This window comes from Streptomyces bottropensis ATCC 25435, assembly GCF_000383595.1.
Lineage (GTDB): Bacteria > Actinomycetota > Actinomycetes > Streptomycetales > Streptomycetaceae > Streptomyces > Streptomyces bottropensis.
Map to the genome: position 1 here is coordinate 921635 of NZ_KB911581.1, position 113779 is coordinate 1035413.

The 113779-nt window shown below is 71.0% G+C and carries 98 protein-coding genes and 4 tRNA genes (1 of these 102 only partly in view); 56 read left to right on the forward strand and 46 right to left on the reverse strand.

Annotated features, from left to right (window positions below; genetic code table 11):
- Nucleotides 1–1541, forward strand: partial view of an NADH-quinone oxidoreductase subunit NuoN gene (gene nuoN / locus STRBO_RS0104175; RefSeq protein ID WP_005481396.1) — the 3' portion only. 109 nt of this gene lie to the left of the window's left edge; the window shows 1541 of its 1650 coding nt (coding positions 110–1650); the start codon falls outside the window, past its left edge; the stop codon is at nucleotides 1539–1541.
- Nucleotides 1542–1839: 298 nt separating this feature from the next.
- A complete protein-coding gene (gene recQ, locus STRBO_RS0104180; protein WP_028796455.1) occupies nucleotides 1840–3909 on the forward strand; it encodes a DNA helicase RecQ in 2070 nt (689 codons plus the stop codon).
- A gap of 570 nt (nucleotides 3910–4479) precedes the next feature.
- Here recQ and STRBO_RS0104185 read toward each other — a convergent pair.
- The 7 genes from STRBO_RS0104185 to fahA all read right to left on the reverse strand — a co-directional run bounded on the left by STRBO_RS0104185 (nucleotide 4480) and on the right by fahA (nucleotide 13235).
- A complete protein-coding gene (locus STRBO_RS0104185) occupies nucleotides 4480–7323 on the reverse strand; it encodes a fumarate reductase/succinate dehydrogenase flavoprotein subunit (protein WP_005481389.1) in 2844 nt (947 codons plus the stop codon).
- Between the two features lie 20 nt (nucleotides 7324–7343).
- Entirely contained in the window at nucleotides 7344–8168 is an 825-nt protein-coding gene (locus tag STRBO_RS0104190; RefSeq protein ID WP_020113832.1) for an ABC transporter ATP-binding protein, read from the reverse strand.
- The gene (locus STRBO_RS0104195) at nucleotides 8152–9084 is read right to left on the reverse strand and encodes an ABC transporter permease (RefSeq protein ID WP_005481385.1); all 933 of its coding nucleotides are present in this window, start codon (nucleotides 9082–9084) and stop codon (nucleotides 8152–8154) included. Before STRBO_RS0104195 ends, STRBO_RS0104190 begins: the two co-directional genes overlap by 17 nt.
- A complete protein-coding gene (locus STRBO_RS0104200; protein WP_005481383.1) occupies nucleotides 9081–10433 on the reverse strand; it encodes an ABC transporter substrate-binding protein in 1353 nt (450 codons plus the stop codon). Before STRBO_RS0104200 ends, STRBO_RS0104195 begins: the two co-directional genes overlap by 4 nt.
- A 27-nt stretch (nucleotides 10434–10460) precedes the next feature.
- Nucleotides 10461–10688 carry a 4Fe-4S dicluster domain-containing protein gene (locus STRBO_RS0104205; protein ID WP_010986276.1) on the reverse strand — a complete coding sequence of 76 codons (228 nt, stop codon included), beginning with the start codon at nucleotides 10686–10688 and terminating at the stop codon, nucleotides 10461–10463.
- Nucleotides 10689–10733: 45 nt separating this feature from the next.
- A complete protein-coding gene (locus tag STRBO_RS0104210; RefSeq protein WP_020113833.1) occupies nucleotides 10734–11537 on the reverse strand; it encodes a GntR family transcriptional regulator in 804 nt (267 codons plus the stop codon).
- Nucleotides 11538–11966: 429 nt separating this feature from the next.
- Nucleotides 11967–13235, reverse strand: coding sequence for a fumarylacetoacetase (gene fahA / locus STRBO_RS0104215; RefSeq protein ID WP_005481380.1), 1269 nt, complete (start codon nucleotides 13233–13235; stop codon nucleotides 11967–11969).
- Between the two features lie 349 nt (nucleotides 13236–13584).
- On the opposite strand from fahA, the gene STRBO_RS0104220 reads away from it, so the two are divergent.
- Entirely contained in the window at nucleotides 13585–14391 is an 807-nt protein-coding gene (locus STRBO_RS0104220) for a Cof-type HAD-IIB family hydrolase (protein ID WP_005481379.1), read from the forward strand.
- A 63-nt stretch (nucleotides 14392–14454) separates the two neighbouring features.
- Here STRBO_RS0104220 and STRBO_RS0104225 read toward each other — a convergent pair whose 3' ends face one another.
- Entirely contained in the window at nucleotides 14455–15207 is a 753-nt protein-coding gene (locus tag STRBO_RS0104225) for a transglycosylase SLT domain-containing protein (protein WP_005481378.1), read from the reverse strand.
- Nucleotides 15208–16168: 961 nt separating this feature from the next.
- On the opposite strand from STRBO_RS0104225, the gene STRBO_RS0104230 reads away from it, so the two are divergent.
- From STRBO_RS0104230 to STRBO_RS0104245, 4 genes are all read left to right on the forward strand, one after another.
- Nucleotides 16169–17179, forward strand: a complete 1011-nt coding sequence (locus STRBO_RS0104230; RefSeq protein ID WP_020113834.1) for a polyprenyl synthetase family protein — start codon at nucleotides 16169–16171, stop codon at nucleotides 17177–17179.
- Nucleotides 17180–18091: 912 nt separating this feature from the next.
- Complete coding sequence (locus tag STRBO_RS0104235; RefSeq protein WP_005481375.1) at nucleotides 18092–19453, forward strand: LolA family protein; 1362 nt, start codon at nucleotides 18092–18094, stop codon at nucleotides 19451–19453.
- 69 nt (nucleotides 19454–19522) lie between these two features.
- A complete protein-coding gene (locus STRBO_RS0104240; RefSeq protein ID WP_020113835.1) occupies nucleotides 19523–20500 on the forward strand; it encodes an ABC transporter ATP-binding protein in 978 nt (325 codons plus the stop codon).
- Nucleotides 20487–21413, forward strand: a complete 927-nt coding sequence (locus STRBO_RS0104245; protein WP_005481372.1) for an ABC transporter permease — start codon at nucleotides 20487–20489, stop codon at nucleotides 21411–21413. The genes STRBO_RS0104240 and STRBO_RS0104245 overlap by 14 nt, the downstream gene beginning before the upstream one ends.
- 7 nt (nucleotides 21414–21420) lie before the next feature.
- On the opposite strand, the gene STRBO_RS45335 is transcribed toward STRBO_RS0104245, so the two are convergent.
- The 12 genes from STRBO_RS45335 to STRBO_RS0104305 all read right to left on the reverse strand — a co-directional run bounded on the left by STRBO_RS45335 (nucleotide 21421) and on the right by STRBO_RS0104305 (nucleotide 32987).
- Nucleotides 21421–21543: a hypothetical protein gene (locus STRBO_RS45335; RefSeq protein ID WP_005481370.1), complete on the reverse strand. Its 123-nt coding sequence runs from the start codon at nucleotides 21541–21543 to the stop codon at nucleotides 21421–21423.
- 50 nt (nucleotides 21544–21593) lie between these two features.
- On the reverse strand, nucleotides 21594–22775 hold the full coding sequence (locus tag STRBO_RS0104255; RefSeq protein WP_020113836.1) for an amidase: 1182 nt from the start codon (nucleotides 22773–22775) through the stop codon (nucleotides 21594–21596).
- A gap of 80 nt (nucleotides 22776–22855) precedes the next feature.
- The gene (locus STRBO_RS0104260) at nucleotides 22856–24226 is read right to left on the reverse strand and encodes a hypothetical protein (protein ID WP_005481367.1); all 1371 of its coding nucleotides are present in this window, start codon (nucleotides 24224–24226) and stop codon (nucleotides 22856–22858) included.
- A gap of 15 nt (nucleotides 24227–24241) precedes the next feature.
- Nucleotides 24242–24628 carry a DUF4913 domain-containing protein gene (locus STRBO_RS0104265; RefSeq protein ID WP_005481366.1) on the reverse strand — a complete coding sequence of 129 codons (387 nt, stop codon included), beginning with the start codon at nucleotides 24626–24628 and terminating at the stop codon, nucleotides 24242–24244.
- Nucleotides 24625–26382 (reverse strand): type IV secretory system conjugative DNA transfer family protein, encoded by a 1758-nt coding sequence (locus STRBO_RS0104270; protein ID WP_005481365.1) that lies wholly within the window; start codon nucleotides 26380–26382, stop codon nucleotides 24625–24627. The genes STRBO_RS0104265 and STRBO_RS0104270 overlap by 4 nt, the downstream gene beginning before the upstream one ends.
- On the reverse strand, nucleotides 26379–27881 hold the full coding sequence (locus STRBO_RS0104275) for an ATP/GTP-binding protein (protein ID WP_028796457.1): 1503 nt from the start codon (nucleotides 27879–27881) through the stop codon (nucleotides 26379–26381). The genes STRBO_RS0104270 and STRBO_RS0104275 overlap by 4 nt, the downstream gene beginning before the upstream one ends.
- The gene (locus tag STRBO_RS0104280; RefSeq protein WP_005481363.1) at nucleotides 27878–29371 is read right to left on the reverse strand and encodes an SCO6880 family protein; all 1494 of its coding nucleotides are present in this window, start codon (nucleotides 29369–29371) and stop codon (nucleotides 27878–27880) included. Before STRBO_RS0104280 ends, STRBO_RS0104275 begins: the two co-directional genes overlap by 4 nt.
- 115 nt (nucleotides 29372–29486) lie before the next feature.
- A complete protein-coding gene (locus STRBO_RS0104285) occupies nucleotides 29487–30665 on the reverse strand; it encodes a TrbL/VirB6 family protein (protein ID WP_005481358.1) in 1179 nt (392 codons plus the stop codon).
- Nucleotide 30666: 1 nt separating this feature from the next.
- Nucleotides 30667–31455 carry a DUF8175 domain-containg protein gene (locus STRBO_RS0104290; protein ID WP_005481356.1) on the reverse strand — a complete coding sequence of 263 codons (789 nt, stop codon included), beginning with the start codon at nucleotides 31453–31455 and terminating at the stop codon, nucleotides 30667–30669.
- A gap of 31 nt (nucleotides 31456–31486) precedes the next feature.
- Nucleotides 31487–31783 carry a hypothetical protein gene (locus STRBO_RS0104295; RefSeq protein ID WP_005481354.1) on the reverse strand — a complete coding sequence of 99 codons (297 nt, stop codon included), beginning with the start codon at nucleotides 31781–31783 and terminating at the stop codon, nucleotides 31487–31489.
- 398 nt (nucleotides 31784–32181) lie between these two features.
- Nucleotides 32182–32442 (reverse strand): hypothetical protein, encoded by a 261-nt coding sequence (locus STRBO_RS0104300; protein WP_005481352.1) that lies wholly within the window; start codon nucleotides 32440–32442, stop codon nucleotides 32182–32184.
- Entirely contained in the window at nucleotides 32439–32987 is a 549-nt protein-coding gene (locus STRBO_RS0104305; protein ID WP_005481351.1) for a DUF6668 family protein, read from the reverse strand. The genes STRBO_RS0104300 and STRBO_RS0104305 overlap by 4 nt, the downstream gene beginning before the upstream one ends.
- A 285-nt stretch (nucleotides 32988–33272) precedes the next feature.
- On the opposite strand from STRBO_RS0104305, the gene STRBO_RS0104310 reads away from it, so the two are divergent.
- The 4 genes from STRBO_RS0104310 to STRBO_RS0104325 all read left to right on the forward strand — a co-directional run bounded on the left by STRBO_RS0104310 (nucleotide 33273) and on the right by STRBO_RS0104325 (nucleotide 38220).
- Entirely contained in the window at nucleotides 33273–34307 is a 1035-nt protein-coding gene (locus STRBO_RS0104310; RefSeq protein WP_005481349.1) for a peptidoglycan DD-metalloendopeptidase family protein, read from the forward strand.
- A 113-nt stretch (nucleotides 34308–34420) separates the two neighbouring features.
- Entirely contained in the window at nucleotides 34421–35194 is a 774-nt protein-coding gene (locus STRBO_RS0104315) for a hypothetical protein (RefSeq protein ID WP_005481348.1), read from the forward strand.
- 7 nt (nucleotides 35195–35201) lie between these two features.
- Nucleotides 35202–37541 carry a tetratricopeptide repeat protein gene (locus STRBO_RS0104320; protein ID WP_005481347.1) on the forward strand — a complete coding sequence of 780 codons (2340 nt, stop codon included), beginning with the start codon at nucleotides 35202–35204 and terminating at the stop codon, nucleotides 37539–37541.
- Complete coding sequence (locus tag STRBO_RS0104325) at nucleotides 37531–38220, forward strand: hypothetical protein (protein ID WP_005481346.1); 690 nt, start codon at nucleotides 37531–37533, stop codon at nucleotides 38218–38220. The genes STRBO_RS0104320 and STRBO_RS0104325 overlap by 11 nt, the downstream gene beginning before the upstream one ends.
- Nucleotides 38221–38326: 106 nt before the next feature.
- On the opposite strand, the gene STRBO_RS0104330 is transcribed toward STRBO_RS0104325, so the two are convergent.
- The 3 genes from STRBO_RS0104330 to STRBO_RS0104340 all read right to left on the reverse strand — a co-directional run bounded on the left by STRBO_RS0104330 (nucleotide 38327) and on the right by STRBO_RS0104340 (nucleotide 41639).
- Nucleotides 38327–39295 carry a M28 family metallopeptidase gene (locus STRBO_RS0104330; RefSeq protein ID WP_005481345.1) on the reverse strand — a complete coding sequence of 323 codons (969 nt, stop codon included), beginning with the start codon at nucleotides 39293–39295 and terminating at the stop codon, nucleotides 38327–38329.
- A gap of 118 nt (nucleotides 39296–39413) precedes the next feature.
- On the reverse strand, nucleotides 39414–40373 hold the full coding sequence (gene rarD, locus STRBO_RS0104335) for an EamA family transporter RarD (protein WP_005481344.1): 960 nt from the start codon (nucleotides 40371–40373) through the stop codon (nucleotides 39414–39416).
- A 411-nt stretch (nucleotides 40374–40784) separates the two neighbouring features.
- Nucleotides 40785–41639, reverse strand: a complete 855-nt coding sequence (locus STRBO_RS0104340) for an SDR family oxidoreductase (protein ID WP_005481343.1) — start codon at nucleotides 41637–41639, stop codon at nucleotides 40785–40787.
- A 92-nt stretch (nucleotides 41640–41731) separates the two neighbouring features.
- On the opposite strand from STRBO_RS0104340, the gene STRBO_RS0104345 reads away from it, so the two are divergent.
- Nucleotides 41732–42148 carry a winged helix-turn-helix transcriptional regulator gene (locus STRBO_RS0104345; RefSeq protein ID WP_020113837.1) on the forward strand — a complete coding sequence of 139 codons (417 nt, stop codon included), beginning with the start codon at nucleotides 41732–41734 and terminating at the stop codon, nucleotides 42146–42148.
- 49 nt (nucleotides 42149–42197) lie between these two features.
- On the opposite strand, the gene STRBO_RS0104350 is transcribed toward STRBO_RS0104345, so the two are convergent.
- From STRBO_RS0104350 to STRBO_RS0104370, 5 genes are all read right to left on the reverse strand, one after another.
- Nucleotides 42198–43286 carry a 2-oxoacid:ferredoxin oxidoreductase subunit beta gene (locus STRBO_RS0104350; protein WP_005481339.1) on the reverse strand — a complete coding sequence of 363 codons (1089 nt, stop codon included), beginning with the start codon at nucleotides 43284–43286 and terminating at the stop codon, nucleotides 42198–42200.
- On the reverse strand, nucleotides 43279–45216 hold the full coding sequence (locus tag STRBO_RS0104355; RefSeq protein ID WP_020113838.1) for a 2-oxoacid:acceptor oxidoreductase subunit alpha: 1938 nt from the start codon (nucleotides 45214–45216) through the stop codon (nucleotides 43279–43281). Before STRBO_RS0104355 ends, STRBO_RS0104350 begins: the two co-directional genes overlap by 8 nt.
- Before the next feature lie 331 nt (nucleotides 45217–45547).
- Nucleotides 45548–46207, reverse strand: coding sequence for a response regulator transcription factor (locus tag STRBO_RS0104360; RefSeq protein ID WP_020113839.1), 660 nt, complete (start codon nucleotides 46205–46207; stop codon nucleotides 45548–45550).
- 452 nt (nucleotides 46208–46659) lie between these two features.
- The gene (locus tag STRBO_RS0104365; RefSeq protein ID WP_028796458.1) at nucleotides 46660–47991 is read right to left on the reverse strand and encodes a sensor histidine kinase; all 1332 of its coding nucleotides are present in this window, start codon (nucleotides 47989–47991) and stop codon (nucleotides 46660–46662) included.
- Between the two features lie 382 nt (nucleotides 47992–48373).
- Complete coding sequence (locus STRBO_RS0104370) at nucleotides 48374–49609, reverse strand: sensor histidine kinase (protein ID WP_020113840.1); 1236 nt, start codon at nucleotides 49607–49609, stop codon at nucleotides 48374–48376.
- A gap of 298 nt (nucleotides 49610–49907) precedes the next feature.
- Here STRBO_RS0104370 and STRBO_RS44405 point away from each other — a divergent pair, with 298 nt between their 5' ends.
- From STRBO_RS44405 to STRBO_RS0104430, 12 genes are all read left to right on the forward strand, one after another.
- Nucleotides 49908–50327, forward strand: coding sequence for an NADH-quinone oxidoreductase subunit A (locus STRBO_RS44405; RefSeq protein ID WP_005481333.1), 420 nt, complete (start codon nucleotides 49908–49910; stop codon nucleotides 50325–50327).
- Entirely contained in the window at nucleotides 50318–51082 is a 765-nt protein-coding gene (locus STRBO_RS0104380) for an NADH-quinone oxidoreductase subunit B (protein ID WP_020113841.1), read from the forward strand. Before STRBO_RS44405 ends, STRBO_RS0104380 begins: the two co-directional genes overlap by 10 nt.
- Nucleotides 51079–52548: an NADH-quinone oxidoreductase subunit C gene (locus tag STRBO_RS0104385; RefSeq protein WP_005481330.1), complete on the forward strand. Its 1470-nt coding sequence runs from the start codon at nucleotides 51079–51081 to the stop codon at nucleotides 52546–52548. The genes STRBO_RS0104380 and STRBO_RS0104385 overlap by 4 nt, the downstream gene beginning before the upstream one ends.
- Nucleotides 52545–53513 carry a complex I subunit 1/NuoH family protein gene (locus STRBO_RS0104390; RefSeq protein WP_005481328.1) on the forward strand — a complete coding sequence of 323 codons (969 nt, stop codon included), beginning with the start codon at nucleotides 52545–52547 and terminating at the stop codon, nucleotides 53511–53513. Before STRBO_RS0104385 ends, STRBO_RS0104390 begins: the two co-directional genes overlap by 4 nt.
- 2 nt (nucleotides 53514–53515) lie before the next feature.
- Nucleotides 53516–54109: a NuoI/complex I 23 kDa subunit family protein gene (locus STRBO_RS0104395; protein WP_005481327.1), complete on the forward strand. Its 594-nt coding sequence runs from the start codon at nucleotides 53516–53518 to the stop codon at nucleotides 54107–54109.
- Entirely contained in the window at nucleotides 54106–54825 is a 720-nt protein-coding gene (locus STRBO_RS0104400; protein WP_005481325.1) for an NADH-quinone oxidoreductase subunit J family protein, read from the forward strand. Before STRBO_RS0104395 ends, STRBO_RS0104400 begins: the two co-directional genes overlap by 4 nt.
- Nucleotides 54825–55253, forward strand: a complete 429-nt coding sequence (gene nuoK, locus STRBO_RS0104405) for an NADH-quinone oxidoreductase subunit NuoK (RefSeq protein WP_005481324.1) — start codon at nucleotides 54825–54827, stop codon at nucleotides 55251–55253. Before STRBO_RS0104400 ends, nuoK begins: the two co-directional genes overlap by 1 nt.
- Nucleotides 55250–57244, forward strand: a complete 1995-nt coding sequence (locus STRBO_RS0104410; RefSeq protein ID WP_005481321.1) for an NADH-quinone oxidoreductase subunit 5 family protein — start codon at nucleotides 55250–55252, stop codon at nucleotides 57242–57244. The genes nuoK and STRBO_RS0104410 overlap by 4 nt, the downstream gene beginning before the upstream one ends.
- A gap of 6 nt (nucleotides 57245–57250) precedes the next feature.
- Nucleotides 57251–58834 carry a complex I subunit 4 family protein gene (locus STRBO_RS0104415; protein WP_005481320.1) on the forward strand — a complete coding sequence of 528 codons (1584 nt, stop codon included), beginning with the start codon at nucleotides 57251–57253 and terminating at the stop codon, nucleotides 58832–58834.
- Nucleotides 58831–60411, forward strand: coding sequence for an NADH-quinone oxidoreductase subunit N (locus STRBO_RS0104420; RefSeq protein WP_028796459.1), 1581 nt, complete (start codon nucleotides 58831–58833; stop codon nucleotides 60409–60411). Before STRBO_RS0104415 ends, STRBO_RS0104420 begins: the two co-directional genes overlap by 4 nt.
- Nucleotides 60412–60572: 161 nt before the next feature.
- Nucleotides 60573–61436, forward strand: coding sequence for a zinc metalloprotease HtpX (gene htpX / locus STRBO_RS0104425; protein WP_005481316.1), 864 nt, complete (start codon nucleotides 60573–60575; stop codon nucleotides 61434–61436).
- On the forward strand, nucleotides 61433–61831 hold the full coding sequence (locus STRBO_RS0104430; RefSeq protein WP_005481313.1) for a YccF domain-containing protein: 399 nt from the start codon (nucleotides 61433–61435) through the stop codon (nucleotides 61829–61831). Before htpX ends, STRBO_RS0104430 begins: the two co-directional genes overlap by 4 nt.
- A 20-nt stretch (nucleotides 61832–61851) precedes the next feature.
- Here the strand turns inward: STRBO_RS0104430 and STRBO_RS0104435 are convergent, their stop codons facing one another.
- Nucleotides 61852–63108 (reverse strand): APC family permease, encoded by a 1257-nt coding sequence (locus STRBO_RS0104435; protein ID WP_020113842.1) that lies wholly within the window; start codon nucleotides 63106–63108, stop codon nucleotides 61852–61854.
- A 150-nt stretch (nucleotides 63109–63258) separates the two neighbouring features.
- Here STRBO_RS0104435 and STRBO_RS0104440 point away from each other — a divergent pair, with 150 nt between their 5' ends.
- Nucleotides 63259–63525, forward strand: a complete 267-nt coding sequence (locus STRBO_RS0104440; protein WP_020113843.1) for a GlsB/YeaQ/YmgE family stress response membrane protein — start codon at nucleotides 63259–63261, stop codon at nucleotides 63523–63525.
- A 52-nt stretch (nucleotides 63526–63577) separates the two neighbouring features.
- Here the strand turns inward: STRBO_RS0104440 and STRBO_RS0104445 are convergent, their stop codons facing one another.
- Entirely contained in the window at nucleotides 63578–64066 is a 489-nt protein-coding gene (locus STRBO_RS0104445) for a YajQ family cyclic di-GMP-binding protein (protein WP_005481308.1), read from the reverse strand.
- 166 nt (nucleotides 64067–64232) lie between these two features.
- On the opposite strand from STRBO_RS0104445, the gene STRBO_RS0104450 reads away from it, so the two are divergent.
- Together STRBO_RS0104450 and STRBO_RS0104455 are read left to right on the forward strand one after the other, a co-directional pair.
- A tRNA-Tyr gene (locus STRBO_RS0104450) sits at nucleotides 64233–64314 on the forward strand.
- 103 nt (nucleotides 64315–64417) lie between these two features.
- Complete coding sequence (locus STRBO_RS0104455; protein WP_005481307.1) at nucleotides 64418–64624, forward strand: hypothetical protein; 207 nt, start codon at nucleotides 64418–64420, stop codon at nucleotides 64622–64624.
- A 25-nt stretch (nucleotides 64625–64649) separates the two neighbouring features.
- Here STRBO_RS0104455 and STRBO_RS0104460 read toward each other — a convergent pair whose 3' ends face one another.
- The gene (locus STRBO_RS0104460) at nucleotides 64650–65306 is read right to left on the reverse strand and encodes an SDR family oxidoreductase (RefSeq protein WP_005481306.1); all 657 of its coding nucleotides are present in this window, start codon (nucleotides 65304–65306) and stop codon (nucleotides 64650–64652) included.
- 121 nt (nucleotides 65307–65427) lie between these two features.
- Between STRBO_RS0104460 and STRBO_RS0104465 the strand changes: the two genes are divergently transcribed.
- Nucleotides 65428–66462, forward strand: coding sequence for a hypothetical protein (locus tag STRBO_RS0104465; protein ID WP_005481304.1), 1035 nt, complete (start codon nucleotides 65428–65430; stop codon nucleotides 66460–66462).
- 100 nt (nucleotides 66463–66562) lie between these two features.
- Here STRBO_RS0104465 and STRBO_RS0104470 read toward each other — a convergent pair whose 3' ends face one another.
- Nucleotides 66563–67831: an amidohydrolase family protein gene (locus tag STRBO_RS0104470; protein ID WP_005481303.1), complete on the reverse strand. Its 1269-nt coding sequence runs from the start codon at nucleotides 67829–67831 to the stop codon at nucleotides 66563–66565.
- Nucleotides 67832–68185: 354 nt separating this feature from the next.
- On the opposite strand from STRBO_RS0104470, the gene STRBO_RS0104475 reads away from it, so the two are divergent.
- From STRBO_RS0104475 to STRBO_RS0104500, 6 genes are all read left to right on the forward strand, one after another.
- Nucleotides 68186–68258: transfer RNA gene (locus STRBO_RS0104475), tRNA-Thr, on the forward strand.
- 46 nt (nucleotides 68259–68304) lie between these two features.
- A tRNA-Met gene (locus tag STRBO_RS0104480) sits at nucleotides 68305–68377 on the forward strand.
- A gap of 91 nt (nucleotides 68378–68468) precedes the next feature.
- Nucleotides 68469–68633, forward strand: a complete 165-nt coding sequence (gene rpmG, locus STRBO_RS0104485; RefSeq protein ID WP_003948671.1) for a 50S ribosomal protein L33 — start codon at nucleotides 68469–68471, stop codon at nucleotides 68631–68633.
- A 151-nt stretch (nucleotides 68634–68784) separates the two neighbouring features.
- Nucleotides 68785–69237 carry a MaoC family dehydratase N-terminal domain-containing protein gene (locus tag STRBO_RS0104490; RefSeq protein ID WP_005481302.1) on the forward strand — a complete coding sequence of 151 codons (453 nt, stop codon included), beginning with the start codon at nucleotides 68785–68787 and terminating at the stop codon, nucleotides 69235–69237.
- Nucleotides 69238–69244: 7 nt separating this feature from the next.
- On the forward strand, nucleotides 69245–69673 hold the full coding sequence (locus STRBO_RS0104495) for a MaoC family dehydratase (protein WP_005481300.1): 429 nt from the start codon (nucleotides 69245–69247) through the stop codon (nucleotides 69671–69673).
- A 75-nt stretch (nucleotides 69674–69748) separates the two neighbouring features.
- The gene (locus STRBO_RS0104500; RefSeq protein ID WP_005481298.1) at nucleotides 69749–70804 is read left to right on the forward strand and encodes a UDP-N-acetylmuramate dehydrogenase; all 1056 of its coding nucleotides are present in this window, start codon (nucleotides 69749–69751) and stop codon (nucleotides 70802–70804) included.
- A gap of 9 nt (nucleotides 70805–70813) precedes the next feature.
- Here the strand turns inward: STRBO_RS0104500 and STRBO_RS0104505 are convergent, their stop codons facing one another.
- Complete coding sequence (locus STRBO_RS0104505; protein WP_020113845.1) at nucleotides 70814–71854, reverse strand: adenosine deaminase; 1041 nt, start codon at nucleotides 71852–71854, stop codon at nucleotides 70814–70816.
- 125 nt (nucleotides 71855–71979) lie between these two features.
- Entirely contained in the window at nucleotides 71980–73206 is a 1227-nt protein-coding gene (locus STRBO_RS0104510; RefSeq protein WP_020113846.1) for a pyridoxal phosphate-dependent aminotransferase, read from the reverse strand.
- A gap of 251 nt (nucleotides 73207–73457) precedes the next feature.
- On the opposite strand from STRBO_RS0104510, the gene STRBO_RS0104515 reads away from it, so the two are divergent.
- The 10 genes from STRBO_RS0104515 (at nucleotide 73458) to STRBO_RS0104560 (ending at nucleotide 86910) form a co-directional block, all read left to right on the forward strand.
- Nucleotides 73458–73530 (forward strand) — tRNA-Trp (locus tag STRBO_RS0104515).
- A 114-nt stretch (nucleotides 73531–73644) separates the two neighbouring features.
- Nucleotides 73645–73932, forward strand: a complete 288-nt coding sequence (gene secE / locus STRBO_RS0104520; protein WP_005481294.1) for a preprotein translocase subunit SecE — start codon at nucleotides 73645–73647, stop codon at nucleotides 73930–73932.
- A gap of 76 nt (nucleotides 73933–74008) precedes the next feature.
- Entirely contained in the window at nucleotides 74009–74890 is an 882-nt protein-coding gene (gene nusG, locus STRBO_RS0104525; protein ID WP_020113847.1) for a transcription termination/antitermination protein NusG, read from the forward strand.
- 181 nt (nucleotides 74891–75071) lie between these two features.
- Nucleotides 75072–75506 carry a 50S ribosomal protein L11 gene (gene rplK / locus STRBO_RS0104530; RefSeq protein WP_005481290.1) on the forward strand — a complete coding sequence of 145 codons (435 nt, stop codon included), beginning with the start codon at nucleotides 75072–75074 and terminating at the stop codon, nucleotides 75504–75506.
- A gap of 106 nt (nucleotides 75507–75612) precedes the next feature.
- Nucleotides 75613–76338, forward strand: coding sequence for a 50S ribosomal protein L1 (gene rplA / locus STRBO_RS0104535; RefSeq protein ID WP_005481289.1), 726 nt, complete (start codon nucleotides 75613–75615; stop codon nucleotides 76336–76338).
- Nucleotides 76339–76521: 183 nt separating this feature from the next.
- Nucleotides 76522–77457: an SCO4651 family lipoprotein gene (locus STRBO_RS0104540; RefSeq protein ID WP_005481287.1), complete on the forward strand. Its 936-nt coding sequence runs from the start codon at nucleotides 76522–76524 to the stop codon at nucleotides 77455–77457.
- 292 nt (nucleotides 77458–77749) lie between these two features.
- Nucleotides 77750–78280 carry a 50S ribosomal protein L10 gene (rplJ, locus tag STRBO_RS0104545; protein WP_020113849.1) on the forward strand — a complete coding sequence of 177 codons (531 nt, stop codon included), beginning with the start codon at nucleotides 77750–77752 and terminating at the stop codon, nucleotides 78278–78280.
- 120 nt (nucleotides 78281–78400) lie between these two features.
- On the forward strand, nucleotides 78401–78784 hold the full coding sequence (gene rplL / locus STRBO_RS0104550; RefSeq protein WP_086016332.1) for a 50S ribosomal protein L7/L12: 384 nt from the start codon (nucleotides 78401–78403) through the stop codon (nucleotides 78782–78784).
- A gap of 646 nt (nucleotides 78785–79430) precedes the next feature.
- The gene (gene rpoB, locus STRBO_RS0104555) at nucleotides 79431–82916 is read left to right on the forward strand and encodes a DNA-directed RNA polymerase subunit beta (RefSeq protein ID WP_005481281.1); all 3486 of its coding nucleotides are present in this window, start codon (nucleotides 79431–79433) and stop codon (nucleotides 82914–82916) included.
- Nucleotides 82917–83010: 94 nt separating this feature from the next.
- Nucleotides 83011–86910, forward strand: a complete 3900-nt coding sequence (locus tag STRBO_RS0104560) for a DNA-directed RNA polymerase subunit beta' (RefSeq protein ID WP_005481280.1) — start codon at nucleotides 83011–83013, stop codon at nucleotides 86908–86910.
- Nucleotides 86911–87003: 93 nt separating this feature from the next.
- Here the strand turns inward: STRBO_RS0104560 and STRBO_RS0104565 are convergent, their stop codons facing one another.
- From STRBO_RS0104565 to STRBO_RS0104590, 6 genes are all read right to left on the reverse strand, one after another.
- Nucleotides 87004–87999, reverse strand: a complete 996-nt coding sequence (locus STRBO_RS0104565) for a M48 family metalloprotease (protein WP_020113850.1) — start codon at nucleotides 87997–87999, stop codon at nucleotides 87004–87006.
- Nucleotides 88000–88035: 36 nt separating this feature from the next.
- Nucleotides 88036–88542, reverse strand: coding sequence for a Pycsar system effector family protein (locus STRBO_RS0104570; RefSeq protein WP_005481275.1), 507 nt, complete (start codon nucleotides 88540–88542; stop codon nucleotides 88036–88038).
- On the reverse strand, nucleotides 88539–89513 hold the full coding sequence (locus tag STRBO_RS0104575; RefSeq protein WP_005481273.1) for a hypothetical protein: 975 nt from the start codon (nucleotides 89511–89513) through the stop codon (nucleotides 88539–88541). The genes STRBO_RS0104570 and STRBO_RS0104575 overlap by 4 nt, the downstream gene beginning before the upstream one ends.
- A gap of 20 nt (nucleotides 89514–89533) precedes the next feature.
- The gene (locus STRBO_RS0104580) at nucleotides 89534–91684 is read right to left on the reverse strand and encodes a hypothetical protein (protein ID WP_005481271.1); all 2151 of its coding nucleotides are present in this window, start codon (nucleotides 91682–91684) and stop codon (nucleotides 89534–89536) included.
- Complete coding sequence (locus STRBO_RS0104585) at nucleotides 91681–92418, reverse strand: hypothetical protein (RefSeq protein ID WP_005481270.1); 738 nt, start codon at nucleotides 92416–92418, stop codon at nucleotides 91681–91683. Before STRBO_RS0104585 ends, STRBO_RS0104580 begins: the two co-directional genes overlap by 4 nt.
- Nucleotides 92419–92552: 134 nt before the next feature.
- A complete protein-coding gene (locus STRBO_RS0104590; RefSeq protein ID WP_005481268.1) occupies nucleotides 92553–93281 on the reverse strand; it encodes a Crp/Fnr family transcriptional regulator in 729 nt (242 codons plus the stop codon).
- A 330-nt stretch (nucleotides 93282–93611) separates the two neighbouring features.
- Between STRBO_RS0104590 and STRBO_RS0104595 the strand changes: the two genes are divergently transcribed.
- The 9 genes from STRBO_RS0104595 (at nucleotide 93612) to STRBO_RS0104635 (ending at nucleotide 104591) form a co-directional block, all read left to right on the forward strand.
- The gene (locus STRBO_RS0104595) at nucleotides 93612–94091 is read left to right on the forward strand and encodes a DUF1707 and DUF4190 domain-containing protein (RefSeq protein ID WP_005481266.1); all 480 of its coding nucleotides are present in this window, start codon (nucleotides 93612–93614) and stop codon (nucleotides 94089–94091) included.
- A gap of 325 nt (nucleotides 94092–94416) precedes the next feature.
- The gene (gene rpsL, locus STRBO_RS0104600; protein WP_003948652.1) at nucleotides 94417–94788 is read left to right on the forward strand and encodes a 30S ribosomal protein S12; all 372 of its coding nucleotides are present in this window, start codon (nucleotides 94417–94419) and stop codon (nucleotides 94786–94788) included.
- Between the two features lie 2 nt (nucleotides 94789–94790).
- Nucleotides 94791–95261, forward strand: coding sequence for a 30S ribosomal protein S7 (gene rpsG, locus STRBO_RS0104605; RefSeq protein WP_005481264.1), 471 nt, complete (start codon nucleotides 94791–94793; stop codon nucleotides 95259–95261).
- Nucleotides 95262–95300: 39 nt separating this feature from the next.
- Nucleotides 95301–97427, forward strand: a complete 2127-nt coding sequence (gene fusA / locus STRBO_RS0104610; RefSeq protein WP_005481263.1) for an elongation factor G — start codon at nucleotides 95301–95303, stop codon at nucleotides 97425–97427.
- 155 nt (nucleotides 97428–97582) lie between these two features.
- A complete protein-coding gene (tuf, locus tag STRBO_RS0104615) occupies nucleotides 97583–98776 on the forward strand; it encodes an elongation factor Tu (protein ID WP_005481261.1) in 1194 nt (397 codons plus the stop codon).
- Between the two features lie 233 nt (nucleotides 98777–99009).
- Nucleotides 99010–99561, forward strand: coding sequence for an RNA polymerase sigma factor (locus STRBO_RS0104620; protein ID WP_005481260.1), 552 nt, complete (start codon nucleotides 99010–99012; stop codon nucleotides 99559–99561).
- Nucleotides 99558–100163, forward strand: coding sequence for a hypothetical protein (locus STRBO_RS0104625; RefSeq protein WP_005481259.1), 606 nt, complete (start codon nucleotides 99558–99560; stop codon nucleotides 100161–100163). Before STRBO_RS0104620 ends, STRBO_RS0104625 begins: the two co-directional genes overlap by 4 nt.
- A gap of 168 nt (nucleotides 100164–100331) precedes the next feature.
- Complete coding sequence (locus STRBO_RS0104630) at nucleotides 100332–103493, forward strand: glycosyl hydrolase 115 family protein (protein WP_202499721.1); 3162 nt, start codon at nucleotides 100332–100334, stop codon at nucleotides 103491–103493.
- 18 nt (nucleotides 103494–103511) lie between these two features.
- Entirely contained in the window at nucleotides 103512–104591 is a 1080-nt protein-coding gene (locus STRBO_RS0104635) for an endo-1,4-beta-xylanase (RefSeq protein ID WP_005481257.1), read from the forward strand.
- 18 nt (nucleotides 104592–104609) lie between these two features.
- On the opposite strand, the gene STRBO_RS0104640 is transcribed toward STRBO_RS0104635, so the two are convergent.
- The 4 genes from STRBO_RS0104640 to STRBO_RS0104655 all read right to left on the reverse strand — a co-directional run bounded on the left by STRBO_RS0104640 (nucleotide 104610) and on the right by STRBO_RS0104655 (nucleotide 106892).
- Entirely contained in the window at nucleotides 104610–104867 is a 258-nt protein-coding gene (locus STRBO_RS0104640; protein ID WP_005481250.1) for a hypothetical protein, read from the reverse strand.
- Nucleotides 104864–105211 carry a hypothetical protein gene (locus tag STRBO_RS0104645; RefSeq protein WP_020113851.1) on the reverse strand — a complete coding sequence of 116 codons (348 nt, stop codon included), beginning with the start codon at nucleotides 105209–105211 and terminating at the stop codon, nucleotides 104864–104866. The genes STRBO_RS0104640 and STRBO_RS0104645 overlap by 4 nt, the downstream gene beginning before the upstream one ends.
- 87 nt (nucleotides 105212–105298) lie before the next feature.
- The gene (locus STRBO_RS0104650) at nucleotides 105299–106177 is read right to left on the reverse strand and encodes a hypothetical protein (protein WP_005481248.1); all 879 of its coding nucleotides are present in this window, start codon (nucleotides 106175–106177) and stop codon (nucleotides 105299–105301) included.
- Between the two features lie 160 nt (nucleotides 106178–106337).
- Nucleotides 106338–106892: an ATP-binding protein gene (locus STRBO_RS0104655; RefSeq protein ID WP_005481247.1), complete on the reverse strand. Its 555-nt coding sequence runs from the start codon at nucleotides 106890–106892 to the stop codon at nucleotides 106338–106340.
- A gap of 155 nt (nucleotides 106893–107047) precedes the next feature.
- Between STRBO_RS0104655 and STRBO_RS0104660 the strand changes: the two genes are divergently transcribed.
- From STRBO_RS0104660 to STRBO_RS0104675, 3 genes are all read left to right on the forward strand, one after another.
- Nucleotides 107048–107911: a helix-turn-helix domain-containing protein gene (locus STRBO_RS0104660; protein WP_005481246.1), complete on the forward strand. Its 864-nt coding sequence runs from the start codon at nucleotides 107048–107050 to the stop codon at nucleotides 107909–107911.
- A complete protein-coding gene (locus STRBO_RS0104665) occupies nucleotides 107908–108117 on the forward strand; it encodes a DUF397 domain-containing protein (protein ID WP_005481242.1) in 210 nt (69 codons plus the stop codon). Before STRBO_RS0104660 ends, STRBO_RS0104665 begins: the two co-directional genes overlap by 4 nt.
- 171 nt (nucleotides 108118–108288) lie before the next feature.
- Nucleotides 108289–109116, forward strand: a complete 828-nt coding sequence (locus STRBO_RS0104675; RefSeq protein WP_005481239.1) for a hypothetical protein — start codon at nucleotides 108289–108291, stop codon at nucleotides 109114–109116.
- A gap of 18 nt (nucleotides 109117–109134) precedes the next feature.
- Here the strand turns inward: STRBO_RS0104675 and STRBO_RS0104680 are convergent, their stop codons facing one another.
- Nucleotides 109135–111927: a poly(A) polymerase gene (locus STRBO_RS0104680; RefSeq protein ID WP_005481238.1), complete on the reverse strand. Its 2793-nt coding sequence runs from the start codon at nucleotides 111925–111927 to the stop codon at nucleotides 109135–109137.
- Nucleotides 111928–111933: 6 nt separating this feature from the next.
- Entirely contained in the window at nucleotides 111934–113607 is a 1674-nt protein-coding gene (locus tag STRBO_RS0104685; protein WP_005481237.1) for an RNA ligase family protein, read from the reverse strand.
- Nucleotides 113608–113779 lie beyond the last annotated feature (172 nt).

A 113779-nucleotide genomic window follows, 5' to 3' on the forward strand; every position in this document is an offset into this window, starting at 1 on the left:
TCTCGGCGGCGATCATCGGCGTGCTGATCGAGGCCTTCGTGCCACGCAAGTCCCGCTACCACGCCCAGGTGTTCCTCTCCGTCGTCGCCCTCGCCGCGTCCTTCGCCGCGGTCGTCGCCCTCGCGGCCCGCGGCTACGGCACGACGAAGGCCGGCGTCGCCGCCATGGGCGCCATCGCCGTGGACGGCCCGGCCCTGTTCCTGCAGGGCACGATCCTGCTGGCCGGCATCCTCGGCGTCTTCACCTTCGCCGAACGGCGCCTCGACCCCGAGGCGCACGGCAACAAGGTCGACTCCTTCGCCGCGCAGGCCGCGTCCGTGCCCGGCAGCGACAGCGAGAAGGCGGCCGTGAAGGCCGGGTTCGCCACCACCGAGGTGTTCCCGCTGCTGCTCTTCGCGATCGGCGGCATGCTGATCTTCCCGGCGGCCAACGACCTGCTGACCCTGTTCATCGCCCTGGAGGTCTTCTCCCTCCCGCTGTACCTGCTGTGCGCCGTGGCCCGCCGCAAGCGGCTCATGTCGCAGGAGGCCGCGGTCAAGTACTTCCTGCTCGGCGCCTTCGCCTCCGCCTTCACCCTCTTCGGCATCGCCCTGCTCTACGGCTACGCCGGCTCGGTGAAGTACGCCACGATCGCCCAGGTCGTCGACGGCACCATCGGCGACATCAACCCCGCCCTCGCCGGCACCATGGGCAACGACGCGCTGCTGCTCATCGGCTCCGCCATGATCGTCATGGGCCTGCTGTTCAAGGTCGGCGCGGTGCCGTTCCACATGTGGACGCCCGACGTGTACCAGGGCGCGCCCACACCGGTCACCGGCTTCATGGCCGCGGCGACCAAGGTGGCAGCCTTCGGCGCGCTGCTCAGGCTCCTGTACGTCGTCCTGCCGGGCCTGCGCTGGGACTGGCGGCCGGTCATGTGGGCCGTCGCCGTCGTCACCATGCTGGGCGGCGCGATCGTCGCCATCACCCAGACCGACATCAAGCGACTGCTCGCCTACTCATCGATCGCCCACGCCGGGTTCATCCTCGCCGGTGTCATCGCGGCCTCGCCCGACGGTGTCTCGTCCGTGCTGTTCTACCTCGGTGCCTACTCGTTCGTGACGATCGGCGCGTTCGCCGTGGTGACCCTGGTGCGGGACGCGGGCGGCGAGGCGACCCACCTGTCCAAGTGGGCCGGGCTCGGCCGCAGATCGCCCCTGGTGGCGGCCGTGTTCGCGGTGTTCCTGCTGGCCTTCGCGGGCATTCCGCTGACCTCCGGGTTCGCGGGTAAGTTCGCCGTGTTCAAGGCGGCGGCGGAGGGCGGAGCGGGCGCGATCGTCGTGGTCGGTGTGATCTCCTCGGCCATCGCCGCGTTCTTCTACATCCGCGTCATCGTGCTCATGTTCTTCAGCGAGCCGCGCCCCGAGGGGCCGACGGTCGCCGTGCCGTCGCCGCTGACCATGACCGCGATCGCGGTCGGGGTCGCCGTCACGCTGGTGCTCGGCATCGCGCCGCAGTACTTCCTGGACCTGGCGGGACAGGCGGGCGTGTTCGTGCGGTAGCGCTCCGCTCGGTCGGTCGGATGTGGCGGGACCCGGCTCCTTCTGGGGCCGGGTCCCGTCGTCCGTACGGGGCCGGGTCCCGCTGTCGTCACCCGGCCGGGACCGCCCCGCACGGGTGGAGCCTGTGGATAACTCTGAGGCTGTCGGTGCGGGCGCCTATGGTGGCAGGGGCTGGAGGAAGCACGGGCGGCACAGGACGCACCGGCGCAGGACGCACCGGCGCGGTACGCACGGGCAGAGGGCGCACGGGCGACACGGGACGCGTGGGCACAGGACGCAAGGGCGCGGGGGACAGGCGATGAGCGGGACGGGCGTGACGAGTGTGATGGCGGACGAAGGCAGGACCACCGAGGCGGACAGCGAGGCGCTGGCCGTACTCCACCGGGTCTTCGGGTACGACGCCTTCCGGGGTGAGCAGGCGGCGGTCATCGAGCATGTGATCGCGGGCGGCGACGCCGTCGTGCTCATGCCCACCGGCGGCGGCAAGTCCCTCTGCTACCAGATTCCGTCCCTGGTCAGACCCGGTACGGGCATCGTGGTCTCTCCACTGATCGCGCTCATGCAGGACCAGGTGGACGCACTGCGGGCGCTGGGCGTCCGCGCCGGCTTCGTCAACTCCACGCAGGACTTCGACGAGCGGCGCCTGGTGGAGGCGGAGTTCCTCGCGGGGGAGCTGGACCTGCTCTACCTCGCCCCCGAGCGGCTGCGGCTCGACGCCACACTCGACCTGCTGGGGCGCGGCAAGGTCGCCGTGTTCGCGATCGACGAGGCGCACTGCGTCTCCCAGTGGGGACACGACTTCCGTCCCGACTACCTGTCCCTCTCCCTGCTCGGCGAGCGCTGGCCGGACGTGCCGCGCATCGCGCTCACCGCCACCGCCACCCGCGCGACGCACCGGGAGATCACCGAGCGGCTGGCCATGCCCCGGGCCCGCCACTTCGAGGCCAGCTTCGACCGGCCCAACATCCAGTACCGGATCGTGCCCAAGGCCGACCCGAAGAAGCAGCTCCTGTCCTTCCTTCGCCAGGAACACCCGGGCGACGCGGGCATCGTCTACTGCCTGTCCAGGAACTCGGTGGACCGGACGGCGGAGTTCCTGAGCAAGAACGGCGTCGAGGCGGTGCCGTACCACGCCGGGCTCGACGCCGGGACCCGCGCGGCACACCAGTCGCGGTTCCTGCGCGAGGAAGGGCTCGTGGTCGTCGCCACGATCGCCTTCGGCATGGGCATCGACAAGCCCGACGTCCGGTTCGTCGCCCACCTGGATCTGCCGAAGTCGGTGGAGGGCTACTACCAGGAGACCGGCCGCGCCGGCCGCGACGGACTGCCGTCCACGGCATGGATGGCGTACGGCCTCAACGACGTCATACAACAGCGCAAGATGATCCAGGGCAGCGACGGCGACGAGGCGTTCCGCCGCCGGGCCGCGAGCCATCTGGACGCGATGCTGGGGCTCTGCGAGACCGCCCAGTGCCGCCGGGGCCAACTGCTGCAGTACTTCGGCCAGGAACCGCAGGCCGAGGGCTGCGGCAACTGCGACACCTGCCTCGTACCGCCGGAGACCTGGGACGGCACGGTCGCCGCGCAGAAGGTGCTCTCCACGGTGGTGCGGCTGCAGCGGGAGCGCGGGCAGAAGTTCGGCGCCGTGCAGATCGTCGACATCCTGCTGGGGCGGCGGACCGCGAAGGTCATCCAGTTCGACCACGACCAGCTCTCCGTCTTCGGCATCGGCGAGGAGCTGTCCGAGGGCGAATGGCGGGGCGTCGTCCGCCAGTTGCTCGCGGAGGGGATTCTCGCGGTCGAGGGCGAGTACGGCACGCTCGTGCTCACCGAGGAGAGCGGGGTGGTGCTGCGGCGGGAGCGGGACGTGCCGCTGCGCAAGGAACCGAAGAAGCCGGTGACCACGCGGTCGGCGGCGTCGTCCTCCTCCGGCCGGGGCGACCGCAAGCCGAAGGCGGCGGTCGAACTCTCCGACGACCTGGTTCCCGTCTTCGAGGCCCTGCGCGCCTGGCGCGCCGACCAGGCCCGCGAACAGGGTGTCCCCGCCTACGTCATCTTCCACGACGCCACCCTCCGCGAGATCGCGGCCACGGCCCCCACGTCCGTCGCCGAACTCGGCACGATCAGCGGAATCGGCGAGAAGAAGCTGGCGACGTACGGGGAGGGGGTGCTGGCGGTGCTGGGTTCGCTGGGCGGAGACTCCGGTGGGGCCTCGGCCTCGGGTCCGGCCTCGGGTCCCCCGGGCCCGGCGGCGGCCTCGGTGCCCGGGAGCACGTCCGGCCCGGCCCCGGAGGGTGACACCGACACGGGACAGGACTTCGACTGGCCCGACGTGGAACCGGAGCCCGAGCACGACGACTGGGCCTAGAAGGGCCCCCAGGAGGCAGGTCGGCAGGTCCACCCGATGAGCCCGGGGGCGGGCGCAGGCCGCGTGTTCGGAGGGCGATGAGGGCGCGTGGGCAGGGGGAGTCCCGGGCGCCGCATCCCGGGCGTCCCCCGGTGGTCCTCGGTCGTGCCGCTGTGCGGCGAGGGTCGCTCGGTCGTCGCGGGCAAAGTGCCCGGATGCCGCCGCAGCCGAGTCCGAGGCCGCCCGCTCACAGAGCTAGCACCTGAACGAACGGCCTGGACCTCAGACCGGGGTGGCGTCGTGGCGTTCCAGCCATTCCAACGATCGTGCGGTTCGTCTCGTCGGGCGATCTGGTTCCTGGTCCTGCCGCTTCGCGGTGGTGCTCAACCGGTCCTGGGCCGGCTCGGCGAGCCCCGCCCACTCGGCACGTCGCATCCCCCGGCCAACGGCTCCATCGGTGGATCGAGGTCAGCGATCACCGGCCCGCGGTGTCCGCCGACGGACGCCGGCAGCGTCGTCGCTCGCCGGTGGCGCACCGAGCCGGTACTGCCCCGGCTCGCGATCTGCCGCAGCTTCTGCCCCCGCACAGCACTAGGCCGCCAGCGCCCGGGACGCGTAGGCCCTCACGTCCGCGTCCGTGTCCTTGGTGGCTGTGGTGAGGGCGGTGCGGGCTTCCTCGGAGGTGGTGTGCTGAGTCAGGGAGAGGACGGTGGCTTTGCGGACGTCGGCGTTGGGGTCCGCCAGGGCTTCGGCCAGGGCCGGGACGGCGACGGCGGTGGTGGCGGTGGAGAGGGCCGTGGCGGCGCCGGCGCGGACCTGCCAGGCGGGGTCGGTGAGGGCGGTGACGGCTCGGGCGGCGAGCGGAGGGGGGCAGCCGACGGCGCCCAGGGCGGCGTAGGCGGCGGCGCGGACCAGGGGGTCGGGGTCGTCGGTCAGGGCGGTCAGCGCGGTGAGGACGGCGGGGGGCCGGGGGGTCACGGTGTCCCCCGAGACCGTGGCCAGGGCCTTGGCGATCGTGACGCGGACCTCGCGGGACGGGTCGGCGGTCGCGGCCCCGGCCAGTTCGGTGGCGGCGTCGACCGAGACGAGGGCGCGTACGGCCTCGATGCGGACGGAGATGTCGGAGTCCGGCAGAAGGGCCGCGTACAGGGCCGTGTCGCCGAGGCTGAGGGCGCGCAGCACGTCCAGGGCGGCGGCGCGGACGACCGGGTCGGGCTCGTCCAGGGCGGCGGCGAGGCCGTCGCGGAGGGCGGGCTCGGGCGGGAGTGTCTCGACGAGTTCGCGCAGTGAGGCCGCGGCGGCGGCGCGGACCTCGGGGGCGGCATCGCGGAGGGCTTCGGCGAGGGCGGGGCCGGTGCCGGGCGGAAGGGTCTCGGTGAGGACGGCGAGCGCCTCGCGCCGGACGGCGGGTGCCGGGTCGGCCAGGTAGGGCCGGAGGGCGTCGAGTTCGGGCTGCTCCTCGGCGAGGGCGACCAGTTCGAGGAGGCGGGTGGAGGAGGTCGGTGGGGTGGGGTGGGAGGGGAGGGCCCCCCTTCCGGACCCGTCGGCAGCCGCATCGCTCTCCGAGTCCGTCCCCGCAGCCCCCGAAACCCCGGCGACTCCCGCCGCCACCGGTGCCACATCCCGTGACCCCGCCGTCGCCACGTTCTCCGCGTGGACCTCGCCCAGGTGGCGGGAGGGGCCGCCGACCGGGGTGAACTCCTCGATGGGGACGAGGTAGGGGGCGACAGGGCGGGCGGTGAACTCCATGGCGCCGGATGGGGACTTGTGGAGGTCGAGGTGATGGAACCAGGAGGCGTCGTCGCGGTGGGGGTGGTCGAGACGGTCGTGGTAGAGGCCCCAGCGGGACTCGGTGCGGGCGAGGGAGGCGCGGGCGGCCATCTCGGCGCAGTCACGGATGAAGGAGACCTCGGCGCAGCGCATCAGCTCGTGCGGCGTGCGGGCGCCCATCTCGGCGATGTCGTCGCGCATGCGCTCGAAGGCGTTGAGGGCGAGGGAGAGCCGGGAGCCGGACTTCGGGGGCGCCACGTAGTCGTTGACGAAGCGACGGAGCTTGTACTCGACCTGGGGCTGCGGAGGGCCGTCCGGGTTGCGCAGCGGACGGTAGATCAGCTCGTGGGCGTCGCGGAGCTGGTCCGGCGGCAACTCGCCCTCGTACGGGGTGTACCGGGAGGCGTCCGCGCCCGCCAGGTCACCGAAGACGAACGCGCCGATCATGTAGTTGTGCGGGACGCAGGCGAGGTCGCCGACGGCGTACAGGCGGGGGACGGTCGTACGGGCCTGGTCGTCCACCCGGACGCCCGAGGCCGAGTGGCCGCCGCACAGGCCGATCTCCGAGATGTGCATCTCGATGTCGTGGGTGCGGTAGTCGTGGCCGCGGCCGGCGTGGAAGGTCCCGCGGGTGGGGCGTTCCGTGGTGTGCAGGATCGACTCCAGCGCGGAGACGGACTCCTCGGGGAGGTGGCTCAGCTTCAGATAGACCGGCGCGCGGTCGGAGGCGATCTCGGCGGCGAACTCGGCCATCATCTGGCCGGACCAGTAGTCGGAGTCGACGAAGCGTTCGCCGTGCCGGTTGACCTGGTAGCCGCCGAAGGGGTTGGCGACGTAGGCGCAGGCGGGGCCGTTGTAGTCCTTGATCAGCGGGTTGATCTGGAAGCACTCGATGCCGGTGAGTTCGGCGCCCGCGTGGTAGGCCATGGCGTAGCCGTCGCCCGCGTTGGTGGGGTTCTCGTAGGTGCCGTAGAGGTAGCCGGAGGCGGGCAGGCCGAGGCGGCCGCAGGCGCCCGTGGCGAGGACGACGGCGCCCGCGCGGACCGTGACGAACCGTCCGGTGCGGGTGTTGAAGCCCGCCGCGCCGACGGCCCGCCGGTCCGCGCCCTCGCCGGCCGTGAGCACGCGAACCGGCATCACCCGGTTCTCGATGCGGATCCGCTCGCGCATCTCGCGCCGCCGCAGCTGCCGGTACAGGACCTTCTTGACGTCCTTGCCCTCCGGCATGGGCAGCACGTAGGAGCCGGAGCGGTGGACCTGGCGGACCGCGTACTCGTTGTGCTCGTCCTTCTCGAACTTCACCCCGTACGACTCCAGCCGTCGCACCATGTCGAAGCCGCGGGTGGCGGTCTGGCGGACCGTGGACTGGTCGACGATGCCGTCGTTGGCGCGGGTGATCTCGGCGACGTAGTCGTCCGGCTCGGCGCGGCCCGGGATGACGGCGTTGTTGACGCCGTCCATGCCCATGGCGAGGGCGCCCGAGTGGCGCACGTGCGCCTTCTCCAGCAGCAGGACGTTCGCGCCGTGCTCGGCGGCGGTCAGGGCCGCCATGGTGCCGGCGGTGCCGCCGCCGATGACGAGGACGTCGCAGGTCAGCTCGTCGGCGTCGGCGAGCGCCGGAATCGTGAGGGGGGTCTCCACCGTGTCCACCGAAGTGCCTTTCATGTACGCGGGTACGCGAGCGCTCAGTCGCTGAGCGAGGTCAGGACGTCGCGGCGCAGGGCCGCGCGTGCCGGGTCGTCGTGGGCCGTACGGTCGCGGGGGCGCGGGACGTCCCGTACGGCGGTCAGCCGGCCGGAGCCGAGGAGGGCCACGCGGTCGCCGAGGAACAGGGCCTCGTCCACGTCATGGGTGACGAAGACGACCGTGGCGCCCGTGCCTTGCAACACCTCCACCAGCAGGTCCTGCATCCCGGCGCGGGTCTGGGCGTCGAGCGCGCCGAACGGCTCGTCCATCAGGACGGCGCGGGGGCGCCCGGCGAGGGCGCGGGCCAGCTGCGCGCGCTGGCGCTGCCCGCCGGAGACGCGGTGCGGCAGCTGCCGGGCGTACTCGGCGAGTCCGACGCGGGACAGCCACTCCTCGGCCTGGGTGCGGCGTTCGGCGCGGGGCAGGCCACGGATGGCGAGCGGGAGTTCGACGTTGGCGCGCAGGGTGCGCCAGGGCAGGAGGGCGTCCTCCTGGAAGACGAGGGCGCGTTCGGCGGAGGGGCCGGTCAGCGGGGCCTCGTCCTGGGTGATCTCTCCGGCGAGCGGCGGCAGCAGGCCCGCCAGGGTGCGCAGGAGGGTCGACTTGCCGCAGCCGGACGGTCCGACGACGGTGAGGATCTCGCCGGGAGCGATGTCCAGGCCGACGTCCGTCAGGGCGACGGCGTCGGGACGGCCCAGGTCGGCGCGGTGGAGGGCGAGGCGGGTGCCGCGTTCGGGGGCGGGCTTCGCCTTCTCCCCGACGGCCGGCGCAGGCGCCGGTGCCTGCGTACGGACCTGGGCCCGCGTCTCAGACGAGGTGCTCATCACGTGCCTCCTCGGGCTCGGCCGTGGTGGGGACGGTGGTCGCGGGGACGGCCTGCGCTACGGCGGTCCGCGGCACCCGGGGACGGACGGCGGGGGCCGACGACGTACGGGGCAGCCAGTGCGTCAGCCGTCGCCCGACCAGCTCCACGGCGGTCGACGTCAGCCAGCCCAGCACCCCGATGGTGGCCATGCCGACGAAGACGCCGGGATAGTCGACGACCGTGTAGTCCTGCCAGGTGCGGTAGCCGACGCCGTACTGCCCGGAGATCATCTCGGCGGAGATCACACAGATCCAGGACACCCCGATGCCGACCGACAGGCCGCCGAAGATGCCCGGCAGCGCGCCCGGCAGGACGACCGAGGCGAGGACCCGCCACCGCCCGCCGCCCATCGTGCGGACCGCCTCCTCCCACACGGGGGTCAGCGCCCGTACCGCGTGCCGGGTGGAGACCAGGACCGGGAAGAACGCGGCGGTGAAGGTGATGAAGACGATGCCCTGTTCGTTGGAGGGGAACAGCAGGATCGCCACCGGGACGAGGGCGATCGCGGGGACCGGGCGGATCACCTCCAGGACCGGCCCCAGCAGGTCCTCGGCGAGAGGGGACCGGGCGACGAGGGTGCCCACCGCCACACCCAGCACCGCCGCCAGCAGGAATCCGGTGAGGATGCGGGTGAGGCTGTCGGTCAGGTCGGTCCAGTAGTCAGGCCCGGTCACCCGGTCCGCGAAGGCGTGCGCCACGTCGGTGACCGTGGGGAACTGCGAGAAGCGCAGCCACACGTCGACGTCCAGGCTGGTCAGCAGCTGCCAGAGGCCGAGGGCGGCGACCAGGGACAGCGCGCGCAGGGCGTAGCGGGCGGCGGGCCGGGAGCCGGGGCTCCGTACGCGCCGGGCGCCGGCTTTCGCGGGGCGGCTCACGAGGCCCGCTCCAGGGCGGCGGCGTAGGTGACGATCTCGGCGCCGTCGTGTCCGGCGACGTACGCCTTCGCCGTGGCCGGGGCGACGAAGGGCAGGAGCCGGTCGCCGTCGGCCACCCAGACCGCCTTGTCGGCGAACCACTGGGTGCCGGTGGTGGCGTCCGGGACGTACGCGGCGCGGATGGCGTCCTTGTGCCCGGCGACGTGGGCGAGGAGTTCGGCGGGCGTCCTGAAGGAGCGGGTCTCGGTGGCGTTCTTCGGCCAGACCTCGCTCGCGGCCGGGGCGGGCTCCGCCGCGAGCCGCTTGTCGTACGCGGCGGAACCGAGCGCCTTGCGGACGTACCGGTCGTCGACGAACGCGTCCACGTCCACGTCGCCCGTCAGCTTCGCGGCCTTGAGGATCGGCACGTCCTTCTTCAGGGCGGCGATCAGCGCGGGCTTCAGCGCGGGGTCGAAGGTCGCGATGCCGTGGGCGCCGTTGTAGAGGTAGACGACCTCGGCGGGCAGTCCCGTGGCGTCGGCGACCTTCTCGGCGGCCTCGACGGGGTGCTCGTTCAGGTAGTCCGTGGCCTTGGCCTGGGCCTTGAGGAAGGCCTCCAGGACAGCCGGCCGCTGCTTCGCGAAGTCCTCGCGGGCCGTCACGCCGTGGAAGGTCGGCAGGTCCAGCCGGGCCCCGTCGTACAGGGCCTTCGCCTTGCCCTGGTAGGTGAGCAGGCCGGGCCAGGCCACGAACTGCGACAGCGCGTCGGTGCTGCCGGCGGAGAGGGCGGAGGCGCCGACGGCCGGTTGCTGGTTGAGCTTCTCGATGTCCTTGTCGGCGTCGAGGCCGGCGTCGTTCAGCGCCCGTACGAGGGTGCCGTCGGCCGCCGACCCGATGCTCGTGGAGACCTTCTTGCCCTTCAGGTCCTTGAGCGTGCTCAGCTTCGAGTCCGGCGTGGTGACGATGGTGTTGAGGCCGCCCCGGAGGTTGTAGCCGGTGGCCGCGACGAGCCGGGTGGGCTTGCCGAGCTGCTTGCCGCGGGCCGCGTTGAGCAGCAGCGGGAAGTCGCCCATCGAGCCGATGTCGATCTTTCCGGCGGTCATCTGGGCGGTGATGGGGGCGCCGGTCGCGTAGTCCTGCCAGTCGACCTTGTACGTGGTCTTCCCGCCCAGCGCGTTCAGCTCGTCCTCGAAGTAGCCGAGGGAGCGCAGGAGGGTGCCGGCGGTGACGGTGTTGATGGTCTTGGACTGGTAGCCGACGGTGACGGTGACCGTCCCGCCGTCCGCCGCGGTGTCACTGCCGTTGCCGCAGGCGGTCAGGGTCAGCGGCAGCAGGAGGGCTGTGGCCAGGGTGACTGCTTTGGTCTGCATGGGTGTTCGGGCCTCTCACCGGAGCGTTCAGCGGAGCAGGTAGGGCATGTTGACCGTGACGGCGCCGGTGGGACAGCGGGCCGCGCACGGGCCGCAGTACCAGCACTCGTCGACGTGCATGTAGGCCTTGCCGTTGCTCTCGTCGATGGCCAGGGAGTCCAGCGGGCACATGTCCACACAGAGGGTGCAGCCGTCGATGCACTTCGACTCGTCGATGGTCACGGGCACGTCGGCCCGCTGGGGCGCCAAAGGCATGGCTGTCTCCAGGGAGGGGCGGAACAGGGGTGGTTGCGGGGGTTGTCAAAGGGAGCGGTGCAGCAGACCGCTCATCGCGATGCGGTCGCCCCGGAAGCGGATGAACTCCAGGTCGACGGGCCGGCCGTCGGCGAGGTGGGTGAGCCGTTCCAGCATCAGGACGGCCGAGCCGCGCGGGGCTTCGAGTACGGCGGCGGAGTGGGTGTCCGCGTTCACCGCCTCCAGGGTGATCTCGGCGTGGCCGAGGCGCCGGCCGGTGATCGTCTCCAGGAGGCGGAAGACGTCGGTGTTCTCCAGGTCGGCGCCGAGGAGTGCCGTGCCGAGGTCGAGGGAGCCGAGGGCGAGGGGGATGTAGGTGAGGTCGAGGGAGAGGGGGAGGCCGTTCAGCCGGCGCAGACGTTCGATGTAGAGGACGTCGCTCCCGGGTGGGAGGTGGAGGCGGTCGGCCACGGGGGCGGGGGCCGGGGCGGGGCCCATGGTGCGGACCTCGTTGGTGACCGTGCCGTGTTCGCGGAGGGTTTCCGCGAGGCCCTGCAGATGGTCGAGGCCGTGGGGGTACTTCTGGGCCACGACGACGGTGCCCACGCCGGGGAACCGTTCCACGAGGCCCTCGGCGCGCAGGAGGTCCAGGGCCTCGCGGACCGTGTTGCGGGTCGCGCGGTAGTCGGTGGCGAGGGTGGACTCGTGGGGGAGGGTGCCGTTCTCGAAGCCGCCGGTGAGGAGTTGGCGACGCAGGAGGTCGGCGAGCTGCCGTGCCTGGTCCGCACGCAGCCGACGGCGCGCGCGGTGGGCTGCGACGGTGGTCGCGCCCTGGCCGGCGTGCTCTCGGACGCGGTCGGTGGGTGGCATGTTTCGAACCATACCGAAATGGTGGGGAAGGGAACGTTGCCGGAGTGTTGCGCCAGGTCGCCGACCGGGCCTGCCGGTTCTGAGCTGGGATTTTGCGGCGGTGTGACGAAGATCTGCCACCGGGCTGTCCAGTGGGTGGGATGCGAGGGTCAACCGCTGGGACTCGCCCCTCTCCTTCGCCCTTCGCCCTTGGCCCTCCGCCCTCCGCCCTTGGCCCTTCGCCCGTCCGCCTCCGCGCGTGTTGACGTCGGGCCGCGCCCCGAAGGGGCGCGGGGAACCGCGCGAGCGACCACGAGGGACATGACCCCGACGACGAAGCGCCCACCCCTACGCCGAGGACGCGCCCTCAGCCACCCAAGTCGCCGGCCCCCGAAGCCCCCGAGCGCATCCACGCCGCCCCGCCGCCGGAGGCGCAGGCGGAGGCACCTCCTAGTCCCGGGCCCGGACCCGCCCCCTCACCTCGCCCAGCCCCACCTTCGCCCCGCCCGGCCCGGGTGCCCAGGCCGTGAGGGTCACCTCGTCGCCGTCCTCCAGGAACGTGCGCTTGCCGTCGGGGAGGTCGAGGGCGTCCCGCCCGTTCCAGGTGAGTTCCAGCAGCGAGCCCCGCTCGCCCGCCTCCGCCCCGCTGACCGTGCCGGAGCCGTAGAGGTCGCCCGTCCGCAGGGACGCCCCGTTGACGGTCATGTGGGCCAGCTGCTGGGCGGCGGTCCAGTACATCGTGGAGAAGGGTGGCTCCGAGACGACGTGTCCGTTGACGGCCACGCTGATCCGCAGGTCGTACCCCCCGAGGTCGACGTCCGGCCCGGAGTCGTCCAGATAGGGGAGGAGCGGATGCGTGCGCTCCGGCGGCGCCACCCGTGCCGCGTCCAGGGCTTCCAGCGGAGTGATCCACGCCGACACCGACGTCGCGAAGGACTTCCCGAGGAACGGGCCGAGCGGAACGTACTCCCAGGCCTGCAGATCGCGCGCGGACCAGTCGTTGAGCAGACAGAGCCCGAAGACGTGGTCGCGGTAGTCCCGCAGTCCCACCGGCCGCCCCCTGTCCGAGGGCACGCCCACCACGAACCCGACCTCCGCCTCGATGTCCAGCCGCACGGACGGGCCGAACACGGGCGCCGGATCGGCGGGCGCCTTGCGCTGCCCGGACGGCCGCACCACCTCCGCGCCGGAGACGACGACCGTGCCGGACCGGCCGTGGTAGCCGATCGGCAGATGCTTCCAGTTGGGGGTCAGCGGATCCGGGGAGTCGGGCCGGAAGATCCGGCCCACGTTCCGCGCGTGGTTCTCGGAGGCGTAGAAGTCGACGTAGTCGGCCACGTCGAACGGCAGATGCAGGCGCACGTCGGACAGCGCGTGGAAGTGCGGCGCGATGGTCTGCCGGTGCGAGGGCACGGTGAGCCACGCGGTCAGGGCCCGCCGGAGGTCCGACCAGGCGGTACGTCCTGCGGCGAGCAGGGGGTTGAGCGTGGGGTGGGCGAGGAGCGCGGTGTACGGGGAGCCGAGGGCGTGGGCCGCGGCCGCGGCGTCGAGGACGTGGTCGCCGAGACGGACCCCGACCGTGCGGGCGTCGGAGCCGGCGGGGGAGAAGACGCCGTAGGGGAGGTTGTGCGACCCGAAGGGGTGACCCTCGGGGATGCCGAAGGGGTGACCCTCGGGGACGTCGGAGGGATCGCCTTCGGGGACATCGACGTGGGGCATCAGGTGCTGCCTCGCTCTCGTGCTTTCCGTCGTTCCTCTGGTCGCGGCACACGTTACGGGGCGGTGCGAAGATCGGGGAGTGTCTGAAGAGTTCGCAATGTCCGGGTACGCAAGGTCCGGGCAGGGGGCGTGCACGTGATCGCGCGCACCGTCGCGCACGCGCTGTGTGCCCACGCCGTGTGCCCGCACGCCGTGTTACGTCCTGCGCGTGCTCACGTACGCCGACGGCCCACTGAACTGCCGTTCGGGCAAAGGGGGTTGACATACGGCGTCGTCATGGCGGTCGGGATGCCGGACGTCGTCCGGTTCGCGTCGAACCGATGGGGCGTGGCATCCGTATTCTCTGATCATGGCCGCTCCCACCGCATATTCACTCATCGCCACCGACCTGGACGGAACGCTCCTGCGCAGTGACGACACGCTCTCCGACCGGTCCCTCGCCGCGCTGGCGCGGGCCACGAGGGCCGGTGCTCAGCACCTCGTGGTGACGGGACGGCCGGCGCCCAGAGTGCGCCCACTGCTGGAGGATCTCGGCGGCAGGGGGCTCGCGGTGTGCGGACAGGGCGCGCAGTTGTACGACCATGGCACGGACCGGCTGCTGTGGTCCGTCACCCTGGACAGGGAACTCGCCGAGACCGCGCTCGGCAAGATCGAGGCCGAGGTGGGACAGGTGTACGCCGCCGTCGACCAGGACGGGGTCGACGGTCTCACCCTGATCGAGCCCGGCTACCTCATGCCGCACCCCACGCTGCCCGCGCTGCGGGTGCCGCGCCGGGACGACCTGTGGTGCGAGCCGATCAGCAAGGTGCTGCTGCGCCACCCCTATCTGTCGGACGACGAGCTGGCCTCGGCGGCGCGCATGGCGGTCGGCTCGCTGGCCACGGTCACCATGTCGGGGCCCGGCACCGTCGAACTCCAGCCATGCGGCATCACCAAGGCCACGGGCCTCGCCCTGGCCGCCGACCATCTCGGGCTGACCGCGCGGCGGACCATCGCCTTCGGTGACATGCCCAACGACATCCCGATGTTCGACTGGGCCGCGCACGGGGTCGCCATGGCCAACGCCCATCCCGAACTCAAGGCCGTCGCCGACGAGGTGACCCTCTCCAACGAGGACGACGGCATCGCCGTGGTGCTGGAGAAGATCTTCCCGTGAACGGGCTGTTCCCCTGGGCCCGCCGGCCCAGGGGAACAGATGGAGCAGGGGGAGCCGCAGGGCTCAGTACGCGCCGAAGACGTTGTCGATCGAGCCGTACCGGTCGGCGGCGTAGTTGCACGCCGCCGTGATGTTCGCGACCGGGTCGTACGGGTCGTACGGGGTGCCGGAGACGTGGTACGCGGCGAACGTCGGGTCGATGACCTGGAGGAGACCCTTCGAGGGGGTGCCCGCGGCGGCGTTGGAGTCCCAGTTGTTGATGGCCAGCGGGTTGCCCGAGGACTCACGGATGATGTTGCGGTAGATCCCGTTGTACGACCCGGGAATTCCCTTTTGAGCCATGATGTCCAGCGACTCGCGGATCCAGCCGTCCAGGTTGTTCGCGTAGGTCTTGACCGACGCCTGCGTGGCCTTGGACGTCTTGGACGCCGTCGACGACTTCTGGGCCGCGGCCGGCTTGGTCGCGTTCAGCTTCAGCTTCAGGCCCGGCCGGATCAGCGCCGGGTTGTCACCGATGACCGCGCGGTTGTTCTTGTAGAGCTGCTGCCAGCCGCCCTTGGTGTGGTGCTTGCGCGCGATGGAGGACAGCGTGTCGCCGGAGACCACCGTGTACGTCGTGGGCTTGGGCAGCGTCGCGGCGGGCGCGGACTGCGGGGCCGACTGTACGGAGGTGACGGCCTGGGCCGGGGTGGCGGCGTTCGCGGTCGTGGTGACCGTGAGCGGGAGGGCCAGTGCGGCCCCGCCGGTGCCGGCGGCGACGATGCCGCGGGTCAGCGCGTTGCTTCGGGGACGACGGTGTTTGCCGTGTGCGGGCATGGTGAATTCCTCTCCGTCGCCTGCGAGGTGAGCTGTCGGGTTCGGGCTGGAGATGCCCGGCCGTGCGCGTCGTCCCGGCGGTCGCTGTGCGTGCCGCGTCCGCTGGGCGTACTGCGCGTGGCTTCACCCCGAGCCGGTCCGAAGGGGGTCTTCGGACCGACGGCTTACCTGGGTCCCCCGCTCCTGCCGTGCGTGGATGAGTGGTGGTGGGTGGGGAGTCCGGGGCGGCGGCAGGATTCGGCGGTCCGTCCGGACGAGGTGTGAACGTATGCGAGAGCACACGACCGGAACAAGTCCCGGTTTGGCGCTTTGATCCAGTTGACCTTGAGTTTGCTGCGATTCGACCCAAGATCAGATACCTCGTGCATGGCTCAACTTGCCTGCCGCAAAGGGAAAATCGACGGGGCGGGGTGTGAATGCCGCACGGGGGGTGAGGGGAGGCTGGTGACTCAACTCACGGGAGGAGTCGGGTGAAGTGAAGAGTAAGGCGCAAATCGGTCAACTCGGGCTGGGGAGAGGGGGTGTATTTGGTACGAAATGGGCGGGCGTCCGGGTGGGGGAGGCAGTCGGGCGGGGATCGCGTCGGAGGTCGTCCCGGGTCGCGCATGCGTCGTCGCGGGGGAGGGCGGGTACCCGTCGCGGGCGGGCGTGTGTGCGCGGGCCCGTGGGCGGGGGTGCGGGCAGGTGTGCGGGCCCGCGGGCAGGCGTGCGGGTCGGGCGCGGACGGGTGCGGCACGCGCGTCGATGGATATCGGCGTGGATCGGTTGATCAAGAATGGGGGAGGTGCGGTCCCATACCACTGGAGACGAAGCCGTGGGCGCTCGCGGTGATCGAAAGGTGACCGGATACGCTGACTCGGGTGATGACAGCGACAGATCGACAAACTTTGTCATCGACCGTGAGAGCGACCTAGACCGACCGTGTGACCGTCATCAGACGTCAGCAGACAGGAGAACCCTCGTGACCGTCGTCGAGCCGTTTGGGCTGAGCGCGCGGGACCAGGCTCTCGAAGCCGATGTCCAGGCCGGAATGGTGGCCGTCGAGGAGGGTCTGCTGGAGGCGACCAAGAGCGAGGTCCCGTTCATCCAGGAGGCCGCCCAGCATCTGCTGCGCGCGGGCGGCAAGCGGTTCAGGCCGCTGCTGGTGATGCTCGCGGCGCAGTTCGGCGACCCCTACGCGCCGGGTGTCGTGCCCTCGGCGGTGGTGGTCGAGCTGACGCATCTCGCCACGCTGTACCACGACGACGTGATGGACGAGGCCGAGGTGCGCCGGGGCGTGCCGAGCGCCAACGCCCGCTGGGACAACTCCCTGGCCGTGCTGACCGGCGACTTCCTCTTCGCCCGTGCCTCGCACGTCCTCGCCGACCTCGGTCCCGACGCCGTCCGGATCCAGGCCGAGGCCTTCGAGCGGCTGGTCACCGGGCAGATCCTGGAGACCGCCGGGCCGCGCGACGGACGCGACCCGATCGACCACTACCTCGACGTGCTGGGCGGTAAGACCGGATCGCTGGTCGCGGTCGCCGGGCGCCTCGGCGCGCTGATGGCGGGCGCCGACGAGACCGTGGTCGACGTGCTGACCCAGTACGGGGAGCGGCTCGGGGTCGCCTTCCAGCTCGCCGACGACGTCCTCGACATCGCCTCCGACTCGCACGAGTCCGGCAAGACGCCCGGCACGGATCTCCGTGAGCATGTGCCGACCATGCCGGTGCTGCGGCTGCGCGAGCGCGCGGGGCGGCTGGGGCTGCCGGACGACATCGCCCTGTGCGAACTGCTCGACTCCGACCTCACCGACGACGCCCGCCACGCCGAGGCCCTGGCCCGCCTCCGCGTCCACCCCGCACTGGAACAGGCCCGCCGCGACACGATCCGCTACGCCGAGGAGGCGCGAGCGGCCCTGGCCCCCCTCCCGGAGTGCGACGCGAAGGCGGCCCTGGTGGAACTGTGCGACGCGGTGGTGCACCGGGCCGGGTAGTCCGGTCGCGGTCGCGGTCGGTTGCAAGGCTGTGGCGGCCGGCTTCCGCCGCCGGGCTTCCGGCTCGCGGCGGTGGGCTTCCGCCGGGGATCCGGGCCGGCGCCGGTCGCCGCTACGGGTCCGGGTTCCTGGCGCCGGCTACCGCCGTGTCGCGGGTGCGTGCCGGTGGCGGACGCCGAGTCCGTCCTGGCGCCGGTTGATCGTCGGCGGGGCTCGGATCCGTGCCGGTCGGCCGCAGTCCCTTCCTGGGCTTGAGCCGGTCGGTCGCGGTCGGTCCGTGGGCGCTTGCCCCGTGGCGGCCACCGGTTCACGGGTTCGTGACGCTCGCCGGCGTGGGACCGTGGGCCGTGCCGGTAGCTGCCACCGACTGGCCCTGCCCGTCGGCCGGCCCGCCGTCGGCTTCCGAGGTTGAGCCGGTTGGTCACCGTCCGGCCCTGGGCTCGCGCCGGCCAGCCTTCTTCGGGTTCCGGGGGCGGCGGGCGGCCGCCGTCAGCCGCCGGGACTACCGGTCAGCCGTGGTCGGACCCCCCGGCTCGTCCGTGTCCACGGGCCGGCCCGCTGTTCCGTGCCCCCGCGTGTCTGCCGGGAGGGAGGTCGCGCCCGGATCCCGTCTCGCGCCCGCGGCACGGCGGCTGCCGGACGCCGGGCCCGCGCGGTCGGGTGGCGTCGGCGAACACCGGCGGGGTACTCCGGACTCGTACCGACGGCCGAGGCTCCCCCCGGACGACCCCTACGGGTTGGGTGGATGCTCCGCCTCGTCGTGTCATCCCGTAGCAGTACGCCGAGTTGAGCCCGGAGTCTGACGCTTCTCTCCGGCCGATTTGGTCAGATGGGTATCACCACTCCTCACCGATTCGGGTGAGAATGGCGGCTCCGAGAGACGCCGCCGCCGACGACGGAGGTAAGGCACACATGGCACCGTACGAAACCGACGACAGCGCCAGGTCCGGCGACGCCGCCGCGCTCGCGGCCGAAGCCGAGGAGATGCGCTCGGCACGGCGACGCAAGGCCGCGCGGTACGTCGTCCCGGTCACCGTGCTGGGCGTCGCCGCCGCGACCATCGGGCTCGTCCCGGCCTTCGCCGGCTCCGGTGACCCCGATCTGCCGAAGATCAGCGCGCAGGAACTCATCGAGAAGATCGCCGCCTCGGACGTGGAGCAGGTGTCCGGCACGGTGAAGATCACCACGGACCTCGGGCTCCCCGACCTGGCCGGCCTCGCGGACGGCCTCGTCTCGCAGGCAGCGCCCTCCGGCGCGGACGGCGGATCCACCGCCGACCCCTCCGCCAAGCTCCTCGAACTCGCCACCGGTACCCACACGTTGCGGGTCGCCACCGACGGACCCGACAAGCAGAAGCTCTCGCTGCTGGACGACGCCGCCGAGTACAGCGTCATCCACAACGGCGACGACCTGTGGGCGTACGACAGCGCCTCGAACGAGGTGTACCACGCGACCGGCGCCGACGAGGGCAAGGACCAGCGGGTGCCCAAGGACGCTCCCGACGAGTTCGAGGACGCGCCCGCCACCCCGCAGAAGCTCGCCGAGGAGGCCCTGAAGGCCGTCGACGACACCACGTCCGTGACCGTCGACGGGACCGCGCGGGTCGCCGGGCGGGACGCGTACAAACTGGTGATCGAGCCGAAGCAGTCCGGTTCGACGGTCGGGGCGATCTCGATCGCCGTCGACGCGAAGACGGGGCTGCCGCTGAAGTTCACGCTCACCCCGGCGAGCGGCGGCTCGGCCGTCGTGGACGCGGGCTTCACGAAGGTCGACTTCGGTAAGCCGAGCGCCTCGACGTTCGACTTCACCCCGCCGAAGGGCGCGAAGGTCACCGAGGCGGACGAGACCGACGGGGCCGGGAAGCCGGGCGGCCACGAGTCCGGGTTCGGCGACTCCGTGTTCGGCGAGCCCGGCAAGGGCGGGGAGTTCAAGGACGGGAAGAACACCGAGCACCGCAAGGAGAGCAAGGGCCCCAAGGGCACCAAGGACTCCGGGCTCGACGGGCCGAAGACCATCGGCAAGGGCTGGAGCACCATCGCCGTGTTCGACGACGGCGCCGAGGGCGGCGGCATGCCCACCGGCGGCGACTCCTCCGGCGACGCCCGGGTCGACGGCTTCCTGAACTCCCTCGGCGACCCGGTCAAGGGCGAGTTCGGCTCGGGTACGGTCTTCAAGACCCGGCTGATCAACGTCCTGTTCACCGAGGACGGCAAGGTGTACGCGGGTGCCGTCACCAAGGACGCGCTGGTGAAGGCGGCCGACGCGGCGAAGTAGCGACGCCGGCCGGTGGGGCGGGGCGGCGAGACCGTCGACCCGCCCCACCGGCCGTACCCGAGGGGAGCCATGACCGACGCAGCCATCCACACCCAGGGGCTGACCAAGACCTTCCGCGGCGGCCAGGTGGCCGTGGACCACCTGGAGCTGACGGTGCCCAGCGGCAGCGTCTTCGGCTTCCTCGGCCCGAACGGCTCGGGCAAGACCACCACCATCCGCATGCTGATGGGCCTGATCGAGCCCACCTCGGGCACCGCCCGGGTCCTCGGCCTGCCCATGCCCCGCTCCACCCGGACGGTGCTCCCGCACGTGGGCGCGCTCATCGAGGGACCCGCCCTCTACGGCTTCCTCTCCGGCCGCGACAACCTGCTGCGCTACGACTCCGCCGACCCGACCGCCGACCCGCGCACCCGGCGTGCCCGGGTCGAGGCCGCGCTCGACCGGGTGGGGCTCGCGGCCGCCGCCGGCAAGAAGGCCAAGGCGTACTCGCTGGGCATGAAGCAGCGGCTGGGCCTCGCGGCGGCACTGCTCCAACCGCGCCGCCTGCTCGTCCTGGACGAGCCGACGAACGGGCTCGACCCGCAGGGTATGCGCGAAATCCGTTCGCTGGTGCGGGAGTTGGCGTCCGACGGCACCACCGTCTTCCTCTCCTCGCATCTGCTCGACGAGATCGAGCAGGTGTGCACCCATGCCGCCGTCATGACCCGCGGCAGGCTCGTCGTCCAGGGACCGGTGACCGAACTGGCCGCCGGCGCGCGCGGCCGTCTGGTCGTCATCACCCCCGACACGGCGGACGCGGTCAGGGTGCTCAAGGAACAGGGCATCGGGGACGTGGTCGTGACGGAGGAGGACGGTGCCGCCGCGCACCGGGCCGACGAGGGAGGCAGGGTGACGGCGGAACCGCCCACCCCCGACCGGGATCTCGCCGAACTGAACGCCGCACTGGTCACCGCGGGCGTCCGCGTCCGCGGCTTCGCCCTCGAACGCGCCTCGCTGGAGGACGCGTTCGTGGCGCTCACGGGGGAGGGCTTCGATGTCGCGGGTTGAGACGCCGGAGCCGGCTTCGCCGGCTGCCGCTGCCGCTACGACTCCGGCCGCCGCAGCCCGTGAGCCCAGCCTCCTGTGGACCTTCGGGCTGTTCCGCAGCGAGCTGGTCACCACCTTCCGGCGATGGCGGACGATCGCGCTGCTGGGTGTGCTCGCGGCGGTCCCGATCCTGGTCGGCATCGCGGTGCGGATCGAGACGGGTGACGGGTCGTCGGCGGGAGGCGGCCCGGACGGCGGTGGCGGGCCCGCGTTCATCGCGCAGATCACCAACAACGGGCTGTTCCTGGTGTTCACGGCGCTGGCCGCGACGCTCCCCTTCTTCCTGCCGATGGCCGTCGGCGTGATCGCCGGGGACGCGATCGCGGGCGAGGCGAACGCGGGCACCCTGCGCTATCTGTTGGTCTCACCGGCGGGCCGGACCCGGCTGCTGCTCACCAAGTACGCGACGACCATGACGTTCTGCCTGGTCGCGACCCTTGTCGTGGCGGCCTCCGCGCTGGCGGTCGGGGCGTTGCTGTTCCCGCTGGGGGACCTGACGACGATCTCCGGCACCCGGATCGGCTTCGCCGAGGGACTGCTGCGGGCACTGCTGATCGCGCTGGCCGTGGCCGCCTCCCTGATCGGGGTCGCGGCCCTCGGCCTGTTCATCTCCACCCTCACCAACAGTGGCATCGCCGCGATGGCCACCACGGTCGGGCTGCTCATCACCGTCCAGATCCTCGACCAGATCCCCCAGCTCGACGCCCTTCACCCCTACTTCTTCTCCCACTACTGGCTCTCCTTCGCCGACCTCATGCGCGAGCCGGTCTACTGGGACGACCTCCAGCGCAACCTCGGCCTCCAGGCCGTGTACGCGGCCGTGTTCGGGTCGGCGGCGTGGGCGAGGTTCACGGCGAAGGACATCACGGCGTAGGCGCCGATCACGCGGCTCCGGCCTCGGCGTCGTAGGGGAAGCGGGCGCGGGGCGCTTCGCAGGGCTCGGTGAAGAAGAGCGCGGTGACGCCCCGGAGGGCGCGGCCGGCCATCGTCGCCCTGAAGTCCACCCCGGGGGTGCTCAGCCGGCCCGGTCGGGTCGGGGGGCTTCCGCGCCGGGCTACGTCCGCACGGCTTCGGCGGCCTCCGCCACCCGCAGCAGCAGCTCCTCCTCACCGTGCCGCGCCACCAGTTGGAGACCGACCGGGCACCCGTCCGAGCCGAACCCGGCCGGAATGCTTGTCGCGGGGTGCCCACTGAGGTTGAACGCCCAGGTCAGGGCCGTGGAGTAACGGTCACCGGGGCCCTCGTGACCGTGGGCCGCGTTGGGTGTGACGGGGGTCAGGATCAGGTCGACCTCGCCGAAGACCGCGGCGAGCCGCCGGTCGTTCTCGGCGCGGAGGTCCCGGGCGGCTCGGAACGCGGCGGGGTCGGGTGACGCGGCGCGGAGGGCGAGCCAGGCGGGGGCGGGGTCTTCCAGGTGTGGCGGGTGCGGCTCGCGCGGGGGGTCCTGCCCTACGGAGGGTGCGGACCCGGCGAGCCGTACGAGACCGGCCTCCGCGAGGCGGTGCGCGGCGCTGTGGGCGATCGCGGCGGGCTCGGGGTCGGTGTCGGCGAAGCCGAGGTCGGCCGACCAGACGGCGAGGGGAGGAGGCGGGACACGGTCGGGAGCCCGGCCCGCCCCGCCCGAGCGCGTCACGTCGGGCTCCCCCTCCCCGCCGGCGCCTCCCGCTCCGCTCACACACCGCCAGTACGCCGCCGCGTCCGACGCGTACCGGGTGAGGACACCGGCAGCCGCCAGGCCCGTACGGTCGGCGGAGGGCAGACGGCCGTTCGTGGTCTTCAGGCCGACGACGCCGCACCAGGCGGCCGGGATGCGCACGGACCCGGCGCCGTCCGTGCCGGTGGCCATCGGTACCAGACCGGCGGCCACCGCCGCCGCGGACCCGGCGGAGGAGCCGCCCGGTGTCCGGTCCGCCCGCCAGGGGTTGACGGTCCGGCCACCCGCCCCGAGACCCCAGGTCTGCCAGGGGGTGCCGGGGCCGGGCACGGAGGTCGCCCCCACGGGCACGCAGCCGGCCGCGACCAGCGCCCGCGCCGCCGCCGTACGCGAGCCGGCCCGCCCCTTCACCCCGACCGGCACCCCGGCCAACGGCAGCCACTCACCGCGGGCGACCCGCGCGTCCACCTCCAGCGCCGACCGCAGCGCGCCCTCGTCCCACACCTCGGCGAACGCGCACAACGTGGGCTCGGCCTGCTGGATGCGCGCGAGCGTGGCCGTGACGACGTCGACGGCCGTCATGCTTCCCGCTCGGACGGCAGCGGCGATCTGCTCGGCCCGCCACAACGGTGCGCGTGGCTCGCGCGGTGCGCGCCCGCTGATCAGCGCTCCTGCCGAACGGAGATCAGCAGGCCGCTGCCGTTCTGCCGCAGGGTGAACAGTGCGGCCTTCTTCACCATCGCCGCCGGGAGGTAGGTACCGTCGGTCAGAACCTTGGGCTTGCCGTCACTCACCTTCAGTTCGATCACAGGCTTGGCGCCACTCTCGACATCGGTCTCGCCATAGGCCACGCCGCCGTCGGTGAGGGCTCGGACGCCGATGGTCCGCCGGTTGTCGTCGCCCTTGAGACAGAGCCCGCTGCCCGACTTGACGTCGAGGACGACGGAATCGAGAGCGAGATAGCGGCCGTTGGGGGAGGTCACGGGGTTGGTGGCGCCCTCCGTACCCCCTTCACCGCATGTCGTACTGGCCAGGAGACGACCGGTGTCCAGGTCGTGCGCGGACCAGACGGTGGCATCCAGGTCGTCGGCGCCCTTCCAGCGGGCGAGGAACACACCGTCGCCGACAGCGGCGATGTCCCCGCTCACGTACCCGCCGCCGTAGGTCTTCCTTCCCGAGTCGGCGTCCTTGGGGGCGACGTCCTGAGAGGACCATCCGTTCACGAGGCCGAAGCCGCCCAACTGGTGCACCGCCACCGGAGCGTCCGGCGTGACACCCACGACCTCGCTTCCCGTGCAGACGGAATGACATTTGGGGATCTGCACGTCCACGGGGTCGTACTCCGTGAGCTCGCCTGTCGCGCCGTCGATGGAAGCGCTGAGCCTGTCGGAGTACTCCTCCCAGGTGACGACCAGTTCGGCCCCGCCGTCATAGACCTTGAGTGTGTCCGCCCTGGCGGTGACGGGTACGGCGACGCGGTGCAGCGGGGCCACGGAGGTGCCTGAGGCGTCCATCGCGTACAGGTCGACCTGTACGACCTCCTGGCTCTTGGTGAGGGCGTCTCCGTCCTGCCGGCCGTGGGCCCAGGCCGCGACAAAGGTGCGGCCACCCTGCCGGACCACGGTGACCTGCGGGATCTCGCGGTGGTCTTCGCCGTACCCGTAGGACGGTCGGTCGTTGATCACGGTCGGCACCTGGTAGGGGGCGCCTCTCCACCGCACCTCGCCCGTGGCGATGTCGCGTGCCTCGACCGTGTATCCGTCACTGGACCGGGTTATGTAGGCGACCGTCTTCCCGTCCGTCGTCACCGGCATAGCGGACTCGGTGCTCTCCGGAACCCAGTCCAGTTCCTGGTCCCAGCCCTTGGCGCCGTCGTAGGCGGGAGGCACGGTGAGTTCGGCCAGGGAAGGAGCCTTGGTGCCGGTGCCCTTGCTGCCCTTGCCCGTGCCGGGACCGCCGTCGCCGTCCGAGCTGCATCCGGCGAGCAGTACTCCGGCCAGGGTGACGGCCGCGGCTGCCTTCGTCCTGTACATCTCTGTTCCTTCTCGTCAGCCGTCGTACGCATCGACCGTCGGCGCCGCCTTCGCCCGGTGACTGCCCTGTTTGCAGCCTGCGAACGGCCCGACGGGGGAGCGGAGTTCGGCGAGCACGGGGCCGAGGTGATCACGATGCCACACGGCGGGGCCCGAGGCACCGGCCGCCGGGTCGGTGCACTCCTGCCAGGCCAGCCAGAGGGCGTGCAGGCGGGCGATCGCCTCCAGATGCTCCCACCAGCGGGGGCACCACGGCTGCTGCGAGCTGACCTCGCGGCCGTACACGGGCAGCAGGAGATCCGAGACCCACAGGGCCAGGCCGCGCATCTCCTCGGCGTAGTCCTCGCCGTCCAGGTAGAGGATGAAGGGTGGCGCTCCGGCCTGTTCCTGGACTGTGGTCATCGGACGGCCTTCTCCACGGCGCGGGCGGTCATGGCCTTCACCTCTGCATGGGCGGCCGCCTGGATCCGGTCGGCGCCCGGTTCGGCGTACCAGGGGCGCAGGCGGATGAGGGCGGGTCTGACCCCGGTCGCCAGGAGCAGTGCGGTGCCCTTGGGGAGGGCGCGGATGCGGTCCGCGGGCAGGATGCGTTCCAGGCGGTAGGAGGTGGAGCGGGAGCGGCCGTCCTTGCTCCTGGAGTGGCTGACCGTCGACACGTCGTGCTCGCCGACCAGGCGGGACACCTTCTCCACGAAGTCCGCGTCGTCGAGGCCCGCGCCGAGCAGCTTGATGGTGGCGGCGCTCCAGAGCGCGTCCATCCCGGCCTCGCCCCAGACACGTACGCCCTGGCGGTAACTCTGGAGCAGGGTCACGATGTTGATGCCGCGGGAGCCGAGGTGGGAGTAGAGGTCGGGCAGGTCGGAGATACGGCAGACGTTGGCGGCCTCGTCCAGCACCGCCGTCATGGGTGGGTCGAGGCGGCCGCCCATCCGCTCGGCGGCGACGACACCGGCGCGCAGCACCGAGTCGGCTGCCGCCGCGATGACACCCGCCGCCGAGCCACCGCCGTCCTTCGACAGCAGGTACAGGGTGTCGCGCGAGAGGGCGTGCCGGTCCGGCAGGAACTGCGGCAGCTCGGGGTCCGGTGTGACCCACGCGGAGATCGCCGGGTCGAGGAGGCAGGCCGCGCACTGCCGGGCCGTCTCGTAGATGCCGTCCCGGGTCTCGACGGCCCCCTGGATCGTGCCCTGCAACTGGTCGGCCAGGGCCGGCATGGCCGCGTCGCGCAGCAGGTCGATGGGGGTACGGTCGGCCGGGTCCGCGAGCCAGGCCAGCACCTCGTCGATGCCGCGCCCGCCGCGGTTGGCGGCGTGGAACAGGGCCGTGAGCGTGTTCTGTGCGGCGGAGATCCAGAAGTCGCGCTTCGACGCGTCGTCGTTGACCGCGCCGACGAAGTGACCGGCGAGGCGGCGGGCGCCCTCGATGGTGGCGGCGTCGGCGAGCATGTCCCACCACATGGCGCGCGGGGTGTGCGCGATGCCCTGTGGGTCGAACACCCATACCTGGCCGACCCGTTCACGCTCCGCGCGGGTGACGCTGTAGACGTCGGCCTTGTTGGAGGTCAGCAGGACGCTGCCCTGGGCGCGCAGGACGCGGGGGACGGCGATGCCGGTGGACTTGCCGGCGCGCGGGGCCATCAGGTCCAGCTCGACGTCCTCGTGACTGGAGCGCAGTTCGGGACCGTTGGGTTCGAGGTTGCCCAGGAGGTTGCCGGTCTCGTCCGGCGCCGGCTTGGCGGCCTTGGCGAGGGACGGGCGCAGGGAACGGGCCCGCTCGGCGGCGCCCTTGGGCAGCAGACCTGCCAGTTCCTTGCGGCCGGCGAGCCCGTCGGGGCGCTTTCCGCGACCCCGCACAAGGATGATCAGGACGACCACGAGGGCCACGAACACCCCGAAGACGGTCGCGATGCCACCCGTCACCGCCCCGCTCGACGCGCTCGGCCACAGGGCTCCCGGACCGTCCTTGACCAGGGTCGCCAGGGTGTCCAGGGAGAACGGCGGTGGGTCCCAGTCGCCGGTGGACGCCGCCGCGCCCAGTGTGCCGCCCAGCCAGGCACCGGTGAAGGCACCGCCGACGAGGACGGCCGCGCCGGGGATGATCCAGGGCAGCAGGTCGTCGCCGGGGGAATGGCCCTTGCGTGCGGGGCGCGTACTCATCTCGATGCCTCCGGAGGCTTCGCGAGGTTCAGTCTGTTCCCGGTCCAGCGGGTGTTGGTGTTGTGCAGGTCGCGCTCGGTGTCCGTGATCGACACCTTGATCGGGATACCGGGGCGCCCGCCGACCTTGATGAGGAAGCGTCCACGGCCCGGCGGCTCCTCGTTGCCGCCCGTGCTGGCCCAGCCCGGCGGCGACGACCACGAGGACACGAGGTCGATCTCCCGCTCCGACAGGCCGACGATCTCGCCGAGTTCCCTCATCTCCGTACGGGGGAGACCGGCGCACACCACCATCCCGGCCCGCTCCACGAAGCCGCGCGCCTTCGCCCGGTCGGCCGCGCTGCCCAGCGCCTCCGCGTCCTTCAGGGTGTGGGTGATCTTCGCGTCGCCGAGGCCGAGGGAGCGGTTGAGGCGGGTGAGGGCGTCGATGCGTTCGACGATGCCGGAGGCGGCCCGCAGGGGTCGCCACAGCTCGTCCAGCACCGTGAAGAACCAGCGCTGCGGGGCCAGTCCGGCGTCCGCGAGGGCGTGGGCCGCGGCGACCGTGCCGAGGCCGTCCGACCAGGCCGCCAGCATCGCCGCGGCCGTCAGCTGCGTGTCCGCCTCACCGATGCGGGAGATGTCGACGCACACGGCCGGCGAGGCCGGGTCGATGCGGGTGGAGGTCTCGGAGGCGAAGGTGTCACCGAGGGGTCCGTCCAGCACACCGAGCAGTGAGCGGTGGAGCGGGTCCACCGCCTCCCGGTAGCGGGTCATGTCGCCCCGGTCCAGGGTGACCGCGCGGACCCGGTCCGGGCCCTCGTCCAGGACCTTCAGCAGGTCGGGCAGCAGCGGGGCGCGCCCCGGCTTGGCCCGCTCCGTCAGATGGTGCAGACAGGCCGAGAGGACGGACTGCTCGTGGTCGTCCATCGGCCGGCCCCGGACGATCGTGATCAGGGCCGCGACCATGTTCAGGACACGGCCGTGCGCCTCCGCCGCCAGCACCCGGCCCCGTTCCCCGCCGATGCGCAGCGCCGCCTCGCCCATCGCACCGGGGTCGAGGACGTTGATGCCGCCCACCCCGCGCCCGATGGAGATCACCTGGCCGCCGAGCGCCCGTACGGTGTCGGCGTAGTCCGGCTTGAGGTCGCCGAGGACCAGCGGCGTGATGCCGGTCGCCGCCATGCCGATCAGCATGCGGTTGACCAGCGTGGACTTGCCGAGGCCGGGCATGCCGAGCATGAACAGGGACGGGTTGGAGATGTAACGGGCACGGGTGAACCAGGAGATGGGGTCGCCGCAGACCGTGGCGCCCGTGTGCAGGTGCTGGCCCAGCGGCACCCCGGTCATGGGGGCGCCGGAGCCCGCCGCGAACGGCCACAGGCCGCACGCCTGGACCGTCGTCGCCCGCCACATCGCGGGCGGGTCGACATGGCCGACCTGGCCGCCGCCGGGCCCGAACCACCCACGCGGGGGCGCGGTCTGGGGACGTGGGGGACGTACAGCAGCGCGCTTGCTCACAGCGCCTCCCGGAGCTGGTACGGAACGAGGGTGTGCTCCCACGGCAACAGGCCGACGGGAAGCGTGCAGGTGAACGCCGAGGCCTGCATGCGGTCGGCGGGGCGCATCAGGATGCGCGAGGACGCCTGGAGGTTGCGTACGGTGATCGCCGCGTCCGGCAGCTGTTCCTCGTCGTCCACGGTGACCGTCACCATCAGCGAGAACTCCACGAGTCCGGCGCCCGCCGCCTCCTCGGCCGCCGTCTGCTCGGCCGCCTGCATCTCGGAACTGGCCCGCGCCTGGACCAGTCCCCGCTTGGAGCCCGCCATGAAGTGCGCGGTCCGCCGGTCGGCCTCCACGATGCGGGCGGAGGTCGCCGGGTCGATCGGGCGGTAGACCAGCGAGACGCGCTTGCGGCGCGTGCCCGACGCGGGCTCCAGCAGACCCCGCAGCACGCTGGAGCGGACCGTGCCGCGCGGCGCCAGCGTCAGCATCCACGTCCGCGAGACTCCCGAGTCGTGCTTGTACGCCTGCACCGACTCCACGGCGGCGGCCGGACCCGCGTCCGCCCAGTCGAGGCCGATCGTGGAGTGCTCGGCCCGCGCGCTCAGCACGTCCGGGGCGACGGCGGGGTCGTACGCCACCCGGACGATCTCCGAGAGCCGCTCGGCGGAGAGCGGGTACGCGGAGCCGCCGCCGGCCGCGACCAGGCCCGACAGCAGACCGGGCAGCCGCATGGACAGGTCGGTGATGACGTCCTGGACGTCCCGCTTGGGGCCACCGGTGGGGCCGTAGGTGAGGGCGATGTACGTGTGCATCTCCGAGGAGGCGGAGGGGTAGCGCGCGACGACCTCCTCCATCACCGCGCGGGCCGCCGCCGGGGCGTCCGGCGCGATGCGCGGCAGGACCTCGGCGGCCAGCCGCGTCCCGGTGTCGGGCGCGGTCTCCACGACGACCTGGGCGCCGCGCAGGCCCGGTTCGTGCGAGAGCCGGGCGAGCCAGTCGCCCCAGGACGCCACCCAGATGTCGACCTGCTCGGGGTCCACCAGCGAACCGCCGTCCGGTTCGCAGGCCAGGACCACCGTGCAGAGGTTGCGGCCTGGGTGGTGGAGGACGCCGAAGGCGCGGTTGTAGGCGTCGCGGCCCTCGTACATCTTGGTGCGGGCCAGCAGACCGGGCGGGTGGTAGCGGCCGCCGGGACGCCTGGAGAGCGGGCCGGAGACGTACGTCGTGGAGCCGTTCGCCTTGCGCCTGAGCCAACCGATACGCACCGCGACCACCTGGTAGATGTTGCGGCCGTCCACCGTGCGCAGCGCGAGCGGGGCGAGGAAGAGGCCGAGGGGGATGAGGACGAGGATCGCGGCCGACAGCGAGACCAGCGAGGCGAGGAGCGCGACCAGCAGCCCGCCGAAGGCGACGACGGTGCCGAGGAGACCGAGGGGGCCGAGGCCGGGTCGGCGGGGTCTGCGCCAGTTTCCGTAGGTGGGACGCGTGAGGGCGTCGGTGGACATGGGGTTTCCTTCTTCCGGCTGAGGTCGCTGGGTCGAGTGCCTACGAGCTCGGGTGGTTCTGTGTCGGCCGTGGCCGCGCGGCACCCGCGCCCCTTCGGGGGGCGCGGGGCCCGGCCTACTGGTTGTGGCCCTTCATCCCGTCGTTGTCGTCGAGGGAGCCGGCGACCTCGGACGCCGCCTGCATACCGGTCTGGACGACGACCGCGGCGGCCTGCACCGCGACGGCCGCGCCCGCCGTGGCCGCGCCCGCGGCCGCGGTGCCTGCGGCCGCCCCGGCGCCTCCGGCCGCGCCCCCCGCGCCGCCCGCGGACGAACCCGCGCCCGCCGAGGGCGAACCCTGGGGTCCTGCGGAGCCACCGCCCCCGCCTCCCCCGCCGCCGGAGGCGCCCGCGATGCTGACCGCGCCCGAGGCGATGTTGTTGGCGGCGTTCATGGTGACCGAGCCGCCGGAGGTGCCGCCCAGGGCGGCCGTGGCGGGGACGATCAGCTTGAGGAGGGCGGGCAGGGCGAACACCGCCATGATCAGCATGCCCATGCCCGCGATGATCGAGTTCAGGTCCTTGGTGCCCTTGGTCATCGCGGTGGCCGAGTAGATGATCAGGGCCGCCGCCGGCTTGTACAGCAGCCAGGCCGTGAGCCAGCCGATGTGCTTCTTCCACCAGCCCTCGCCCCACCCGGTCATCGAGGAGGCGGCGGCCAGCGGCAGCGTGCCGACCAGCATGATCAGGACGCCGATGCGGATGTACATCAGCACGATCTGCACGAAGCTCGACAGCATCACCAGCAGCCCGAAGATCAGGACCAGGCCGGGCTGGTTGAGTGTCAGCACCCCCAGCATCGTGGAGGCGTTGTCACCGAGGTCGGAGCGCGCGTACACGTCCTTGGCGTACGCGTCCGACGCCGCCATCAGGGCCGTGACCACCGGGACGGAGGCGGCGCCGACGAGGATGACCTTCCACATCCCCATGAACGCCTGCTTCATGGACTGGCCCTTGCGGTCCACGGCCATACGGATCGCGGCGATCAGCAGCGAGGCCACCGCCACATAGGCGACGATCCAGTTGACCTCGGCGGTGATCTGGCCGATGGGACTGCCCGCGGCCGCCTGGCCGTGACCGCCGCCGTTTCCCGCCGGGTCCTGCACGTCGACGCTCAGCCAGACGCCGTTGAGGGCCTTGAGCACCTCCGCCGCGCCGTCGCCGATCGCCTTGGCGAAGACGACCACGGCACCCTCGGTGAACTGCTTGCCGCCCTCTTCGATCACGCAGTCGTAGAGCTTCCACGAACAGGCCATCTCACGCCTCCCAGGTGACGAAGCCGTCGGTGCCGCTGACCTGCGACACCCCGCTGTAGACCGTGCCGTCCGGGTCGGGGCTGAGCTTCCAGTCCCCGTCCTGCCAGCGCACGTTCACCGAGGCGGAGCCGAAACCGCCGTCCCCCATACCGCGTACCAGGACCATCACGGTCGCCCGCGTCTCGTCGTACGACAGGACCGTGAACCCGGCGTAGCCACCGGCGTCCGGCGAGCCCGTGGTGGACTTGTCGGCCTCCTGGGAGCGGCTCGCGATCAGCGCGTCGCGGCCCGCGCCCGGTACGACCTGCTTGTTCACGACCTTGCGCCAGCCGTCGTAGCTGAGGTGGTCGGTGATGGCGTGGGCCGCCATGACGGCCCCCAGCGGGGTGTGCGCGAAGCAGGACCAGACCGGACCGTCGTACTTCAGCGGGCCCGCCGCCTTGGAGACCGGGACCAGGCCGGTGCCGTTGGCCTTCCAGTGGAAGTCGCGCGGCGCCTCGGTGGGCTTGGCCTGGTCACGGTCGTCGGTACGGCAGCCGGCGGGCCGGGTGTCCGAACTACCCTTGTCCGAGCCCGACTTGTCGTCCGAGGATGAGGTCGAGGTCGGCGCCGGGCTCGGGTCGCCGGACGCCCCGGCCGGCCTCTCGCCGTCGTCGCCCGTCACCGCGAAGAGGACCGCGAGGACGAGCAGCACCACCAGGAACCCGGCCGACAGGATCCAGCCCCGCTGCTGCCAGAACGGCTGCTCCCACTCTCCGCTGCCCCCGTGGGCCCGGCCGGAGTTCAGCATCGTCGCTCCCCCTTTCGACGTGCTCGGACGGCTAGAAGACGAAGTTCACGAGGGGGCCGGCGGTGGCGACCAGGACACAGCCGCCGAGGACCATGCCGAGCCGGCCCATGTGCTCCGAGCCCTCGCCGCGGCGCATGGAGATCGCCATCATCGCGCCGGTGATCAGCACACCCGCGACGCCCGCGGCGGTGCCGGCCCAGGCCACGATGCCGAGCACGGTGTCGACCTTGCCGGTGAGTTCGGCGGGGGCGTCGCGGTTGGGGTTGGGGACCGTGCCGTCGGCCAGGTAGAGGGACTGATGAGCCTTGGCGGCTATCGCGTGCAGCATGTGGTTTCTCCCCGTTGTCTCGATCGGTCCGTCGTGGGTGGCGGTCCGACGTCGACTGATGTGAGCGGATGGGACATTGGGACGCTTTCGGGGCCGGCGCGACGTGCCCGGGTTCCCGGTCGCCCTGTGAGCTTGGCGACTCCGGTGAGCCGAAACCAAGCGATGTAGTGATCCAGCACCAGCCGGTGACGTGCTCGTGACAGACGGGAAGCTCTCGTCATGTCCGGAACATTGACGCCTTGTCAGAAAGGCCGGGACCTGCGGCGAAGCGGAGTGTCTCGCACCGGTGTTCGCCCCGGGGGTGGTTCACCTACGGCAACGGCCCGCCGGTTCACGGGGAACCGGCGGGCCGTTGTCCTGCCCTGCTCACTGTCTGGCAGGGGCGCTGTCCGCGCCGCCTACAGCACGAACGCCACGATCGGCCCCGCCGTCGCCCCGATGACACAGGCGCCCAGCACCATGGCGAACTGACTCAGATGCTCGTCGCCCTCCCCGGAGCGCAGGGAGACGGCCATCCGGGAGCCGACGAGCAGCAGGCCGCACACTCCGGCCGCCGTCACCAGCCAGGCGAGGATGTTCAGCACGTAGTTCAGCTGGTTGGTGACCGCCGCCGGAGGCCCGGCCAGTGTCGTGGCGGCCTCGTACAGGGTGCTGCTCATGGGGTCCTCCCGGTCAGTCGGGCCAGTGCCGCGCTCTCCCGCGGCGGCGGGCCGGTGAGATCACCGGTGCGCCAGGCGGGCACCCAGGGCACGCGGTAGACGTCTATGACGGAACCGATCACCTTCACGCGTTGCACGAGCTGCCGGGGCAGCCGGCCGGGCGCGTCCGCGACCAGCACGATCGCGTCGAGGTCCAGTCCGGGCGGTGCGTCGCCCCGCCGGAAGATGTCCAGGGTGTGCGAGACCGCCTCGAGCCCGGCGGCGTGCGTACGCCCCACCAACAGGACCGACGACGGCTCGCCCTGTTCGGGGCGCGGCCAGTTGCGGCCCGTGTCATGACCGCCGAAGACCGCCGCGAGGGTGGTGGACCCGGCGCCGCCGTGCGTGGCGACCCAGGAGAACCGCCGCGCGCTCGCGGCCGCTCGGGGCGGCGGGTCCTGCGGCCCCGTCTCCGGTTCCACGACCGGCCCGCGCACCCAGATCTCCGGCCCGGCCGCCGCCTGTCCCGTGCCCGGCTGCATCACCGCATCACCGCTCTCCACCACTCCCCGTTTCCACCGCTGATCCCAGCAGTCTTCCTGAGTCCCGGCGTGCCCGTCGCACCCGGCGCGGCTGCCCGCCGCCGGTTCCGTGCCCGGCGAGACGCCCACCACCGATCTTCACGACGCGGGGACGGCTTGGGAATCGGGACGTGAGTTCCTGCGACGAGCCTGTGACGCAGTGGTGACGCGCGGAACGCGGGTGAGCGGCGAGACTCGTCCGACAGGATCCACGTGGCAGGAGCATGACTGAACTTCGCCACTTCGCCACTTCGGTGCTGAGGGGAGCAGATGTCCAACGGGGGAGGGTCCGTCACGACCTGGGTCGTCGGCGGCTGCGTGGCGGCCGTGCTGATGCCGGTGGTGATGATGGTCGCGGTGAGCGGGGGCGGTGAGGCCGAGGCGGAGGAACAGGGCGCCGGCGGCGGCCTCAAGGCCGGTCAGGTACCCGCGGAGTACGTGCCCTGGGTGCTCAAGGCGGGCGCCATGTGCGACGTCATCAAGCCGGCCGTGATCGCCGCGCAGATCGAGGCGGAGTCCGGCTGGAACCCGAACGCCAGGTCCCCGGTGGGCGCCGAGGGGCTCAGCCAGTTCATGCCCGGCACCTGGCCGAGCTGGGGCAAGGACGACGACGGCAACGGCCGTGTCTCCCCGTACGACCCGGGTGACGCGATCATGGCGCAGGGCCGCTACGACTGCGCCCTCGCCCGACAGGTCCAGGGCTACAAGGACAGCGGCCAGGCGACCGGCGAGACCCTCGACCTGGCGCTGGCCGCGTACAACGCGGGGCCGGGCGCCGTGCAGAAGTACGGCGGCATCCCGCCCTACACCGAGACCCGGAACTACGTCGTCCGCATCAAGTCCCTGATCTCCAAGTACGAGTCCGTGGACGACCCGCCGGGCAAGCTCCCGGACGGCAGGCAGATGGCGATGCCCGTCTCCGGCAACCCGCCCGTGACCTCCCCGTACGGCTGGCGCATGCACCCCATCCTCGGGGTCCGCAAGCTGCACACCGGCACCGACTTCGGCGTGGGCGAGGGCAAGCCGGTCCTCGCCGCCCGCGACGGCGAGGTGACCTTCGCGGGCTGGACCAACGGCTACGGCAACCGCGTCGTCATCTCCCACGGCACCATCAACGGCGACCGCATCTCCACGACCTACAACCACATGCTCTCCGGCCTCAGCGTCAGGGCCGGTGACAAGGTGAAGGTCGGTCAACGGGTCGGTCTGGTCGGCTCGACGGGCTACTCGACGGGCGCCCACCTCCACTTCGAGGTGATGCAGAACGGCGCGTACGTGGATCCGGCGCCCTGGCTGGGGCTGTAGTGAAGGCGCGGGAGACGCGAAAGACATGGGAGACATGGGCCACGCGAGCACGGCGTTCGCCGTGGACGACGCCATCGGCGGGGAAGGACACTGAGGTGAGGAGGGGGACGAGGGTGAACGCGAAGCGCGATGTGCGCGGCGGGCGCGCGGGGCGTGACGAGCGCGCCGGGCGGTACGCGACCGCGACCGTGCACCGGGGGCGCGGCAGGGTGCGCAGGGCGGGCGCGATGGTGCTCGTGACGGTGACGGGTGCGGCGGTCCTCGCCGCGTGCGGCCTGGAGGACCACCGCGAGACGGTGGGCGGCGGCACGGCCACGTCCGCGCCCCCCTTCACCCCCAAGGCCCCCCTGCCGTCCGGCCGGCCGCTGGGCGCGGACGCGCACGTCCCGAGCCCCACCGGCGTCGACGGCACCGACGCGACCGCCGTCGCCGAGGCATGGGCCCAGGTCGCGTACGGCCACGACACGAAGTACGACACCGGCCCGCACGACGCCGTCCTGCGCTCCGCCCGCTGGTTCACCGCGGCCAAGGCGAAGGCCGAGCGCTCGTACCAGCCCGCGAGCGGCGCCGGTGAGCAGTGGAACGCGTGGGCCGCGCACAAGGCGTGGACCACCGTCGAGGTGGAACCGGACGACGACGGCGACGCACCCCCCGACTCGTCCCGGGACGCCTACCGCGCCCTCTTCGTCGACGGTACGGCCCACGGCCGCGACGGCTGGACGGGGACCGGTCCCCGGGCCACGGTGTACGTGAAGCTGGCTCGCTCGGGCAAGGGCGAGCCGTGGCGGGTGGACGAGGTGCGTACGGTGGAGGCAGCGGTGTCGGCACCGGACCCGTCCGGCCCGGACTCCGCGTCCACGACTTCTCCTTCTGCCCGACCCGAGTGAGGGAACGATGACTCGACTCAGCCGCGAACAGAAGCGGGAACTCAAGCGCGCGGGACGTGCGCCGGCCGGGCTCACCCCGATCGACGTCCGCGTCTGCGCCGAGACCGGTGCGACGGTCGGCGGCATGCCGGTGCCCCCGGCCGCGGGGGAGTCCCTCCAGAGCGCCGCTCTCGGCTACCTCCACCGCCTGGCCCTCGCCACCGGACACCCCGTCCTCGCCACCGTCCACGACGAACGCATCGGCTACGTCGTCCCCCTCCAGGTCCACGTCGACGGCTCCAGCCACTACGCCGGGGAACCCGTGCGGGTGGGCGAGCCGAGGGGGTTCGCGGAAGCGGTCGCGGCCGGGAACCCGCACCGGGCCGCGCCGGAGCCGTCCGAGCAGCCGGCCCCCGCGCAGCCCCCGCGCCGGGACAGGTCGACGCATGTACTGCGCGCGGTACCGGAGTCGGCGGCCGCCCAGCCGGAACTGCCGCTCGGGCAGGCCCAGTTGCCGCACCCCGCAGGCCAGACATCGCACGCACAGCCACGACCGGCGGCGGCCCACTCCCCTCACCAGGCGCAGCCGGAGCCGCCACGGCAGCCGGAGCCGGACGTACACGCGCGGCAGCGGGCGGACGTGCGGCCGGAGGCTCAGCCCCAGGCCCCGGTCCAGGCACAGCCCCAGTGGCAGGCGCCGGCGGGCCCGGACCGTTCGGGGCACCCCGGGCCGGACCCGCAGTCGCCCGCCCCCGCGCCACCGAAGCGCGAGCCCCGGACGCTCCCGCTGTCGGCGGCGAAGCCCGCCCCCACAGCACCCCCGCACGCGCCGGAGCCGACCGCCGCCGAGGCGACGTCCGACCGGTCCCCGGCGGCGCCCACGGCCCCGCAGGCGAAGCGCGAGCCCCGGACGATGCCGCTCACGGCCGCGAAGGAGAAGCGGGACGAGCCGGTGAAGCCGGTGCCGGGCGGGGTAGCGCCCTCGACGTTCGTGCTGCGCGCGGTGCCGGAGCCGACGGAAGGCCCCTTGGCCCGCCCGCAGGCCCAGGCACAGGCCCAGGCACAGGCGCAGGCGCAGGCCCAGCCACCCCGCACGCCCGACCTCCCGCTGACCCTGGCGGGCATCCCGGCGAACCCGGACAGCACTCCTGCCGCACCCGAGCCCACCCACGAGGCCGCACCGGCCACCGGTACCGTCTCGCCCCCGACGGGCGAGTTCGGCCCGGTCATGGATATGGATGCGGATCTGTCGGCGCCCCCGACGGGTACGACCGCCACCTCCTGGCACCCGGACCAGGCCAGCATCACCCCGCCGACCACCTCGCCGACCACTCCGCGGCCGGCCCCGGCCTCCCTGGAGCCGCAGCCGTGGCCTCCGGGCCAGAGCCCGGCACCCGTGGGTGACGTGACGCGGGCGCCGGACGCCGGAACGGCGCCCGAGCGGATCCCCGCGCCCCCGGAGCCGCAGCCCTGGACACCGGAGCAGCGCCCCGCCCCCGACGCCCTGGCGTCCCCGGAACCGGGCCAGGCCTCGCCGGACCCGCTGCCCTGGCCTGCGGCGCCGGTCGACGACCCCTCCCCGGAGCCGGCGTACGAGCCGTCCGCGCCCAGGGACTCCGTGCCGGATTCGGCGCCCGCCTCGCTGGAGCCCCAGCCCTGGCCGCCGACACCGCCTCCGCTGCCGCCCCACGCGCAAGCGTCCGCTCCCGCTCCCGCCACCGAGTCCGCGCCACCCGCGCCGGCCCCTGCTCAGGAGTCGGCGACCGACGCCTACTCCGCTCCTGAGTGGCGGGTGCTGGAGGAGGACAGTGCCCCGAAGCCCGCCCCCGTGCGGGAGTTCGACCTGGTGGCCGAGGCGGTGCTGGAGACGCCGGAGGACGGTGATTCGACGTCACCGTTCGCGGAGCCCCTGTCCCACATCAACGAGGCGGTGAAGCTGGGCCGTATCCAGGAGGCCGCGGAGATGGCCGAGCAGACCGTCGCCCAGGCGACCGTGGCGCTGGGCCCGCACCACCCCGAGGTGCTGAAGCTCCGCGAGCTGACCGCCTACATCGCCTACCTGGCCGGCGACGCCCTCCGTTCCTTCCACCTCTCCCTCGACCTGGCGGGTCTGCGCCACCGGCTGCGCGACGAGCGTGCCGCGTACGGCAACATCCAGAGCGCGGCGGCCGCCTGGCGCGCGGTCCGTGACCCGCTCCAGGGCCTGCACCTGGGCCGCGACCTGATCGCCGTCTGGACCGACCTCGCCGCCGACGCGGGGCCCGCCGCCGACGACCTGGAGCAACTGGAGAAGGCCCGCACCCGGATGACCCGCCTCACCGAACGGGCCCGCGTCCTCGACTCAGCCCCCTACGCCCATGGCCAGTGACCTCACCGGCAACCACCACGACAGGGGACCCGCCGGGGCCGGCGCCACGCGGCCGGCCCCTCCCCGCCCTCCGGACACGCCGCGCGATCCGGCCGTCGCCCGGCGCTCCCAGGCGGCCCACCACCGCTCCCCGCACCCGTCGTCCCCCGAGCGCCCCAGTCCTCGCCCCCGCGTCGCGGTCACCTTCAACGAGCTGACCGGCACGATGAGTTGGCGCACCCTCGACCGATCGTCGCCCGCACCCGGCGCCCAGGACGGCAACCCCCGCACCCCGCACCGCCGTACGCCCGAGACGGCCCCCTGGAGTGCCCGCGCCGCGGCCCTGCGCTCCGCCGGCCTGGACCCGTCCCGGGCCTCCGGGCAGGGCGCCGCCCCGATTCCGACGCACCCCGGGACCGTACGGTCCGCCCTGAGCGTCGACATCACGGCGCTCACCCCGGAGGGCCGGCGGAGTCATCTGGCCCGGCTCGGTGCCCTGCGTTCCGAAGCGGCCGCCGGTCTCGCCGAGAGCGGCCGCATGCCCACGGCGGTCGCGTCCCGCCTCAGGTCGGCGAGCGCGGCCCCGGCCCACACCCACGCCCTGACGACACGGCACACCGCGACCGCGACCCGCCCACCGTCCTACGCGCCCACCCGCTCGGGCACCCCCGGCGCACCCACTCACCAGCCGCGACGCTGACCCGCCCCGGTCGCGCGATCACCACGCACCCGGCCCGGGCCCGGCCACGGCGCTCCCCGCCGACCGGCCGACCCCGGGCATGGACCACCTCTGACCCTGCCTCGGACTACTCCGACAGCTCCCACACCGCGTACGCCAGCGCGTCGCTGTTCCGGTCGAGCGCCGTGTCGTTGATGTTGGACGTGGTGTCGCAGGACGAGTGGTAGCAGCGGTCGAAGGCCTGGCCGGACGTACCGCCCCACTTGGTGACCTGCGCGGCGGTCTTGGCGCGGCTGGCTCCCGTGAAGAGGCCGCCGACGGGGACACCCGCGCTCTTGAAGGGCGCGTGGTCGGAGCGGCCGTCGCCCTCGGTCTCGATCTCGGTCGGGACGCCGATCCCCGTGAAGTAGTCCTTGAAGGTCTGCTCGATGACGGGGTCGTCGTCGTAGACGAAGTACCCGGGGTTCGGCGAGCCGATCATGTCGAAGTTCAGGTAGCCGCTGATCCGGCCCCGGTTAGCCGAGGACAGGTTGTTGACGTAGTAGCGGGAGCCGACGAGACCCAGCTCCTCCGCGCCCCACCAGGCGAACCGCAGGTGCTTCGTGGGCTGGTAGTTCGAGCGGGACACGGCCAGCGCGGCCTCCAGCACGGCGGCGGAGCCCGAGCCGTTGTCGTTGATACCGGCACCGGTGGTGACGCTGTCCAAGTGTGAACCGGCCATGACAACCTGGTTCGTGTTGCCGCCGGGCCAGTCCGCTATCAGGTTGTAGCCGGTGCGGCCGCCGGACGTGAAGGACTGCGTGGTGGTGACGAAGCCCGCCGCGTCGAGCTTGCCCTTCACGTAGTTCAGCGACGCGGTGTAGCCGGCCCGTCCGTGGGCTCTGTTGCCGCCGTTGGCCGTGGCGATGGACTGGAGCTGGGCCAGGTGGGCCTTGACGTTGGCCACGGGGAGGTCGGGTGCGGCGGCGAGCGCCGCCTCGGGGGCGGGAGCCGCCCCGGCCATGGACCCGGTGGCGATCAGCGTGACCGCCGCGACGGCGGCGGCGAGGGTGGTGCGTCCTGCGGTGCGTCCTGCGGCTGGAACGGAGAGCTTCATAGTGGGGGCTCCGAATTCCATGGGTTCGCTCCGGACGACACTGTTGATGTGTCCATGGCGAATCCGGTGAATGAGGTGCCTGGATGGTGCGGGTGGGACTGACTCTCCGTCAAGGGCGCTATTTGGCCAGCGGGGCACGCGTCTCGGACACCTCGGCGACGGTGGTCAGCTCCTCCAGCCGCCTGCGCGCCGTGCGCGCCGTCCGCAGCGCGTCCCAGGTCAGCAGCGACAGCGCGAGCCACACCAGCGCGAATCCGGCCCACCGCTCGGGCGGCATCGCCTCACCGAAGTAGACGACCCCCAGCAGGAACTGGAACACCGGCGCCAGATACTGCAGCAGCCCCAGCGTGGACAGCGGCACCCGGATCGCGGCCGCCCCGAAGCAGACGAGCGGCAGCGCGGTCACCAGCCCGGTCGCGGCGAGGAGCAGCGCGTGCCCCGTCCCGTGCGAGCCGAAGGTGACGTCCCCGCGCGACCCCAGCCACAGCAGGTAGGCCAGCGCGGGCAGGAACTGGATCGCGGTCTCCGCGGCGAGCGACTCGACGCCGCCCAGGTTGACCTTCTTCTTCACCAGCCCGTACGTGGCGAAGGAGAAGGCGAGGCACAGCGAGATCCACGGCGGTCGCCCGTATCCGACGGTGAGGACGAGGACAGCCGCGAAGCCGACGCCGACCGCCGTCCACTGCACGGGCCGCAGTCGTTCCTTCAGCAGCAGGACGCCGATGGCGATCGTGACGAGCGGGTTGATGAAGTACCCGAGGGAGGCCTCGACCACCTGGTGGGCGTTCACGGCCCAGATGTACACACCCCAGTTGACGGTGATCACCGCCGCCGCGACCGTGACCAGGGCGAGCTTGCGCGGCTGCCGCAGCAGTTCGCCGGCCCAGGACCAGCGTCGCAGCACCAGCAGGGCGACACCGACGACCGCGAGGGACCAGACCATGCGGTGGGCGAGTATCTCCACCGCGCCGGAGGGCTTCAGCAGCGGCCAGAAAAGCGGGACGATCCCCCACATCCCGTACGCGGCGAAGCCGTTCAGCAGCCCTATCCGGTGTTCGCCCCTCGACTGCGCCGCCACGGCCCCTCCTTCTCACAGGCCGCACCACCGCGACCCCAAGCCCTGACGAAGGTAACGCCGACCAGCCCCGGCTGTCATGCCCGTATCGGCATACGGTCATGACAGCCGGGGGTGGTCCCCGAGGGGGAGTCCGGGGCTTGGGTCAGGGGCCCGGGGCCGGGACTCGTGTCCGGGAGTCGGGCCCGGGACTCGTGTCCGGGGCGGCGCGGCCCGGGCGCTCGTGCTGGGGATCGGGAGAGTGCTCGGTCGTGAGCCGCCCTGCCCGGTCCGGAGTCGGAGGGCCGGTCCACGATCCGGGGTCCGAGGTCCGGTCCGAGGTCCGGTCCGAGGTCCGGTCCGAGGTCCGCTACGGCGGTCCGGTACGAGGTCCGGTATGCGGTCCGAGGGCCGATCCGCGGGCGGGGGCCGGGTTCAGCCCTTCAGCGCCGCCGCGATCGAGTCCGAGATCGGTGTGGTCGGGCGGCCGATGAGACGGGAGAGGTCGCCGGAGGAGACGGTCAGCTCGCCCTTCTCGATGGACGCGTCCACGCCCGCGAGGACCGCGGCGAAGCCCTCGGGGAGCCCGGCGCCGGTGAGGATGCCGACCAGGACATCGCCGGAGACGGGGTTGTTCGCGATCTCCTTGCCGGTCTGACCGCTCACCTCGGCCGCGTACTCGGCGAAGCTCCAGGCGGTGTCGCCGCCCAGCTCGTACGTCTGGTTCTCGTGGCCCTCGCCGGTCAGCACGGCGACCGCGGCGGCGGCGTAGTCCGCGCGGGCGGCCGAGGAGACCCGGCCCTCGCCGGCGGCGTGCGTGACGGCGCTGTACTCCAGCACCGGTCCGAGCTGCTCGGTGTAGTTCTCGTTGTACCAGCCGTTGCGCAGCAGGGTGTACGGCAGACCGGAGGCGAGCAGCGCCTCCTCGGTGGCCCGGTGGTCGTTCGCGAGGGCGGCCGTCAGGCTGCCCGGCGCGCTGGTGTAGGCGAGGAGGGCGACCCCGGCCGCCTTGGCGGCGTCGATCGCGACCTGGTGCTGGGCGGGGCGGTCCTTGTCCACCTCGCTGCCCGAGATAAGCAGCACCTTGTCACCGGCGGCGAACAGGCCGTCGAAGGTCTCGGGGGTGTTGTAGTCGGCGACGGCGATCTTCACGCCGCGCGCCGCGAAACCCGCGGCCTTCTCCTCGCTGCGGACGACGGCCGTGATCTGCTCGGCCGGAACCTTCTCCAGCAGCCCTTCGACGACGAACTTGCCGAGGTGGCCGGTCGCTCCGGTGACGACGATGCTCATGGTGAAACTCCTCCAGTGGGGCGGGGTGCTTCACTAACCCTAGGGGGTGCGCTAACTCTGCGAAAGTACCCACTTTGAAGTAAGGTACTGGCATGGCCGTAAGTAAGGTGTCGAAGCAGCCCGCGATCATGGACGACATGAACGGCGAGGGCCTCTGCCCCCACCGCCTCGTCCTGGAGCACGTCACCAGCCGCTGGGGCGTCCTCGTCCTGATCGCACTGCTGGAGCGGTCCTACCGGTTCAGCGAGCTGCGCCGGGCCATCGGCCGCGTCAGCGAGAAGATGCTGACCCAGACCCTCCAGGCCCTGGAACGCGACGGGCTCGTCCACCGCGACGCCAAGCCCGTCATCCCGCCCCGCGTCGACTACTCCCTCACCGACCTCGGCCGCGAGGCGGCCGAACAGGTCCGCGCCCTCGCGAGCTGGACCAAGGACCGCATGGACGAGGTGCAGACGGCCCGCCGGACGTACGACGAGGCCCGACAGGCATACGACGAGGCCCGGGCCTGAACCCGACCCGGGCCTGCGCGCTCGACTGTTCACCCTCAGCCGTCCGTCCTCAGCCGACGACGGTCCAGGTGTCCTTGCCGGTCAGGAGTGCGGCGAGGTCGCCTTTGCCGTGCTGGTCGATGGCGGTGTCGAGTTGGTCGGCCATCTGGGTGTCGTAGACGGGTCGTCGGACGGAGCGCAGGACGCCGATGGGGGTGTGGTGGAGGGTGTCGGGGTCGGCGAGGCGGGAGAGGGCGAAGGCGGTCGTCGGGGACGCCGCGTGGGCGTCGTGCACCAGGACCCGCGATTCGTTCTCGGGCGTGACCGTGACGACCCGCAGATCACCGGTCTTCTCGTCGCGTACGACCCCTCGCGTGTGGTCCGCCCCGAACCGGATCTGTTCGCCGTGCTCCAGTCGGATCAGGGCCTCTTCCGCCTGTTGCCGGTCTTTGAGGGCGTCGAAGGCGCCGTCGTTGAAGATGTTGCAGTTCTGGTAGATCTCGACGAGGGCGGTGCCGGGGTGGGCGGCGGCCTGGCGCAGGACGTCGGTGAGGTGTTTGCGGTCGGAGTCGATGGTGCGGGCGACGAAGGAGGCTTCGGCTCCGATGGCGAGGGAGACGGGGTTGAAGGGGGCGTCGAGGGAGCCCATGGGTGTGGATTTGGTGATTTTGCCGGTTTCGGAGGTGGGGCTGTACTGGCCTTTGGTGAGGCCGTAGATGCGGTTGTTGAAGAGGAGGATTTTGAGGTTGACGTTGCGGCGCAGGGCGTGGATGAGGTGGTTGCCGCCGATGGAGAGGGCGTCGCCGTCGCCGGTGACGACCCAGACGGACAGGTCGCGTCGTGAGGTGGCGAGTCCGGTGGCGATGGCGGGGGCGCGGCCGTGGATGGAGTGCATCCCGTAGGTGTCCATGTAGTACGGGAAGCGGGAGGAGCAGCCGATGCCGGAGACGAAGACGATGTTCTCCTTGGCCAGGCCGAGTTCGGGCATGAAGCCCTGGACGGCGGCGAGGATCGCGTAGTCACCGCAGCCGGGGCACCAGCGCACCTCCTGATCCGACTTGAAGTCCTTCATGGACTGCCGGGCCGTGGCCTTGGGCACGAGGGTCAGCGCCTCGATCGTGCCGCCCGTGCCCGCGCCTTCCGTGGACCTCTCAGCCATCGATGGCCTCCTTGAGCGCCGTGGCGAGCTGCTCCGCCTTGAACGGCATGCCGTTCACCTGGTTGTACGAGTGGGCGTCGACGAGGTATTTCGCCCGGATGAGGAGGGCGAGTTGGCCGAGGTTCATCTCGGGGACCACGACCTTGTCGTAGCGCTTCAGTACTTCGCCGAGGTTTTTGGGGAAGGGGTTGAGGTGGCGCAGGTGTGCCTGCGCGATGGATTCCCCGGCGGTGCGCAGCTGTCGGACGGCCGCGGTGATGGGGCCGTAGGTGGATCCCCAGCCCAGGACCAGGGTGTCGGCCCGCTGCGGGTCGTCGACCTCGATGTCGGGCACGTCGATGCCGTCGGTCTTGGCCTGGCGGGTGCGGACCATGAGGTCGTGGTTGGCGGGGTCGTAGGAGATGTTGCCGGTGCCGTCCTGTTTCTCGATGCCGCCGATGCGGTGCTGGAGGCCGGGGGTGCCGGGGACGGCCCAGGGGCGGGCGAGGGTGTGGGGGTCGCGTTTGTAGGGCCAGAACACCTCGGTGCCGTCGTCGAGGGTGTGGTTGGGTCCCTGGGCGAACTGGACGGTCAGGTCGGGCAGTTCGTCGGTGTCGGGGATGCGCCAGGGTTCGGAGCCGTTGGCGAGGTAGCCGTCGCTGAGGAGGAAGACGGGGGTGCGGTAGGTGAGCGCGATCCGGGCGGCCTCAATCGCGGCGTCGAAGCAGTCGGCCGGTGTCCTGGGTGCCACGACGGGTACGGGGGCTTCGCCGTTGCGGCCGAACATGGCCTGGAGGAGGTCGGCCTGTTCGGTCTTGGTGGGCAGGCCGGTGGAGGGTCCGCCGCGCTGGATGGCGACGACGAGCAGGGGCAGTTCCAGGGAGACGGCGAGGCCGATGGTCTCCGATTTCAGTGCGACGCCGGGGCCGGAGGTGGTGGTGACGGCGAGTGATCCGCCGAAGGCGGCGCCGAGTGCGGCGCCGATGGCGGCGATCTCGTCCTCGGCCTGGAAGGTGCGGACGCCGAAGTTTTTGTGGCGGGAGAGTTCGTGGAGGATGTCGGAGGCGGGGGTGATGGGGTAGGAGCCGAGGTAGAGGGGCAGGTCGGCCTGGCGGGAGGCGGCGATGAGGCCCAGGGACAGGGCGAGGTTGCCGCTGATGTTGCGGTAGGTGCCGGGGGGGAAGGCGGTGGTGGCGGGGGCGACTTCGTAGCTGACGGCGAAGTCCTCGGTGGTCTCGCCGAAGTTCCAGCCGGCGCGGAACGCGGCGAGGTTGGCGGCCGCGATTGCGGGTTTTTTGGCGAATTTGGCGGCCAGGAACTTTTCGGTGCCTTCGGTGGGCCGGTGGTACATCCAGGACAGCAGTCCCAGCGCGAACATGTTCTTGCTGCGTTCGGCTTCCTTGCGGCTGAGGTCGAAGGTTTTGAGGGCTTCGACGGTCAGGGTGGTCAGGGGGACGGGGTGGACGTTGTAGCCGTCCAGTTGGCCGTCGTCCAGGGGGCTGGTGGTGTAGCCGACTTTTTGCAGGGCGCGTCTGGTGAATTCGTCGGTGTTGACGATGATCTCGGCGCCGCGGGGCAGGTCGGCGATGTTGGCCTTGAGTGCGGCGGGGTTCATCGCGACGAGGACGTCGGGGGCGTCGCCGGGGGTGAGGATGTCGTGGTCGGCGAAGTGCAGCTGGAAGCTGGAGACGCCGGGCAGGGTGCCGGCGGGGGCGCGGATCTCGGCGGGGAAGTTCGGCAGGGTGGAGAGGTCGTTGCCGAACGACGCCGTCTCGGAGGTGAACCGGTCACCCGTGAGCTGCATCCCGTCACCGGAATCCCCGGCGAACCGGATGATCACCCGATCGAGTCGGCGGACGTCCTTCGTCCCCGCCGGTTTGCGCTGTTCTCTCAGTTCTCCCAGAGCGGCCTCGTCGGCCTGCTCCGCTGGGCTGCTGACCTGGCTGGTCACTGAACTGGACCTCCCTCGGGGCGGCTGTCCGGGAACGGCCGTCCCGCCGGCCCTCCCAAGACCAACCCTACGTCGGCGAGGATGACCTTCCCTCGCTCTTTCGCCTGATGGACGCTGTTTTGAGACCGCCGAACGCCCTGACTTGTCATGATTTACCCACCCGTGTCACTTCCTTGGAAGACGCGCGCCGCCGGTCGGCGGTTCTCGATCCGAGCGAAGGAGGGTGGGGTGGAGTCGGCGACGGCGAGGTTGACGAGGATGGGGCGAGGAGGGACGAGAACAGAATGAGGAGGAACGAGGAGAGCGGACCTTCTGACACGGTGTCAGAGGATCACGAATTGAGGTAGGTGAGCACCGCCAGAACACGCCGGTGGTCCCCGTCGCTCGGGGACAGCCCGAGCTTCAGGAAGATGTTGCTGACGTGCTTCTCGACGGCTCCGTCGCTGACGACCAGCTGCCGGGCGATCGCCGAGTTGGTCCGCCCCTCCGCCATCAGCCCCAGCACCTCCCGCTCCCGAGGGGTGAGCCCCGCGAGCACGTGCTGTTTCCGGCTCCGCCCGAGCAGCTGCGCGACCACCTCCGGGTCCAGCGCCGTGCCGCCCCGCGCCACCCGGACCACCGCGTCCACGAACTCCCTGACCTCGGCGACCCGGTCCTTCAGCAAATACCCCACGCCGCGACTGGACCCCGCGAGCAGTTCGGTGGCGTAGCGCTCCTCCACGTACTGGGACAGGACGAGAACCCCCAGTTCAGGGTGCTGCTTCCGCAGCTGTACGGCGGCCCGTACGCCTTCGTCGGTGTGGGTCGGAGGCATCCGTACGTCCGCCACGACCACGTCCGGGAGGTCGTCCTGGGCCGCGAACTCCGTGATCGTCTTGATCAGGGCGTTCCCGTCCCCGACCCCCGCCACGACATCGTGGCCCCGGTCGGTCAGCAGCCGCGTCAGCCCCTCCCGCAACAGCACCGAATCCTCGGCGATGACCACCCGCACCCTGTCCTCCACGCCTCGTCCCCCCACGACACCCACCCCGACCGGCCCATGCTCCGGGCCCGCCCTGTACGACAGCCCCCAGCATTTCAGCATCGGAACCGCCGGGCACCGCGCAGACGAGAAATTCAGGACAGGAACGGCCGACGAACTGGCCGAATGGCGCGGTCGCCCTGCGCGCCGGGGGCTCAGTCGGCGCGGGTGGAGGGGGTGGGGGGAGGGGTGAGGAGGGGGTGAGGGAGGCAGCACGGAGGCGCGTCCAAGGGCGAACCCCTTGGACGCGCCGGTCGAGACCCGTCTTCCGTGGGACGGCGGTGGGCGGTTGTCCGAACCGTTAGCCTGCCGCTCTCCGCCTGCTCCTCGCCCTAGCCGTGAGATCCCCGCCAACAGATCCCCGCCAACAGATCCCCGCCGTCAGATCCCAGTTGTGGGACCTTCGTTGTGGGATTTCCGCGTCAGACCGTTCGCCAGGGCAGCTCCGCCGTCACCCGGGTCGGGCCGCCGGCGGGGGAGTCGACGACCAGGATGCCGTCGACCGCCCCGATCCGCTCGGCGAGCCCCGCCAGGCCGGAACCGCGCCCGGTGTCGGCGCCGCCCACGCCGTCGTCGGCGACCTGGAGCATCAGCCGGTTCTCGACCTTCCACACATCCACGGTCGCCCGCGAGGCCCCCGCGTGCTTGCTGACGTTCTGCAGCAGCTCGGAGACGGTGAAGTACGCGATGCCCTCGATCGCCGGCACCGGCCGTGCCGGGAGGTCCACGTCCACCACCACCGGTACCGCGCACCGGGAGGCGACCGACGACAGCGCCGCGTCGAGCCCCCGGTCTGTCAGCACGGCCGGATGGATGCCTCGCGCGAGATCCCGCAGCTCCTGGAGCGCCGTCTTCACCTCACCGTGCGCCGAGTCCACCATCACCGCCGCCGCGCGGGGATCCTCGGCCAGCTTCTCCTTCGCCAGTCCCAGGTCCATGGCCAGCGCGACCAGCCGGGCCTGCGCCCCGTCGTGCAGATCCCGCTCGATCCGCCGCAGGTCAGCGGCGGCCGTGTCGACGACGACCCCCCGGTCCGACTCCAGCTCCACGACCCGCGCGCCCAGCCGCGACGGCCCGAGCAGCGCGCCCACCATCACCCGGTCGACCGTCGTCAGCCCGCGCACGATCCATGGCGAGGCCATCGTGAAGAGCAGTCCGACCAGCGCGGTCACGGTCACCTCGAACGGGTTGTCGAGATACACGGAGTGCGTCTCGTCCCCGTACAGCTGCAACCCGTCCTGCCCGGCCCACACGGGGAACACCCAGAACCACAGGGGGTACGTCAGCAGCGCCCACCCGTACGTCCAGAAGGTCACCGCCACCACGAAGGAGAACACCGACCACGGGAACTGGATCACCGCGTACAACAGCTGCCGCCACGACGACCCGCTGCGCAGCACGGCGCCCATCCACGCCATCGCCCCGCGCCCCTTGGGCCGCAACGGCTCCGGCGCGGACACCTCCACCCCGAGCAGCGCCCGCGCCCGCGCCCGCTCCAGCGCGCCGAACCCCCGGCACCCGGCCAGCCCCGCCGCCAGCACCGGGACCCCGAGGAACGTGATCAGCAGCCCCGCGCCGACCGACACCATCGTCACGGCGTACGTGAACAGCAGGATCCCGACGGGCAGCCCCAGCAGCACATACCCGAACTCCCGCCAGCTGCGCGCCTCGATCGGCGCCCGCAGCCCGGCCGGCATCCGATGCCGCCGCTCCTCGCCCCAACTCCCGTACCCGTCCCCGTACTCCGTGGCCATCACCGTCGCCCGCCTTCACTGATCCCGCACTCCCGATGTCGTACACCCACCCTGCTCGCCCCACACCCCCCGCACCATGGAGCGAGTCACCGTCTCGACAGGGGGGTTTTCCCCACCCCCACGACCCGCCACGGCGGGAAGGCGTGCTTTCAGGGGCGCGGGGAACTGCGCGAACACCCCCACGCTCCGTCGCCCGCGCACGCACAGGAGCCGCTACGGCGGGGAGGCGTGCCGTTCAGGGGCGCGGGGAACTGCGCGATCACCCCCACGCTCCGCCGCTCGTGCACGCACAGGAGCCGCTACGGCGGGGAGGCGTGCTTTTAGGGGCGCGGGGAACTGCGCGAACACCCCCTACCACCCGATCCCCGACCACATACCCCCGCTAACCGCCGGTGGCACCCCGCCCACGCCAAGGCAACTCCGCCGTCACAGTCGTAGGCCCCCCCACCGGCGACTCGATCACGAACACCCCGTCAACCGCGTCGATCCGCTCCGCCAGCCCGGCGATCCCACTGCCCCCATCAAGCCGCGCACCCCCACACCCGTCGTCCCACACCTGGATCAGCAGCCGTTCGTCGGACCGCCACACATCCACCGAGGCAGCCCTCGCCCCACTGTGCTTACTGATGTTCTGCAGCAACTCGGACACGGTGAAGTACGCGATCCCCTCGATCGCGGCGGCAGGCCGCGCGGGCAGATCGACGCTCACCTTCACCGGCGCGGCACACCGCGAGGCGACCGACGACAGCGCCGCGTCGAGCCCCCGGTCCGTCAGCACCGCGGGATGAATCCCCCGCGCCAGATCCCGAAGCTCCTGCAACGCCAGCTTCACCTCACCATGCGCCTCCTCCACCATCGAGGCGGCCGCGTCGGGGTCCTCCAGCAGCTTTTCCTTGGCGAGCCCGAGCCCCATCGCCAGATTCACCAGCCGCGCCTGCGCCCCGTCGTGCAGGTCCCGCTCGATCCGCCGCATGTCGGCCGCGGCCGTGTCGACCACGACCCCCCGGTCGGACTCCAGCTCCGCGATCCGCCGCTCCAGCTCGTCGGACGGCGACAGCAGCGACCGCACCATCACCCGGTCCACGTTCGTCAGCCCCCGCACGATGTACGGCAGCACCGGCCACGCCACGAACAACCCCGTGAGGGTGATGACGAACGTCGTCACGGCCCACGGCATCCGGATCAGCTCGTACAGCATCGAACGCCAGCCGACGGGATCCTTCACGCTCATCCACACCTGCGCGAAGAACCCCTCGTCCGCCCGCCGCCCGCTCCCACGGAACGGCAGCGGACTCGGCTCGTCCACCCCCACCCGCAGCAGCGCCCGCGCCCGTATCCGCTCCAGCCTCCCCAGCTGCCGGGCCCCCATCAACGCGGCGGCCAGCAGCGGAAAACCGATCACGGTCAACGTCAGGAAGGCACTGGTGAACAGCACCGTCGTCACGTACACGAACCCGAGCAGCGCGAACGGCAGGTTCGCCAGCAGATGCGCGATCTCCCGCCACGTCTGCGCCCCGAAGGCGAACTGCGCCGGCGGCAGCGGCTCGGACGGCGTCTGACTGGAGGGCAGCGGACGACCGTACGGCCGCCCGGAGCCGGAGGATGGGGATGCGGTCATGCCCACCACCCTGCCCGCCCGCGCGGACCCCGCGCCATGAGGCGGACCGCCCCGGCCGCCCTGGGGAAAACCCCACCCCACCCCGTCCTGCCCATGTCGCCCTCTCTCCTTTCGCCGCGCACCGCCCTGTCCCACCCGGGCCGGACCGCACTCGGGAGTGCCGACCTGTGATGGGCTGCTTACGGTCTCTTTAGCAGGGCCTAGACTCCCGTGCGTACAGATCGTCGAACAGCGAAGTACGTACGGCGTCCGCATCACGTACGTACGAATCGCCTGGCCAGGGGAGCGAGGGACGGACGTGCCGGAACCGACCGTCGCCGTAACGGCGCAGCCGACCGTCGCCGTAGCGGCGGACTACTTCCAGTCCTACTCGGTGGTCGGGCTGCTCGCCGCCGTGGGCGTGCTCTTCGTCGCCGTCGCCTTCGGCGCGGGACGCCTGCTGCGGCCGGACGTGCCCACCCGGGAGAAGCTTCTGACGTACGAGTGCGGCGTCGACCCCGTCGGCGAGGGCTGGGCCCACACCCAGGTCCGTTACTACGTCTACGCCTTCCTCTACGTCATCTTCGCCATCGATTCGATCTTCCTCTTCCCCTGGGCGACGGTGTTCGCGGACCCCGGCTACGGCGCGACGACCCTCGTCGAGATGTTCGTCTTCCTCGGTTTCCTCGCCGTGGGCCTGCTCTACGCATACAAGAAGGGGGTCCTGACATGGACGTGACCCCGGAAACGAACGCGCGGCACACGCATCCCCAGCAAACGCGTCCGCCGCAGCCGAACCCGCCGCAGCCGAACCCGTCGGAGCCGCCGGACACGCCGGGGCCCGTCCTCCTCCCGGAGCCGAAGCGGCTGGGCGCCCTCGCCCGTCTCGCCCCGGAGCCGATGAAGGTGATCCTCAACTGGGGCCGCCGCTACTCCCTCTGGGTCTTCAACTTCGGCCTCGCCTGCTGCGCGATCGAGTTCATCGCCGCCTCCATGGCCCGCCACGACTTCATCCGTCTCGGCGTGATCCCGTTCGCGCCGGGCCCGCGCCAGGCCGACCTGATGGTGGTCTCGGGCACGGTCACGGACAAGATGGCCCCGGCGGTGAAGCGCCTGTACGAGCAGATGCCGGAGCCGAAGTACGTCATCTCCTTCGGCGCGTGCAGCAACTGCGGCGGCCCCTACTGGGACTCCTACTCCGTCACCAAGGGCGTCGACCAGATCATCCCCGTCGACGTCTACGTCCCCGGCTGCCCGCCCCGCCCCGAGGCCCTGCTCCAGGGCATCCTGAAACTCCAGGAGAAGATCGCCCGGGAGTCCCTGGGGGAGCGGTACGGCCACGGCGGCGGCCCCGGCACGACGACCAGCCCGGCGGCGGGGTCCCGCCCCTCCCCGGCGGCCCTGCAGAGCGGCCTGGTGAAGCCGCCCGCCGCCGCGACCGATACCGAAGCGGCTCCCGGCGGCGCCACCGGAGTGGAAGTGGGAGACAAGTGACCGGCTGGCTGCCCGCCCCCGCCGAGGAACTCTTCGGCCCGGAGGCCACGGCCGAGGAGTCGTACAGCGTCCTCACCGTGGACGTCCCGCCCGCATCCTGGACCGAGGCGCTGCGCACGGCCCGCACCACCCTGGGCTGCACCTATTTCGACTGGCTGAGCGCGGTCGACGAACCGGGCACGGGCTTCCGCGTGGCGGCGCACGTGGTGGCCCTGGCCCCGGTCCGCCGCTTGCTCCTGCGCACGACGGTCCCCCACGAGTCCCCGGTCCTGCCGACCGCCGTCGACGTCTACGCCGGCGCGGCCTGGCACGAACGCGAGACCCACGAAATGTTCGGCGTCCGCTTCGAGGGCCACCCCGCCCTGGACCACCTCCTCCTCCCGGAGAACTTCGAGGGCCACCCCCTCCGCAAAGACTTCGTCCTCGCCGCCCGCGTGGCCAAGGCCTGGCCCGGGGCCAAGGAGCCCGGGGAGCCTGCGGCGGGCGCGGCACACGGCGGCCCCAAGCGCCGCCAGATGCTTCCCCCGGGCGTGCCCGACCCCAACGAATGGGGCCCCCTCAAGGGCCAACTCCCCCCGGCCCCGACCCGCCCGACCCGAGGCGCGGCCCCGCGAGCAGCCGGCGACCGCCCGCCCCGCCGCACCCGCACCGCGGCCGAGGCCGCAGCCGACCAGCCGACTCCCGGTCCGGCACCGGACGCGGGCGCCGGCGCCACGACGCCGCGCCGCGCCCGCACGGCAGCGGAGAGTTCGGCGAGCCAAACGCCCACCGGCCAGACGCCCACCGACCACACGCCCACCGACCACACGCCCGCCGGTCCGGCGCCGGACGCGAGCGGTAGTCCCACGGCCCCGCGCCGCGCCCGGAGCGTGAGCGAGGGCTCTGCCACGCAGCGCACCCAGCCACAGAGCCGGCCCGCCTCGCCGGAGCCGGCCACACCTGAGAGCCGGGCCGCCTCCGATCAGCAGCGCCCCTCCGACCCCGCGACCGCCCCCGCCAAGCCGACGTCCCCCGCCGGACCGCGCCGCGCCCGCAGCTCGTCAGGAGGCTCGGCGAGTCAGCGCGACGCGACCCCGGACGACACACCCGGCACCGCCGAGCCCTCGCCGCAGCCGGGCCCCACCCGGCCCGCCTCCCGCAGCACGGACGCCCCTTGGCACCACGCCCGCCCGGCTTTCGACGAGCCGAAGCCGAAGTCGGAGCCGGAGCCCAAGCCCGAGCGCGAATCCGAGTCCACCTCGCAGCCCGAGCCCACCCCGCACCCTGAGCCCACCTCGCAGCCCGAGCCCACCCCGCACCCCGAGCCGCAGCAACCCGAGTCGCCCGGCACACCCCCGGACGACGACGCACCCGCGGATGACGACGCACCCGCGGATGACGACGCACCCGCGGACAACGGCACCCCCACCGAAGTCACCCCCCGCGACACCCCTGACCCCGAACGCCCCCCGGGAGGCTCGCAGTGAATGACGCTCTGGACGTCGCCCTGCGACTCCTCGTCGTCTTCGTCGTCTTCCTCACCTTCCCCCTGATCATCGGCCAGACCGAACACAAGGTGATGGCCCACATGCAGGGCCGCCTCGGCCCCATGTACGCCGGCGGCTTCCACGGCTGGGCCCAACTCGTCGCGGACGGCGTCAAGTTCGCCCAGAAGGAAGACATCGTCCCGGCCGGCGCCGACCGCCGCGTCTTCCAGCTCGCCCCCGCCGTGGCCCTCCTCCCGTACCTCCTCGTCCTCCTCGCCATCCCGATCGGCCCCGGCGAGGGCGCCGTCGGCGAGGTCATCGACGCCGGTGTCTTCTTCGTCCTCGCGGTGATGGGCGTCGGAGTCCTCGGCTCCCTCATGGCCGGCTGGGCGTCCGCCAACAAGTTCTCCCTCCTCGGCGGCCTCCGCACCGCCGCCCAGCTCCTCGCGTACGAACTCCCGATGCTGCTCACCGCCGCCTCCGTGGCGATGGCGGCCGGCACGGTCTCCCTCGTCGGCATCCTCGACGCCTTCGAGTGGTGGTGGCTCCCCTGGCAGATCGTCGGCGCGATCGTCTTCTTCGTCGCCGGTCTCGCCGAACTCCAGCGCCCGCCCTTCGACATGCCCGTCGCCGACTCGGAGATCATCTTCGGCGCCTACACCGAGTACACCGGCCTCCGCTTCGCCCTGTTCCTCCTCGCCGAGTACGCCGGCATCGTCGTCCTGTGCGGCCTGACCACCGTCCTCTTCCTCGGCGGCTGGCACGGCCCCTGGGGTGCCGACGGCCTCGGCTGGGTCTGGACCCTCCTGAAGGCCGCCGTCCTCGCCTTCGTCGTCATCTGGCTCCGCGTGACCTACCCCCGGCTGCGCGAGGACCAGCTCCAGAAGCTCTCCTGGACCCTTCTCGTCCCCCTCTCCCTCGCCCAGATCGCCCTCACCGGCGTCGTCAAGGTGGTGATCCGGTAGCCATGGCCCCCATTCCCGGTAGTGGCCTCGCGAAGGGCCTGGCCGTCACCCTGCGCACGATGACGAGGAAGACCGTCACCGAGCAGTACCCGGACGTCCAGCCCGAACTCCCGCCCCGCACCCGCGGCGTCATCGGGCTCTTCGAGGAGAACTGCACGGTCTGCATGCTGTGCGCCCGAGAGTGCCCGGACTGGTGCATCTACATCGACTCCCACAAGGAGACGGTCCCGCCCGCCGCCCCCGGCGGCCGCGAACGCAGCCGCAACGTCCTCGACCGCTTCGCCATCGACTTCTCCCTCTGCATGTACTGCGGTATCTGCATCGAGGTCTGCCCCTTCGACGCCCTCTTCTGGTCCCCGGAGTTCGAGTACGCCGAGACCGACATCCACGAACTCACCCACGAGCGCGACAAGCTCCGCGAGTGGATGTGGACCGTCCCCTCGCCACCGCCCCTCGACCCCTCGGCCGAGGAACCCAAGGAACTGGCCGCAGCCCGCAAGACCGCCGAAAAGCTGGCCACCGCCCAGGCCACCGAGACGGGCCGGGCCGCAAGGACCGAGAACCCCGAATCGCCGACCGCAGGGGGAGACGCGTGAGCCTCGCCTCAGCCGCCGCCGTCACCACGACGCACCCCGCCCTGGCCTCCACCACCCTGGCCGCCGTCGAGACCCGCGGCTTCCTCTCCCCGACCGGGGTCGAGATCGCCTTCCTCCTCGTGGGTCTGGTCACCTTCGGCGCCGCGATCGTCACCGTCACCACCCGGCAGCTCGTGCACGCCGCCCTGTGGCTGGTGGTGGCCCTCGGCGGGCTCGCCGTCGAGTACCTCCTGCTCACCGCCGAGTTCATCGCCTGGGTGCAGGTCCTCATCTACGTCGGTTCCGTCGTCGTCCTCCTCCTTTTCGGTCTGATGCTCACCAAGGCCCCCATCGGCCGCTCCCCGGACGCCGACTCCGGCAACCGCTGGGCCGCCCTCACCGTGGCCCTCGCCTCGGCCGCCGCCCTCGTCTGGGTCGTCGTCGACGCCTTCCGCACCATCTGGATCGACCTCGACGGCCCCGCCGCCGGCTCCACCGAGGCCACCGGCGAGAGCCTCTTCCAGCACTGGGTCCTCCCCTTCGAGGCCCTCTCCGTCCTCCTGCTCGCCGCCCTGGTCGGCGCGATCGTCCTCTCCCGCAAGGCGAAGCAGGACCCCCCGACCCCGGCCCGCACCCCTCGCCCCCGCACCGCCGACGGCACCCGCAGCGGCACCGGCAAGGGCACTGGCACCCCCACCGGCAAGGGCACCCCCACCGGCGACGGAGGCGTCCGCTGATGCACCTCGCCTACCCCGCCGTACTCTCCGCCCTCCTCTTCTGCACGGGCCTCTACGGCGTCCTCGCCCGCCGCAACGCGATCCTCGTCCTGATGTCCGTCGAGCTGATGCTCAACGCCGTCAACCTCAACCTCGTCGCCTTCGACGTCTGGCTGAGCAAGGCTGCCGAGGAGACCCTGCACTCCGGCCAGGCCCTGACCCTCTTCACGATCACCATCGCCGCCGCCGAGATCGGCATCGGCCTGGCGATCGTCCTCGCCGTCCACCGCAACCGGGGCACCGCCGACATCGACAGACTCCGCGACACCGCCGAGCCCCCCACGGACTCCGACGACCCCGACGACCCCGACGACCCCGCCCGGGAACCACGCCGACCCGGTCAGCCCGGCGGCCCCGAGCGGAGCGAGAAGGCTGAGGCCACCCCGTGACCACGACCACTCTCGCCGTCCTCGTCCCCCTCCTCCCGTTCCTCGGCGCCGCGACCGGCCTCCTCCTCGGCCGCACCGCCCCCGGCTTCGTCCGCCCCCTCGCCGTCCTGCCCACCCTCACGGCCTTCGCCCTCGCCGTGCTGGTCGCCGTACGCCAGGGCGGCGACGCCCCGGTCGACGCGGCCACCCAGCTCACCCCCACCGGCTCGGTCCCCGTCGAACTCGCCCTGTACATCGACGGCTTCGCCGCCCTGGTCGCCGTCCTGGTGGGCCTGGTCGCGACCTGTGTGCAGATCTACTCGACGGGCTATCTCCGCGACGACCCGCGCTACCCCTCCTACGCCGCTCTCGTCTCCCTCTTCACCTCCGCCATGCTCCTCGTCGTCTACTCCGGAGACCTGATGGTGCTCCTGGTCGGCTGGGAGATCATGGGCATCTGCTCGTACTTCCTGGTCGGCCACTACTGGGAGACCCCGGAGGCCCGCGCCGCCTCCCTCAAGGCCTTCCTGGTCACCAAGCTCGGCGACGTCCCCTTCCTGATCGGTCTGTTCGCCCTCGCCACCGACGCCGGCTCCTTCCGCATCACCCGGATCCTGGCCACCGTCACCGAAGACGGCCTCGACCACCCGACGCTGATCGCCCTCCTGCTCCTCGCCGGTGTCGCGGGCAAGTCGGCCCAGTTCCCGCTGCACACCTGGCTCCCCGACGCGATGGCGGGCCCGACGCCCGTCTCCGCGCTGATCCACGCCGCGACGATGGTCGCCGCCGGTGTCTACTTCGTCGCCCGCCTCCTGCCGGTCTTCGCCGCCTCCTCGGCGGCTCTGGTCGTCCTCGCCGTCATGGCCGCGGTGACCATGACCGGCTCGGCCCTCGCCGCGCTCGCCCAGGACGACATCAAGCGCGTCCTCGCCTACTCGACGATGGGCCAGCTCGGCTACATGACCGGCGCCCTCGCCGTCGGCGACCGGGGTGCCGCCGTCTTCCACCTCATCTCCCACGGCGCCTTCAAGGCGCTGCTGTTCCTCGCGGCCGGCGTGATCATCCACGCCGCCGGCACCAACTCCCTGGCCGCCATGTCCCGCATGAGCCACCTGCCCGCCCGGGTCCCCGACGCCTTCTGGACGATGACCGTGGCGCTGCTCGCCCTCGCCGCGATCCCGCCCTTCAGCGGCTTCTTCTCCAAGGAGTCCGTCCTCGGAGCCGCCGAGCACGCCGCCGGCGGCCACACCCAGCCCGTCCCCGGCGCCGCCGGCTGGACGGTCCTGGTCGCCGGTGTCGCCACGGCCCTGCTCACCGCCGCGTACGCGACCCGTCTGTGGCTGCTCGCCTTCCACGGCAAGGGCACCGAGGCCCCCGACCACGGCCGGCAGCCCCGCACGATGACCGTCGTGCTGTGGGTGCTCGCCGTCCCCTCCCTCGCCCTCGGCGGGCTCGCCTACGGCAGGCTCCCCGACTGGTTCGACGGCGACGGCCTGGCCCCCACCCTGACCACGTCCGTCCTCGGCACGGGCGCCGCCCTGATCGGCGCCCTGGTGACATACGCGGCCTGGCGCTCCACCAGGGCCGAGGCCGCCCGCGTCCCCCTGGGCGCCGTCGCGGCCCATCCGGACGCGGACGCCGGCACGGTCGAGGCGGAGGCCATCGCCGGCCACACCCCGGCCTACGGGGACGTGGCCTCGGCGCCCGACCCGGCGGACCCGGGCCGCCGCCTGCTCGGCCCGCTGCACCGCCACGCCGCCGCCGGCTTCCACCTCGACGCCGTCTACGCGGTTCTCTTCGTCCGCCCGGTCCAGGCCGGCGCTCGTCTCGTCCGGTTCCTCGACCGCGAGGTCGTCGACACCTACGTCAACGGCGCGGGCGCCCTGCCCCGCCTGCTGGGCACGGCCGTACGCCGGGCGCAGACCGGCAACATCCAGACCTATGTGAGCGCGCTGCTCGCCGGCACCGTCGTCCTGGTGGTCGCCGCCCTCGTCGTCGCCACGGGAGCGTGAGCAGGCGTGATCGATATCAACGAGTCCGTGATGCAGGTCCTTCTGGCGTTGATCGTCGTCGGCCCGCTCATCGGTGCCGCCGCCGCTCTCCTGCCGGCCCCACCCGGGCTGAAGGGGAAGTCGCCCGAGCAGGCCGTGCTCCGCCACGGGATCGTGGTGACCGGCGCGGTCCTCATCGCCGCGATCGTCCTCGCGCTCGGCTTCGACCACGACCAGCCGTCGAAGATGCAGGCCAGTACGGACATCAGCTGGATCCCGGCACTCGACGTGCGCATCCACCTCGGCATCGACGGCATCTCCCTCCCCCTTCTGGTCCTGACCGCGCTGCTGACCTTCCTCTGCGCGCTCTACTCCTACTTCAAGATGCCCGCGGGCCCCTCCCCGAAGGCCTTCGTCGCACTGGTGCTCGTCCTGGAGTCCGGCACCCTCGCGACCTTCGCCGTCCTCGACCTGCTGCTGTTCTTCCTCGCGTTCGAGATGGTGCTCATCCCGATGTACTTCCTCATCGCCCGCTGGGGCGGTGAGCAACGCACCCGAGCCGCTTGGAAGTTCATCCTCTACACCCTGCTCGGTTCCGTGGTCATGCTGCTGGGCCTGCTCCTGATCGGACTCAGGGCGGGCACCTTCGACATACTGGCACTCACCACTGACAATCACCCCGAACTGACCACATCCGTGCAGGTCGTCGCCGCTTTGTCCATCGGGATCGGGCTCGCCGTCAAGACCCCGATGTGGCCGCTGCACAGCTGGCTGCCGGACGCCCACACCGCCGCCCCGACGGTCGGCTCGGTCCTCCTGGCCGGCGTCCTGCTGAAGATGGGCACGTACGGGTTCGTACGCATCCTGCTGCCCATCACCCCGGACGGGTTCCGCACCTTCGCGCCCTACCTCGCCGCCTTCGCGGTCGTCGGCATCATCTACGGCTCGCTCGCCTGCCTCGCCCTCGCCAGGCAGGGCGCGAAGGGCGACCTCAAGCGCCTCATCGCGTACTCCTCCGTCGGCCACATGGGCTTCGTGCTCCTCGGCATCGCCACGATGACCCCGACCGGCGTGAACGGCGCGCTGTTCGCCAACATCGCCCACGGCCTCATCACCGGCCTGCTGTTCTTCCTGGTCGGCGCCCTCAAGGACCGCACCGGCACCACCGACCTCGACACCCTCGCGCGGGAGACCGGCGCCGCCCTCTACGGCAGGGCCCCGCGCCTCGGCGGCCTGCTCGCCTTCGCCGCCGTCGCCTCCCTCGGACTGCCCGGACTCGCCGGGTTCTGGGGCGAGATGCTGGCGCTGTTCGGCGCGTTCGAGCCCGCAGATGGCCTCAGCCGCCCGGCCTTCCTCACCTTCATGACGATCGCCGCGTTCGGCACGCTCCTCACCGCCGCGTACCTACTGATCGTGGTCCGCCGGGTCTGCATGGGCGCCGTGCCGCAGGACCCGCAGGACGGGCCGCGGCTCGCGGACGTACAGACGTACGAGTTCGCGGCCTGGACCCCGCTCGTCGCCCTCACCGTCCTCGCCGGCCTCTGGCCCGCGGCCCTCCTCGGTCTGACCGACCCGGCCGTACAGCAGCTCCTCGCAGGAGGCACCCGTTGAGCCCCTTGGCCCAGCCGCCGGTCCAGGCCCAGGTCCAGACCCTGGCCGAGTCCGTCGTCCAGTCCGTCGACTGGCTCGCGATCGCGCCGCCCACGATCGCCGCGGTCGTCGGCCTCGCCGTACTCGTCGCCGACCTGTTCGTGGGCGACACCAGGAAGGCGGCGCTCGGCTGGACCTCGGTCGCGGGCCTCACGGCCTCGCTGCTGGCCCTGCTGCCGCTCCTGGACGGTGACCGCGCCACCTTCTGTCTGACCGGCGCCCCGGACGTCTGCAGCTACACCGCGGACCGCTTCACCCTCGTCGTCCAGTTCCTCGTGCTCGGCGGCGCGCTCCTCACCGCCCTGCTGTCGCTGACGGCCCTGAACGACGACAAGAAGGCCCTGCCCGCCGGGGAGTTCTGGTTCCTGCTGCTGTCGTCCGCCGCGGGCGCCGCGCTCCTGCCCGCCTCCCGCGACCTCGCCACGCTCGTCGTCGCCCTGGAGGTCGCCTCGCTGCCCGCCTTCGCGCTCGTCGGCATCCGGCTCGGCGACAGGCGTTCCTCCGAGGCCGCCCTGAAGTTCTTCCTGTCGTCCGTCACCGCCACCGCCGTCAGCCTGCTCGGCATCAGCTTCGTCTACGCCACGACCGGCACCCTGTACCTCACGGAGATCGCCGACCGCATCCAGAACGTCGACGCCCAGCTGCACACCATCACCCAGGCCGGCGTCGTCCTCACCCTCATCGGCTTCGCCTTCAAGACCGCCGCGGTCCCCTTCCACTTCTGGGTCCCCGACACCTACGTCGGCGCCCCCCTGCCGGTGGCGGCCTACCTGTCCGTCGTCGGCAAGGCGGTCGGCTTCTCCGGGCTCATCCTGATCACGGTCGTCGCCCTCCCGTCGTACGCCGACGTCTGGGGCCCCGCCCTCGTCGCCCTGGCCGCCCTCACCATGACCGTCGGCAACCTCGGCGCGCTCGGACAGCGCTCCACGCGCGCGTACAGCGCGGTCCGGCTGCTCGCCTGGTCCTCCGTCGGCCAGGCCGGCTACCTCCTCGTCCCGATCGCGGCGGCCGCGTACGCGGACGGCACCGACGACGCGCAGAAGGCCGTCGGCTCGACGGTCGCGTACGCCCTGATGTACGCGGTGGTGAACCTGGGCGCCTTCGCCGTGGCCGCCCTGGTCGGCCGTACGAAGACCCTGAACCGCGTCAGCGACTACCGGGGCCTCTACGCGTCCCGCCCCCTCACCGCCCTGCTCCTGGCCTTCTTCCTGCTCTGCCTCGCGGGACTGCCGCCGGGCGTCATCGGCCTGTTCGCCAAGGTCACCGTCTTCTCGGCGGCCGTCGACGCGGGCCTCGGCTGGCTCGCCGTCGTGATGGCCGTCAACGTGGTGATCGCCCTCTTCTACTACCTCCGGTGGACGGCGCTGCTGTTCCGCACGCGCGCGGACGAGACCGAGGGCGCGACGGCCGGTGAACCCCTCCCGCACCGCGTCCCGGCGCCCCTGACCGCCGCCCTCGCCCTCACCGGAATCGTCGGCATCGCGCTGTCCGGCGCGCCCCAGCTCGTCCTGCGCTTCGCCGGCATCGGTCTCTTCTGACCGGACCGCCCACCCGGACGGCCCAGCGGCCGGGCCGCGCGCACAAGGGAACTAGTGCCTTCCGCCTGGCGTTGACCAGTACGGGAGGGTCCACTGAGAGGTGGAGTCAACAGCGACAGCAAGCAAAGGGTTCCCCTGCCGCACGACTTGGAGGGCGTACCGTGCACCGCCGGCACAACGGGCTCAGGACCGCCGTACTCCTCGGGGGACTGTCCGCACTCATCATCGTCATCGGAAGCCTCTTCGGCCGTACGGGCCTGATCATCGCGGTCGTCGTCGCCCTCGGCACGAACGCGTACGCGTACTGGAACAGCGACAAGCTGGCTCTACGCGCGATGCGCGCCCGCCCGGTCAGCGAGTTCGAGGCCCCGGCGCTGTACCGCATGGTCCGTGAACTCTCCATGCAGGCCCGGCAGCCCATGCCGCGCCTGTACATCTCCCCGACTGACGCCCCGAACGCCTTCGCGACCGGCCGGAACCCGCGCAACGCGGCGGTGTGCTGCACCGACGGCATCCTGCGCCTGCTCGACGAGCGCGAGCTGCGCGGCGTCATCGGCCACGAGCTGAGTCATGTGTACAACCGGGACATCCTCATCTCGTCGGTCGCCGGCGCCCTCGCCTCCGTGATCATGTTCCTGGTGAACTTCGCCTGGCTGATCCCCATCGGCCGCTCGGACGACGACGACGGCCCCGGCCTCCTCGGCATGCTGCTGATCATGATCCTGGGCCCGCTCGCCGCGGCCCTCATCCAGCTCGCCATCAGCCGATCCCGGGAGTACGAGGCCGACGCCTCCGGCGCCCACCTCACCGGTGATCCACTTGCCCTCGCCAGCGCCCTTCGCAAACTGGAAACAGGCACCAAGCAACTGCCGCTGCCCCCGGAGCCCCGGATCGAGACCGCGAGCCACATGATGATCGCGAACCCCTTCCGGCCGGGCCAGGGATTCTCCAAGATGTTCTCGACACATCCGCCGATGGCGGAACGCATCGCCCGACTCGAGAAGATGGCAGGTCGCCCCCAGTGAAGACCATCCTGAACATCATCTGGCTGATACTCAGCGGATTCTGGCTCTTCGTCGGCTATCTGTTCGCAGGCTTGCTTCTGTGCATCACGATCATCGGCATCCCGTTCGGGATCGCGTCGTTCCGCATCGGGATCTACGCCCTGTGGCCCTTCGGGTACAGCGCCGTCGAGCGCCGTGACGCGGGCGCGCCCTCCTGCCTTGGCAACATCCTGTGGCTGCTCCTGGCGGGCTGGTGGCTGGCGCTGACGCACATCGTCACGGGCCTCGTGCTCTGCGTCACGATCATCGGCATCCCCTTCGGCATCGCCAACTTCAAGCTCGTCCCGGTCTCACTGATGCCCCTGGGCCGCGAGATCGTCCGCTCCGACGAGCCCTTCGCCCAGCAGCGCTTCTAGCCGGCAGGCACACGGGCGCGCTAACCGCTCCGCCCCGCCCACCACCGCCGTACGCCGTAGGCCGCCGCCCCCACACCCAGGACGGCGGCGCCCGTGCCCACCGACGACGCGGGCAGCGCGAACGCCAGGACGGCGCACCCCACGAGCCCGATCACCGGCACCACGCGCGAGAGGGGCGCGGAACTCAGTGTCCAGGCGGACGCGTTGGCGACCGCGTAGTACGCGAGGACACCGAAGGAGGAGAACCCGATCGCGCCCCGCACGTCGACCGTGGCGGCCAGCACGGCGACCACGGCGCCCACGGCCAGTTCCGCCCGGTGCGGTACCTGGAAGCGCGGGTGCACGGCGGCCAGGGCGCCCGGCAGATGCCGGTCACGGGCCATGGCGAGGGTGGTGCGGGAGACGCCCAGGATGAGCGCGAGCAGCGATCCGAGCGCGGCCACGGCGGCTCCCGCCCGCACCACGGGCACCAGCCCCGGCACCCCGGCCGCCCGCACCGCCTCGGCCAGCGGAGCCGCTGCCCGCCCCAGCCCACCGGAGCCCAGCACCGCGAGAACCGCCACGGCGACGGCCGCGTACACGACCAGCGCGATGCCGAGCGCGAGCGGGATCGCACGCGGGATGGTGCGCGCCGGGTCCCGCACCTCCTCGCCGAGGGTCGCGATCCGGGCGTACCCGGCGAACGCGAAGAACAACAGCCCGGCCGCCTGCAGCACCCCGCCCACGCCCCCCGAGGCGCCGCCGCCCAGCCGCCCGGCGTCCGCCTCGCCGGACCCCAGGCACACGACCACCACGGCGGCGAGGACCGCCAGCACCACCGCCACGATCACCCGCGTCAGCCAGGCCGACTTCTGCACCCCGCCGTAGTTCACCGCCGTCAGCGCGACCACGGCCGCCACCGCCACGGCGTGCGCCTGCCCCGGCCACACGTACGCCCCCACGGTGAGCGCCATCGCCGCGCACGAGGCCGTCTTGCCGACGACGAACGACCAGCCGGCCAGATACCCCCAGAAGGCGCCGAGCCGCTCCCGCCCGTACACGTACGTGCCGCCGGACGCCGGGTACCGGGCCGCCAGCCGCGCCGACGACATCGCGTTGCAGTACGCCACCACGGCGGCGAGCGCGAGCCCGAGCAGCAGCCCCGACCCGGCCGCGCCCGCGGCCGGGCCCAGCGCGGCGAAGATCCCCGCGCCGACCATCGACCCGAGGCCGACGACCACCGCGTCCCCCACCCCGAGCGTGCGGCGCAGTTCGGCGCCCGATCCGGCCTGTGTCATGTGCCGCACCCTACTGATCACCGCAACCACCGGATGGCGAAGGGGCGTCCTCCAGGACAACGGGACAGGACGACACGGTGCCTGGTCCCCGTGGGGGGAAACACAGCACGATCAGAGCAGTGGGACGGCACGAAAGGGCAGGTTCACGGCATGAGCATCATCGGCTGGATCGTTCTGGGGCTGTTGGCCGGCGCCATCGCCAAACTCCTGCTGCCGGGCCGCGACCCGGGCGGCTTCATCGGCACGACCCTCATCGGCGTCGCGGGTGCTTTCATCGGCGGCTGGATCTCCGCCCGCTGGCTGGACCGCCCGATCTCCGAGAACTTCTACGACGGCGCCACCTGGGCGGCCGCGATCGGCGGTTCCCTCGTCCTGCTGATCGCCTACCGCATCCTGTTCGGCCACTCCCGCCGCTGAGCGCGCCCGTCGCACGCGAACCCGGGACCGGCCCGGGTTCGCGTGCGGACGATCACCGGTAGTTGACGAACTGCACCGCGAAGTCGAAGTCCTGGCCCTTGAGGAGGGTGATCACGGCCTGCAGGTCGTCCCGGCTCTTGGAGCTGACGCGCAGCTCGTCGCCCTGGACCTGGGCCTTGACGCCCTTGGGGCCCTCATCGCGAATGATCTTCGCCACCTTCTTGGCGTTCTCCTGGGAGATGCCCTCCTCGATCGACGCGAAGAGCTTGTACTCCTTGCCGGACAGCTGGGGCTCGCCCGCGTCCAGCGACTTCAGGGAGATCCCGCGCTTGATCAGCTTGGACTGGAAGACGTCGAGGACGGCCTTGACCCGGTCCTCGGAGTTCGCCTCCATCAGGATCTTCTCGCCGGACCACGAGATCGAGGCGCCGACGCCCTTGAAGTCGTAGCGCTGCGAGATCTCCTTGGCGGTCTGGTTGAGGGCGTTGTCGACCTCCTGCCGCTCGACCTTCGAGACGATGTCGAAACTGGAGTCGGCCATGTCCTGTGGCTCCTTGAAATCGGGGTATCGGGGGGCGACAAGCCTAGCCACCCCGGCCACCGCGAGTACTGATCAATCAGGTGGCGGAGCACCCCCGGGCATCAGGTATCGTTTACGTCGTTGCCACAGAGCACCGCCGAAAAGCGGTTCGAAGGGCAGCATCCCAGGCGGTGTGCCCGAGTGGCCAATGGGAACGGACTGTAAATCCGTCGGCTTAGCCTACCCAGGTTCGAATCCTGGCGCCGCCACGTGGAGGGAAGCCCCTCCGGACTGTGAGAGCAGTTCGGAGGGGCTTCTTCGTGTGTCGGAGGGCTTCTTCGTGTGTCGGTGCGGCGAGGCACACTGACACGCATGTCATCGCGTCGCAGGAACTGCCCCGAGTGCCGTCGTGAGATCGCCGTCGTGGCGGGGCGGTTCGCGCGGCACGATCCGCCCGGAGCGAGCGGGGAGCTGGTGTCGTGCCCCGGGTCGCGCAGGCCGGCCTGGATCGGGGCGGCCCAGCCCGCGCTCGACGGCTTCGTCGTACCCGAATTCCCCGGTCAGCTACCGCTGTTCTGAAACCGGGCACGTCCCTGTCGGTGCCTCAGTTGCCCGCCACCGACTTCACGGCCACGGCCACGGGCGCCGAGCCGCTGACGAGTTCCAGGGTCAGACCGGCGGTCGCGGGGGTTTCCAGGAGTTCGGCGAGGGTGGCGGCCACGTCGTCGCGGGGGATCGGGCCGCGGCCGGTGGTCGCCTCCAGGCGGACGAGGCCGGTGCCGGCGTCGTCGGTCAGCATGCCGGGGCGCAGGATCGTCCAGTCCAACGCCTCCAGCCCGCGCACGTACGCGTCGGCCTCTCCCTTGGCCCGCTGGTAGACGTCGAAGATCTCGTCGCCCTCGTGCGCCGGGTCCGCGCCCATGGACGAGACGACGAGGTGGCGGCGCACGCCCGCGCGCACCGAGGCATCGGCGAACAGGACCGCGGCCGCGCGGTCGACCGTGTCCTTGCGGCCCGCCCCGCTGCCCGGCCCGGCGCCCGCCGCGAACACGGCGGCGTCCGCGCCCCGCAGATGGGCGGCGACCTCCTCGACCGACGCCGACTCCAGATCGCACAGCACGGGTTCGGCACCGGCCGCGCGCAGATCGTCCTCCTGCTCGGCGCGGCGGATGATCCCCGCGACCTCGTGACCGCGCGCGGCGAGCAGTCGCTCCAGCCGCAGCGCGATCTGACCATGACCTCCGGCGATGACAATGCGCATGCCTCCGACCGTACGCCCGAACGGACGCGTTTGCCGCGCAACCATCCCGCCGTCCCAGGTGTCTCACACATGTTCGCCGTGTCGGCGGACGCCGGAACCACGGGGGGAAGACATCACCGCCATGCGTATTGCCACACGCCACAAGAACGCCGTACGCCGCGCCTGCACCGGCGTCGGCTGCGCCGCGGCCGTGCTCGTCACGGTGGCCGCGTGCGGAACCGTCGAGAACCTCACCGCGGGCCAGAAGGTCGACGGCGCCGTCGAACGGCTGGGCGAGCAGAAGTCGCTGGCCTTCGGCATGCGGCTCGACGCCGACCCGGACGACCTCACCGCGCTGATGGGCGAGGACAGCGAGGAAGTGCCGCCGGAGATGGCGGAGTTCTTCACCGGGCTGCGCGTCGACGTGTCGGTCAAGTCGAAGAAGGCGCTGGCCGAGTCCGGTGAGAAGGACATCACCGGGGTGGGCATGAAGATCTCCGGTGACGACGGCGTGCTCGTCGAGTACCGGGTCGTCGGCGACTACACGTACTACCGCGCCGACATGAAGGCCATGGGCGACGCGATGGGCATCCCCTTCCCGACGGCCGACGAACTCCCGGAGAGCGAGCAGCACTTGCGGCCCGCCCTGGAGGGCGACTGGGTGAAGGTGAACACCGCCGAGCTGCAGGACGCCGCCGGGGAGGAGGGAGCCGGTGGCTCCAAGGACTCCGACGAGATCGACGCCAGGACCCAGAAGAAGATCCTCGACGCCGTCCGCGGTGTCGTCGCCCGCGAGGTCGGTTTCAAGACCAAGGACGGCAAGGACGGCACCGAGGTCGTCACCGCCAAGGCCAACTTCCGCGACCTGCTCACCGGCATCGTCGACAAGCTCCAGCCGCTGGAGGGCGAGTTGCCGCCGGGAGCCGAACTCCCCACGGCCAAGGACATGAAGGACGCCCCGGACAAGAACGTCGCGGTCGATTTCACCCTCAAGAACGGTGACCTGACCCGGATCGAGACCGACCTCGCCGCCCTCGCCGACGACCCCGAGGGCGCCAAGGCCTCCCTGGTCCTCACCTTCGGCAAGGCCGGTGACGTCAGCGCGCCCAAGGGTGCCGCCGAGATCCCGTCCGACGAGTTCAGCGACCCGATCGGCGGCGGTCTGTTCGGCGTCTGATCACACCGGCGGCGGGGCGGGCGTCCGTCCGGTCGGGCATCGCACCGCCGGGCTCGCGCCCGCCGCCCACCCGCATGCCCCGGCGCGGCCACGCACACCCTCAGGACGGCTCGCCCCGCCCCTGCCGAGGCAGATCCACCGCCGCGCCCGTCACCGAGCCGCAGTACTCCCGTACCGCGCTGGTCCGCGCCACCACGCGCCCCCGGTGCACGACGATGCGGCTGTACGCGAGCGACAGCACACCCGAGAGCCGGGCGCCCCGCACGGCGAGCAGTTCGGCGGGAAAACCGGCCTCGACCCGCACCTCGGGCAGACCGAGCCCGGCGCGTGCCGCCCCGCTGACGGCGTCGTACGCCTCCGCCGGCCGCAGCCCGTACCGGGAGGCGAGCAGGAACGCGGCCTCCAGGGGGTCCCCGCGCCCGACGGGGTTCGACACGTCCCGCAGTGCCCCGCTGCCCGCCGCGACCCGCACCCCGGCCGCCCGCAGGAGCCGTACGGGAGCGGTGTCCCGGCCGTCCACGGTGCCGCAGCCGCCCTGCGGAAGGCAGACGACGGTCACACCGGCCGCCGCGAGCTGGTCGGCGGCGCGGGCGGCGGCCTGGCCGGGAAGCCGGGCGAGCCCGCCGCACGGGCCCAGGGTGACGCCGGGCCGCAGACCGCCCGCCATGGCCGCGAGCCGGGCGAGGCGGGCCGGGTCGTCGCCGTCGGTGTGCAGGTCGACCGGGCAGCCGTGCTCGGAGGCGATCTCCAGGACCGCCTCCACGTACCCGGTGGGATCGGGGTCCAGATCCGGACAGCCGCCGACCACCGAGGCGCCCATCTTCACCGCGTCCCGCAGGATCGCGAGCCCGTCCGCGCCGGCCACCCCGGTCAGCACCCGGGGCATCGCCACCGTCGTCAGCTCGGCGAGCCCGCGCAGCGTCTGCCCCGCCCGGAGCACCGCCGCCAGCGCCTCCAGACCCTGGACGTCGCCCACGTGCACGTGCGAGCGCACCACCGTGGCGCCGTGCCCGAGCTGCAGCAGCGCGGCCTCCGTGGCCCGCCGCTGGACGTCCTGGCCGTCGTAGGGGACCGGGCCCTCGAAGTCGGCCGACAGGGCCGTGTCGCCGTGGGCGTGCGGCTCCGCGGGGGCCGGCAGGAGCAGATGGCCGCCGAGATCCACCCGGGTGGCGGGCGCCCCGGACGCGGCGGGCCCCGCGCCCAGGCTGCCGGCCGTGCCGACCGCCTCGATGCGCCCGCCGCCCAGCCGTACGTCCACCACACGGCCGTCGGTCAGCCGCGCCCCGCACAGCAGCAGGGCGCCTGCCTCGTCCGGGCCGGACGGCGGGCCGGAGGAGGAGTGGGACGGCTGCGGCTGGCTGTCGGGCATCGCACTCTCCCGGTGGCTCGACGACGGCTGCGCGGTGACGCACATGGGGAGGAACAGCAGGGGACACAAGATCACGCAGAGTGAGACGAGCCTAGGCGGGCCGCCCCGCCCCGTCGCGGAGGAGCGCAATAGTCGTACCGGTGTGGTGCGGCTGCCGGGGGGACGCCGGGGAGGCCGGTGGCGAAGGGGCGTACGGGGCTCACGTGGCCTGGGGAAACGGCATGGACGCGGGCTCCGGGCGAGCGCCGGACGGCTCCCGCAAGATCCCCGCGCGACCGGTGGACGGCCCATGGACGCGGGCGCGGAAACGGATTTGGGCGATCGGCGGTGGGGCGTGTAATGTCTTCATCGCTCGCCCCAATAGCTCAGTCGGTAGAGCGTCTCCATGGTAAGGAGAAGGTCTACGGTTCGATTCCGTATTGGGGCTCTGGTGTGAAAGGTTCCCGCCGCGAGGCGGGAACCGATCGCATCACAGCGGTGTAGCTCAGTCGGTAGAGCAAGCGGCTCATAATCGCTGTGTCACCGGTTCAAGTCCGGTCACCGCTACTGACGGTAGCCGATTGCGGGGTCGGTCCTTCGATCGGCTACTCTTTTATGCGTTCAACCCTGTCCCATCCGTTCGTCAAGGAGCACTCACGTGGCTGCCACCGACGTCCGCCCGAAGATCACGCTGGCCTGCGTGGAGTGCAAGGAGCGGAACTACATCACCAAGAAGAACCGGCGTAACAACCCGGACCGACTGGAGATGAAGAAGCACTGCCCGCGTTGCAATGCGCACACCGCGCACCGCGAAACGCGATAAATCAGGCTCGTACACGAGGCCGTCCCCGAGAGATCGGGGGCGGCCTCGCGTCGTTGCACCACCCGTACCGGTCAGTACCGCCGTATCGGTACCGCCGTATCCGTACGGCCGTACCGCCATATCCGCCGAGCAACCAGGAGGTGCCGAGCCGATGGCGCTCGACCAGTCCTTCGTGGGGCGTTCCTACCCGCCCACCGACCCCTACGAGGTCGGCCGGGAGAAGATCCGCGAGTTCGCGGAGGCCGTGGGGGACACCAACCCCGTCTACACCGACCCGGAGGCCGCCAAGGCGCTCGGGTACGCCGATGTGATCGCCCCGCCGACCTTCGTGTTCTCGATCACCTTCAAGGCGGCCGGACAGGTCGTCCAGGACCCCCAGCTGGGCCTCGACTACAGCCGGGTGGTGCACGGCGACCAGAAGTTCGCCCACCGGCGCCCGGTGCGCGCCGGTGACCGGCTCACGGTCACCTCGACCATCGAGGCGATCAAGTCCCTGGCGGGCAACGACATCCTGGACATCCGCGGCGAGGTCCACGACGAGTCCGGCGAACACGTCGTGACCGCCTGGACCAAGCTCGTGGCCCGCGCGGCCGAGGAGGCGTGAGGACCCGATGACCGCGAAGATCTCCTACGACGACGTCGAGGTCGGCACCGAACTGCCCGCGCAGACCTTCGGTGTGACCCGAGCCACCCTCGTCCAGTACGCGGGCGCCTCCGGCGACTTCAACCCGATCCACTGGAACGAGCGGTTCGCCAAGGAGGTGGGCCTCCCGGACGTCATCGCGCACGGCATGTTCACCATGGCCGAGGCGATCCGCGTCGTCACCGACTGGACCGGCGACCCGGGCGCGGTCGTCGAGTACGGCGTCCGCTTCACCAAGCCCGTCGTCGTCCCCGACGACGACGAGGGCGCCACCATCGAGGTCAGCGCCAAGATCGGCGCCAAGCTCGACGACAACACGGTCCGCGTCGACCTCACGGCCATGAGCGCCGGCCAGAAGGTCCTCGGCATGTCCCGAGCGGTCGTACGACTGGCCTGACGGCCCGTGCGGCCCCGCCGCACCGGCACGGTCCCCCGCCCCTCCCGGGTGCGGGGGTCTCGTACTCTTGAGCCCGTGCAGGAACTCCACGACGCCCCCCTCGCCCCGCTGACCACCTTCCGGCTGGGTGGGCCCGCGCGACGGCTGATCACCGCGACCACCGACGACGAGGTGATCGCCACGGTCCGCGAGGCCGACGACACCGGTACGCCGCTGCTGCTCATCGGGGGCGGCTCCAACCTGGTCGTCGGGGACCAGGGCTTCCCCGGCACCGCGCTGGTCATCGCCACGAAGGGCTACACGCTCGACGCGACGCGGCTGGAACTGGCCGCCGGCGAGGTGTGGACCGACGCGGTCGCCCGCGTCGTCGAGGCCGGGCTGGCCGGCATCGAGTGCCTGGCCGGGATCCCCGGCTCCGCCGGCGCCACACCGATCCAGAACGTCGGGGCGTACGGCCAGGAGGTCGCCTCCACCATCACCGAGGTCGTCGCCTACGACCGCCGCACCCGCGAGACGGTCACCGTCCCGGCCGCCGAGTGCGCCTTCTCGTACCGCCACAGCCGCTTCAAGGACGAGCCCGAGCGGTACGTCGTCCTGCGCGTCCGGTTCGAACTGGAGGACGCGGGCGGTCTCTCGGGGCCGGTCAAGTACGCGGAGACGGCCCGCTCGCTCGGTGTCGAGCCCGGCGACCGGGTGCCCCTCGCGCGGGCCCGCGAGACCGTGCTGAAGCTGCGTGCCGGGAAGGGCATGGTCCTCGACCCCGAGGACCACGACACCTGGTCCGCCGGGTCGTTCTTCACCAACCCGATCCTCACCGACGAGGAGTTCGCCGCGTTCCACGCGCGCGTGCGGGAGCGGCTCGGGGACGACGTCACCCCGCCCGCGTACGCCGCCGGCGACGGGCACACCAAGACCTCCGCCGCCTGGCTGATCGACAAGGCGGGCTTCACCAAGGGGTACGGCACCGGCCCCGCCCGGATCTCCTCCAAGCACACCCTCGCCCTCACCAACCGGGGCGCGGCCACCACCGAGGACCTGCTCGCGCTGGCCCGCGAGGTCGTGACCGGAGTCCGGGACGCCTTCGGCATCACCCTGGTCAACGAGCCGGTGACGGTCGGCGTCAGCCTCTGACCGGAGCCGCTAGCGGGCCGGGCCGGCGAGCCAGTCGTCCACCCCGGACAGCAGCTTCGCCCGCTCGTCCTCCGGCGCCGCCGACGCCCGGATCGACTGCCGGGCCAGCTCCGCCAGTTCCGCGTCGGTGAAGCCGTGGTGGTGCCGGGCGATCTCGTACTGGGCAGCGAGGCGGGAGCCGAACAGCAGCGGGTCGTCGGCGCCGAGCGCCATCGGCACACCCGCCTCGAACAGAGTGCGCAGGGGGACGTCCTGGGGTTTCTCGTAGACGCCGAGCGCCACGTTCGAGGCGGGGCAGACCTCGCACGTCACGCCCCGGTCCGCGAGGCGCTTCAGCAGCCGCGGGTCCTCCGCCGCGCGTACCCCGTGCCCGATGCGCGAGGCGTGCAGATCGTCCAGGCAGTCACGCACCGACGCGGGGCCGGTCAGCTCGCCGCCGTGCGGCGCCGACAGCAGGCCCCCCTCCCGGGCGATCGCGAAGGCCCGGTCGAAGTCCCGCGCCATGCCCCGGCGTTCGTCGTTGGAGAGCCCGAAGCCCACCACGCCCCGGTCGGCGTACCGCACCGCCAGCCGGGCCAGCGTGCGCGCGTCCAGCGGGTGCTTCATCCGGTTCGCGGCCACCACCACCCGCATCCCGAGCCCGGTGTCCCGCACGGTCGTGTCCACGGCGTCCAGGATGACCTCCAGCGCCGGGATCAGTCCGCCCAGCCGGGGCGCGTACGACGTGGGGTCCACCTGGATCTCCAGCCAGCCCGAGCCGTCCCGCACGTCCTCCTCCGCGGCCTCCCGCACCAGCCGCTGGATGTCCTCGGGCCCCCTGACGCACGAGCGCGCCGCGTCGTACAGCCGCTGGAACCGGAACCACCCCCGCTCGTCCGTCGCACGCAGCTTCGGCGGCTCCCCGCTGGTCAGCGCCTCGGCGAGCGCCTCGGGCAGCCGCACCCCGTACTTGTCGGCCAGCTCCAGCACGGTCATGGGCCGCATCGACCCGGTGAAGTGCAGATGCAGATGGGCCTTGGGCAGTTCAGAGAGATCACGTACACGCTCCATCGCCCGATCCTGCCGCACGCCCGTGCCGTCCCGGTAGCGGAATCCTCGAACGTGGTCTTGCTCGCACAAACGACAAGGGGCCTCCACATACGAACGTTCGTATGTGGAGGCCCCTGAGACCGACGTCAGTCCCGGGCCTCCGCCAGCAGCTTCTGGAGGCGCGAGACGCCCTCGACGAGATCCTCGTCACCGAGGGCGTACGACAGACGCAGATAGCCGGGGGTGCCGAAGGCCTCGCCGGGGACGACCGCCACCTCGGCCTCCTCCAGGATCAGCGCGGCCAGCTCGACCGTGTCCTGCGGGCGCTTGCCCCGGATCTCCTTGCCGACCAGAGCCTTCACCGAGGGGTAGGCGTAGAACGCGCCCTCGGGCTCCGGGCACAGGACGCCGTCGATCTCGTTGAGCATCCGCACGATCGTCCTGCGGCGCCGGTCGAAGGCCTCCTTCATCTCGTCGACGGCGGACAGGTCGCCCGACACGGCGGCGAGCGCGGCGACCTGGGCCACGTTGGAGACGTTCGAGGTCGCGTGCGACTGGAGGTTGGTCGCGGCCTTCACGACGTCCTTGGGGCCGATGACCCAGCCCACGCGCCAGCCCGTCATCGCGTACGTCTTCGCGACACCGTTGACCACGATGGTCCTGTCGGCCAGCTCGGGTACGACCACCGGCAGGGAGTGGAACTCCGCGTCGCCGTAGACCAGGTGCTCGTAGATCTCGTCGGTCAGGACCCACAGGCCCTTCTCGGCGGCCCAGCGGCCGATCTCCTCGATCTGCGCGCGCGTGTAGACCGCGCCGGTCGGGTTGGAGGGGGAGACGAAGAGGAGCACCTTCGTGTTCTCCGTGCGGGCCGCCTCCAGCTGCTCGACGGAGACCCGGTAGCCCGTGGTCTCGTCGGCGACGACCTCGACCGGGACACCGCCGGCCAGACGGATCGACTCCGGGTACGTCGTCCAGTACGGCGCCGGGACGATGACCTCGTCGCCCGGGTCGAGGATCGCGGCGAAGGCCTCGTAGATGGCCTGCTTGCCGCCGTTGGTCACGAGGACCTGCGACGGGTCGACCTCGTAACCGGAGTCGCGCAGGGTCTTCGCGGCGATCGCGGCCTTCAGCTCGGGCAGACCGCCGGCCGGCGTGTACCGGTGGTACTTCGGGTTCTTGCAGGCCTCGACGGCCGCCTCGACGATGTAGTCGGGAGTCGGGAAGTCGGGCTCGCCGGCGCCGAAGCCGATCACCGGACGCCCTGCGGCCTTGAGGGCCTTGGCCTTGGCGTCCACGGCGAGGGTGGCGGACTCGGAGATCGCGCCGATGCGCGCGGAGACCCGGCGCTCGGTGGGAGGGGTTGCAGCGCTCATGGGCCCCATCGTTCCAGACCGGAAACGCGCCGGGCACGCGGGTTTCACAGACTGAGCAGCGACGGAACAACCGCCCGCCTCCGCGGCCGGAAACGGTCGATCTTCGACGGACAACATCCCTACGGACGCTTTCTGTTCGACGACAGCTCTCGGACCACGTATGCTCTGTCCTCGTTGGCCTTCACCGGCCGCGCCCGTCAGGTGCACACCGTGCACTCGCTCGGATGCGGTACGTTGGGGGAGAACCACAAAGGGTCGTAGCTCAATTGGTAGAGCACTGGTCTCCAAAACCAGCGGTTGGGGGTTCAAGTCCCTCCGGCCCTGCTACACACTCCTCACGCCAGGATGTGTGCGCATGTACGTACAGCAATGTTCCGCCGTGCGGCTCAGACCGGGCGCGGCACGGCCACGACCCGGACCGGAATCAGGTGAGGATGAATGACGGACGCCGTGGGCTCCATCGACACGCCTGATGCCCAGGACGAGGTGCCCGAGGACAAGAAGAAGACCCGCAAGGGCGGCAAGCGGGCCAAGAAGGGCCCGCTGAAGCGCCTCGCGCTCTTCTACCGGCAGATCGTCGCGGAGCTGCGTAAGGTCGTCTGGCCGACCCGCTCCCAGCTGACGACCTACACCTCGGTGGTCATCGTCTTCGTCGTCGTCATGATCGGTCTTGTCACCGTGATTGACTTCGGCCTCGACAAGGCCGCCAAGTACGTCTTCGGCTGAGCCGAAAGCGAAGGGCGCCGACACTTGGCGCCCCTTTCGCATGTTCCACCCCCATGATCCAGGAAGAAGCAGCCACGTGTCTGACCCGAACCTGAAGGACGCCATGGAGCCTCGCGGTGAAGGTGCCGAGTCCGTGGATGACGAACTCGACATCGTCGAGGGAGCAGATCCCGAGGACGGTGTCGACGAGTTCGAGGCTGCCGAGGCCGAGGCGGGGGAGTCGGCCGAGGAAGAGGCTGTGCACGTCGAGGAAGCCGACGACGAGGAAGCCGACGTCGAGGACTCCGATGACTCCGAGGACGACGATGCCGAAGAGGCCGTCGAGGAGGAGACCGAGCCGGTCGACCCCGTCGAGGCCCTGCGCGCGGAACTGCGGGCCCTGCCCGGCGAGTGGTACGTCATCCACACGTACGCCGGTTACGAGAACCGTGTGAAGACCAACCTCGAACAGCGTGCCGTCTCGCTGAACGTCGAGGACTTCATCTTCCAGGCCGAGGTGCCGCAGGAAGAGGTCGCGCAGATCAAGAACGGCGAGCGCAAGACGATCCGCCAGAACAAGCTCCCCGGCTACGTCCTCGTCCGCATGGACCTGACGAACGAGTCCTGGGGCGTCGTCCGCAACACCCCCGGCGTCACCGGCTTCGTGGGCAACGCCTACGACCCCTACCCGCTGACCCTGGACGAGATCGTCAAGATGCTCGCGCCGGAGGCCGAGGAGAAGGCCGCCCGTGAGGCGGCCGAGGCCGAGGGCAAGCCGGCGCCCGCCCGCAAGGTCGAGGTCCAGGTGCTGGACTTCGAGGTCGGCGACTCGGTCACCGTCACGGACGGCCCGTTCGCCACGCTGCAGGCGACCATCAACGAGATCAACGCGGACTCGAAGAAGGTCAAGGGTCTCGTGGAGATCTTCGGCCGCGAGACGCCGGTCGAGCTGTCGTTCGACCAGATCCAGAAGAACTAGCCGGCCACCGGCTCCTTCCTGGACCACCGCTTTCCGACCAGGTCAGACGGGCTGTCAAAAGCTTGTCTGACCTGCTCGGTTTTTGGCCGCGCATCCATACCCGTTATCGTTGTGCGGTATGCCTTCATCCGGGACGCGACCTGGATGGGGGCGCACTCGAATCGAAAGGACCCGGAGAGCAATGCCTCCCAAGAAGAAGAAGGTCACGGGGCTCATCAAGCTCCAGATCAACGCCGGTGCGGCGAACCCCGCCCCGCCGGTCGGCCCCGCGCTCGGTCAGCACGGCGTCAACATCATGGAGTTCTGCAAGGCCTACAACGCCGCGACCGAGTCGCAGCGTGGCTGGGTGATCCCGGTGGAGATCACGGTCTACGAGGACCGCTCCTTCACCTTCGTCACCAAGACGCCGCCGGCCGCGAAGATGATCCTCAAGGCCGCGGGTGTCGAGAAGGGCTCCGGCGAGCCGCACAAGACCAAGGTCGCCAAGATCACCGAGGCGCAGGTCCGTGAGATCGCCACGACCAAGCTCCCCGACCTGAACGCCAACGACCTGGACGCCGCGTCGAAGATCATCGCCGGCACCGCCCGTTCCATGGGCATCACGGTCGAGGGCTGAGTCCCACCTTCGTAGCATCACGCGGCGGCCGTACACGGCAGCCGCGCGTGGCAGGGCCTGCTCGGCCCGTACCACGACTCCTTACCAAGCACACACAGGAGCAGTTGTGAGCAAGCGCAGCAAGGCTCTCCGCGCTGCGGACGCCAAGGTCGACCGGGACAAGCTCTACGCCCCGCTCGAGGCCGTCCGTCTCGCCAAGGAGACCTCCACGTCCAAGTTCGACGGCACCGTCGAGGTCGCCTTCCGTCTGGGTGTCGACCCGCGCAAGGCCGACCAGATGGTCCGTGGCACCGTGAACCTCCCGCACGGCACCGGTAAGACCGCCCGGGTCCTGGTCTTCGCGACCGGTGACCGTGCCGAGGCCGCGACCGCCGCCGGCGCCGACATCGTCGGCTCCGACGAACTGATCGACGAGGTGGCGAAGGGCCGTCTGGACTTCGACGCCGTCGTCGCCACCCCGGACCTCATGGGCAAGGTCGGCCGCCTCGGCCGCGTGCTCGGTCCCCGTGGTCTCATGCCGAACCCCAAGACCGGCACCGTGACCCCCGATGTCGTGAAGGCCGTCAACGACATCAAGGGCGGCAAGATCGAGTTCCGCGTCGACAAGCACTCGAACCTGCACTTCATCATCGGCAAGACGTCGTTCGACGACACCAAGCTGGTGGAGAACTACGCCGCGGCGCTGGAGGAGATCCTCCGTCTGAAGCCGTCGGCCGCCAAGGGGCGCTACATCAAGAAGGCCGCGCTCAGCACCACGATCGGCCCCGGCATCCCGATCGACTCGAACCGCACCCGCAACCTCCTCGTCGAGGAGGACCCGGCCGCCGTCTGAGCCTGACGCTCACCGGCAGCCGCGTCGCGGTCGCACGCGCAAGACACGAGCCCCGCAGCCTTTCGAGGCTGCGGGGCTCGTGTCTTGTGCGCGGGAGCGGAAAGGCGCACGACAGCCGCCGTCCGTCGACGCTAGTGTCCCCGTCGCCCCATAGAGGTGGGGCGTGAGGTTACAGGGGGACAGATGAGGTTGGCCGGACACGGCTCCGTACGTCGTCGTAGGGGCGTCGGCATCGCCGTCGTGGCCGCGTTGCTGGGCGGTGCCACCACGGCCTGCGGCACGGAGGCGGGGGCGGAGGCCGAGGCGAAGCCGACGACGCCCGCGAAGGCCGAGGCGAAGCCCGCAACGCCCGCCGAGGCCGTGGCCCGTGCCGCGGAGCGGACGACGGACATCGCGTCGCTGCGCTACCGGGTGTCGGGGACCCTGCCGGAGCACGGGAGGATACGGGTCGAGGCGGCGATGACCGCGCGGCCGACCGCGATGCGCATGGAACTGACCGGGTGGGGCCCGAGCGAGGACAAGGCCTTGGCGGTGCGGTTCGCCGACGGGGTGATCTACGCCGAGGGGGACGCGTCCGCCATCGGCGCCCCGGCGGGCAAGAAATGGATCAGCGCCGGGCCGGCCGTGTGGGGACGCGGCGCGGCGGACAACAACACGTACCGCGTCCTGCCCGGTCCGTTGGAGGCGAGCCCGCTCGCGCAGTCCACGCTCCTCACCGGCGCGAAGAAGGTCAGCGAGGTCGGTGCCGAGACGGTCGACGGCGGCGAGGCCACGCATTACCGGGGCACGGTCACCACGAGGAGTTTGCGGGCCGCCCGGACGGCGGCCCGGGACAAGGCGACCCGGGAGGCGCGGACGACCAGTCTGGACCAGTTCATGATGCTGGGCATCGAGAAGACGCTCACCGTGGACCTGTGGGTCGACGACGACGGCCGGGCCAAGCGATACCGGCTCAGGGGCGAGACCTACGCCCTGCGGGAGGGGCGCATGGTCGACGCGGGCCCGCTCGACCTGACCGTCACCCTCCTGGACGTCGACCGGCCGGTGACCGTCGAGACCCCGGCGGCCGCGGACACGGTCGACCTCGCCGAGCGGGTGGACGGGGCCGGAGAGGGCTGAGCGGCGGCCTCCGGGAGCGGATTTGCTCGACAGGGACGCCGTCCCGTACTCTTCCGAGGAAGCCAAAGACCGCTGGTCGTTGCCGTGTGCTCACAAGAGGGCGCGGTGGCCGAAGGATCCGCTGATACGCGGACGACCCGCGCAGGTGACTGTGGAAGTTGCTCCTGGTCCGGTTCCGTCTCGTACGGGATTCGTCCGGTCGAGTCACGCCCCGAGCGCCTGCGCCGGGGCGTTTCGTTTTCTTCAGCCCCTTCTGAGCGGTCCTCATCACCCGGAAGGAGGCCGACGCTCTATGGCAAGGCCCGACAAGGCTGCCGCGGTGGCCGAGCTCACGGAGCAGTTCCGTAGCTCGAACGCCGCCGTGCTGACCGAGTACCGGGGTCTCACCGTGGCGCAGCTCAAGACGCTGCGTCGTTCACTCGGTGAGGACGCCCAGTACGCCGTGGTGAAGAACACGCTGACCAAGATTGCGGCCAACGAGGCCGGGATCTCGACGCTCGACGACCTGTTCAACGGTCCGACGGCGGTCGCCTTCATCACCGGTGACCCGGTGACGTCGGCGAAGGGTCTTCGTGACTTCGCCAAGGACAACCCGAACCTCGTCATCAAGGGCGGTGTCCTTGACGGCAAGGCGCTGTCCGCCGACGAGATCAAGAAGCTCGCGGACCTCGAGTCCCGCGAGGTTCTGCTCTCCAAGCTGGCAGGTGCCTTCAAGGGCAAGCAGTCCCAGGCTGCGCAGCTCTTCCAGGCGCTTCCCTCGAAGCTCGTCCGCACCGTGGACGCGCTCCGTGCCAAGCAAGAAGAGCAGGGCGGTGCCGAGTAACTCGGCTCGCGAAATGACCGCCGCCTGAGGCAGTCCGCCTCCGGAAAGCGGTCGTAGCGGGCCGTCGTACGCCCGCAAGACATGTACATCCGGCACCTGCCGAATTAGTGGAAGGAAGCCATCGTGGCTCTCACCCAGGACGAACTGCTCGCCGAGTTCGAGGGCATGACCCTCATCCAGCTCTCCGAGTTCGTGAAGGCGTTCGAGGAGAAGTTCGACGTCACCGCCGCCGCGGCCGTCGCCGTCGCCGGCCCGGCCGGTCCGGCCGCCGCCGCCGAGGCTGTCGAGGAGCAGGACGAGTTCGACGTCGTCCTCACCGGCGCCGGCGAGAAGAAGATCCAGGTCATCAAGGTCGTGCGTGAGCTGACCTCGCTGGGCCTGAAGGAGGCCAAGGACCTCGTGGACGGCGCTCCGAAGCCCGTTCTCGAGAAGGTCGCCAAGGAGGCCGCCGAGAAGGCTGCCGAGTCCCTCAAGGCCGCCGGCGCCTCCGTCGAGGTCAAGTAAGGCCTCGCTGGTCCGCCAGCTCTCCTGGATCCGCGAGGATCCGTGCGGGACGGTTTCGAGACGAGTGTCAAAAACTTGTTCGAGGCTGTAACGCGAACGTACCGAAGGGCGATCACCCAACTGGGTGGTCGCCTTTCGGCGTTCCGGGACGTCGGCGGACGGCTGCCTTGCCTTGTCGGTGGCGACGAGTATGGTGATCTTCGTCGTGCCTCCGCCGCCATGGGCGACGAGCCGCGAGTGACGATCGCGGCACCCGGATCGGGTATGAGGGGCCTTGACGAACTGCACGCAGCGCGCAATTCTCAGGACGCGTCGTCACACCGATCCGAACTCCGAGGCATGGATCGACGGCGAAGAGGGCAGTATCAACGTGCGTTGAGGGCGTGGGCTTGCGTAGGTGTCGAGAACAACGAGGGTCTCAAAAAACCCGCACTGGACATCAGTGTGCCAACTGGCTACACTGACCCTTTGCGCTGCCTGTTAGCTGTCCCCTGCCCGTCACCAGGGGCATGCCCTCGCTTGAGCATCGATGAACAGATCATTCCCGACCTGGCCTTTCCGTCAGATCGGGAACAACCTGCTCTCTTTGCGCATAAGAGGGGCCGGTACGCGCGTAGTGAGTCCGAGCCCTCGGAAGGACCCCCTCTTGGCCGCCTCGCGCAACGCCTCGACCTCGAATACGAACCCCGCCGCCAGCACTGCCCCGCTGCGCATCTCTTTTGCAAAGATCAAGGAGCCTCTCGAGGTTCCCAACCTGCTCGCGCTGCAGACCGAGAGCTTTGACTGGCTGCTCGGCAACACCGCCTGGCAGAGTCGGGTCGAGGAGGCTCTGGAGAACGGACAGGACGTCCCCACCAAGTCCGGCCTGGAGGAGATCTTCGAGGAGATCTCGCCGATCGAGGACTTCTCCGGGTCGATGTCGCTGACGTTCCGCGACCACCGTTTCGAGCCGCCGAAGAACAGCATCGACGAGTGCAAGGACCGCGACTTCACGTACGCGGCCCCGCTGTTCGTCACCGCCGAGTTCACCAACAACGAGACCGGCGAGATCAAGTCCCAGACGGTCTTCATGGGCGACTTCCCGCTCATGACCCACAAGGGCACCTTCGTCATCAACGGCACCGAGCGTGTCGTGGTGTCGCAGTTGGTCCGTTCGCCGGGTGTCTACTTCGACTCCTCCATCGACAAGACGTCCGACAAGGACATCTTCTCCGCCAAGATCATCCCGTCCCGGGGTGCCTGGCTGGAGATGGAGATCGACAAGCGCGACATGGTCGGTGTGCGTATCGACCGCAAGCGCAAGCAGTCCGTGACCGTCCTCCTCAAGGCACTCGGCTGGACCACCGAGCAGATCCTGGAGGAGTTCGGCGAGTACGAGTCCATGCGCGCCACCCTGGAGAAGGACCACACCCAGGGGCAGGACGACGCGCTGCTCGACATCTACCGCAAGCTGCGTCCGGGCGAGCCCCCCACGCGTGAGGCCGCGCAGACGCTTCTTGAGAACCTGTACTTCAACCCCAAGCGTTACGACCTCGCGAAGGTCGGCCGCTACAAGGTCAACAAGAAGCTGGGTGCGGAGGCTCCGCTCGACGCGGGCGTCCTGACCGTCGAGGACGTCATCTCGACGATCAAGTACCTGGTGAAGCTGCACGCGGGCGAGACCGAGACGGCCGCCGACAACGGCCAGACGATCGTCGTCGAGACCGACGACATCGACCACTTCGGCAACCGTCGTCTGCGCAGCGTCGGCGAGCTCATCCAGAACCAGGTCCGTACGGGTCTGGCGCGTATGGAGCGTGTCGTCCGCGAGCGCATGACGACCCAGGACGTCGAGGCGATCACGCCCCAGACCCTGATCAACATCCGGCCGGTCGTCGCCTCCATCAAGGAGTTCTTCGGCACCAGCCAGCTGTCGCAGTTCATGGACCAGAACAACCCGCTGTCGGGTCTGACGCACAAGCGTCGTCTCTCGGCGCTGGGTCCCGGTGGTCTGTCCCGTGAGCGGGCCGGCTTCGAGGTCCGTGACGTGCACCCCTCGCACTACGGCCGCATGTGCCCGATCGAGACGCCCGAAGGCCCGAACATCGGTCTGATCGGCTCGCTCGCCTCCTACGGCCGCGTCAACGCGTTCGGTTTCGTGGAGACGCCGTACCGCCGGGTCACCGACGGCATCGTCACCGACGAGGTCGACTACCTGACGGCCGACGAGGAGGACCGCTTCGTCATCGCGCAGGCCAACGCCACGCTCGACGACGACATGCGCTTCACCGAGAACCGCGTCCTGGTCCGCCGCCGTGGCGGTGAGGTCGACTACGTCCCCGGTGACGACGTCGACTACATGGACGTCTCGCCGCGCCAGATGGTGTCGGTCGCGACCGCCATGATCCCCTTCCTGGAGCACGACGACGCCAACCGTGCCCTCATGGGCGCGAACATGATGCGTCAGGCCGTGCCGCTCATCAAGAGCGAGGCCCCGCTCGTCGGCACCGGCATGGAGTACCGCTCCGCCGTCGACGCCGGCGACGTGGTCAAGGCCGAGAAGGCGGGTGTGGTCCAGGAGGTCTCCGCGGACTACATCACCACCACCAACGACGACGGCACGTACATCACGTACCGCCTGGCCAAGTTCGCCCGTTCCAACCAGGGCACCTCGGTCAACCAGAAGGTCATCGTCAACGAGGGCGACCGGATCATCGAGGGCCAGGTCCTGGCCGACGGTCCGGCCACCGAGAACGGCGAGATGGCGCTGGGCAAGAACCTGCTCGTGGCGTTCATGCCGTGGGAGGGTCACAACTACGAGGACGCGATCATCCTGTCGCAGCGCCTCGTGCAGGACGACGTCCTCTCCTCGATCCACATCGAGGAGCACGAGGTCGACGCCCGTGACACCAAGCTCGGCCCCGAAGAGATCACCCGGGACATCCCGAACGTCTCCGAGGAGGTCCTCGCCGACCTCGACGAGCGCGGCATCATCCGTATCGGTGCCGAGGTCGTCGCCGGTGACATCCTCGTCGGCAAGGTCACGCCCAAGGGTGAGACCGAGCTGACCCCCGAGGAGCGTCTGCTCCGCGCGATCTTCGGTGAGAAGGCGCGCGAGGTCCGTGACACCTCGCTGAAGGTGCCGCACGGCGAGATCGGCAAGGTCATCGGCGTCCGCGTCTTCGACCGCGAGGAGGGCGACGAGCTTCCCCCCGGTGTGAACCAGCTGGTGCGCGTGTACGTGGCGCAGAAGCGCAAGATCACCGACGGTGACAAGCTCGCCGGCCGTCACGGCAACAAGGGCGTCATCTCGAAGATCCTGCCGATCGAGGACATGCCGTTCCTGGAGGACGGCACCCCGGTCGACATCATCCTCAACCCGCTCGGCGTCCCGTCCCGAATGAACCCGGGACAGGTCCTGGAGATCCACCTCGGCTGGCTCGCCAGCCGCGGCTGGGACGTCTCCGGTCTCGGCGACGACTGGGCGAAGCGTCTGCAGGTCATCGGCGCCGACTCCGTCGCCCCCGGCACCAACGTCGCGACCCCGGTCTTCGACGGTGCCCGCGAGGACGAGCTGGCCGGCCTGCTCCAGCACACCATCCCGAACCGCGACGGCGAGCGCATGGTGCAGCCGACCGGCAAGGCGAGGATGTTCGACGGCCGCTCCGGTGAGCCGTTCCCGGACCCGATCTCCATCGGGTACATGTACATCCTCAAGCTCCACCACCTGGTCGACGACAAGCTGCACGCCCGGTCGACCGGTCCGTACTCGATGATCACCCAGCAGCCGCTGGGTGGTAAGGCCCAGTTCGGTGGCCAGCGCTTCGGTGAGATGGAGGTGTGGGCGCTGGAGGCTTATGGCGCCGCGTACGCCCTCCAGGAGCTGCTGACCATCAAGTCCGACGACGTGACCGGCCGCGTGAAGGTCTACGAGGCCATCGTCAAGGGCGAGAACATTCCCGAGCCCGGCATCCCCGAGTCCTTCAAGGTGCTCATCAAGGAGATGCAGTCCCTGTGCCTCAACGTGGAGGTGCTGTCCTCGGACGGCATGTCCATCGAGATGCGCGACACCGACGAGGACGTCTTCCGCGCTGCGGAGGAGCTTGGCATCGACCTGTCCCGGCGTGAGCCGAGCAGCGTCGAAGAGGTCTGACGGGAGTTCGGAGGCCTTCGCCATGAAGGCCTCCGGCCCCAGGACCCCCGTATCAGACCCCATGACTTACAACCCTGAGAGGGATTGACGCATAGTGCTCGACGTCAACTTCTTCGACGAGCTCCGGATCGGTCTGGCCACCGCTGACGACATCCGTCAGTGGAGCCACGGCGAGGTCAAGAAGCCCGAGACGATCAACTACCGCACGCTCAAGCCCGAAAAGGACGGACTCTTCTGCGAGAAGATCTTCGGTCCGACCCGGGACTGGGAGTGCTACTGCGGCAAGTACAAGCGCGTCCGCTTCAAGGGCATCATCTGTGAGCGCTGCGGCGTCGAGGTCACGCGTGCCAAGGTGCGACGTGAGCGGATGGGCCACATCGAACTGGCCGCGCCCGTCACCCACATCTGGTACTTCAAGGGCGTTCCGTCGCGGCTGGGCTACCTGCTCGACCTCGCCCCGAAGGACCTGGAGAAGGTCATCTACTTCGCGGCGTACATGATCACGTACGTCGACGAGGAGCGCCGCACCCGCGACCTGCCCTCGCTGGAGGCCCACGTCTCCGTCGAGCGTCAGCAGGTGGAGAACCGCCGGGACGCCGACCTGGAGGCCCGCGCCAAGAAGCTCGAGACCGACCTGGCCGAGCTGGAGGCCGAGGGCGCCAAGGCCGACGTGCGCCGCAAGGTGCGCGAGGGCGCCGAGCGTGAGATGAAGCAGCTGCGCGACCGTACGCAGCGCGAGATCGACCGTCTCGACGAGGTGTGGACCCGGTTCAAGAACCTCAAGGTCCAGGACCTGGAGGGCGACGAACTCCTCTACCGCGAGCTGCGTGACCGCTTCGGCACGTACTTCGACGGCTCGATGGGTGCCGCGGCGCTGCAGAAGCGCCTGGAGTCCTTCGACCTGGACGAGGAGGCCGAGCGCCTCCGCGAGATCATCCGTACCGGCAAGGGCCAGAAGAAGACCCGTGCGCTCAAGCGCCTCAAGGTCGTCTCCGCGTTCCTGCAGACCAGCAACAGCCCCAAGGGCATGGTGCTGGACTGCGTGCCGGTCATCCCGCCGGACCTCCGCCCGATGGTGCAGCTGGACGGTGGCCGCTTCGCGACCTCCGACCTGAACGACCTGTACCGCCGTGTGATCAACCGGAACAACCGACTGAAGCGGCTTCTCGACCTCGGCGCGCCCGAGATCATCGTGAACAACGAGAAGCGCATGCTCCAGGAGGCCGTCGACGCGCTGTTCGACAACGGCCGTCGTGGCCGCCCGGTCACCGGTCCCGGCAACCGCCCCCTGAAGTCCCTGAGCGACATGCTCAAGGGCAAGCAGGGCCGTTTCCGTCAGAACCTGCTCGGCAAGCGTGTGGACTACTCCGCGCGTTCCGTGATCGTCGTCGGTCCGCAGCTGAAGCTGCACCAGTGCGGTCTGCCGAAGGCGATGGCGCTGGAGCTGTTCAAGCCGTTCGTGATGAAGCGGCTCGTGGACCTCAACCACGCGCAGAACATCAAGTCGGCCAAGCGCATGGTCGAGCGCGGCCGCACCGTGGTGTACGACGTCCTCGAAGAGGTCATCGCCGAGCACCCGGTGCTGCTGAACCGTGCGCCCACCCTGCACCGCCTCGGCATCCAGGCCTTCGAGCCGCAGCTGGTCGAGGGCAAGGCCATCCAGATCCACCCGCTCGTCTGCACCGCGTTCAACGCGGACTTCGACGGTGACCAGATGGCCGTGCACCTGCCGCTCTCCGCGGAGGCGCAGGCCGAGGCCCGCATCCTGATGCTGTCCTCGAACAACATCCTCAAGCCCGCCGACGGCCGTCCGGTGACGATGCCGACCCAGGACATGGTCCTCGGTCTGTTCTTCCTCACCACCGACGGCGAGCTGCGTGACACCAAGGGCGAGGGGCGTTCGTTCGCCTCCACGGCCGAGGCGATCATGGCGTTCGACGCCGGTGAGCTGGCGCTGCAGTCCCAGGTGGACATCCGCTTCCCGGTGGGCACCATCCCGCCGCGTGGCTGGATGCCGCCGGCGCGCGAGGAGGGCGAGCCGGAGTGGCAGCAGGGTGACAGCTTCCGTCTGAACACCACGCTCGGCCGTGCGCTCTTCAACGAGCTGCTGCCCGAGGACTACCCGTTCGTCGACTACTCGGTGGGCAAGAAGCAGCTCTCCGAGATCGTCAACGACCTGGCCGAGCGCTACCCCAAGGTCATCGTGGCGGCGACGCTCGACAACCTGAAGGCGGCCGGCTTCTTCTGGGCGACCCGTTCCGGTGTCACCGTGGCCATCTCCGACGTCGTCGTTCCCGAGGCGAAGAAGGAGATCGTCAAGGGCTACGAGGCGCAGGACGAGAAGGTCCAGAAGCAGTACGAGCGCGGTCTGATCACCAAGGAAGAGCGCACGCAGGAGCTCATCGCGATCTGGACCAAGGCGACCAACGAGGTCGCCGAGGCGATGAACGCGAACTTCCCGAAGACGAACCCCATCTTCATGATGGTCGACTCGGGCGCCCGCGGAAACATGATGCAGATGCGTCAGATCGCCGGTATGCGTGGTCTGGTGTCGAACGCCAAGAACGAGACGATCCCGCGTCCCATCAAGGCGTCCTTCCGCGAGGGCCTGTCCGTGCTGGAGTACTTCATCTCCACGCACGGTGCCCGTAAGGGTCTGGCGGACACCGCCCTGCGTACCGCCGACTCGGGTTACCTGACCCGTCGTCTGGTGGACGTCTCGCAGGACGTCATCATCCGCGAGGAGGACTGCGGCACCGAGCGCGGTCTGAAGCTGCGGATCGCCTCGAAGGACGAGACCGGGGTCCTGCGCAAGGCCGAGGACGTCGAGACCAGCGTCTACGCCCGCATGCTCGCCGAGGACGTCGTCATCGACGGCAAGGTGATCGCGCCGGCCAACGTGGACCTGGGCGACGTGCTCATCGACCAGCTCGTGCACCACGGTGTCGAGGAGGTCAAGACCCGCTCGATCCTGACCTGTGAGTCCAAGGTCGGCACGTGTGCCATGTGCTACGGCCGCTCCCTGGCCACCGGCAAGCTGGTCGACATCGGTGAGGCGGTCGGCATCATCGCCGCCCAGTCCATCGGTGAGCCCGGTACCCAGCTGACGATGCGTACCTTCCACACCGGTGGTGTGGCCGGTGACGACATCACGCAGGGTCTGCCGCGTGTCGTCGAGCTCTTCGAGGCCCGTACGCCCAAGGGTGTCGCGCCGATCTCCGAGGCGGCCGGTCGCGTCCGCATCGAGGAGACGGAGAAGACCAAGAAGATCGTCATCACGCCGGACGACGGCAGCGACGAGACGGCGTTCCCGATCTCGAAGCGCGCCCGTCTGCTGGTGAGCGAGGGCGAGCACGTCGAGGTGGGCCAGAAGCTCACCGTGGGTGCCACCAACCCGCACGACGTGCTGCGCATCCTGGGTCAGCGTGCCGTCCAGGTCCACCTGGTCGGCGAGGTCCAGAAGGTCTACAACTCGCAGGGTGTGTCGATCCACGACAAGCACATCGAGATCATCATCCGGCAGATGCTCCGCCGCGTGACGATCATCGAGTCCGGCGACGCCGAGCTGCTGCCCGGTGAGCTGGTCGAGCGCTCGAAGTTCGAGACCGAGAACCGTCGTGTGGTCCAGGAGGGCGGTCACCCGGCCTCCGGTCGTCCGCAGCTGATGGGTATCACCAAGGCCTCGCTGGCGACGGAATCCTGGCTGTCGGCCGCCTCCTTCCAGGAGACGACCCGAGTCCTGACGGACGCGGCGATCAACGCCAAGTCCGACAGCCTCATCGGCCTCAAGGAGAACGTCATCATCGGTAAGCTCATCCCGGCCGGTACGGGTCTGTCCCGCTACCGCAACATCCGGGTCGAGCCGACCGAGGAGGCCAAGGCCGCGATGTACTCGGCCGTCGGCTACGACGACATCGACTACTCGCCGTTCGGCACGGGCTCCGGCCAGGCCGTCCCGCTGGAGGACTACGACTACGGTCCGTACAACCAGTAGGCGAGCGATAGCGGTTGCTTGAGTTGAGGGGCGGTCACCTTCGGGTGGCCGCCCTTCGGCGTGGGTACGGGTCCGTCCGGCCGGACCGGTGTCTCAGCGGCCGTTGTCCAGATGGGCCCGCAGGTGGTGGAGACGGGTATGCGCGTCGGGGTGGGAGGCGAGGAGCCGTGCCATCACTCCTTCCTCCTCGAAGCGGGCGCCCATGGCCGAGGCACTGACGCGTGCGGTCGCCGCACGGTCGAGATCCTCGTGCAGCACGGCCATCAACTGCTGGGCGAAGCCGAGCCCGGCCGCGTGCGCGTCGGCGCGGAGCTCGGCCCGGCGCGAGACAGCCGCCACCAGGTAGGGCGTGGCCAGCGGCAGGAGTATCAGTCCGTACGTGGCCGTCGCCAGGGCGAACAGGGCGGCTCCCAGTACGCCGGTCACCACCGCGGTGACACCCACGGAGACACGGTCGACGCGCGAGGCCAGTCGGCGCAGCAGCCACCAGGCGATCCGCGCCGGCAGCGCGTACCAGTAGGTGAGCAGGGAGGCCCAGGCGTGGCCTCCCACGTGGTGGCCCAGCTCGTGGGCGAGCACACCGGCGAGCCGGCCGGGCGTCAGCGTCCTGACCGAGTGGCTGGTGACTCCGACGATGTGGCCCGCGGCCGCGATGGCGTTGATCCCGGGGCTGTCCTCCACCCACAGCTGGTAGGTGTCCGCGTCCACACCGGCCCGCGCGGTCACCTGGCGCCAGGCCGACCTCAGCTTGTGGTCCTCCTCGGGCGTCGGGTACCGCAGCCGGTACAACCGGCGGGCGAGGAGACGTTCGCTGGGCCGGTGGAAGGCCGACGCTCCGCTGAGCACCCAGCAGCCGAGCGGGATCCACCAGGGCGGCCCGAACAGGGCATCGGCCGCGTACGACACCAGGAAGACGACGGCCAGGCTCGTCAGCAGCTGGGGCAGTTGCAGCAGGAGGCGGCCGAGGGTGGTGGCGTCCACGCCTCGATGGCGGGCCGACAGGTGGACACGGCCCAAGTGAGGAGCGAGGTCGTCGTGGGCGGGGGCCGGAGGTTCTCGGTGGTACTCGGATTCGTGGGGCTCGGACATGGCGCTCCTTGTCGCGAACTGGACGGGTGACGGGACTCAGGTCGTGAGCGCGGACCCGGGCAGCAGTACCGCGGCGCAGCCGAAGGCGATCAGGCCCGTCCTGATCCAGAGGTGTTTGCGGGCCACGATGCGGCTCGTCTCGGCCAGTGCAAGGAACAGGCCGAGGGCGGGGTCGCGCCCGGTCTCCGACAGGGCCGCGGCGAGAGCGTCGACCCGGGCGGCACGTCGTATGTCCCCGAAGTAGGTGAGGGGGCGGCCGGGTTCCCAGGTGCTTCTGCGGTAGCGGGGCAGCACTGCCAGCAGCAGGGCGAACAATGCCGTGACCAGCGAGGTCGCGCCCGCCCACCAGAGAATCGCGGCGGTGGGGGAGAGCGCGGCCGGGCTCCACCGGTGGCCGCCGAGCAGACCGGCCATGATGCCGAGGGCGCCGGCGAGGACGGAGGCCTTGGTGTCGGCACGGGCGATCTCGGCTCGCAGATCGGCGAGCAGTTGCGCCCCTGCCCGCATGTCCTCGGCGACCCCTCGTGCGGGTACGGCGTTCATGGTGAGGTTCCTGGAGTCTGGTCCTCGGGCGTCGTGCCGGACTTCAGGACGGTCGTCATCCACTTGGCCGTCAGCTCTCGCGGCTCCTGCATCTGATAGCTCTCCAGTCCTTCCTTGTCGAGGACCCGGTCGATCAGGTGGCCCCGGGTCTCGATGAGTTGCCTGCGTTCCTCGCCGAGGTGCTGGAGGACGAGCCCGGTGTCCTCGGGGTGCTCGGTCAGATGAAGTGCCAGTGCCGCGGTGCCACCCCTGGCCAGGCAGTCCTCGTAGAACTTGATCCGCTCCGCCCGCATGTGGGCCTCGTGCCGCTGACGCTGGATCGAGACCGTGTGCTCCGGTGCGGCCGCCTCCGCCTCGTGCCGTGCGGTGCGCAGCCGTTCTTGGTGTGTGCGTTCGGTGGTGTCGCGTCGCAGACGGACCGTGACGGTGGCGCGCAGGCCCTGGCGGACGCCGATCGGCGCGGCGGAGTCGACCGCCCGTTGCACGGCCTGTTCGGCGTCGGAACTGTCGGCGATGGCGTAGCCGCGGCTCGCGGTGCGCATCAGCGGGACGAGTTGCCCGATGAGCAGGCCGGGTACGTTCCGTTCCTGGCTGGTGACGAAGCGGGCCGGGTCCGCGACCCGCCAGGTGATGTCGGCGACGGCTTCGAACGCGAAGCTGTCGACCTGGCTGGGCAGCTGCTCCCGGAGGCGGAAGGAGTGGGCCTCGGTGTTCACCTCGTACAGGACCGTGTAGCGGCGCAGGGTGGTGGGCCGGGCGGGTGGCAGGAAGGTCTCGTACGGACCCTTACGGGGCACGCAGACCAGGGCGTTGTCGATCCGTCCGGTGAAGCGGCGGCCGCCGAGGCGCAGGCGGGGCAGTTCCCGGACCCTGAGGACGGGGTCGGGGAAGGGGGCGGACGGAGGCGGGAGCGTCTCTTCCTCCAGCCGGTCGGGTTCGTCGGATCGGGGGTGTGTGTCAGGGGCTTCCATGGGCTGCTCCGGATGGCGGGTCAGGGGGCGGGGACGTGGGCGAGCAGGCGCTCGGCCACTGCCGGTTCGCGCTCGTCGGCGTCGCGCACGGTCTTCAGCAGATGGGTGACGCGCTGATGGTTGGCGGTGGTGACCGCGAGCGCGGGGAGCAGGGTGGCGAGCGCGACCTCCGACTCCCGGTCCCGGTCAGCCGTGAGCACCCAGCCGCGCAGGACCCGCAGGGCCCGGGAGGTCAGCTCGTGGTCACCGAGCGCTGTGGTCCAGAAGGCGGTCAGGTGCCGTACGTCCGTGGTCTCGTCGGTGGCCATGGCCCGGAAGTACCAGTCCAGGACGATCGGGCGGTCGCCGTCCTCCTCGTACTGGGCGCATGCCTGGACGAAGGCCCGCAGGGCGTGGGCGCGGACGGCGCGGTCGTGGCGCGGGCCGTGCGGGTCCAGACGCTCGGCCAGGGCATGGAGCACGGGGCTCTGCACCGTGAGAAGGAGGAGTTCCAGGGCGTCCGCGAACTGCTTGTTCTCCTCCTTCCTCGCCTTCTCCCTCTTCTTCGCCCGCTGCTTCTCGTCCTCGTCGTCGTCCGTCTCCTCGTCCTCCACCGGTCGGCGGACGGCGTCGAGGAGGGCGCGCAGGGTCGTCTCGTGGTGGGCGGGGCCCAGCAGGCCGTAGGCGCGGACGGCCGTCCAGCGGCGGCTCGGGTGGTCGCCGGTGCACCAGTCGTGCAGGACGCCCAATGCCGACGGGACCTCCAGCAGGACGGCCAGGGTCAGGGCGTTCGCCGCGGTCAACCAGGCGTTGAAGCTCTTGGAGTCGGCCCAGGGCTCGATGAGGTGGGCCATCGTGGAAGGGAAGTCGGCCTGGGCGAGGAGCGCCGTGGCACCTGCCGCGCGTGTGCGGACGAGTGGGCGGCCGTCCTTGGCGAGCTGCTGGATCCAGCCGACGACAGCGGGCCTGGCCGAGGGGTGCAGGTTCCACACCTCGTGGAGCAGCAGCGGGGCGACCCGTTCGTCCTGGAACTGGGCGACGAAGTGACCGAGCATGCCTCCGTCGATCAGCTCGGTCTCCACGTAGCCGCTCGCACGGGCCAGTTGCAGGCGGTCGGCGCGGGAGCTGCCGAAGACGGGGATGGCCGGTGCCCTGTCGGGGTCCTGGATCCGGTGCAGGCGCTTGAAGAGGACGTCCCCGAGTTCGGCGCACACGGCGTAGGGCGCCCCGTCGAACACGGCCAGCGAGATGAGGAACGCCTTGTCGAGGAGAGCCGGCACCTCCCCGGTGAGCCAACGGTCGATCTGGGCCATCGCCGCAGCCTGTCCGTATGCGGCGAGTGCCTGCTCGTTGATCTCGCCACGGTGCCGCGCGACGAGGCGCCCGGCGAACTCGGAGATCTCCCGCGGCGGGTGCTCCCGTTCGAGGAACTCCTTGACGACCGCCAGCCCGCTCAGCTCGGTCCAGGATGCCTCTCCCACGGCCCGGGTGACGTGGGAGGACAGCATCTCCACGGTCGGCGGCGGCTCCCACCGTACGGAAGGGAGGTCGGCCGGCAGCGCGGACGGCTCGACCGTGATCACCAGATGGCCGCCGCCGCGCTCCAGCCGCTCGCGCAGCAACGACAGATGGGGCGCCCGCAGAGGACGGTGGCGGCCGATGGTCCAGCCGCACAGGACGTATCCGACCGGGCGGTCCACCTCTTGGAGCAGGGCGTCGGGGGAGTCGGGCGGAGCCAGTTCGCGCAACTCCTCGACGCCGAGCCGGGACAGCAGCATCAGCGCGGCCGATCGCCGCCCCGTGGCGTGTCCGCCGGTGAGGATCACGACCCGATGGGTGCCCAGCCGGCCGAGTGCCTCGTCGAACCGGGGACCGTGCCGGAAGACGAGCGCCAGTTCTTCGACCTCCTCCCGGGGAACCGGACCGGACGAACGGCCGGAGACGTCGAAACGGCCTCCGATGTGGAAGATCTTGTCGCCGTAGTGGGTGCCGCCGGTCTGCCCGAACTGGTCGCCGTCGACCAGGGTGGAGGAGAACGCCCGGGCCGTGGCCGCGTGCTTGAACAGATCCTGGCGCGCCTCCCACGCCTTCTGCCGCTGTTCAGGAGCCTGGGGCGATTCCTCCTGCTTCTCCTCACCCTCCTCGGTTCTCCCGCCCGCCTTCGCCGCGTCGGCCGCGTTGTCCTGGCTCATCGCCGCCCACCCCGGTCGGGCAGTTGGAAGTGGAGGCCGCCGTGGACGGTGCCACCGGTGACGCCGTACTGGTCGCCGCCGACCTGGGTGTGGGAGTGCGCGCTGCCCGCGGCGGGGCTCGCGGCCGGCGGGGCGTCCTCGACGGGCGGGGACCCCGCCGGGCTTCGGGGTTCACCGTGCAGCCACGCCACCGTCGGCCCCTCCTTGGTCTCCACGGTGATCCGGTGGAAGTCGTCCGGGCGCACCCCCAGGGGGCCATGGCGTACGACACCGCCGTAGATGCCGTCGGACACGCACAGCACGCTGCCCGCGTCGGACTGCTTGAGGGCGTCGCGCAACGGGTCGGAGTTCAGCAGGCGTACGGCGTGGTTGAGATCCGAGCCGACCCAGCCGTCCAGCTCGTCCACGGCGACGTAGCCGGAGGCGAGCACGATCCGCACCCGCATCCGCGCGCTGCTCGCGAGCAGACGGTTCTTGTTGTGCAGGAGCGCTGGCGTCTCGGTCAGGAGGATCTTCACCAGGGTGGGTACGGAGACCCGGGTGTCGATGAGCTCCATGACGGAGTCACCTCGGTCGGCGCGCAGCCGGTCGGTCTCGTCCACGTGGGCGGCGGCCACCGTGGCGTCGACCACGTCGTACAGGATGCGGCGCAGGAACGCCTGTTCCACGTCGTCGCGGCTGCCGAACTGTTCGATGTCGAAGAGGAGGATCGTGCGGAACACGGGGTCGGCCATGACTGTCCCTTCTGCGGGACGCGTCTCGTGAGTCGGTCCGTCGCGTCCGGCACCCAGCACGATGGCGGGCGGACGGCGCGCGGCCGAGGAACGATGACATGCACGAACTGTGACCGTGTGCACAGACAGAAACGTCAGGCGGAGCCCTCACCGATGATGCGACGCAGCACGTCCGGGCGGAGAACGACGATGCGGCGGCGCCTGGTGACCACGACCTGCCTGGTCCGCAGCTCCTTGAGCAAGCGGGCCACGGCCTCGCGCGAGGAGCCCACCGAGCCGGCGAACTCCTGCTGGCTGAGCCCGATGGTGAGTTCGATGCCCTCGTCGGTACGGGTGCCGTGGGTGCGCGTGAGTTCGAGCAACAGCACGGCCAGCCGTTCGCGCACGCTGAGGGCCGCCCATTCCAGGCGACGGCGGTCGGTCGACCGCTGGCGATCGGTGGTCAGCCCCAGCAGCTGCAAGGAGACCTGGGGACTGCCGGCGAGGAACGCGGTGAAGCGGGACCGGTCGATGGCCACCGCCTCGATCGCCTCCAGGGCCGTCACGGTGGCCGCCCGGTGCCGCCCGCTGAGCGCGGCACCCTCGCCGACGATGTCGCCGGGGCCGCGCAGGGCGAGCAACGCCTCGTAGCCGTTGGCCGCGATGGCGGTGACCTTGGTCCAGCCGTGCAGGAGGAGCACCACGTGGGTGGACGGTTCGTCCTGGTGCATGATCACGCTGCGGGCCCGGTAGCGCAGGGGACGGCCGGTGGTCAGCAGAGCGACGCGGTCGTCCTTCTCCAGACGGGCGAGGAAGGGCACGCGGTCGTCGAACCCGTCGTCGTCCCAGGCGTGTGTACGTCTGTCGGCCGTCCCCCAGGTCATGCCGCCGCCCCCGCTTTCACCTGTGCCGATGCCCCTGACTCCGCAATCAGCCAACGTACTTGGGATGACCGCGGGGGCAACGGCCCGCAACCGGCCAGCCGTGGCCGGAGCCCGGTACTTGCGGAGCGGCCCGCCCGGTGTTCGGCCCGGTTCGGGGACACGGCACGCGTGCGGTAGCAGAACCGCAACAGAACCGGGGCGGGGAACCCGTGCTCGGGGGCGGGCGTTGGAGCATCATGGAGGGACAACCAGTCCGGGGGAGTGTTTCTCGTGTCGAACCCGTCATGGCAGCCGATTCCGTGGCAGCAGCCGCAGGGCAATGGTCCTTCGATGCTCGCCGCGCACGCCGACCGTGAGCGTGCCGTGGATGTACTGAAGGCCGGGTTCAGCGAGGGCCGCCTTCCGCAGGACGAGTACGAGAGGCGCGTCGAGAGGGCCTACAGGGCGCGCACAGTGGGGGAGCTGTCCCTTCTGGTCGCCGACCTGCCGCAGGGGCCCTCGGGGATGCAGCCGACCGTCATGGGCGCTCCGGTGCCCAGGACGTTCATGCCGGCGCCCCTGCCGCCCCCGATGACCAACGGCAAGGCCGTGGGCTCCATGGTGTGCGGCGTGCTCACCACCATGACGATGGGGCTCACCGGCATTCCCGCAGTCATTCTCGGCCACACCGCCCGCGCCGAGATCAAACGTACGGGCGAGGGCGGTGACGGCTTCGCGCTGGCGGGGATCATCCTCGGCTGGCTCTCCGTGGCCGGCTGGGCCTTCTTCCTCGTCCTCATCGCCGTTCTGGAGACGTCCGCGACCCCCTGAGCCGGTACCGCGCCCGGGAGTTGCCGGGGCGCGGGACCGTGCCGGTGGCCGGTTCGGCCGGGCGGGCGCCCCCTGCTCAAACCACCGCCCGCCCATTTGTTTTGACCGTAGCGAATGAGGTAGGTACGCTCAGACCTTGTGCCTGGGGTGTGCCCTGGCTCCCGTGCGTGCCTTCAACCGCACAGGGGGAGCCGTAAGCGGCCGCCGTACTCTGCGCCCTTTCTGCCTTGCGGCGGGAGTCTGCAGTTTCGACACACCCGACCGCGTGGGTCGGCGAATGTTTCAGGTTAGCTTCACCATTCGGCACACAGAAACCGGAGAAGTAGTGCCTACGATCCAGCAGCTGGTCCGGAAGGGCCGGCAGGACAAGGTCGAGAAGAACAAGACGCCCGCGCTCGAGGGTTCGCCCCAGCGTCGCGGCGTCTGCACGCGTGTGTTCACGACCACCCCGAAGAAGCCGAACTCGGCCCTGCGTAAGGTCGCGCGTGTGCGTCTGACCAGCGGGATCGAGGTCACTGCTTACATTCCGGGTGAGGGACACAACCTGCAGGAGCACTCCATCGTGCTCGTGCGCGGCGGCCGTGTGAAGGACCTGCCCGGTGTTCGCTACAAGATCATCCGCGGTTCGCTTGACACCCAGGGTGTCAAGAACCGCAAGCAGGCCCGCAGCCGCTACGGCGCCAAGAAGGAGAAGTAAGAATGCCTCGTAAGGGCCCCGCCCCGAAGCGCCCGGTCATCATCGACCCGGTCTACGGTTCTCCTCTTGTCACGTCGCTGATCAACAAGGTGCTGCTGAACGGCAAGCGCTCCACCGCCGAGCGCATCGTGTACGGCGCCATGGAGGGCCTGCGCGAGAAGACCAGCAACGACCCGGTCATCACGCTGAAGCGCGCCCTGGAGAACATCAAGCCGACCCTCGAGGTCAAGTCCCGCCGTGTCGGTGGTGCGACGTACCAGGTTCCGATCGAGGTCAAGCCCGGTCGTGCCAACACGCTCGCGCTGCGCTGGCTGGTCGGTTACTCCCGCGCCCGTCGCGAGAAGACCATGACCGAGCGTCTGCTCAACGAGCTTCTCGACGCGTCCAACGGCCTCGGTGCCGCTGTGAAGAAGCGCGAGGACACCCACAAGATGGCCGAGTCCAACAAGGCCTTCGCGCACTACCGCTGGTAGTCGCTACCCCCATCGAGACCGAGAGAAGACCGAAGCCTTATGGCTACCACTTCACTTGACCTGGCCAGGGTCCGCAACATCGGGATCATGGCCCACATCGACGCGGGCAAGACGACCACCACCGAGCGGATCCTCTTCTACACCGGCGTCAGCTACAAGATCGGTGAGGTCCACGACGGCGCTGCCACCATGGACTGGATGGAGCAGGAGCAGGAGCGTGGCATCACGATCACCTCTGCTGCCACCACCTGTCACTGGCCGCTCGAGGACAACGACTACACGATCAACATCATCGACACCCCGGGGCACGTCGACTTCACGGTCGAGGTGGAGCGTTCGCTCCGCGTGCTCGACGGTGCCGTCACGGTGTTCGACGGTGTCGCCGGTGTCGAGCCGCAGTCCGAGACCGTGTGGCGTCAGGCCGACCGCTACGGCGTGCCGCGCATCTGCTTCGTGAACAAGCTGGACCGTACGGGCGCGGAGTTCCACCGCTGTGTGGACATGATCTCCAGCCGCCTGGGCGCCGTCCCGCTCGTCATGCAGCTGCCGATCGGCGCCGAGATGGACTTCAAGGGCGTTGTGGACCTGGTCCGCATGAAGGCGCTCGTGTGGTCCGCCGAGGCCGCCAAGGGCGAGATGTACGACGTCGTCGACATCCCGGCCACGCACACCGAGGCTGCCGAGGAGTACCGCGGCAAGCTGGTCGAGGCCGTCGCGGAGAACGACGACGAGATCATGGAGCTGTTCCTGGAGGGCCAGGAGCCCACCGAGGAGCAGCTGTACGCCGCGATCCGTCGCATCACCATCGCGTCCGGCAAGTCCGACGGCGTCACGGTCACCCCGGTGTTCTGTGGCACCGCGTTCAAGAACAAGGGCGTCCAGCCCCTGCTCGACGCGGTCGTGCGCTACCTCCCGACCCCGCTCGACGTCGAGGCCATCGAGGGCCACGACGTGAAGGACCCCGAGCTGGTCGTCAAGCGCAAGCCGTCCGACGACGAGCCGCTGTCGGCGCTGGCGTTCAAGATCATGAGCGACCCGCACCTCGGCAAGCTCACCTTCGTCCGGATCTACTCCGGTCGCCTGGAGTCCGGCACCGCCGTGCTGAACTCCGTCAAGGGCAAGAAGGAGCGCATCGGCAAGATCTACCGTATGCACGCGAACAAGCGTGAGGAGATCGAGTCGGTGGGCGCCGGCGACATCGTCGCCGTCATGGGCCTGAAGCAGACCACCACCGGTGAGACGCTGAGCGACGACAAGCAGCCGGTGATCCTGGAGTCCATGGACTTCCCGGCGCCGGTCATCCAGGTCGCGATCGAGCCCAAGTCCAAGGGTGACCAGGAGAAGCTGGGTGTCGCCATCCAGCGTCTCGCGGAGGAGGACCCCTCCTTCCAGGTCCACTCGGACGAGGAGACGGGCCAGACCATCATCGGTGGTATGGGCGAGCTGCACCTTGAGGTGCTGGTCGACCGTATGCGCCGTGAGTTCAAGGTCGAGGCCAACGTCGGCAAGCCGCAGGTCGCCTACCGTGAGACGATCCGCAAGGCCGTCGAGCGCGTCGACTACACGCACAAGAAGCAGACTGGTGGTACCGGCCAGTTCGCCAAGGTGCAGATCGCGATCGAGCCGATCGAGGGCGGCGACGCCAGCTACGAGTTCGTGAACAAGGTCACCGGTGGCCGTATCCCGAAGGAGTACATCCCTTCGGTGGACGCCGGTGCGCAGGAGGCCATGCAGTTCGGCATCCTCGCGGGCTACGAGATGACGGGCGTCCGCGTCACGCTCATCGACGGTGGCTACCACGAGGTCGACTCCTCCGAGCTCGCCTTCAAGATCGCCGGTTCGCAGGCCTTCAAGGAGGCCGCGCGCAAGGCGTCCCCCGTGCTCCTTGAGCCGATGATGGCCGTCGAGGTCACCACGCCCGAGGACTACATGGGTGAGGTCATCGGCGACATCAACTCCCGCCGTGGTCAGATCCAGGCCATGGAGGAGCGGGCCGGTGCCCGCGTCGTGAAGGGCCTCGTGCCCCTCTCGGAGATGTTCGGCTACGTCGGAGACCTCCGCAGCAAGACCTCGGGTCGCGCAAGCTACTCGATGCAGTTCGACTCCTACGCCGAGGTTCCGCGGAACGTCGCCGAGGAGATCATCGCGAAGGCCAAGGGCGAGTAACGCTCCGCGTCCACACGCTTTAGGCTTGACTCCGGAGCCTCAGGGGGCAAACACCCGCCAACACGGGTGTTTGTCCAAGGACCCGGACTTTCCAGCAAAGATCACCTGGCGCCGATGAAGCAAGGCGTTCCAGAACCACTCCCAGGAGGACCCCCGTGGCGAAGGCGAAGTTCGAGCGGACTAAGCCGCACGTCAACATCGGCACCATCGGTCACATCGACCACGGTAAGACGACCCTCACGGCCGCCATTACCAAGGTGCTGCACGACGCGTTCCCGGACCTGAACGAGGCCTCGGCCTTCGACCAGATCGACAAGGCTCCTGAGGAGCGCCAGCGCGGTATCACGATCTCGATCGCGCACGTCGAGTACCAGACCGAGACGCGTCACTACGCCCACGTCGACTGCCCCGGTCACGCGGACTACATCAAGAACATGATCACGGGTGCGGCGCAGATGGACGGCGCCATCCTCGTTGTCGCCGCCACCGACGGCCCGATGCCGCAGACCAAGGAGCACGTGCTCCTGGCCCGCCAGGTCGGCGTTCCGTACATCGTCGTCGCCCTGAACAAGGCCGACATGGTGGACGACGAGGAGATCCTGGAGCTCGTCGAGCTCGAGGTCCGTGAGCTGCTCTCCGAGTACGAGTTCCCGGGCGACGACCTGCCGGTCGTCAAGGTCTCGGCGCTCAAGGCCCTTGAGGGCGACAAGGAGTGGGGCCAGTCCGTCCTCGACCTGATGAAGGCCGTCGACGAGAACATCCCGCAGCCCGAGCGTGACGTCGACAAGCCGTTCCTGATGCCGATCGAGGACGTCTTCACGATCACCGGTCGTGGCACCGTCGTCACCGGTCGTATCGAGCGTGGTGTCCTCAAGGTCAACGAGACCGTCGACATCGTCGGTATCAAGCAGGAGAAGACCACCACCACGGTCACCGGCATCGAGATGTTCCGCAAGCTGCTCGACGAGGGCCAGGCCGGTGAGAACGTCGGTCTGCTCCTCCGTGGCATCAAGCGCGAGGACGTCGAGCGCGGCCAGGTCATCATCAAGCCCGGTTCGGTCACGCCGCACACCGAGTTCGAGGCCCAGGCCTACATCCTGTCCAAGGACGAGGGTGGCCGCCACACGCCGTTCTTCAACAACTACCGCCCGCAGTTCTACTTCCGTACGACGGACGTGACCGGCGTGGTGACCCTCCCCGAGGGCACCGAGATGGTCATGCCCGGCGACAACACGGAGATGAAGGTTGAGCTCATTCAGCCCATCGCCATGGAAGAGGGCCTGAAGTTCGCCATCCGTGAGGGTGGCCGGACCGTGGGCGCCGGCCAGGTCATCAAGATCACGAAGTGATCTTGGCCCGCGAGGGCTGACCGGTAGGTAGGTCTCTGGAGAGGCCCGTACGACTTCGGTCGTACGGGCCTCTTCTGTTTCCCTGGCTTTCTGTTTCCCTGGCTTTCTGTCTCTCCGTCCTTCCTGTAACGCCTTTCCCTCGCCGGTCCAAGTACAAGTGACAGCACGACCGACCACGGGAGGTACGCACCTTGGCACCGGACAGCAGAAGCCGTGGCGGTCCGCCGGGAGGCATGTACGATCCGGCGGCCTTCGAGGTCTTCTACCGCCGTCATGTCGACGCCGTGACCCGCTTCATGGCCCGGCGGGTCACCGACCCGCACACCGTCGCCGATCTCACCGCCGAGACCTTCCTCGCGGTGATCGACTCCGCCCGCGCCTACCGCCCCGACCTCGGGAGCGAGACGGCCTGGCTGTACGGCATCGCGCGCAACGTGGTCGCGGCCGAGGTTCGGCGCCATGCGCGGCAGAGCGTGCTCGGCGGCCGGATCGCCGGGCGGCGGCTGCTGGAGGCCGACGACATCGGCCGGCTGGAGGACAAGCTCGACGCGGAGGCGGCGGGGCGCCGGGCGCTGGCCGCGCTGGAAGGGCTCCCCGAGGGCGAGCGTGCGGTCGTCGAACTCGTCGCCGTCGACCAGTTGAGCGTCACCGAGGCCGCCACCGCGCTGGGGATACGCAAGGTCACGGCGCGCGTACGGCTGCACCGGGCCCGCCGGGCCCTGCGCTCGGCGGCGGTGGGCAGTGATCATCCGGCAGGGCTCAGCTACGCAGGGGGAGAGGCATGACCACGAGGACGACGAAGACCTTCGAGGACCGGCTGCTGGACGAGCTCCGGCGGGAGATCGCGCTGCGGGCCGAGGACGTGCCCGAGCCCGTGAACCGCCGGACGATCACGACCCGGCGTGCGCTCGTCGCCCTCGCGGCGTGCGTCGCGGCGGCGGGTGTGGTGGTGGCGCTGCCGTCGTCGACCGGTGGGGCGCAGGCGTACGCGGTGGAGCGGAACGACGACGGCAGTGTCACGGTCAGCATGAAGGAGATCGGGCTGAGCGGCGACGACCAGAAGGAGCTGAGCGAGCGGCTGCGTGCCGAAGGCATCAGCGTGACCGTCGACAAGCCGAGGAACGGCTATGTCTGCGCGGGGTTTCGTGGTGAGGCCTATCAGCCGGGCTGGGTGGTGGGGCCGTCGCGTGGCACCGCTGAGGTGGTGCCACACCATGCGTTCACCCTGCGCCCTGGTGACTCCCTGGTGTTCGAGTTGCCGCAATGGGGGGCGGGGGACCGCGCTCCCGCCTCGACCGTGGTCGGGTTCAAGGGGCGGGCCGAGCCCTGCCGGGAAGTGCCCTGGGACGGGAGCGGCGCCCGTAGGGACTCCTTCGAGGAGAAGTAGGCCGAGCGGCCCGTACGGCATCGACCGTACGGGCCCTCCGGCGTCTAGCGGCAGGCTTCGAAACTATTCGGCGCGTTCGACCCGTTGTCCCCTCGCTTCACTCCCTCCACCATTTGTCATGGCGCTGAGCAAATTCAGCCTTCGGGATGACCGGTCGAGGGGTGTGGCATGTCCGCGGACGTCAGTCGGAGAACCGTTCTGGGAGCGGGTGCAGGGCTCGCCGTGGTGCCCGCCGTGCCGGGGGTCGCGGGGGCGGAGGAGGCGTCGGCGCAGGACATGGCCTCGGGGGGTGTGCCGGGCGGGCCGCGGGTCACCGACCCCGGCGCGTACCTCTCCTTCGCGCCCGTGCCGAGGGCGTTCGCGCTGGTCGGTGCCCCGGTGGTGGTCAGCCCGGAGGATCACCCCGGAGTCGTACGGGTCGCGGGGGATCTGCGGGACGACATCGAGCGGGTGACCGGGGTACGGCCGGGGAGTCAGATGGCGGCCGAGATCGTGCTGGTGGGGACCATCGGTCGGAGTCCGCTGATCGACGGGCTGATCGCCGCCGGGAAACTGGGCGTCGACGGGGTGCGGGGGAAGTGGGAGACCTCGCTGCAGACGGTCGTCGAGCGGCCGATGCCGGGGGTGCGCCGGGCCTTCGTCATCGCCGGCAGCGATCCGCGCGGCACCATCTTCGGGGCGTACGACGTCTCGTACGGCCTCGGCGTCTCGCCCTGGTACTGGTGGGACGACGTGCCGCCGGTCCGCCGGGACGCGGTGTACGTACGGCCGGGCCGGTTCAGTCAGGGCACGCCCGCCGTGAAGTACCGGGGCGTCTTCATCAACGACGAGAACCCGGCGCTCGGGACGTGGGCGCCGGCGTACTTCGGGCCCGGGAAGGCGCCGGGGCACCCCGGTGGCTTCAACGCGGACTTCTGGGCGAAGGTCTTCGAGGTGCTGCTGAGGCTGAAGGGGAACTACGTCTGGCCGGCGGTGTGGGGGCGGGCCTTCGCCGAGGACGACCCCGAGAACCACGCGCGGGCCAAGGAATATGGGATTGTCATGGGCACGTCGCATGAGGCGCCCATGATGCGGGGGATCGAGGAGTGGAACCGCCACGCGATCCCCGCTGTGCGCGACGGCGCGGGCAAGGTGGTGACCCCCGGGCGGGACCCCTACGGGGGTACCGGGGAGTGGTCGTACCGCCGGAACGCCGAGGCCATCAGGGCGTACTGGCGGGACGGCATCCGGCGCATGGTCGACGAGGACTTCGAGGGCGTCGTCACGCTGGGCATGCGGGGCAACGGCGACACGAGCCTGCCGGACGGCGACGGCATCGAGCTGATGCGGGAGATCATCGACACCCAGCGGCGGATCATCGCCGAGGTGACCGGCCGCCCGGTGCGGGAGACTCCGCAGGTGTGGACCCTCTACAAGGAGGTCCAGCGGTACTGGGACCGGGGGCTGCGGGCTCCGGACGACGTCACGGTCGTCCTCACGGACGACAACTGGGGGAACATCCGCAGGCATCCGGACCCGGGGGAGCCCGTACGGCCCGGGGGTTACGGGTTGTACTACCACTTCGACTACGTCGGTGTCGGGCGCAACTACAAGTGGGTCGACACGGCGAACCTCGCGAATCTGTGGGAGCAGCTGCACCAGGCCGACGCGTACGGCAACCACGGTCTGTGGGTGGTGAACGTCGGCGACCTGAAGGGGAACGAGCTGCCGACCGAGTTCTTCCTGAACTACGCCTGGAATCCGGGCCGTTGGGGATCGAAGGACCTGGAGGAGTGGGAGCGGGGGTTCGCGCGGCAGAACTTCGGCGCGCAGGCGGCGGCGGAGATCGCCGAGGTGCTGGCCGCCTACGGGCAGCTCCAGGCCCGTCGCAAGCCCGAGCTGCTCAACCGCCGGATCACCCTCGACGAGACGAAGGACCCCACGAAGGACGAGCGGGCGATCGTCTACGACGACCAGGCGACACCGTTCTTCTTCGGCCACCGGGAGCTGGAACGCGTCACGGCCCAGTGGCGGGCGCTGGCGAAGCGGGCCGACCGGGTGGGGCGGCGACTGCCGGCGGCCGTGCGGGACGCGTGGTTCGAACTGGTCGGATACGAGGTGGCGGCCACCGCGAACCTGTACGAGCTGCGGGAGGCGGAGTTCAAGAACCTGCTGTACGCACGGCAGGGACGGGCGGCGGCCAACGGCCGCGCGGAGGCCGCCGAGGCGGGACTGGCACGCGACCTCGCGCTGGCCGAGCGCTTCAACTCCGAGGTGGCGGGCGGGAAGTGGCGGGGCTTCCAGACGCAGCCGCACATCGGCTACGGGGACGTGGAGCGCTACGGCCCGAACGCCGGGTGGCAGCAGCCGGAGCGGAACAACGTGGCACTGCCGGACGAGATCTTCCCCAGGGTGCGGCGGATCGAGGTGCCGGTGGCGGCGGAGCTGGGGGTGGCGGTCGACGGGGGCGACGACGCGGGGGAGTGGTGGCCCCGGTCCGCCGTGGAGGCGGTGCTGCCGGTGTTCAGCCCGTACCAGACCAGGCCCCAGCAGTACGTGGAGATCTTCAACCGGGGGCGCACGCCCTTCTCGTACCGGATCGAGTCGTCGGCACCCTGGCTGGTGGTGGAGCGCCCGCGGGGGCAGGTGGAGGAGCAGGTGCGGGTCGGGGTCCGGGTGGACTGGGGGCGGGTGCCGGCGGGGGGCGCCGAGGCTTCACTGACGGTGAGCGGGGCCGGGGCCTCGGTCGCGGTGAAGGCCGTCGCGGAGAAGCCGTCGGAGCGGGAGGCGCGGAAGCTGCGGGGGTTCGTCGAGGCGGGCGGCTATGTGGCGATCGACGCGGAGCACCACACGCGGGCGGTGGGTTCGCGCGACGGGCGCGTGGGCTGGCGCCGGATCGAGCGGATCGGGCGTACGGGGGCGGGGGTGACGCCGTGGCCCGTGACGGCGCCCCGGCAGACGCCGGGCGGTTCGGGGCCGCGGCTGGAGTACGAGGTCGGGCTGCTGTCGGCCGTGGACGAGGTGACGGTCCGGGCGTACGTCTCGCCGAGGAACCCGACGCTCGCGACGGGCGGCCTGCGCTACGGGGTGTCGTTCGACGGGGCGGAACCCCAGGTCGTCGACATCAACGCCGTCACCGGGGCCGACGACGGGCTCATGAACAAGCAGTGGGCGCGCAACACCTCCGACAACGTGAGCGTCACGGTGACCCGGCACGCGATCGCCGGGCCCGGGGTGCACCGGCTGACGTTCTGGATGGTCGATCCGACCGTGGTGCTGCAGCGGCTGGTGATCGACACGGGTGGTTTGACACCGACGTATCTGGGGCCGCTGGAGAGCCACCGGATCTGAGAAGGGACCTGGAGACAGATGACGTACATGAACCGCCTTCGCCTGCCCGCGCTCGGGATCCTCGCCGGAGCGCTGCTGTCCACGGCCGTGGCCGTGCACCCGGCCTCGGCGCACGGGCCTCATTCCGGCCCGTCGTTGAGGGCGCTCGCCGACCGCGCCGGCGTACGCATCGGGACGGCCGTCGACATGGCGGCCCTCGCGGCCGACCGGACGTACCGCAGGACGACGGTCCGTGAGTTCGACTCGGTGACCGCCGAGAACGTCATGAAGTGGGAGTCGGTGGAGCCGCAGCGCGGTGTGTACGACTGGAAGGCCGCCGACGACCTGGTTCGCTTCGCGCGCACGAACGGGCAGGTCGTCCGCGGCCACACCCTCGTCTGGCACAGCCAGCTGCCGGCCTGGCTGACGGCCGGGGTGACGGACGGGTCGATCGGCCCGGCCGAGCTGCGCGGCATCCTCCGCAAGCACATCACCACCGAGGTGAAGCGGTACAAGGGGAAGATCCAGCAGTGGGACGTGGTGAACGAGGTCTTCGAGGAGGACGGCAGCCCGCGGAACTCGATCTGGCTGCGTGAGCTGGGGCCGTCATACATCGCGGACGCCTTCCGCTGGGCCCACGCCGCCGACCCGAAGGCGAAGCTCTTCCTCAACGACTACAACGTGGAGGGCGTCAACGCGAAGTCCACGGCGTACTACGAACTGGCGAAGCGGTTGCGTGCCGAGGGTGTGCCGGTGCAGGGGTTCGGTGCGCAGGGGCATCTGGCGATCCAGTACGGCTTCCCGGGCCAGGTGGCGGACAACCTCGCCCGCTTCGGGGCGCTGGGGATGCGGACGGCGTTCACGGAGGTGGACGTGCGGATGATCCTGCCGGTGGACGAGACGAAGGCGGCGACTCAGGCGAGTTACTACCGGCGGCTGCTGGACGCCTGCCTGGGGGCGCGGAGCTGCACGTCGTTCACGGTGTGGGGCTTCACGGACAAGTACTCATGGGTGCCGGGGGTCTTCGACGGCGAAGGCTCGGCCACGCCGATGGACGAGGAGTACGGGCGGAAGGCAGCGTACGGGGCGTTGCGGGAGGGGCTGGCGGCGGGGCGGTGAGCGAGCGCCGTATGGGGTTCAAAAGCCCAGGTACGTGATCTGAACGATGTAGACGCGTTCGCTGCGCACGACGAGCTGGTAGGTGAACATGCCTCCGGAGACGATGATGTCGCCGCCCTTCGGGTCGATCCCGTCATGGGCCCGGCCGTGGATGTGGAGCGCTTCGGCGGCCCTGACCAGCTCGTCCGCCTTCACTTCCACCTCGGCGAGGAACTCGGCGGGAGCCGTACGGGCCGTTTCCTCCGCCCCGAAGGCGTACTCCCACTTCCAGCTCACCCGCGCACTGCCTTCATCGCTTCGTCCAGGACGGTGCTCAGTTCCCGGAGGGCCTCCCGGGCGATGACCGGATCCTCGTGTTCCAGGTTGCTCTTCGCGCGGGCGTGCCGAGAGGACAGGTCAGGGCGGCGGGCGATCTCGATGTCTCTGGCCCACACCAGGACCCAGCTCTGCACAGGGCTGAGGGACTGCCATTCGACCGCCTTGGCGAAGGCCTCGTCCTTCGTGGCCTGCATCTCCTCAAGACGCCTGGGGTCTACGACCGCGAGGGCCGCGCGCAACGCGTCGGGGGTCGGCTCAGGGCGGGGGATCAGCTCGTTTCCGTGGTCGGCTTGAGTGCTCATGGTGTCCTCCAGGGAGTGCCCCGGACAGGCTATCCGCGTTGCGTGAGCCATGGATGGCTGTGCCTCTCGTAGTCGGAGAACGGCGTGTCAGGCAACGTCGGGAAAGGATTCCCGGCAGTCACGGCAGCGGCTTCCCTTCGGGCCCCGGAAGCCGCGGTCACATCCGTCGCAGTTCGTGACCTCGTACTGGACGAGTGGCGGTGACGCCGGGGCGCGGAACGGCGGCAGGGGTGGCAGCCGGTCCGTGAGCCGGTGGGCCAGGAGGGCGGCCGGGCGGTGGAGCGGTTCGTTCGGGAGGCCGCCGGTCAGGGCGTGTCGTACGGCGGTGGGGGTGAGGTCGCGCTCCAGCCAGGCAGCCACGCCCGGGGCGAGATGGGCGGTGTCGCAGGCTGAGAGGAGCAGCCGGGGGTCCGTGCGGCGCAGGTCGGCGAGGAGGTCGGTGGCGGTCTGGAGGAGGGTGGGGGAGCGGTAGGCGGGTTGGGGAACGGCGGGGAGCGGCTTGCGGCGTGCCTTCTCCTTCCGGGGCGCGCTGTTACGGCGTACGTCGTCCCGGCGTACGGGCTCGTCCTCCGCCTGGGTGCGGCCGGGCTGGTTGCAGGAGATCGTGCGGGTGACGATCCGGCCGCCGGGGGTGCGTACGCGCTCCCGGCGCAGGTACCCGTGGTCCTGCAACTCGTGCAGGGCGGCGGCGATCCGCTTCGCGCCCTCCTTGAAGCGGGCGGTGAGGCTCTTGATGTCGACGTGGGCGCCTTTCGGCAGCGACTGGATGTGAGCCCCCAGCCCGATCGCGAGGAGCGACAGCTCCGGGTGCTGGGCGAGGTGGTTGCCGATCACCGTGAAACGGGCGGTGTGGCGGGTGTGGTCGTGGATCAGACCGCCGCCGGAGTGGCTCTGCCGGTTCGGGTGGTTGTTGTCGCCAACCCGGGCGTGGGCGCGCGAGGGCGCGCTAGGGTTCTGCGTATCCATCGGGAAGGGTCTCGTCTTCCTTGGTGGTCAGGCCCTCGCACTGGGATTGCCGTCCCGGCGGGGGCCGTCGTCTGTCTGCGATTGGTGTGCGGTTGCGGTGTCCTGCTGCGCTGAGAGTAAGGGCATCAACCGGCCCCGAATCCAGCCGAGTCGGCGATGTTCACCCGCGAGGGTGAGACGGCCTGACGGGCGGGAGGAGGGGTGGGGTTTGGTCGGGTTCTTTCTCTCCCCGGTCCTTTGAGGAAAGACCGCACGTCGCACCGGAGCACACATCCGCGGGTTCCGGTTCCTGTCGGACGCCGACCTCGGCCCAGACCGTCTTGCGCGGCGGCAGCCCCGGCGCGGTGCCCCAGCGGTCGGCCAGCGCCTCGACGAGGAGGAGGCCCCGGCCGGACTCGGCGTCCGGGGAGGGGCGTTGGGCTGTGGGCAGCCGTTCACCACGCGTGTCCGTGACCTCGATGCGGAGGGTGCCGCCGATCACGTAGAGCGTGAGTCCGAAGTCGCGGCCCTGTACCCGCCCGTGCGTGGCCGCGTTGGCAGCCAGCTCGGCGACGATGTGCCGCGCCGGGTCCAACGGCAGCCCCCAGGCGCGCAGTTGCTCCGTCGCCAGCAGGCGGGCGAGACGGGCTCCGCGTGGTGTGGGGGACAGCCGCACGCTGAAGTTGCGGATGGGGCTGTGCGGTTCGGCCTCAGGGGCGGCGGTTTCCGTATTCACGTCACTCAGCGTGGCGGTGCGTGCGTACCGTGAACAGTGACTGCGCCGGTACGTACGGTTACTGTCCAGGGCTTGTCCGGCGCTGTCCAGCCTGTCCGGAACCGTTGCACGGGTAGGGGGCGTCGAGTCACTGCGGTACGGCGGAGAGGTGCGCGATGCACGTGGACGGGCTCAAGGACGCGACGGACGAGCCGGGTTGGGAGGTGGACCCCGACGATGACTGGGGCGTCGCGGTCGTCGAGACCGTGGGGCGGCAGCTGAAGCTGAGGCGCGAGGCCGTCGGCATGCGGGTGGCCGACTTCGCGGTGGCCATCGGGTACGGCGAGGACCTGGTCTACAAGATCGAGGCCGGGAAGCGGATTCCCCGGCAGGAGTACCTGGACAAGTCCGACGAGGTGCTAACGGCGTGCGGGCTCATCTCGGCCACCTGGGAGGACGTGAAGAAGGTCCGGTACCCGAAGAAGGTGCGGGAGCTGGGGAAGCTGGAGGGGCAGGCGGTCGAGATCGCTCTGTACGAGTGCCACATCATCGCCGGGCTGCTGCAGACCCCGGAGCACGCGCGATCCGTGATCGGGGCAGCGCAACCGCCGTACCCGCCCGACGACGTGGAGCGCATGGTGGCTGCTCGTCTGGCCCGGCAGTCGGTCTTCGCACGTTCGCCGGCTCCGGCGGTCAGCTTCGTCCTGGAAGAGGGAGTCCTGCGGCGTCCCATCGGGGGCACAATGGCCTGGCGTCGACAGCTCGAACATCTGCTGGAGGTGGGGCGCTTGCACAATGTCGTGCTTCAGGTCATGCCGATGAGCTGCGACACCCACTCCGGTCTGGACGGTCGGATCGAACTGCTGAAGTTCCCGGACGGAACGGCGGTCGGCCGCTCGGACGGCGCGTTCAACGGTCGCCCGACCTCCGAACCCAAGCACCTGCGCATCCTTGAACTGCGGTATGGCACGATCCGGGCCCAGGCTCTCTCACCAGGGGAGTCGCTGGCCTTCATCGAGCGATTGCTGGGAGAGACATGATCCGCAAGACCACTGCCGGGGATGCCTCGGAGCTGGCGTGGTTCAAGAGCAGCCACAGCGGAGGCAACGACGGCAACTCCTGCGTCGAGGTCGCCATAACCCCCGGCACCGTCCACGTCCGCGACTCCAAGGACACACGGCTTCCTCGGCTCGCGCTCACGCCGTCCGCCTGGTCGGACTTCGTGTCGTACGCGACCGGGGGCTGACGGCGTCTCGGATCCCGGTGATCAGACGGCCGACGGTTGCCCGCGGACGGCGGAAAGGCCGGGCCTGACCTTGGTGATCGCGGCGAAGTCGTCATCGACGATGTCGATCGCCGTGGGGTCACTCTTGGTACTCTGCCGCTTCCTGTAGGGCATCTGTTCGAAGAGGTGTGAATGAAGTCAGGCAGACGGACCGTCGCGGTGGCCACGCTCGTGGGGGCGCTGGGATTCTCGGTGCTGAACGCGCCGGCGGCCCACGCGGCGGACACCGGTATCACCGTGTCGGACATCGTCATCAACAACGGCAAGCCGATCGTCGTCGGCACGTCGAAGGAGGTGGAGCCGTCCCTCTCCTTCAACATCGCCTTGCCCGCCGGGTACAGCACGTCCAACCCATCTCGCTACGACGCGTATCCCTTCCTCTACCGCGGCACCATGAAGACGGCGGCCAGCACCGGGGAGAACTTCATCGGGCCGGGCGGTTACACCTGCTACGAGATCGACTCCAAGCACGCCCGTTGTGAGGGCAACCTCTACATCGACCCGCACCCGAGCCAGGAACACGTCGACTCCAACAGTGACGCCACGACGTGGAAAGTCGGCGTCGCGCTGCGGCTGTGGACAGCGGACCACGGTCTCAAGGCCGGCGAGTACGAGAAGCGGTCCAAGACCGTCCAGCTCAAGCGCGCGGCCAAGGTCACCGCCAACGCCTCGCCCGAGCCGGTCGTCAAGGGCAAGGCGGTCACCGTCACGGGCAAGCTGACCCGGGCGAACTGGAGCACGAAGAAGTACAACGCCTACAGCGGGCGTACGGTCAGCCTGCAGTTCCGTGCCAAGGGCACCGACAGCTTCAAGACCGTCAAGAAGGGCACCACCAGCAGCACCGGTGCGCTGAAGGCCACGGTCCCCGCCTCCGTCGACGGTTCCTATCGCTGGGTGTACTACGGCAACTCGACGACCGGCGTCGCCACCAGCGCGGCGGACTACGTCGACGTGCGCTGACCCTCGCCGCCGAGGTGTTCAGCGGAGCGTCGGCACCTCGCCGCCCTCCGCCCGCGTGAGCGTGACCCCCGCCAGACCCCGTAGCCGACGGTCCGCCACGGCGGCCAGGGCATCGGCGGTCGGCGGGGTCGGGCCCAGGCCGATGGCATAGCGGGCGGGGGCCGTGGTGAAGGGGCGGGGCCAGGCGTGGCACCCGGGGGCCACCTCGGCGAGGTCGGTGACCAGGGCCCGCATCCTGCCCCGCACCCGGCCCTCGTCCGCGACCCCGGCCGGGCCCCCGCCCACCGTCACGATCGCCCAGGCGGCGTGGCGGCGGTGGAGCGGGGGAGGGGTGAGGAGGTCGGCCCACGAGGACCCCTCCTCCAGCAACTCCCAGGCCCGGAACAGCTCTTGGGTGATCAGGTCGCGCATGCCCGTGGTGACCTGGTCCGTGCAGGGGCGGACCGGAGCCGAGGGCGTCACGATGGTGAGAGGGAGCCGGCCGGAGGTGCCCCCGGGGCCTCCCACCGGCTCTCGCCAGTCCCATGCCGCCCACGTCGCGAAGAAGTGCCTCAGGAGGCCGTCCGGCGGCAGGTCTCCCGCCTCGCTCACCGTGCGGGCCGCCAGCACGGACCAGGCCAGGCCCGGCAGCCCGCCGAACGGCGCCGAGTCCAGCCCCCGCGCCCGCGCCCACGCCTTGACCTGCCTGGCCAACCCGGCGAAGGCCGGCTCGTGGCCGCCCACCGAGGCCAGCACCGCTTCCGCGTCGCTCACCGCGCTGAGCGCGACCGCCGCCGCCTCGCCCAGCTCCGTCCGGCGGGCCACGGCCTCCACCGGGTCCAGCGAGCCGGTGGCCACGACGGCCAGGTCCACGTTCACGCCGTCGAGCCGCAGCCGCAGACCGGGGACGCGTGCTCCGACCACCTCGCGCACGTCGACGGCCTCGCGCAACTCCCGCTGCACAGAGGTGAGTTCAGCTGTTCCGGGCAGCGCCGCCACCAGGTCCAGATCCGCGCCGGGCAGAGCGCAGCCCATGCGCCGAGAGCCGACGACGTGGACGACACCGCCGGGGAACGCGTCGGCGACGAGGCGGGTGATCCGGTCGGCGACGCCGACCTCCCCCTCCCCCTCGGCCCTGTGAAGCACCGGCTCCTCCTCGGCCCAGCTCACCTCACCCGTCCCCAGGCTCACCGTCCCCCGCACGCGCATCGGCTCGTCCCCGCGTCGCGACAGCAGCGCCAGCTCGCCGACCCTGGCCGACAGGGGGCCGAGCCGGGCCGCGCAGACGGCGGCCAGGGCGTTCGGGTCGGTGGTGCGGCCCAGGCTCAGATGCGGCGTGAACCCCTCCTGACGGCCCTGGCAGCGCGGGAAGTGGCGTACGAGGGTGCTGTGCAGCTCGGCCCAGGGCCCCTCACCGGCCGCCGCCGGGTCCAGCCACACCGTCGCGTCGTCCCGGTGGCCGAACCAGTGCACGCCCTCCAGCCGGACGTCGAACGGGGTGGTCGCGGCCGGCATCGACGCCGCGAGCACCGAGGCCGCCTGCTCGAAGGCGTGTTCCGGTACGAAGCCGAAGAGGACGTTCACATGGGGAGGCCAGCGGTGGATCTGCGGGTCGTGGTCACGGCGGATGTCCTGCAGCGGCGGCCACAGCTCCTCGGGCGGCAGCCACGCCAGAGCCGTACGGGCGGTCGTCGGTACGTCGAGGCGCGCGGCGGCCGGGGCCGGGGAGCCGGGCCCCACCTCCGCCCGTACGCCGTAGTGGTCCGAGACGAACAGCCCGTCCCGCGTGGGCGTGTCCCCGTACAGCTCGGCCGAGCGCACCTCCAGCCCCTGCCCGCGCACCAGCACCCGGTCCAGCCGGGAGGCCCGCCCCGTCAGGGACGAGACCGCCGCCAGGGGGTTGGCGCCCGGGTCGAACGTCGGCGTCATGTCGGCCGGACCGTGCGCCTCGCTCCACGCGTCCCGCATGCCGAGCGTCGCCTGGGGTGTGTCGCCGCCGTCGTTGAAGTCGCCGAGGAGGAGCAGATCGGCGTCCAGGCCCGCGAACCCCTCGGCCATACGGGCGAGTTCGGCGGTCCGGCGACCCGCTCCGTCGGCGGAGTGGTCGCTGCTCAGATGCGTCGCCGCCACGACGAGGGGGCGTGCGCCGGTCTCCACGACCACGGCGGTCACCGCCTTGTGCGGGCCCAGCGCGTGGAAGGCCGCCTCGCGCACCGGCAGCCGGCTCAGCAGCAGCAGACCGCAGCCGTCCACGTCCCGCCCGCGCGGGTCCGTCCCCAGCGTCCAGCCCGCCCGCACCCACGGCTCGCGCAGCAGCATCGCCAGCAGCTCCGCCTCGACCTCCTGCAACGCGATGACGTCGACCTCGGCCTCGCACAGGGCCCGCAGCAGCAGCGGCCTGCGCCGGGCGCTGTCGATGCGGTCGGCGTCGTAGCGGTCCCAGAGGGTGTTCCAGGTCAGCACCCGCACGCTTGCCACGCCGGCCTCGTATCCGGCGCCCTCGGGCGTGCGCCGGGGCACCCACTCCTCTGCGTCCCACGCGTGCGGCGTGCGCGCCGTGAAGAACGGCGCCCGGAGCAGCCGGGTCTCCCGGACGCGCCCCGCCTCCGTCGCGTCGATCCGGTCCACACCCGTCGCCCGGTCCCAGACCACCTCGCCGTCCGCCTCGACGAACAGCACCCGGTGCCACGGGATCTCCCCGCCGGGCACGAACGCGGGCAGCGGGACCCGCTTGGGCGCGGCGCCCCGCTGCAGGACGCCGAACACGAAGCGCGCCGGGTCGAAGCGCGCGTCCCAGCGCACCCGGTGATAGATCTCCTCGCTCGTCCGCACGGTTCCTCAGACCTCTTCCTCGACGGTTCCGCTCGCCCCGACGTACCAGGTGCGGTGCGCGTCGCCCGGATACGGCGGGGCGAAACGGCGCAGCTGGGCGGTGAGCACCTCGGGCGGCACCGGGTGCGCGCGGTGGGAGTTGCGCCGGACCAGCTCGTCCTCGTCCACCAGGACCACGGCGTGGGTGATCAGCGCGTTGCGGCGCTGCGCGACCGCGTGCGCCAGCGAGCGCTGCTGGTGGGTGAGCGAGGTGGCGTCCCACACCGCCGTCCCGCCGGCGGCCAGCGCCCCGTCCAGCCGGTCCAGCCCGGCGCGCAGCACGTCCGGGTTGGCCCGCTGGTCGGCGCGCGCGCCGCGCGCCGCACGCAACTCGTCCAGCGAGATGTACGCGTCCACGCCCGCGAGCCCCCGCGCGAAGGTGCTCTTGCCGCTGCCCGACGGCCCGACCAGCTGGATCAGCTTGGGATAGGCCCCTGACCGCCAGCGCCAGGTCGCGGCGACAGCGCCCTGCGCATCCGCGACGCGCCCCCGCGCGTACGCCTCCCGCGCCTCGGCCCGGCACCGGACGGCCGCGTCGGGCGACAGCCCGGCGAACGCCTTTCGCACGGCACCCTCGTCCAGGGGCCGTACCTCGTCGGCGTGCAGGGCCGACCACTCCACCAGCTCGCGCGCCTCGTGCGTCGCCGCCGTGGCGCGGGCGACCGCGTGCAGCAGACCGAGATCGGCGGCGAGGGACAGCCGGGCCAGGCCCGCCCGGCGCTCCTCGTCCGGGTACGGCCGGTGCAGCGCGGGGTGCAGCCCGACCAGGTCGGCGACCCGGCGCGCGAGCGGCATGCCCACGGCACCGGCCAGCCGCGCCGCGACCCGGGCGCGCCGGCCCCCCGGGCCGTGGGCGTGCAGCAGCGCGGCCAGCACGCCGACGAGCCGGTCGTCACCCGTCCGACCGGCCGCGTCGAAGCGGGCGACGGCCTCCCGGTCGCCCTCGCCGGGCAGCCCGACGGCCGCCGCCAGCGCGGCGGCGTCGGCGGGCGCGCCGGAACGCACCGCCCACAGGGGGGCCCGCGCACCCAGCCCGTTCTCGACGACGGCCGCGTGCATCCAGTGCGTGTCCGTCGTCACGTGCCCGGCCCGTACCCACTTCGCGACGCGGGCGCCGAACTCCGCGGCGCCGAAGCCGTCCACGACCCGGACGACGTACCCCTCCTGCCGCCCGAGATCCAGCCGCAGCCCGCGCAGCGCCCGCTCGTCGAACACGCCCCGCCACAGCACACGCGGCACGGGGATGCCGACTCCGCGCAGAAACGCCGTCGTGCGGTCCCAGCCCAGGCAGTTCCCGTCCGCGTCCCACACCGAGAAGCCGTAGAACCAGCTGTCCAGGTCGTCGTAGGGGAGGGAGTGGCGGGCGAACATGTTCTCCCCGCACACCCGCCAGCCCTGCGGGAGGGCGTGGCCGACCCGGGCCTGGAGCGCCTTGACCCAGGTGCGCGAGGGGTGGTGCGCGGAGTCGAGCGAGCGGGCGTGCAGGCCGTCGGCGTACAGCGTGGTGTTCTCGCCGTCCAGCTTCTCGGTCACGACGACCTCGCGACCGCGCAGGCCGGACAGGTCGGTGACCCGGAGATCGTCGGCGGTGGCGCCGGGGGACCAGGGCAGATGCCTGGTCCGCGGATAGTGCGTACGCATCGTGAACGTTCCCCCGTGACAGCCGCTGTACCTGATCAGCGTAGGAGCGCGGGCGGGGACGGGCGAGCGGATTACCGGCGGCTCAGGGTCCGGTCAAGAACCGGCCCCCGGTGCGGCCGGTCCGTCGCGAAGCAGGTGCCGTCGCGACACAGATCCCGCAGTGGTGAGCCCC

Excerpts from the sequence above, each read along its gene's own strand:
- fahA (WP_005481380.1), bottom strand. The coding sequence starts at position 13,235 with ATGCCCCACGTCGATGTCCCCGAAGGCGATCCCTCCGACGTCCCCGAG.
- STRBO_RS0104270 (WP_005481365.1), bottom strand. The coding sequence starts at position 26,382 with ATGAGTACGCGCCCCGCACGCAAGGGCCATTCCCCCGGCGACGACCTG.
- STRBO_RS0104595 (WP_005481266.1), top strand. The coding sequence starts at position 93,612 with ATGCTCGCCGCGCACGCCGACCGTGAGCGTGCCGTGGATGTACTGAAG.
- rplK (WP_005481290.1), top strand. The coding sequence starts at position 75,072 with ATGCCTCCCAAGAAGAAGAAGGTCACGGGGCTCATCAAGCTCCAGATC.
- STRBO_RS0104185 (WP_005481389.1), bottom strand. The coding sequence starts at position 7,323 with ATGAAAGGCACTTCGGTGGACACGGTGGAGACCCCCCTCACGATTCCG.
- STRBO_RS0104280 (WP_005481363.1), bottom strand. The coding sequence starts at position 29,371 with ATGTCCACCGACGCCCTCACGCGTCCCACCTACGGAAACTGGCGCAGA.
- STRBO_RS0104200 (WP_005481383.1), bottom strand. The coding sequence starts at position 10,433 with ATGCAGACCAAAGCAGTCACCCTGGCCACAGCCCTCCTGCTGCCGCTG.
- STRBO_RS0104190 (WP_020113832.1), bottom strand. The coding sequence starts at position 8,168 with ATGAGCACCTCGTCTGAGACGCGGGCCCAGGTCCGTACGCAGGCACCG.
- STRBO_RS0104505 (WP_020113845.1), bottom strand. The coding sequence starts at position 71,854 with ATGGAGCGTGTACGTGATCTCTCTGAACTGCCCAAGGCCCATCTGCAT.
- STRBO_RS0104265 (WP_005481366.1), bottom strand. The coding sequence starts at position 24,628 with ATGACCACAGTCCAGGAACAGGCCGGAGCGCCACCCTTCATCCTCTAC.
- STRBO_RS0104675 (WP_005481239.1), top strand. The coding sequence starts at position 108,289 with ATGAAGTCAGGCAGACGGACCGTCGCGGTGGCCACGCTCGTGGGGGCG.
- STRBO_RS0104380 (WP_020113841.1), top strand. The coding sequence starts at position 50,318 with ATGGACGTGACCCCGGAAACGAACGCGCGGCACACGCATCCCCAGCAA.
- STRBO_RS0104495 (WP_005481300.1), top strand. The coding sequence starts at position 69,245 with ATGACCGCGAAGATCTCCTACGACGACGTCGAGGTCGGCACCGAACTG.
- STRBO_RS0104345 (WP_020113837.1), top strand. The coding sequence starts at position 41,732 with ATGGCCGTAAGTAAGGTGTCGAAGCAGCCCGCGATCATGGACGACATG.
- STRBO_RS0104585 (WP_005481270.1), bottom strand. The coding sequence starts at position 92,418 with ATGGCCGACCCCGTGTTCCGCACGATCCTCCTCTTCGACATCGAACAG.
- STRBO_RS0104630 (WP_202499721.1), top strand. The coding sequence starts at position 100,332 with ATGTCCGCGGACGTCAGTCGGAGAACCGTTCTGGGAGCGGGTGCAGGG.
- STRBO_RS0104260 (WP_005481367.1), bottom strand. The coding sequence starts at position 24,226 with ATGTACAGGACGAAGGCAGCCGCGGCCGTCACCCTGGCCGGAGTACTG.
- STRBO_RS0104660 (WP_005481246.1), top strand. The coding sequence starts at position 107,048 with ATGCACGTGGACGGGCTCAAGGACGCGACGGACGAGCCGGGTTGGGAG.
- STRBO_RS0104325 (WP_005481346.1), top strand. The coding sequence starts at position 37,531 with ATGGCCAGTGACCTCACCGGCAACCACCACGACAGGGGACCCGCCGGG.
- STRBO_RS0104220 (WP_005481379.1), top strand. The coding sequence starts at position 13,585 with ATGGCCGCTCCCACCGCATATTCACTCATCGCCACCGACCTGGACGGA.
- recQ (WP_028796455.1), top strand. The coding sequence starts at position 1,840 with ATGAGCGGGACGGGCGTGACGAGTGTGATGGCGGACGAAGGCAGGACC.
- STRBO_RS0104645 (WP_020113851.1), bottom strand. The coding sequence starts at position 105,211 with ATGAGCACTCAAGCCGACCACGGAAACGAGCTGATCCCCCGCCCTGAG.
- STRBO_RS0104245 (WP_005481372.1), top strand. The coding sequence starts at position 20,487 with ATGTCGCGGGTTGAGACGCCGGAGCCGGCTTCGCCGGCTGCCGCTGCC.
- STRBO_RS0104490 (WP_005481302.1), top strand. The coding sequence starts at position 68,785 with ATGGCGCTCGACCAGTCCTTCGTGGGGCGTTCCTACCCGCCCACCGAC.
- STRBO_RS0104370 (WP_020113840.1), bottom strand. The coding sequence starts at position 49,609 with ATGACCGCATCCCCATCCTCCGGCTCCGGGCGGCCGTACGGTCGTCCG.
- STRBO_RS0104510 (WP_020113846.1), bottom strand. The coding sequence starts at position 73,206 with ATGAGCGCTGCAACCCCTCCCACCGAGCGCCGGGTCTCCGCGCGCATC.
- STRBO_RS0104300 (WP_005481352.1), bottom strand. The coding sequence starts at position 32,442 with ATGAGCAGCACCCTGTACGAGGCCGCCACGACACTGGCCGGGCCTCCG.
- STRBO_RS0104570 (WP_005481275.1), bottom strand. The coding sequence starts at position 88,542 with ATGAACGCCGTACCCGCACGAGGGGTCGCCGAGGACATGCGGGCAGGG.
- STRBO_RS0104320 (WP_005481347.1), top strand. The coding sequence starts at position 35,202 with ATGACTCGACTCAGCCGCGAACAGAAGCGGGAACTCAAGCGCGCGGGA.
- STRBO_RS0104310 (WP_005481349.1), top strand. The coding sequence starts at position 33,273 with ATGTCCAACGGGGGAGGGTCCGTCACGACCTGGGTCGTCGGCGGCTGC.
- STRBO_RS0104295 (WP_005481354.1), bottom strand. The coding sequence starts at position 31,783 with ATGCTGCACGCGATAGCCGCCAAGGCTCATCAGTCCCTCTACCTGGCC.
- rpsG (WP_005481264.1), top strand. The coding sequence starts at position 94,791 with ATGCCTCGTAAGGGCCCCGCCCCGAAGCGCCCGGTCATCATCGACCCG.
- STRBO_RS0104590 (WP_005481268.1), bottom strand. The coding sequence starts at position 93,281 with ATGACCTGGGGGACGGCCGACAGACGTACACACGCCTGGGACGACGAC.
- STRBO_RS0104445 (WP_005481308.1), bottom strand. The coding sequence starts at position 64,066 with ATGGCCGACTCCAGTTTCGACATCGTCTCGAAGGTCGAGCGGCAGGAG.
- STRBO_RS0104330 (WP_005481345.1), bottom strand. The coding sequence starts at position 39,295 with ATGAAGCTCTCCGTTCCAGCCGCAGGACGCACCGCAGGACGCACCACC.
- STRBO_RS0104225 (WP_005481378.1), bottom strand. The coding sequence starts at position 15,207 with ATGCCCGCACACGGCAAACACCGTCGTCCCCGAAGCAACGCGCTGACC.
- STRBO_RS0104565 (WP_020113850.1), bottom strand. The coding sequence starts at position 87,999 with ATGTCCGAGCCCCACGAATCCGAGTACCACCGAGAACCTCCGGCCCCC.
- STRBO_RS0104210 (WP_020113833.1), bottom strand. The coding sequence starts at position 11,537 with ATGCCACCCACCGACCGCGTCCGAGAGCACGCCGGCCAGGGCGCGACC.
- STRBO_RS0104470 (WP_005481303.1), bottom strand. The coding sequence starts at position 67,831 with ATGCCCGACAGCCAGCCGCAGCCGTCCCACTCCTCCTCCGGCCCGCCG.
- STRBO_RS0104540 (WP_005481287.1), top strand. The coding sequence starts at position 76,522 with ATGAGGTTGGCCGGACACGGCTCCGTACGTCGTCGTAGGGGCGTCGGC.
- STRBO_RS0104650 (WP_005481248.1), bottom strand. The coding sequence starts at position 106,177 with ATGGATACGCAGAACCCTAGCGCGCCCTCGCGCGCCCACGCCCGGGTT.
- STRBO_RS0104685 (WP_005481237.1), bottom strand. The coding sequence starts at position 113,607 with ATGCGTACGCACTATCCGCGGACCAGGCATCTGCCCTGGTCCCCCGGC.
- STRBO_RS0104240 (WP_020113835.1), top strand. The coding sequence starts at position 19,523 with ATGACCGACGCAGCCATCCACACCCAGGGGCTGACCAAGACCTTCCGC.
- STRBO_RS0104465 (WP_005481304.1), top strand. The coding sequence starts at position 65,428 with ATGCGTATTGCCACACGCCACAAGAACGCCGTACGCCGCGCCTGCACC.
- STRBO_RS0104625 (WP_005481259.1), top strand. The coding sequence starts at position 99,558 with ATGACCACGAGGACGACGAAGACCTTCGAGGACCGGCTGCTGGACGAG.
- rplJ (WP_020113849.1), top strand. The coding sequence starts at position 77,750 with ATGGCAAGGCCCGACAAGGCTGCCGCGGTGGCCGAGCTCACGGAGCAG.
- STRBO_RS0104620 (WP_005481260.1), top strand. The coding sequence starts at position 99,010 with ATGTACGATCCGGCGGCCTTCGAGGTCTTCTACCGCCGTCATGTCGAC.
- fusA (WP_005481263.1), top strand. The coding sequence starts at position 95,301 with ATGGCTACCACTTCACTTGACCTGGCCAGGGTCCGCAACATCGGGATC.
- STRBO_RS0104665 (WP_005481242.1), top strand. The coding sequence starts at position 107,908 with ATGATCCGCAAGACCACTGCCGGGGATGCCTCGGAGCTGGCGTGGTTC.
- STRBO_RS0104580 (WP_005481271.1), bottom strand. The coding sequence starts at position 91,684 with ATGAGCCAGGACAACGCGGCCGACGCGGCGAAGGCGGGCGGGAGAACC.
- STRBO_RS0104285 (WP_005481358.1), bottom strand. The coding sequence starts at position 30,665 with ATGGCCTGTTCGTGGAAGCTCTACGACTGCGTGATCGAAGAGGGCGGC.
- STRBO_RS0104255 (WP_020113836.1), bottom strand. The coding sequence starts at position 22,775 with ATGACGGCCGTCGACGTCGTCACGGCCACGCTCGCGCGCATCCAGCAG.
- STRBO_RS0104395 (WP_005481327.1), top strand. The coding sequence starts at position 53,516 with ATGGCCCCCATTCCCGGTAGTGGCCTCGCGAAGGGCCTGGCCGTCACC.
- STRBO_RS0104340 (WP_005481343.1), bottom strand. The coding sequence starts at position 41,639 with ATGAGCATCGTCGTCACCGGAGCGACCGGCCACCTCGGCAAGTTCGTC.
- secE (WP_005481294.1), top strand. The coding sequence starts at position 73,645 with ATGACGGACGCCGTGGGCTCCATCGACACGCCTGATGCCCAGGACGAG.
- STRBO_RS0104205 (WP_010986276.1), bottom strand. The coding sequence starts at position 10,688 with ATGCCTTTGGCGCCCCAGCGGGCCGACGTGCCCGTGACCATCGACGAG.
- STRBO_RS0104350 (WP_005481339.1), bottom strand. The coding sequence starts at position 43,286 with ATGGCTGAGAGGTCCACGGAAGGCGCGGGCACGGGCGGCACGATCGAG.
- STRBO_RS0104235 (WP_005481375.1), top strand. The coding sequence starts at position 18,092 with ATGGCACCGTACGAAACCGACGACAGCGCCAGGTCCGGCGACGCCGCC.
- STRBO_RS0104365 (WP_028796458.1), bottom strand. The coding sequence starts at position 47,991 with ATGGCCACGGAGTACGGGGACGGGTACGGGAGTTGGGGCGAGGAGCGG.
- STRBO_RS0104290 (WP_005481356.1), bottom strand. The coding sequence starts at position 31,455 with ATGCTGAACTCCGGCCGGGCCCACGGGGGCAGCGGAGAGTGGGAGCAG.
- STRBO_RS0104460 (WP_005481306.1), bottom strand. The coding sequence starts at position 65,306 with ATGCGCATTGTCATCGCCGGAGGTCATGGTCAGATCGCGCTGCGGCTG.
- STRBO_RS0104575 (WP_005481273.1), bottom strand. The coding sequence starts at position 89,513 with ATGGAAGCCCCTGACACACACCCCCGATCCGACGAACCCGACCGGCTG.
- nuoK (WP_005481324.1), top strand. The coding sequence starts at position 54,825 with ATGCACCTCGCCTACCCCGCCGTACTCTCCGCCCTCCTCTTCTGCACG.
- STRBO_RS0104455 (WP_005481307.1), top strand. The coding sequence starts at position 64,418 with ATGTCATCGCGTCGCAGGAACTGCCCCGAGTGCCGTCGTGAGATCGCC.
- STRBO_RS0104435 (WP_020113842.1), bottom strand. The coding sequence starts at position 63,108 with ATGACACAGGCCGGATCGGGCGCCGAACTGCGCCGCACGCTCGGGGTG.
- STRBO_RS0104635 (WP_005481257.1), top strand. The coding sequence starts at position 103,512 with ATGACGTACATGAACCGCCTTCGCCTGCCCGCGCTCGGGATCCTCGCC.
- STRBO_RS0104440 (WP_020113843.1), top strand. The coding sequence starts at position 63,259 with ATGAGCATCATCGGCTGGATCGTTCTGGGGCTGTTGGCCGGCGCCATC.